Genomic DNA, 114341 nt, shown 5'->3' on the forward strand with positions numbered 1-114341 from the left:
AATCGAGCTTTTAGTCCCGCCCACCCCTTCAAGTCTAAACATACAAGCGAGCCTGCTCGCGAAGCGGTATCTCAGTCACTATTGATGGCGACTGATTCACCGCATTCGCCAGCAGGCTGGCTCCCACATTTTTTGTCCCGGTTTTAAGGGTTTAGCCCGCCGAGCGACTGATCCGAATACGCTTGCGTGCACTGCGTGTCAGGCGGATCGACAGCATCAACGCCGCGCAGCTCAGGCCAACGATCAGACCCTGCCACAAGCCGCTCGGGCCGCGTGGCTCGCCGAGCCAGTCGGTCAGGCCGAGGGCGTAACCCACGGGCAAACCAATCCCCCAATAGGCGAACAGGGTCAGGATCATCGTCACCCGCGTGTCCTGATAACCGCGCAGTGCGCCGGCAGCGGTCACCTGGATGGCGTCGGAAAACTGGAACAGCGCCGAGTACACAATCAACATCGCCGCAATGTGAATCACCGTCGGGTCAGCGGTGTAGATCGCCGCAATCGGCTCGCGCAACAACAGCATCATGCTCGCCGACAGACAGGCGTAGGCCAGCGCGGTGCCCATACCGACGCCAGCGGCAAAGCGCGCCTCACGCGGTTCTTCGCGACCCAATGCCTGACCGACGCGCACGGTCACCGCCATGCCCAACGAGTAGGGAATCATGAACACCAGCGAACTGACGTTCAGCGCAATCTGGTGCCCGGCCACTACCGTGGCGCCGAGGCTGCCGATCAACAACGCAATCACGGCAAAAATACTCGACTCGGCAAACACGGCGATGCCGATCGGCAGACCAATTGCCAGTAACCGCTTGATCACTGCCCATTGCGGCCAGTCGAAACGGCTGAAGATTTCGCTCGAACGATAGGCCGGCGCCCAGCGCTCATAACCAGCCAGCCCCAGCGCCATCACCCACATCACAATCGCCGTGGCCCATCCGCAGCCAACGCCGCCCATCGCCGGCACGCCGAAGTGGCCATAGATGAAGATGTAGTTCAGCGGAATGTTCAGCGCCAGACCGCACAGGCCCAGCACCATCGCCGGACGCGTACGGCCAATGCCGTCACTGGTGCAACGCAACACGTGATAGAACGCCACTGCTGGCAGACCGCTGGCGATGCCGTGCAGGTATTGCATGCACGGGCCGATCAGTTCGGGATCGACCTTCATCAGGTGCAGCACCGGTTCGGCGGCCACCAGCATCGCCGTCGCAATCAGTCCGACCACCAGTGCCAGCCACAACGCCTGACGTACAAGCGGGCCGATTTCGCTGTGGGTACCGGCACCGAAGCGCTGGGCAACTTTCGGCGTGGTTGCCAGCAGGGTGCCGGTCATCAGCAGAAACACCGGCACCCAGATCGAGTTGCCCAGCGCAACGGCCGCCAGATCCTTTGGCCCGACGCGGCCAGCCATCACCGCATCGACGAAGCCCATGGCCGTGGTCGCCAGTTGCGCGATGATGATCGGCAACGCGAGGGCGAGCAGGTTCTTGAACTCCAGGCGAATCCGCGCCGGGCGGGTCAGGGAAACAGCGACAGGTTGATCAGTTACAGAATTCACGGGCAAAACGTCCACAGGTGTTGATGCGCAAGGCGCCGCATTCTACGCCGCTGACGCCTTGGTCAGGAAAAATCCTCTGTTGCGGATTTGTAAGCGCAAAGCTCGCTGGCTCAGCGACCGATCTGCACCTAAACTGCCGATCCGCCAAAGGAGCCCGCCATGCTGATTGTTGCCGACGAAAATATCCCGCTGCTCGATGCCTTTTTTGCCGGTTTCGGCGAGATCCGCCGGGTGCCGGGCCGTTCCATCGACCGAGCGACGGTCGAGCAGGCTGACGTATTGCTTGTGCGCTCGGTGACCAACGTCAACCGTGCTTTGCTTGAGGGTAGCAAGGTGCGCTTTGTCGGCACCTGCACCATCGGCACTGATCATTTGGATCTCGACTACTTCAATGAGGCCGGCATCACATGGTCGAGTGCGCCTGGCTGCAATGCCCGCGGCGTGGTTGATTACGTGCTGGGCAGTCTGATGACACTCGCCGAAATCGAAGGCGTCGATCTGACTCAGCGCACCTACGGGGTCGTCGGCGCCGGTGAGGTCGGTGGACGGCTGATCAAGGTTCTGAAGGGCCTGGGCTGGAACGTCAAAGTCTGCGACCCGCCACGGCAGGCTGCCGAAGGCGGCGATTACGTCAACCTCGAGCAGATCATCGAGCAGTGCGATGTGATCAGTTTGCACACGCCGCTGACGCGCAGCGGCGACGGCGCGACCTGGCATCTGTTTGATCAGCCACGTTTGCAACAACTCAAGCCCGGCGCATGGCTGATCAACGCGGCCCGTGGTCCTGTGGTGGATAACCTTGCTCTGCGCGAAGTGTTGCTGGAGCGTGAAGACCTGCAAGCCGTTCTCGATGTCTGGGAAGCAGAACCTGCAGTGGATGTTGCGCTGGCCGAACTCTGCGTCTTGGCCACCCCGCACATTGCCGGTTATAGCCTTGATGGCAAACAGCGCGGAACGGCGCAGATCTATCAGGCTTACTGCACATTCCTCAGTCAAGCGGCGAGCATTCAACTCAGTGATCTGTTGCCGGCACCGTGGTTGTCTGAAGTTTCCCTGCACGGTGACAGCGATCCGGCCTGGGCGCTGGCGATGTTGTGCCGTGGGGTGTACGACCCGCGCCGCGATGACGCGGATTTTCGCCGCAGCCTCGTAGGCAATGTCGGCGAGCAGCGTGCGGCGTTCGACGTGTTGCGCAAGCAATATCCGGTGCGGCGCGAGATTGAAGGACTGAAGGTGCGCATTGAAGGGGATTCACCGGCGTTGGCGAAGATCGTGTCGGCGCTGGGTGCGGTACCTGTCTAGAAAGCGAGATGGGCGATTCGCGAGCTTGCTCGCGAATGCCGCGCCACAAATACCTGATCTGCAGACAGAAAAAACCCGGCCAAAGGGGCCGGGTCAGGAAGACGGTGGCTATATCACTCTTGTTCGGCAGGCTTGATCAATCGCTTCTCCAGCTCGCTGCACGCTTGCTGGATCATTTCTTCAGTGATCGGTACTTCACGCCCATCCTTATCCAGTATCGAGCAACCCAGAGATTGGCCGGGCTTGGTGCGGATCACTTGAATCTTGTCATCGCTGCTGTGTTGCAAGGACATGGCCTGTCTCCTCATCAGGTTGTGTACCCAGATTAAAACCGCCACGTGACCAGGCTGTGACAGCGCCTTCGATCCGTCATGAGCGGCCATTCCAGTCCAACAGAAATGACCGTTCGTCTCAACCGCGACGTTAGACCGATAGCAACTATGGCCTAGTCTTTGGGGGCATATTTAACCTGACTCATTGTGATTTACAGAGTTCCACCCCAAAGAAGGTTTACGCTAGCCCTTTCATCAACACGGATGCGTACCTGAATGACCCCGAAGCTTTCTTCAAGGCACCGGCGCGCCCTGCGTCTGACCACTCGATTTCTGGCACCTTACCGCTGGCAAGTCATCGGCGCGCTGCTGGCGTTGATCGTCACCGCCGCCGTTACGTTATCGATGGGGCAGGGGATCAAACTGTTGGTCGACCGCGGCTTCATGACTCAGTCGCCGCATCAGCTCAATCAGAGCATCGGCATCTTCATGTTAATGGTGCTGGGCCTGGCGGTCGGCACGTTCGCACGGTTTTACTGGGTATCGTGGATCGGCGAGCGCTGCGTCGCCGACATTCGCCGTGAGGTGTTCAACCATCTGGTCTATCTGCATCCGGGCTTCTATGAGAACAATCGCAGTTCGGAGATTCAGTCGCGACTGACTGCCGACACGACACTCCTGCAATCGGTGATCGGCTCGTCGCTGTCGATGTTCCTGCGCAACCTGCTGATGGTCATTGGTGGTGTCATCCTGCTGTTCGTGACCAATGCGAAACTCACCAGCATTGTGGTGATTGCGCTGCCGTTCGTGGTCGCGCCGATCCTGATTTTCGGCCGACGCGTACGCAATCTGTCGCGATTGAGCCAGGACCGCGTCGCCGATATCGGCAGCTATGTGTCGGAAACCCTCGGCCAGATCAAAACCGTGCAGGCCTACAACCATCAGGTGCAGGATGAGCGGCGTTTTGCGACAACGGTCGAGGACGCCTTCGACACGGCACGCAAACGTATCTTCCAGCGCTCATGGATGATCACCATGGTGATCGTGCTGGTTTTGGGCGCGGTGGCAGTGATGTTATGGGTCGGCGGCATGGACGTGATCGCAGGACGTATCACTGGAGGCGAACTGGCGGCGTTTGTTTTCTACAGCCTGATCGTCGGCAGTGCGATCGGCACCTTGAGTGAGGTGATCGGCGAGCTGCAACGTGCGGCAGGTGCCGCCGAGCGGATCGCTGAATTGCTGGGTTCGGAAAATATCATCCAGCCGCCAACCGCCGGGCTTGTGACCCTGCCGGAGCGCGTGCGGGGTGAACTGCAATTACAGGAAGTACGTTTTTCCTATCCATCGCGTCCTGAAAGCTATGCCGTCAACGGCTTGAACCTGACCATTCGGGCCGGCGAGACGCTGGCGTTGGTGGGGCCATCGGGCGCTGGCAAGTCCACGGTGTACGATTTGCTATTGCGCTTTTATGACCCCGTGGAAGGGCGGATTCTTATCGATGGTGTGCCGCTGACCAGCCTCGACCCGCTGGACCTGCGCCGTCACTTCGCTTTGGTATCACAATCGCCGGCGCTGTTTTTCGGCAGCGTTGAAGAAAATATTCGTTACGGCAATCCGCGGGCGACGCTGGAGCAAGTCAAGGAAGCGGCAAAAATTGCCCACGCTCATGACTTCATCGAAAAAATGCCCAACGGTTATCAGACCCATCTCGGCGATGGCGGTCTCGGTCTTTCCGGTGGGCAGCGTCAGCGTCTGGCGATCGCCCGGGCGTTGCTGGTCGACGCACCGATCCTGCTGCTGGACGAAGCCACCAGCGCCCTCGACGCGCAGAGTGAGCATCTGATTCAGGAAGCTTTGCCGAGCCTGATGCAGAACCGCACCACGCTGGTGATCGCGCATCGACTGGCCACGGTGAAAAACGCTGACCGGATTGCGGTGATGGATCAGGGCAAGCTGGTGGCCATTGGTACTCATCAGGAGCTGATTGCCAGCAATCCGCTGTATGCACGGTTGGCGGCGTTGCAGTTCAATGATGGCAAGAGCGCTTCAACGAATCCTGTCACCGATCCTGCCATTCACTAAGGCCGTGCCCATAAAAAATGCCCGTATCGCGAGATATGGGCATTTTTCGTTATCCGGCACTAAGCGCTGGATCACTGATCATCAAAATACCGCTCATGCCAATCCACCAGCGGCTGTGGCGAGTTGAGCTTCTGGCCGTAGATCACCGAATAAGACAGCACGTTCTGCACGTACTGACGGGTTTCATCGAACGGGATGCTTTCCACCCACACGTCAAAGCTCAGGTGATCGGCGCCGCGCAGCCATTGGCGTACGCGACCCGGTCCGGCGTTGTAGGCGGCGGAGGCGAGGACACGGTTGCCGTTGAACTGGCTGTGCACCTGGCTCAGGTAAGCGGCGCCGAGCTGGATGTTTTTGTCCGGATCGAGCACCTGCTGCGGCGAGGCCAGCGGGATGCTGAACTTACGTGCGGTTTCCTTGGCGGTGCCGGGCATCAGTTGCATCAGGCCACTGGCGCCGACGCCGGAGCGGGCGTCGTCCATGAAGGCGCTTTCCTGACGGGTGATGGCAAACACCCAACTTGAATGCAGGCCACGCACCTTGGCTTCCCGCACGAGTGTTTCGCGGTGGGCCATCGGGAAACGAATATCCAGATCGTCCCAGTATTGCGCCTGACTGATGGTGCGGATCGCTGGGAAATACCATTTCAAGTCGTAAGCGAGTTTCGCCTGAGCAACCATTTCATCGCGATTGAAGTGGCGGCTGACGTGATACCACTCGCGGCGACCGTCGACGATCTGTCCGCGGGCGTGGAATTCCAGCGCGCGGCGTACGCCTGGAGTGTTGCGCACCTTGTTGATCAGCGCCTGACTGAGGACCAATGGCTTGTTGTTCAGCGAGTAGGGCGATTGCGAGCGATCGGCGGCGAGGAACCCATAGAAGTCGCGCTCGCGAGCGAGGTTTTTGTACAGCGTCTGCGCTTCCGGGTTTTGCGGCTGGGCCAGTTCCAGGCTGCGCGCCTGCCAGTAGCGCCAGCGGTTGGTGGTGGCCAGGTCCTGCGGCAGACGGCGAGTCAGCTGATACGCATCGTCCCAGCGCGCCAGACGCAACAGCAGGCGCAAACGCCATTCCGAGACGGTGTTGTCGCGCAGTTCCGGATCGTATTTGGTCATCACGTCCAGCGCGCGGCTGTCGAAACGCCTCGCCAGAGTCAGGCCGATTTCCCGGGCGATCGCGACTTTTTCATCGCGGGAGAAATGCATGCTGCTGGCGTAGCCGTCGAGCAGCGCCATGGCCTTGTCCGGATCCTGACGCGCGAGGCGGCGCAGGCCGAGGCTGACGACATCGGACATCGGCTCGTCGGCCGGGGTGAAGCGTGAAGGCTGATTGAGCAGTTCCGGCTTTTGCGCCACATCCACCAGTAAACGGCCGCGCGGGGCGAGGGTAGTCAGGCCGTTGACCAGGCTGTTGGCCAGGGGATAGTTGCGCGTCTGAGCGGCGAGTTTGGTGCGCTCCCAGCGTTTCTGCTCAGTGAGCTGACCATCGGCGGCCCAAATCCCGAACAGCGCGTCACACGCGGCGGGTTGCGATTTGCCCGTCAGCCACAGCTTGTCGGCGTTGGCATAGCCTTCGGCTTTCTTGTCGTGAGTGATCTGGTATTGCGCATTGAGGCAATCCAGCTCGGTGAAGTTGAGTTTCGGGTCGTAATACTTGACGAAGGTCGCCCAGTCGCCGCGGTCGGCGAGCCAGCGCAACCAGCGCAGTTTCATCCAGTTGGCCTGGGGCAGATCGCCGTGTTCGGCGAGGAATTTTTCGATTTCCGCATTGCTCGCGGTCTTCAGGCGCGCGGTCAGTTCGTCGTAGGCCAGGTACGGTTCCAGCGGGTAATCGGCCAGCGCCTGGCTGTAGCGGAAATACGGGCCGGTATCGCCCTTGGCCAAGGCGCGCTTGGCTTCATCGTAATACTGGCGTTGGGTAGACAGGTCCACCGCCTGAGCGGATTGAGCGGCAGCGGCGGTAAGTAGCAAACAGGAGAAAACACTGAAAAGGCGACTGCGCATGAGACATCCGGGCAGAGAAATCATGACAAGTGCCGACACGAATCAGCACTGAATTGTCTGTAGCTTAGCCTTTTGCCAGCAAGCGGCGAAAGCTTTGCCGGCCTCGCAGCACAAGTTCGCAACAAATGTTGTGCAGAGTGCTTCAACAGACAAATTGCCGGCCTTTTGAAGCCCTAACTCAGGTAGAATGCGCGCCCGGTTTTTGGAGAAGCTCATGACCCTGCTCAAATTCAGCGATGTGTCCCTTGCGTTCGGCGCTATGCCGTTGTTGGACAAGGTGTCCTGGCAGATCGCCCGTGGTGAGCGGGTGTGCATCATCGGCCGCAACGGCACTGGCAAGTCCAGCATGATGAAACTGGTCAAGGGCGACCAGAAGCCCGATGAAGGCTCGGTGTGGCGTGCCCCCGGTCTGAAAATCGGCGAATTGCCGCAAGAATTGCCGGTGGCCGACGACCGGACGGTGTTCGACGTGGTTGCCGAAGGCCTTGATGGCGTGGGCGCGTTGCTCGCCGAATACCATCACCTCGCGCAGAACTGCGTTACCGAAGATGACCTGAACAAGCTGATGCACGTTCAGCAAGACCTCGAAGCCCGTGATGGCTGGCGCTTGCAGACTCTGGTCGAGAGCACTTTGAGCCGTCTGCAACTGCCGGCGGACAAGACCCTCGCCCAGTTGTCCGGCGGCTGGCGTCGTCGCGTGCTGCTGGCACAGGCGCTGGTGTCCGAGCCGGATCTGCTGCTGCTCGACGAACCGACCAACCACCTGGACATCGGTGCGATTGCCTGGCTCGAAGAAGCGCTGAAAGATTTCCAGGGCGCCGTGCTGTTCATCACGCACGACCGTTCCTTCCTGCAAAACCTCGCCACGCGCATCCTTGAACTGGATCGCGGTGGCCTGATCGACTGGAACGGCGACTACGCCAGTTTCCTCGTACACAAAGAAGCCGCGCTGGCCGCTGAAGAAACCGCCAACGCGCTGTTCGACAAGAAACTGGCCCAGGAAGAAGTCTGGATCCGCCAGGGCATCAAGGCTCGCCGCACCCGTAACGAGGGCCGCGTCCGCGCCCTGAAAGCGTTGCGCGTCGAGCGTAGCGAACGTCGTGAACGCACTGGCAAGGCCAACATTCAGCTGGACACTGCCGACAAGTCCGGCAAGCAGGTGATGGTGCTCGAGAACGTGAGTTTCGCGCACCCGGGCGGCCCGTTCCTGATCAAGGATTTCTCGATGGTGCTGACGCGCGGCGACCGTATCGGTCTGCTCGGCGCCAACGGTACCGGCAAGACCACCCTGCTGAAACTGATGCTCAGCGGTCTGCAACCGACCAGTGGCAAAGTGGAAGAGGGCACGCGGATCGACGTAGCGTACTTCGACCAGCTGCGCCATCAGCTGGATCTGGAAAAAACCGTGATCGACAACGTCGCCGAAGGTCGCGACTTTATCGATATCGACGGCCAGAGCCGTCACGTGCTGAGCTACCTCGGCGACTTCCTGTTCAGCCCGCAGCGTGCCCGCACGCCGGTCAAGGCGCTGTCGGGTGGTGAGCGTGCGCGTCTGTTGCTTGCCAAGTTGTTCAGCAAGCCGGCGAACCTGCTGGTCCTCGACGAACCGACCAACGACCTCGACGTGGAAACCCTCGAGCTGCTCGAAGAAGTGCTGCTGACTTTCAACGGCACCGTGCTGATGGTCAGCCACGACCGGGCATTCCTCGACAACGTGGTCACCAGCACGCTGGTCTTCGAAGGTGAAGGCAAGGTGCGTGAGTACGTCGGCGGCTATCAGGACTGGATCCGTCAGGGTGGTTCGCCGCGCCTGTTGGGCGTGACTGAAAGCAAGTCGGGCAAGGCTGACTTGAATTCGGCGGTGGTCACTGCCGAGCCTGCTGTAGTTGCAGCACCTGTCGCTGCTGCCCCGGCTGCCAAGAAAAAGCTGAGCTACAAGCTGCAACGCGAGCTGGAAGCGTTGCCCGCTGATATCGACGCCAAGGAACAGCAGATTGCTGCCGTGGAAGCCGAAATGGCTGAAGCTGGCTTCTATCAGCGCCCTGCGGCTGAAACAGCCAAGGTGATTGCTTCGCTGGAGCAGTTGCAGGCTGAGCTGGATGCGTTGATGGAACGTTGGGCCGAGCTGGATGCCTGATTGGCCCTGATGTGAAAAAGCCCGGCGCTCAGTAATGAGCGCCGGGCTTTTCATATGTAAACGCAGTTCCCTTGTAGGAGTGAGCCTGCTCGCGATAGAGGTTTAGCATTCAACGAATTCGTCGAGTGTCAGAACGCTATCGCGAGCAGGCTTACTCCTGCATGGAATGGTATTTCAGCGTTTGACCAAGTGTACCGCCAATACATCGCATGGCGCGCCGTGCAGCACGTCATTCGCGGTCGAGCCGAGCAACAGCGCCAGACCGTGACGGCCATGACTGCCGACCACGATCAGGTCGCATGCTTGTTCCTTGGCGAAATGATGGATTTCCTGGCGTGGCTGGCCATAAGTCAGGTGACAATTGGCGCCTTCGAGCTCGGAGTACTTGAGTTTCAGGCGCTCGAGGCGTTCCTTGGCCTGATCGAACTGCTGTTGTTGCAGTTGTGACAGATCCATCGGCACGTCGCCGCCGAACGCCATGGCCATCGGCTCGACAATATGCACCAGCGACAGCTTGGCGCCATTGCTCACCGATAGCTCTCGGGCGCGGTGAATCACAGGGTCGCACTCTTCGGTCAGATCTACGGCGACCAGGATGTGGTGGTAGGGCATGAGGTGCTCCTCGTGAGATTTCAATATTGTTAAGTATGGCTGGTTTCAAGCGCATTGGTTCCAAAGTGACACAATGCGCTCACCAAGAATTGGGAATAGAGATATGACGGTCTGGTTGGTGGTGTCAATCCTGCTGGTGGTTTTAAGTCCGCTGGCGTGGCTGCGCCCATCGCGCGCGCAAAGCGGTCGCATCGCCCTGCGCATGGAGGCGCGACGCATCGGTCTGGCCATGCAGCTGGCCCCTCAGGAATGGCCGCACTGGCTGGCGCAAGAGCCGCCGAACCCGTGTGCGCAATATCATCGACCGCGCCGTAGCAAGCAGCCCGTCTGCTGGACTTACTGGCAGAAATCGCCGGGTGTATGGGTCAATCAATGGCAGGAAGTCTGCGAGGATCGTGCGCTGCTCAATCATTTCGAAAAGTTGCCGGGCAACGTTTTCAAAGTCGAGGCAGACAAGCAGATGATCGCTCTGTATTGGGGCGAGAAGGGTGAAGCGACGGTTTTGCAGGATATCGACGCCACTCTGAAAGCACTGGCGTGACGCGCGGACTTTTCGCACTGCAATGGTGTGAAACGTCCGGCAGACGCGCAATAAAAAGCCCGACATGATTCATCGGGCGGGGTTGGCCAGGCAGGCCGGAAACGTTTTTTGATGCTGATGGGGCCTGGAGCGCTCAGCGCATTTCTCTGTAGTCCTCCCAGCGTAGCCCTTTAAACAAGGGCCGCCGCGAATTAGGGCGACTTTTCTAACTATTGATTCTATGAATGGCTTCACATGCAGACGCGTGTTGCGGGTCTTCGTCTGACGGAAATGACCGCAAAGTCGCATTTCAACCCGTATTTTGGGCGATTGACAATTGTTGGAAATTCCGTGAAGGTGACGTACCCAAATCAAACGGGCGTATGAATTGAGCGTTTGTCTTACAGACTGCTCCTACAGAATCCCGACTATCGCGTTGGCGGGTGTGCCGGGTGGATTGGCGTTAGCATCGACGAAAAAGCGTCCTGCCGAGCCATTCGCCTGCGTCCGACGTGTACTGTTCAGCTTCCATATCGTGGAGATCAGTTGATGATTTACGAAGGTAAAGCCATCACGGTTAAAGCTCTTGAAAGTGGCATCGTCGAATTGAAATTCGACCTCAAGGGTGAGTCCGTCAACAAGTTCAACCGTCTAACCCTGAACGAACTGCGTCAGGCCGTAGACACCATCAAGGCAGATGCTTCGATCAAGGGCGTGATCGTCAGCAGTGGCAAGGACGTGTTCATCGTCGGCGCCGACATCACCGAATTTGTCGACAACTTCAAGCTGCCGGATGCCGAGCTGGTTGCTGGCAATCTCGAAGCCAACAAGATCTTCAGCGATTTCGAAGACCTCGATGTCCCAACCGTAGTGGCCATTAATGGCATCGCACTGGGCGGCGGTCTGGAAATGTGCCTGGCGGCTGACTATCGCGTCATGTCGACCAAGGCCAAGATCGGTCTGCCGGAAGTCAAACTGGGCATCTACCCAGGCTTCGGCGGCACCGTGCGTCTGCCGCGCCTGATCGGTGTCGACAACGCCATCGAATGGATTGCCTCCGGTAAGGAAAACCGCCCTGAAGACGCCCTGAAAGTCAGCGCCGTCGACGCCGTGGTTGCTCCGGAGAAGCTGCAGGAAGCCGCTCTTGAACTGATCAAACGCGCCATCTCCGGCGAGTTCGACTTCAAGGCCAAGCGTCAGCCGAAACTTGAAAAACTCAAGCTGAACGCCATTGAACAAATGATGGCTTTCGAAACCGCCAAAGGTTTCGTTGCCGGTCAAGCTGGTCCGAACTACCCGGCACCGGTTGAAGCGATCAAGACCATCCAGAAAGCCGCGAACTTCGGTCGTGACAAGGCGCTGGAAGTCGAAGCCGCCGGTTTCGTCAAACTGGCCAAGACCTCTGCCGCGCAGAGCTTGATCGGTCTGTTCCTGAACGATCAGGAGCTGAAGAAAAAGGCCAAGGCCTATGACGAAATCGCCAAAGACGTGAAGCAGGCCGCTGTACTCGGCGCCGGCATCATGGGTGGCGGTATCGCCTATCAGTCGGCTTCCAAAGGGACGCCGATCCTGATGAAGGACATCAACGAGCACGGTATCGAGCAGGGGCTGGCCGAAGCCGCCAAACTGCTGGTTGGCCGCGTTGATAAAGGTCGCATGACCGCTGCGAAAATGGCTGAAGTGCTCAACGCCATTCGTCCAACCCTGTCCTACGGCGACTTCGGTCACGTCGATCTGGTTGTCGAAGCTGTGGTCGAGAACCCGAAGGTCAAGCAAGCCGTGTTGGCTGAAGTGGAAGGTCAGGTCAAAGAGGACACCATCCTCGCGTCCAACACCTCGACAATTTCTATCAGTTTGCTGGCCAAGGCCCTCAAGCGTCCGGAAAACTTCGTCGGCATGCACTTCTTCAACCCGGTGCACATGATGCCGCTGGTGGAAGTGATCCGTGGCGAGAAGTCCAGCGAGCTGGCTGTTGCCACTACCGTTGCCTACGCCAAGAAAATGGGCAAGAACCCGATCGTCGTCAACGACTGCCCGGGCTTCCTGGTCAACCGCGTACTGTTCCCGTACTTCGGCGGTTTCGCCAAGCTGGTCAGCGCCGGTGTGGACTTCGTCCGTATCGACAAGGTCATGGAAAAATTCGGCTGGCCGATGGGCCCGGCATACCTGATGGACGTGGTCGGCATCGACACCGGTCACCACGGTCGTGACGTGATGGCTGAAGGCTTCCCGGATCGCATGAAGGATGACCGTCGTTCGGCCATCGACGTGCTGTACGAAGCCAAGCGCCTGGGCCAGAAGAACGGCAAGGGCTTCTACGCCTACGAGGCCGACAAGAAAGGCAAGCAGAAGAAAGTTGCCGATCCGTCGGTGCTGGAAGTGCTCAAGCCGATCGTTTACGAGCAGCGCGAAGTCACTGACGAAGACATCATCAACTGGATGATGATCCCGCTGTGTCTGGAAACCGTGCGTTGCCTGGAAGACGGCATCGTTGAAACCGCCGCCGAAGCCGACATGGGTCTGGTTTACGGTATCGGTTTCCCTCCATTCCGTGGCGGTGCGCTGCGCTACATCGATTCGATCGGTGTTGCCGAGTTCGTTGCCCTGGCTGACCAGTACGCTGATTTGGGCGCGCTGTACCACCCGACCGCGAAGCTGCGTGAAATGGCCAAAACCGGCCAGAGCTTCTTCGGTTAAGCGCCCCCAACTAGAGTGAGAGTGAACTTATGAGCTTGAATCCTAGAGACGTCGTGATTGTCGACTTCGGTCGTACTCCGATGGGCCGCTCCAAGGGCGGCATGCACCGCAACACCCGTGCTGAAGACATGTCGGCGCACCTGATCAGCAAACTGCTGGAACGCAACGCCAAGGTTGATCCTGCTGAAGTCGAGGACGTGATCTGGGGCTGCGTCAACCAGACCCTGGAGCAGGGCTGGAACATCGCGCGCATGGCGTCGCTGATGACCCAGATCCCGCACACCTCGGCCGGCCAGACCGTCAGCCGTCTGTGTGGCTCGTCGATGAGCGCACTGCACACCGCTGCGCAAGCGATCATGACCGGTAACGGTGACGTGTTCGTGGTTGGCGGCGTCGAGCATATGGGCCACGTGAGCATGATGCACGGTGTCGATCCGAACCCGCACATGTCGCTGTACGCGGCGAAAGCCTCGGGCATGATGGGCCTGACCGCGGAAATGCTCGGCAAAATGCACGGCATCACTCGCGAACAGCAAGACGCTTTCGGCGTGCGTTCCCACCAGTTGGCCCACAAGGCCACCGTGGAAGGCAAGTTCAAAGACGAAATCATTCCGATGCAAGGCTACGACGAGAACGGTTTCCTGAAACTGTTCGACTATGACGAAACCATTCGTCCGGAAACCACCCTGGAAAGTCTGGCGGCTCTCAAGCCAGCCTTCAATCCAAAGGGCGGCACCGTGACTGCCGGTACTTCGTCGCAGATCACTGATGGTGCTTCGTGCATGATCGTGATGTCGGCGCAGCGTGCACAGGACCTGGGTATCCAGCCAATGGCGGTTATCCGTTCGATGGCAGTGGCGGGTGTGGATCCGGCGATCATGGGCTATGGTCCAGTTCCGGCGACACAAAAAGCCCTGAAGCGTGCGGGCCTTGGGATCAACGATATCGACTTCTTCGAGCTCAACGAAGCGTTCGCCGCACAGGCCCTGCCAGTGCTGAAAGATCTGAAAGTGCTCGACAAGATGAACGAGAAGGTTAACCTGCACGGCGGCGCGATCGCCCTGGGTCACCCGTTCGGTTGCTCCGGTGCCCGTATTTCCGGCACCTTGCTGAACGTGATGAAGCAGAATAGCGGCACCTTCGGGGTGGCCACTATGTGCATTGGTCTCGGCCAAGGCATCTCCACCGTCTTCGAACGCGTTTAAGCGTCTCGTCGATGGAAGCCGGGGCCAAGTGCCCCGGTTTTTGTTTTTGTGGATTTATTTTGTTTTTATTTTTGAAAAAATTTGAGTGAGGGCCAAACCATGCCGATACAACCTGGGCTCTACCAACATTACAAAGGTCCGCAGTACCGCGTATTCAGTGTTGCGCGGCACTCCGAGACCGAAGAAGAAGTGGTCTTTTACCAAGCCCTGTATGGCGATTACGGCTTTTGGGTGCGCCCTCTGAGCATGTTTCTCGAGTCGGTCGAGGTTGACGGCGAGCAGGTGCCACGCTTTGCTTTGGTGCAAGCCGAACCGAGCCTTTTTTCCAAGGCATGAGGCGAGTGTGCACAGAACCCTGTGCTTGACCTCACCTTGTATCAACTATATATAGCGGTGCCGCGTCAGGCGCCAACCGCCTTTCACTTCTAGAATTCAGGAATTTTCTGATCCATGGGCAAATCGCTGGTCATTGTGGAATCCCCGGCTAAGGCCAAGACCATCAACAAGTATCTGGGTAACCAATACGTGGTGAAGTCGAGTATCGGCCATATCCGAGACCTGCCCACCAGCGGTTCGGCTAGCGCCAGCAAAGAGCCAGCCGCCAAGCGCGGCAAGGCTGCTGCGGGCGAAGGTCCGGTGCTCTCGCCGAAAGAGAAAGCGCGCAAGCAGCTGGTCTCGCGTATGGGTGTCGATCCCGATCATGGCTGGAAAGCCAAGTACGAGATCCTCCCGGGTAAAGAGAAGGTCATCGAAGAGCTGCGCCGGCTCGCCAAAGATGCTGACACCATCTATCTCGCAACCGACTTGGATCGCGAGGGGGAAGCCATTGCCTGGCACCTGCGCGAAGCCATCGGTGGTGACGACAGCCGCTACAAGCGTGTGGTGTTCAACGAAATCACCAAGAAGGCGATTCAGGAAGCCTTCTCGGAACCGGGCGAGCTGGACATCGATCGTGTCAACGCTCAGCAGGCCCGTCGTTTCCTCGACCGCGTTGTGGGTTACATGGTCTCGCCGCTGCTGTGGGCGAAGATCGCCCGTGGCCTGTCTGCCGGTCGCGTGCAATCGGTTGCCGTGAAGCTGGTGGTCGAGCGTGAGCGTGAAATCCGTGCATTCAACCCGGAAGAGTACTGGGAAGTGCATGCCGATCTCGGCACCACCAAAGGCTCGACCGTGCGTTTCGAAGTGGCTCGCGAGAAAGGCGAGGCCTTCAAGCCGCTCAACGAAGCCCAGGCCATGGCCGCGCTGGAGAAGCTCAAGTCTTCCAGCTACAGCATCGTCAAGCGCGAAGACAAGCCGACCAGCAGCAAGCCTTCGGCGCCATTCATCACCTCGACACTGCAACAGGCTGCGAGTAACCGCCTGGGCTTCGGCGTGAAGAAAACCATGATGATGGCCCAACGTCTCTACGAAGCCGGCTACATCACTTACATGCGTACCGACTCGACCAACCTCTCGGCTGATGCCGTGACGATGGCGCGTACTTACATCGAAGACGAGTTCGGCAAGAAGTACCTGCCGGAAACGCCAAACGTCTACAGCAGCAAGGAAGGCGCACAAGAGGCTCACGAAGCGATTCGTCCGTCCGACGCCAACACCATTCCGAGCAAGCTTGCAGGCATGGAGCGTGACGCTGAGCGTCTCTACGAGTTGATCTGGCGCCAGTTCCTCGCTTGCCAGATGCTGCCGGCGCAATATCTGTCGACCACCGTCAGCGTGGGTGCTGGCGATTTCGAGCTGCGTGCCAAGGGTCGTATCCTCAAGTTCGACGGTTACACCCGCGTTATGCCGCAAATTGCCAAGCCGGGTGATGACGACGTTCTGCCCGATATGGCGCAGGGCGACGTGATGAAGCTGATCAAGCTCGATCCGTCCCAGCACTTCACCAAGCCGCCGGCGCGTTACTCGGAAGCGAGCCTGGTTAAAGAAATGGAAAAACGTGGCATCGGTCGTCCTTCGACTTACGCTGCGATCATCTCGACCATTCAGGATCGCGGCTACGTGACCCTGCACAACCGTCGTTTCTATTCGGAAAAGATGGGTGACATCGTCACCGAGCGTCTGTCGGAAAGCTTCTCCAACCTCATGGACTACGGCTTCACTGCCGGCATGGAAGAGAACCTCGATGACGTGGCACAGGGTGAGCGCGACTGGAAAAGTGTGCTGGACGAGTTCTACGGCGACTTCAAAAAGAAGCTCGAAGTAGCCGAAAACCCGGACAGCGGCATGCGTGCCAACCAGCCGGTCATGACCGACATTCCGTGCACCACTTGCGGCCGTCCGATGCAGATTCGTACTGCGTCGACCGGCGTGTTCCTTGGTTGCTCAGGCTACAGCCTGCCGCCGAAAGAACGCTGCAAGGCCACCGTCAACCTGGTGCCGGGCGACGAAATCGCTGCGGACGACGAAGGTGAGTCGGAATCGCTGGTGTTGCGTGGCAAGCATCGTTGCCCGATCTGCAGCACGGCGATGGACGCTTACCTGCTGGACGAGAAGCGCAAGCTGCACATCTGCGGTAACAACCCGGATTGTGCTGGCTACGAAATCGAAGAGGGCAGCTATCGCATCAAGGGCTACGAAGGTCCGAGCCTGGAATGCGACAAGTGCGGCAGCGAGATGCAGCTCAAGACTGGCCGTTTCGGCAAGTTCTTCGGTTGCACCAACCCTGAGTGCAAGAACACCCGCAAACTGCTGAAAAGCGGTGATGCAGCGCCGCCGAAGATGGATCCGGTGAAGATGCCTGAGCTGAAATGCGAAAAGGTCAACGACACCTACATCCTGCGCGACGGTGCGTCCGGTCTGTTCCTGGCGGCCAGTCAGTTCCCGAAAAACCGCGAGACCCGTGCTCCGCTGGTGATCGAGATTCTGCCGCACAAGGACGAGATTGATCCGAAGTATCACTTCCTGTGCGAAGCGCCGCAGAAGGACCCTGACGGTCTGCCAGCGGTGATTCGCTACAGCCGCAAGACCAAGGAGCAATACGTGCAGACCGAAGTCGACGGCAAGCCTACTGGCTGGAAGGCTTACTACGACGGTGGCAAGTGGACGGTTGAAGACAAGCGTACGAAGGCCAAAGCTGATTAAGCATTAGCCTGATACTGAAAGGCCGCATGAGAACCCTTGGGTTTTCATGCGGCCTTTTTGTTTTGTGCTTGCGGTGGGATCAGCTGATCCATGACACTGTCCGGCCTGTGTGAAGCAATTATTTCGTTGTGGGGAGCGCCGTCATGGCTCACGAACTCTATACCCGTACCAATCAGAAGATCTATTTCGCTGGCCTGTCGCTCGAAGCCTTGGCTCGCGCTGAGGAGGGGCGGGCGATGAATTCACTGGCGTTGATTCAGGCCGGACGTGAATCGGCGCTGTTTCACCTGTACGGCGCCTTGCTGGGTCTTTGCCACGAGATCGCGGGTTTCTATCGTCTGCCGCAGGCTAATGCACCACGGGCTGAGATGCTGCTGACGCGTGAAGTGCTGGAGTCGATTGCGATTCCTGAACTCGCCGAAATGGTTGAGTTGGCGGGCAACTCTGAAACCTGGCTGGCAAAACTGCTGGCTGCGCATTCGGCGCTGTTCCAGCCGCCACGGGTGCCACACAAACCGAAAGGGGATGTGACTCAACCGTTGATTCAGGCGATTAATCTGGATGAAGAGGAAGCGCCGGAAGAGTTGAGTCGAGAGGAGCTGGAGAGCTGGCGGCAGAACTTGAAAGGTCTGGCGATACGTTTTCGCGAAGGCTTGAACGAGTGCTGAGGGCGATTGACACGGTGGCAATCTGAAACATGCTGCTGGTCAAGATCCCGAGCGAAGCCTGAATGATGTCTATATAATGCCTGCCTTTCGTGGAGAACAGACCTTTATGCCAACGTCCTTTCTAGAAATTGTCGAGTTACCAGACGGCCGAATCGAACTGCGCAGGGCTGAGGACGAGGGTTCTTTGGTGACGCTGGATTTCTCCGACGATGCCAAGGCGTTCCTGCAAGGTCAGCATGTGGAAATCGCTAAAGCGATGTTGAGCGTCGGCGTGCAAATGGCCGGTCGTATGGTCGAAGGCGAGTTTGATAAGGAAGAGGGGCCGCGGGTTCTTCATTGATCCCCGCCTTTCTACTGTTTGACGTTACCGCTTCAGATCGGCTTCTCTGTCCCTGGAGAAGCCCTGCGCTTCACACAGCGCGTGCTGCCAGCAATCAACCCAAGCGGATGTTTAGACTCTGAGCGTCGCCCGTGCGTGCAGCGCTGATCAGTTGTTGCCGCGAGTGGGTGTTTAGCGGGTTGAGCCAAGTGACCACGGTATGACTGCGACCCAGCTTCAGAGCTTCGCACGCCAGTTGTTGAGCGCTCTGAGCGCCCCTTGGTTGCAGTAGCAGAATGCGTTCGCGATTCAGCCCGGCATCTCGCAGCCATGTCTGGGTCAGGCTGGCAGGTGGTGCGATCAGCGTCAGCCAGCGCGCGTCCTGATCTTCACTGAGTTCGCGCAGGATCGGGGCGAGCAGGTTCAGGCAGTTCCCGGCAGCACCGCGCAGTGACAGCTCACTGAATACTTCGGGTTCGGCATTCCAAGGGCGTTCGACCACGTCTTTCAGGATCGGCGCCATCGGTTGCGCCAGAAACGCTTCGAATAAAGGCAGTTGTGTTTGCTGAGGGGTGTGTGGGAACTGCATAAAGCCTCCTTTAGCGGCGAATGACGCCGACACTCAAGCCTTCGATCACCAGTTCCTGATCTTTCAGGTCGACTTCGATCGGGGCGAACTCAGGGTTTTCGGCAATCAGCCAGACCTTGCTGCCTTCACGCTTGAAGCGTTTGACCGTCACTTCATCGCCGATGCGGGCGACGACGACCTGGCCATTGCGCGCTTCGCGGGTGGTGTGCACGGCGAGCAGGTCACCGTCGAAAATGCCGATGTCCTTCATGCTCATGCCGTGTACACGCAACAGATAATCAGCGCGTGGATGAAAGAAGGCCGGATTGATGTTGCAGGATTCTTCGATGTGCTGCTGGGCGAGGATTGGCGCGCCGGCAGCGACCCGGCCAATGATCGGCAGAGTGGAGTCGTCGGCTTTGGCTTCGAAGCCGGGAATGCGAATACCGCGAGAAGCGCCAGGGGTCATCTCGATGGCACCTTTGCGGGCCAGTGCCTTGAGATGTTCTTCAGCCGCGTTCGGCGATTTGAAACCCAGTTCCTGAGCGATTTCCGCGCGGGTTGGCGGGTAGCCGTTGTCTTCGAGGCAGCGTTTGATAAAGGCCAGAATCTCGGCTTGGCGTGGCGTCAGCTTTAGCATATTGATCGCTCTGTCTTTTTATACAGTGACTGGGATTATATACAGTGAATCGCCCTTGGCAATGCCCGTTTTTTCCTGCGCCGCCGGACGGTCGGCTTTCGTGCTTATTAATGCACTGGGCTTGTGTGGTTAAATAGCTGACCGACCATTCCCAAAACGAACAGGCGGGCTTGACAAGGCACAGGCTGAAACGTATGTTTCAAACAAGTGTTTGTCAGGCGGAGTAGCCATGGCCCAGTCGGAAACCGTTGAACGCATTCTTGATGCTGCCGAGCAGTTGTTCGCGGAGAAAGGTTTCGCTGAAACCTCATTGCGTTTAATCACCAGCAAGGCTGGCGTCAACCTGGCAGCAGTGAACTATCACTTCGGCTCGAAAAAAGCGCTGATTCAGGCGGTTTTCTCGCGCTTCCTCGGGCCGTTCTGCATCAGCCTGGACAAGGAACTGGAGCGCCGTCAGGCCAGGCCTGAAAACAAACCGACGCTCGAAGAACTGCTGGAAATCCTCGTCGAGCAGGCGCTCGTGGTTCAACCACGCAGCGGCAACGATCTGTCGATCTTCATGCGCCTGCTCGGTCTCGCGTTCAGCCAGAGTCAGGGCCACTTGCGCCGTTACCTGGAAGACATGTACGGCAAGGTGTTCCGTCGCTACATGCTGCTGGTCAACGAAGCCGCACCACGCATTCCGCCGATCGAACTGTTCTGGCGCGTGCATTTCATGCTCGGCGCCGCCGCGTTCAGCATGTCCGGCATCAAGGCCTTGCGCGCGATCGCCGAGACCGATTTCGGCGTCAACACCTCCATCGAGCAAGTGATGCGCCTGATGGTGCCGTTCCTCGCTGCGGGCATGCGCGCCGAAACCGGTGTCACTGACGCCGCGATGGCCACCGCGCAACTGCGTCCGCGCAGCAAATCTACGCCGGTCGCCGCCAAGGTTTAACCGCGCACGGGTGGGCGCGGCAGCTTGTATCCGCTAAGCTAGCCGCCCATGCCGACTCTCGTTCTGAACCCGAAATCCATAGAAATTGCCGACCTGCCGAGCATGGCTCACGGTAGCGATTTGTTGCGGATCGGGTTTTTCGTTTTCAAGGAATCTCTATGACTGCTGGCCTGCAAGGCTCGTTGATGGTGGACGTCGCCGGTACCTGGCTGACGGCCGAAGATCGCCAATTGTTGCGTCAGCCCGAAGTGGGCGGCCTGATCATTTTCGCGCGCAACATCGAGCATCCGCGCCAAGTGCGTGAGCTGAGTGCGTCGATTCGCGCAATTCGCCCGGATCTGTTGCTGGCAGTGGATCAGGAGGGCGGTCGCGTGCAGCGTCTGCGTCAGGGCTTCGTGCGGCTGCCGGCCATGCGCGCGATCGCCGACAACCCGAATGCTGAATACCTCGCCGAGCAATGTGGCTGGATCATGGCTACCGAAGTGCTGGCGGTCGGTCTCGACCTGAGTTTCGCCCCGGTGCTCGATCTGGATTACCAGCGCAGCGCCGTGGTCGGCACCCGTTCGTTCGAAGGCGATCCTGAGCGCGCCGCGTTACTCGCCGGCGCATTCATTCGCGGCATGAACAGCGCTGGCATGGCCGCTACTGGCAAGCACTTCCCCGGTCATGGCTGGGCTGAAGCCGATTCCCACGTGGCGATTCCGAATGACGAGCGCAGCCTCGACGAAATCCGCGCCAACGACCTCGTGCCGTTCGCCAAGCTGAGCAAACAACTGGCCGCGATCATGCCGGCACACGTCATCTATCCGCAGGTGGATTCGCAGCCGGCCGGTTTCTCCCGGCGCTGGTTGCAGGACATTCTGCGCGGCGAATTGCAGTTCGACGGCGTGATCTTCAGCGACGATCTGTCGATGGCCGGTGCCCACGTTGTTGGCGATGCCGCCAGCCGCATCGAAGCCGCACTGACTGCCGGTTGCGACATGGGGTTGGTGTGCAACGACCGCGCTGCTGCAGAGCTCGCCTTGAGCGCCGCGCAACGCATGAAGGTCAAGCCATCGGCCCGAATCGCCCGCATGCGCGGTCAGGCCTTCGCCAGCACCGATTACCGTCAGGATCCGCGCTGGCTCACCGCCATTGGCGCGCTCAAAGACGCTCAACTGATCGATTAAGGATTTTTCGCTATGACGGTTTACGCAATCATCGGTGGCACCGGCCTGACCCAACTCGAAGGCCTGACCATTCGCCAATCGCTGGCAGTGGACACGCCCTACGGCGCGCCGTCGGCCGACGTGCAGATTGGCGAATACGCCGGCAAGGAAGTGTTGTTCCTCGCCCGTCACGGCCACCCGCATCGCTTCCCGCCGCACAAGGTCAACTACCGCGCCAATCTGTGGGCGCTGAAGCAGGCCGGGGCCGAAGCGATCATCGCGGTGAACGCCGTGGGCGGGATTCATTCGGCCATGGGCACAGGACATTTCTGCGTGCCACACCAGATCGTCGACTACACCAGCGGGCGCGAGCACACCTTTTTCGCCGATGATCTGGAGCATGTCACCCACATCGACTTCAGCTTTCCTTACAGCGAGCCGCTGCGTCAGCAATTGATTGCCGCGGTAGCTGCCGAGGGCTGCGAGTACAGCGATCAAGGCGTATACGCCTGCACCCAAGGCCCGCGTCTGGAAACGGTCGCCGAGATCGTGCGTCTGGAACGTGATGGCTGCGACATCGTCGGCATGACCGGCATGCCGGAAGCCGCACTGGCCCGCGAGCTGGATCTGGATTACGCCTGTCTGGCGCTGGTGGTGAACCCGGCGGCGGGCAAGACCACGGAGGTGATTACCATGGCCGAGATCGAGCAGGCGCTGCATGACGGCATGGGCAAGGTGAAGTCGGCGTTGGCGCGGGTGCTGGCCGGCTAAGGACTGCCCATGAGCATTCTCATCGAACGGCTTAAGTCGTTGGCCTGGCCCCGGGCATTCACTAGCAGCGCGCTGGCCAAGGCTCGGGCTTATGCCGCTGATGATCGGGTAGAGATCATCGAGATCGATGACAGAAAGATTGAGGCGTTCTGCGTCGGTTCGGAAAATCAGGCGTATGAACAAACCATTTACCTGTCCGAAGATCGGCTGGGTTCTGTCAACTTGCGTTGCCTGTGCACCTGTCCTGTCTCAATCGACTGCAAACACTGCGCTGCGGTGCTCTATCACCTGCAGGGCAGTGATCATGAAGCGTCTGAAAGTGACGCACAGATCCCGTTGGGGCGGGCGCTGGAACATTGGCTTTCGACCATCCCCGTTCCGGCCAAGCCTGCCGAAGAAGGCGCGCAAACCGCAGGCACGCGCCTGTTTTACAAACTCAAGCCAACGCCTGTGAGCGGCAAGTGGCTGCTCGATATTTTCAAGGTTTCCCAGCTCAAGAGCGGCGAGTTACGCGAAGTCAAACCGATGTATTCGCTGGCGGAAATGCTCATGCGTCAGCCCGGCTACCTGTCCGAGCTGGATCTGCGTGTCGCCAGGCTGCTGGTTGCCATGCACTCTCACCACGCCTATTACAGCGGCTATCCGCTGGAAGGCAGCAGCGGCGCCGAACTGCTGGAAATGCTCCTGCGTACCTCGCGGCTGTTCCTCGATTTCGAGGATCTGCGACCGTTGGTGCCGGGCGCGAAGCGCATCGGCCAGTTCGCCTGGGCCGAGCAGGCCGACGGCGGTTTCCGCGCGCAGTGGAGCAGTGCCGAGGCGGCGCAGGAAACTGTGCTGGCGCTGGAGCCGCTTTATTACCTGGATCGTGAACAGCGGCAGATTGGCCCTCTGTTCAATGAGCTGGAAGAGAAACTGGCCAGCCATTTGACTCTGGCGCCGGACATTCCGGCACGTCAGGCCATGCAGTTCAGCCATCGCATGAGCGCCGCGACGAGAATCCCGCCGCCACACCAACTGACCGAACGAATCATCGACGACGTATTACCGCAGCCACAACTGACTCTCGTCAGCGGTCGGGAGCGCTCGCGCTGGGAATACGTTCTGGAGCACCGCGCTGCCCTGGTGTTTACCTACAACGGCCAGCCGACGGTGGATCGCAACCCGGAAGTGATGATCCTCAACGGTACCGAAACCCAGCGCATTCAACGCCAGCCGGCGGTGGAAAAGAAACTGCGCCAGATCCTGCAAAAGCTCGGCTTCAAGAAAGCCACGCGCAAGAGCTCGCTGGATCGTCCTGGTGAGATGTTCACGTTGCCGGATGATTCCGCCTGGCTCGGGTTTATGCACGAAGGGCTTGCCACGTTGCGCGCCTCGAACTGGGAAGTGGAGATGAGTCCCGGCTTTCATTTCAATGTGCAACCGGTTGAGCATTGGTACGCCGAGGTCGAAGAAGAGGCTGGGCATCAGTGGTTTGATTTGCAGTTGGGTATCGTCGTCAATGGCCAGCGCTATAGTTTGCTACCAATCCTTCTGCACTTGTTGCGCACCCAGCCGCGCTTGCTTGACCCGGTCAATCTGGCACAGCGCAGCGATGACGAAAAGCTCTTGATCGAACTGAAGCCCAGCGGCTTTGGTGACTCTTCGGGCGCCAAGGTCGCGCTGCCGCTGAGTCGGGTCAAGCCGCTGATGGCCACGCTGGGCGAGTTGTACCTGGGCGGCCATCAGGGCGATGCACTGCGTTTGAGTGTCCCGGATGCCGCGCGCTTGAGTATGCTCGATGGCGTGCCGCTGGATTGGCAGGGGGGCGAGCGGCTGCGCACCTTCGCCAAGCGCTTGCAGAATTCCAGTCACACCCAGGTCGCTGCGCCGGCCGGCCTTAACGCGCAACTGCGCCCGTATCAGCTCGAAGGCCTGAACTGGATGCAGACCCTGCGCGAGCTTGAGGTCGGCGGCATTCTGGGCGATGACATGGGGCTGGGCAAAACGCTGCAAACCCTGGCGCATCTGCTCACGGAAAAACACGCCGGTCGCCTTGATTGTCCGGCTCTGGCGGTGATGCCGACCAGCCTGATTCCCAACTGGCTCGACGAGGCCGAGCGTTTCACCCCCCAGTTGAAAGTATTGGCGCTGCACGGCTCGGGGCGGCAAAAGGATTTCGCTGATCTGGCTGAGTACGATCTGATACTGACCACTTACGCGTTGCTGCCAAGGGATTTGGAGACCTTGCAGCCGCAGCTGTGGAGCGTACTGATTCTCGACGAAGCGCAGAACATCAAAAACCCGATCAGCAAAGCCGCGCAGGCCGCACGCGACTTGCAGGCCCGCCAGCGCTTGTGCCTGAGCGGCACGCCATTGGAAAACCACTTGGGCGAGCTTTGGTCGCAGTTTCATTTCCTCATGCCCGGTTGGCTTGGCGACAGCAAGTCCTTCAATCGCGATTACCGCACGCCAATCGAGAAGCACGGCAATGTTCAGCGCATGCAGCATCTGACAGCGCGCATCAAGCCGTTTTTGCTGCGCCGCAAAAAGGATCAGGTGGCCACCGAGTTGCCGCCGAAAACCGAGATTGTCCATTGGGTTGATCTCAGCGACGGCCAACGCGACGTCTATGAAACGGTGCGCGTGGCGATGGACAAAAAAGTCCGCGACGAAATTGCCCGCAGTGGCGTGGCGCGCAGTCAGATCATCATTCTTGATGCCTTGCTCAAGCTGCGGCAGGTCTGTTGCGACTTGCGTCTGATCAAGATGCCGCTGACGGCGAAGGCACTGCGCTCCGGCAGTGGCAAGCTGGTCAGCTTGATGGAGATGCTCGAAGAACTGCTCGGCGAAGGTCGCAGGATCCTGCTGTTCTCGCAGTTCACCTCAATGCTTGCCTTGATCGAGGAAGAATTGCAGCAACGTGACATTGCCTATTCGTTGTTGACCGGCGACACCACGGATCGGCGCACGCCAGTGAAGGACTTTCAGGGCGGTAAGGTGCCGCTGTTTCTGATCAGTCTGAAGGCCGGGGGTACCGGTTTGAACCTGACCGCTGCGGACACGGTGATCCATTTCGACCCTTGGTGGAATCCGGCAGTGGAGAATCAGGCCACCGATCGTGCCTATCGAATCGGGCAAAACAATCCGGTATTCGTTTACAAGCTGATCGCTCGCGGCACAGTAGAGGAAAAAATACAGGCGCTGCAGCAGGAGAAAGCAGCGTTGGCCGGGGCGGTGCTTGAAGGCGGGACGACGGGTGGCTGGAAGCTGGAGCAGAGTGACATTGAGGCGCTGTTTGCGCCGTTGCCTGTTGCCAAGGGCTGAGCCCTAAGTAATAGAGCAATATCTGATGGCCCCATCGCTGGCAAGCCAGCTCCCACAGGGTTTTGAGCCGTACACAAAACTGTGTTCCAACTCGATACCTGTGAGAGCTGGCTTGCCAGCGATAGCTATCTAACCGGCTACGCAAATCTCAACGCTTGTCGAGTTTGTCCGGCAGCGGCGCAAACAACGCTTCGATATCATCACTCTGCAACTTCCAGTCCCCGGCCTTGCGCCCATCCAGCACGCCCGCCGCCAAGTCGGACTTTTCCTTCTGCAGGTGCTGAATCTTCTCCTCCACCGTACCCCGGGCAATCATCTTGTAAACGAACACCGGCTTTTCCTGACCAATCCGGTACGCACGATCCGTCGCCTGATTTTCGGTCGCCGGGTTCCACCACGGGTCGTAGTGAATCACCGTGTCCGCTTCCGTCAGGTTCAAGCCGACACCGCCAGCCTTCAGGCTGATCAGAAAGATCTGACGCTTGCCACTCTGGAATTCCTTCACCGGCGTCCGTCGATCGCGGGTCTGGCCGGTCAACAGCGCGTAGGAAACGTTACGTTTTTTCAGCTCGTCTTCGATCAATGACAGCATCGAGGTGAATTGCGAAAACAGCAGGATCCGCCGGCCTTCCTCGAACAGTTCTTCGAGCATTTCCATCAAGCTGTCGAGCTTGCCGGAGGTGCTGCCGCGAGCGGGCAGGGTGGCGTCGTTGACCAGGCGCAGATCGCAGCAAACCTGACGCAGCTTGAGCAGCGCCTCCAGAATGATGATCTGGCTGCGCGCCACGCCTTTGCGGGTGATCTCGTCGCGGACTTTCTTGTCCATTGCCAGGCGCATGGTTTCATACACATCGCGCTGCGCTTCGTTGAGATCGACCCAGTGGATGATCTCGGTTTTCGGCGGCAACTCGGTGGCCACTTGTTCCTTGGTGCGGCGCAGCAGAAACGGTTTTATCCGACCGTTGAGGTGCTGAAGTCTGACTTCACTGCCGCGCTTTTCAATCGGCACGCGGTAATCGGCGTTGAAGCTTTTCACGTCGCCAAGCCAGCCCGGCAACAGGAAGTGAAACAGTGACCACAACTCGCCCAGGTGGTTTTCCAGCGGCGTACCACTCAAGCACAAGCGCTGACGTGCATTAAGCTCGCGCGCGGCTTGAGCGGCTTTGCTGTTCGGATTTTTGATGTACTGCGCTTCATCCAGCACCAATACGTGCAGCGGCTGCTTGGCCAGCCGTTCGACGTCCTTGGGCAGCAGCGCGTAGGTGGTGAGGATCAGGTCGAAGTCACCCAGGTTGTCAAAATGCTTCTTGCGAGTGGCGCCGTACAGCGCGACTACTTTCAGTTGCGGGGTGAAGTGCGCCGCCTCATCCAGCCAGTTTGGAATCAGGCTGGTCGGCATCACCACCATGCACGGTCGATCGAGACGCCCGGCGTTTTTCTCGCTGAGAATATGCGCCAGGGTCTGTAGGGTTTTACCCAAACCCATGTCGTCCGCGAGAATCCCGCCGACTTCCAGTTGTCGCAGCGATTGCATCCAGCTCAAGCCTTCAAGCTGATACGGGCGCAGCGTCGCATTCAAGCCTTTCGGCGCTTCAACGCTGAAATCACGAATGTCGCGCAGACGTTGAGCGAACGTGCGGATCTGCTCGCCACCTTCCCACAGTAGCGGAATGCCTTCCAGCGAGTTGAGTCGCGTAGCGTCCGCCTTGCTCAGGCGCAGGGTGGTTTCGCCCGGCTCCTGCAAATAGAACTCGCCGAGCGTCATCAGCACAGGTTTCAGCCGGCCTAGCGGCAACGCCACCTGCAGTGGCCCGTGCTCAATGTTGCGTTGTGGGACGTTGACCAGAATCAGCTCGTCATCGCGACGGCGCGCAAGGCGTTCGGGATTGAGAATCTCCGCATGCGAGCGCATCAGATTGAGCAGGATCGGCAGCAGGCTCAGGCGCTCACCGTTAACGATGATCCCCAACTCCAGATCAAACCAGTCACGCTCCGGCGCCTGCTCGACTGTGGCGTACCAGTCATCCACAGCGGTCAGGTCAAAGCCGAACTCTTCATCGATCTGCAATTCCCAGCCCTGCGTTCGCAGTTTCGGCAGATCGTTAAGGGTGAACGTCAGCCAGGCGCTGTCGTTGACCATTTCGTACAGCTCGCCCGCGCTCTCCGGTAGCGCTTTGCTCTGGCGAGTGGCGATACGAAAGCCGAGGATTCTTAACTGTTCGCGGTAGGACTGTTCGACTTCCGGGTGACGTTTTATCCGCAGCGTCTGGGTTTCCTGACGGATCAGAATGTCGCTGTTCTTCTGCCCGCTGACGTATTCGTCGAGATAGCTGAACGACAGCGCCGCGCGATGCTGAATATAACGCTGCATCTTGCCGTTGCGTGGTTCGAAAGCGCTGAATTCGACGCTGGCCAGCCACAGCCGCGGCATCGGCTGAACATTATCGACCAGCACTTGCGGCGGTGCTTTCGGGCCACGATTCTCCAGCACGGCTTGAAGTTTCTCCAACAGCTCGGCGTCTTTCGCAGCGGCGGGGTAATCAAGGGTTTCCTGCACTTTCAGCAGTACCGCTGCGCAGTGTTTGCAGTTGCTGCGAACGGGGCAGGTGCAGCCGGCATCGACCAGCAGCAAGGTGCCTTTGGCTGACTCGCGCAGGTGAATGGTCTGACGGTAAACGTTACCGCCAGAGCCTTCGCAACTGGCGGTGATCGTTGCATCGCCGACCTGGGCGATGCGTACTCGATTTTCCAGGGCGTAGCGTCGGCCACGTTCCAGGCTCTGTTCCTTGAATCGGCTGACCCAGGAGGGCGCCAACGGTTTACTCAGCGGCGGGTTCATAAGGACTTCGATCAGTCCGGAATCGCTTCAGGCGCTTCCCGTGGCGCAGGTGCGGTCAGGGAAGTGATCTTGATCAGCAGGGCCAGATGGCCGTTGTCGAGATAGTTGAGTTGGCCGTTCTTGGTGTGGCTGTCCTGTTTCAGGCGTTCGCTGGCAGTGACCATGCCGTTGCTGTCGATCTGGTTGACCCAGAAATCGGCGCTCACGTCGGTGAAACGCCCCAGTTTCATTTCCAGCGTGCCCTCGATCGGGAACTGACCGAACTGTTCCTGACCGTCGCTGACCGCAACTTTTGCCGGTGCTTCGCCAAGGGTTTGCTGCCAGGCCTTGTGCATCAACACGCTGTAGTCGCCGCTGGCGGTAAGCTTGCTGACAACGTCATTCAGCGCAGGCGTGCGCTTGCTGTCGTCGCCCAAGCGCTGGGCGCCAGCGGCCCAGTCTTCCGGCGCGGCGCGGCTGACGATGGCCGGTACGGCGTTCTGGCGCACCAGAATCATTTCGACCTGATACAGGTCATCGGCGAAAACCGAGGGTGCTACCAAGGTGAGCAGCAAAGTCAGCGAACGAAACAGGCGCATTGGGCGTCCTTCAAACAGATTTCGGGAGGAGGCGCTCAAACAGCGCCTCTACAGTATTAAAGCGCTCTTCCGGGCGTTCCATCGGCACCTGGAACTTGAACATCGTGGCGCCTTCGAATTTGTAGCGTTTTGGCTGGCTCTGGATCAGCTTGATCAGCGTCATCGGATCGACCGGCGTCTGCGCTTCGAACTCGATACGTCCACCTTGCGGACCGCCATCGACTTTTTTGATGCCCAATTGCTCGGCCTGCAACTTCAACGCGGTGATGCGCACCAGATTCTTGGTCGGTTCCGGCAGCAGGCCGAAACGGTCGATCATCTCGACTTGCAGATCCTTCAAGCCTTCCTCGTCGGTCGCCGAAGCAATGCGCTTGTACAGAATCAGGCGAGCGTGAACGTCCGGTAGATAGTCTTCCGGAATCAGCGCCGGCACCCGCAGATTGACTTCCGGGCCACCGCCGAGGGGTTGATCGAGGTTCGGTTGTTCGCCCTTGCGGATCGATTTCACCGCACGTTCAAGCATCTCCATATACAGCGTGAAGCCCACGGCCTGAATCTGCCCGCTCTGGCCATCGCCGAGCAGTTCGCCGGCGCCACGGATTTCCAGGTCGTTGGTGGCCAGGACGAAACCGGCGCCGAGATCCTGAGTATTGGCAATCGCTTCCAGACGCTTTTCCGCGTCCGAAGTGATTTGCTGGCGCGGCGGCGTCAGCAGGTACGCGTAAGCCTGGTGGTGACTACGGCCGACACGACCGCGCAACTGGTGCAGTTGCGCTAGGCCGAATTTGTCGGCGCGCTCGATGATGATGGTGTTGGCGCTCGGCACGTCGATACCGGTTTCGATGATGGTCGAGGCGATCAGCACATTGAAACGCTTGTGATAGAAGTCGCTCATCACCTGTTCGAGTTCGCGTTCGCGCATCTGTCCGTGACCGATGCCGATGCGTGCTTCCGGCACCAGTTCGGCGAGGTCGGCGGCGCACTTCTCGATGGTTTTCACATCGTTGTGCAAGTAGTAAACCTGGCCGCCACGCAACAGTTCGCGGAGCAGGGCCTCTTTGACCGTGCTCTTGTTCTGCTCCATGACGAAGGTGCGCACCGACAGGCGTCGCGCCGGCGGCGTGGCGATGATCGACAGGTCGCGCATGCCCGACACCGCCATGTTCAGCGTGCGCGGAATCGGTGTGGCGGTCAGGGTCAGAATGTCGACTTCGCTGCGCAGGGCCTTGAGCTGTTCTTTCTGACGCACACCGAAGCGGTGCTCTTCGTCGATGATCACCAGCCCGAGGTTTTTGATCTTGACGTCGTCGGACAGCAGTTTGTGCGTGCCGATGACGATGTCGATCTTGCCTTCGGCCAGATCGGCGATCGCCGCGTTGACTTCCTTGGCCGATTTGAAGCGACTCATCACTTCCACGGTCACCGGCCAGTCGGCGAAGCGGTCGCGGAAGCTGTTGTAGTGCTGCTGGGCGAGCAGGGTGGTCGGTACCAGAATCGCCACTTGGCGTCCACCGTGTACGGCGATGAACGCCGCACGCATGGCCACTTCGGTCTTGCCGAAACCGACGTCACCGCAGACCAGTCGATCCATCGGTTTCGGCGCGAGCATGTCTTCGCGCACGGCTTCGATGGTCGATTGTTGATCCGGGGTTTCTTCGAACGGGAAACCGGCGCTGAACGTCGCGTAATCGGCTTTCGGGTCGGCGAACGCGTAGCCTTCGCGAGCGGCGCGACGGGCATAGATGTCGAGCAGTTCGGCGGCGACGTCACGCACCTGTTCGGCAGCTTTGCGTTTGGCCTTCTGCCAGGTCTCGGAGCCGAGGCGGTGCAGCGGGGCCAGCGCATCGTCGCTGCCGGTGTAGCGTGCAATCAAATGCAGGTTGGCTACCGGCACGTAAAGCTTGGCGTTCTCGGCATATTCGAGGGTAAGGAATTCGGCAGCCTGATTGTCGATTTCCAGAATCGTCAGGCCCAGATAACGGCCGACACCGTGATCGATGTGCACCACCGGCGCGCCTTCGCGCAGCTCGGTGAGGTTTTTGATCACCGCATCGTTATTGCCGTCGGCACGCTTCTCGCGGCGGCGACGCTGCATCACGCGTTGGCCGAACAGCGGACTTTCCGCGACCAATGCCAGCGCCGGATCGTCGAGCATCAGGCCTTCGTCGAGCGGGGCAATGGTGATCGCCAGACGATCCTTGCTCGCGACGAAGTCTGGCCAGCTGTCGACGGTTTTCGGTCGCAGCTTCAGGCGCTCAAGCAACTCCAGCAGCACTTCGCGACGGCCGGCGGACTCGGCGGTGAACAGCACGCGACCGGGGAATTCATCGAGAAATGCCGACAGCGCCGCCAGCGGTTGTGTGGCTTTGGCTTCGATCGCCAGATTCGGCAGTGCTTGTGCCGGGAAGCGCTCGCGACCTGCACCGCCTTCTACATCCTGTTGGCTGGCGACCACACGCGGCCAACTCTTCAGGCGGGCGAAACAATCTTCCACCGGCAGGAACAATTCCGCCGGTGGCAATAAAGGACGCGATGGATCGACGCGGCGCTCTTCATAACGATTGCGCACGTCGTTCCAGAAGTTTTCCGCCGCTTGCTCGATGCCCGGCAGGGAGAACACTTGCGTGTCCTGCGGCAGGTAGTCGAACAGCGTCGAGGTTTCGTCGAAGAACAGCGGCAGGTAATACTCGATACCGGCCGGGGTAATCCCGCTGCTCAGATCCTGAAAGATCGGGCAGCGCCGGAAGTCGACGTCGAAGCGCTCGCGAAAGCGCGCCTTGAAACGGGTGACCGCGTCTTTTTGCAGCGGAAACTCACGGGCCGGCAGCAGCTTGACCGACTCGACCTTGTCGATGGAGCGCTGGTTTTCCGGATCGAAGGTGCGCAGGGTTTCGATTTCATCGTCGAACAAGTCGATGCGATACGGCAGTTTGCTGCCCATCGGGAACAGGTCGATCAACGCACCGCGCACGGTGAACTCGCCGTGCTCATACACCGTGTCGACGTAACGATAGCCGCTGGCTTCGAGCCGCGAACGCATTTGTTCGACATCGAGTTTCTGCCCGACATCCAGCACCAGGCTGCTGCCAAGCAGGAATTTGGTCGGCGCCAAGCGGTGCAACGCTGTGGTGATCGGCACCACCAGCACGCCATGCGCCAGTTCCGGCAGCCTATAGAGGCTGGCGATGCGCTGGGAAATGATGTCCTGGTGCGGCGAGAACAGGTCGTAGGGCAGGGTTTCCCAGTCGGGGAAATGCAGCACGGGCAAATCCGGGGCGAAGAAACTCAGCTCCTGTTCCAGTCGTTCAGCACTTTGGCTGTCGGCGGTCAGTAGCAGGGTGAAGCGCTTGGCAGCGCTGGCAGCCTCGGCAATCGCCAGGCTGAGGGCAGCGCCGGGCAAATTGCCCCAATGCTGTTTACCTGCCTCGGCAGGGAGTTGCGGTAGACGCAGAACGGGCACGGAAGGTTGAGCTCCAGGCTTTGCGACAAAGTCGGTAATTGTAGCGGCGTCCGGTGTCGCCTGTCAGTTGCAGACTACGTCTATCTTCGATGTTTGCGAGAAATGTAGTGGTAACCATAAAAACCAGCGCTTTTTTAGCGATTATGTAGTGCCAAAAGTGGTTGGTGTTACGGAGGGTTACAGACATCGTCTAACAGTCGTCGAAAAATTGACAGCGCTGGAAGCCGCGTATTTACTGGGCTGGCGCGAGGTGTGATTTTTTTGAAAGGAATTTTGTTACCGATTTCGCGACAAGCGCGCATTGCTGAATGAGGTTGTGGGCGGCATAATGTAGCCCCTTTTTTCTGCCCCTACATGTGGAAGGTTACCGTGACTCAGAAGCCCGACCAGTGTCTTGGTGAATGGATCGACCGTGAAGCACTCGCAGAAGCGATGATTCCGCTAATCGGTCAGCTCTACCGCAATAACAACGTGGTGAGCTCGATCTATGGCCGCAGCCTGATCAACCAGTCTGTCATCGCGATTCTCAAAGCTCACCGCTTTGCGCGCCACCGTTCTTCCGACGACAGCGAACTCTCCGTCCACGAAACATTCCCACTGCTCAAAGCCATGAGCGAGCTCAAGCTCGGCGCGGCTTCGGTAGATCTGGGCAAGTTGGCGTTCAAATTCCGCAACGAAGGCAACGGCCGCAGCGCCGAGCAATTCGTTCGTGAAGAAATGGCTGACGTGGTTGGCCAGCAAAACGCTTCCGCACGTAAAGGCACTGACGTTGTGCTGTACGGCTTCGGTCGTATCGGCCGTCTGCTGGCGCGCATCCTGATCGAGAAAACCGGTGGTGGCGACGGTCTGCGTCTGCGTGCCATCGTCGTGCGCAAAGGCGCCGACAACGACCTGACCAAGCGCGCCAGCCTGCTGCGTCGCGATTCGGTACACGGTTCGTTCAACGGCACCATTACCATCGACGAAGAAAACAACACCATCACCGCCAACGGTAACCTGATCCAGGTGATCTACGCGAAGAGCCCGACCGAGGTGGATTACACCCAGTACGGCATCAAAGACGCGCTGCTGGTGGACAACACCGGTGTATGGCGTGACGCTGATGGCCTGGGCCAGCACTTGCAGTGCCCGGGTATCGATCGCGTTGTTCTGACCGCGCCTGGCAAAGGCAAGCTGAAGAACATCGTTCACGGTATCAACCACGGTGAAATCACCGCTGATGACAAGATCGTCTCCGCCGCTTCCTGCACCACCAACGCCATCGTGCCGGTGCTGAAAGCGGTGAATGACAAGTTCGGCATCATCAACGGTCACGTTGAAACCGTTCACTCGTACACCAACGACCAGAACCTGATCGACAACTTCCACAAGGGCGATCGCCGTGGTCGTAGCGCCGCGCTGAACATGGTCATCACCGAGACCGGTGCTGCCACCGCTGCTGCCAAGGCCCTGCCTGAGCTGGCCGGCAAGCTGACCGGTAACGCGATCCGTGTTCCGACGCCGAACGTATCGATGGCCATTCTCAACCTCAACCTTGAGAAAGCCGCCACCCGTGAAGAAATGAACGAGTACCTGCGCTACATGGCGCTGCACTCCGATCTGCACAAGCAAATCGACTTCGTTAACTCGCAGGAAGTGGTTTCGACCGACTTCGTGGGCTCGCGCCACGCCGGTGTGGTCGACGCTGAAGCGACCATCGTTCAGGACAACCGCGTTGTTCTGTACGTCTGGTACGACAACGAGTTCGGTTACAGCTGCCAGGTTATCCGCGTGATGGAAGACATGGCTGGTGTAAACCCGCCAGCGTTCCCGCGCTAAGCGATAGCTGCACATGAAAACGCCCCGACCTAGGTCGGGGCGTTTTTTTATGCCTGCTAAATCTCGATTGACTGTTGCGGCCTCATCGCTGGCAAGCCAGCTCCCACAGGGTCTTGGGGTGTGAATGCAATCGTGTAACCGCCAAATAAACTTGTGGGAGCTGGCTTGCCAGCGATGGCGTCCTATCGGGCGCCGCCGGGTATGGCTGCCTGCGCCGTGCGCAGTTCATGCTTATTGCCCCGGAACAACACCAGCGTCGCAATCAACCCCAGCACCGCCGCACCACTGAGCCAGATCCCCGGCGCAGCCTTGTTATCCAGCACATGAATCAGATACGTACACGCCGCCGGGGTAAAACCGCCGAACGTCGCTGTCGCCAGGCTGTAGGCCAGCGAGAAGCCGGTCGTACGTACTTCCACCGGCATGATCTCGGTCAGCGCCACCACCATCGCGCCGTTGTACGAGCCATACAGGAACGACAGCCACAACTCGACGATCAGCAAATGGCTGAAACTCGGGTTCGCCACCAGCCACGACAGGGCAGGGTAGGCCGTCAGAATCGCCAGAATCGTCGCCGCGAGCAGTAGGGGTTTACGTCCGATCTTGTCGGACACTGAACCCATCACCGGCAACCAGAAAAAATTAGACAGGCCAATGCACACGGTAACCAGCAACGCGTCGAAGTCCGACAGGTGCAGTTCAGCCTTGCCGAATGTCGGGGTGTACGCGGTGATCAGGTAGAAAGAAACAGTGGTCATCACCACCAGTGCCATGCCTGCGATGACGATGCCAAAGTTCTGACCGATCGAGCGGACGATTTCCCGCAGGGTAGGGCGATGTTTTCTGGCCTGGAACTCTGGGGTTTCCTCCAGTGAGCGACGGATCACGAAAATGACCGGCACAATCATGCAGCCGATCAGGAATGGCACGCGCCAGCCCCAGTCACCCATCTGTTCCGGGCTCAGCCAATGGTTGAGACCCACACCGAGCAATCCGGCGAAGACCACTGCCGCTTGCTGACTCGCCGACTGCCAACTGACGAAGAAGCCCTTGCGGCCCGGTGTGGCGATCTCTGCCAGATACACCGACACACCACCCAGCTCCACGCCGGCCGAGAAGCCTTGCAACAAGCGACCGAACAGTACGATTAATGGCGCAGCGACGCCAAGGGTCGCATAGCCCGGAACGCAGGCAATCAGCACCGTGCCGGCAGCCATCAACGCCAACGTGATGATCAAGCCTTGGCGACGGCCATGACGGTCGATGTAGGCGCCGAGGAATATCGCCCCCAATGGACGCATCAGAAAACCGGCACCAAACGTGGCCAGTGAAAGCATCAGCGAAGCGAAGGCACTGTCGGTGGGGAAGAAGGTTTTGGCGATGGCCGTGGCGTAAAAGCCGTAGACCATGAAGTCGAACATTTCGAGAAAGTTGCCGCTGACAACGCGAAAGATCGCTTTGCCTTTGCCCGTGGTGGAGGACATGTTCAGGTACTCGCTATTGGATTTTGTATAAAGATGTTGCAGATCCTTTAATTCATAATGGCCGCCGCGGTTTTACGGAGAGATGAATAATTGTTCACTGGACGCTTGTTTTGGCTTGTGATGCTGGCTGGCGTATTGGCTGGCTGCGGTAATGGCGAGTCCATGGAAAGCTTCGGCGGGCCTACCATGGGCAGTACGTATTCGATCAAGTACGTACGCCACGCCGGCATGCCTGAAGCGACGCAGGTTCGCAGTGAAGTGGAGGGCATCCTCGGCGAAGTCGATCGACAGTTGTCCACCTATCGCAATGATTCGGATATCGAGCGCTTCAACGCTTTGCCCGCCAACAGCTGTCAGAAAATGCCTGGGTCGGTACTCGAATTGGTCCGAGTTGGCGAACAACTGTCAGCGCAAAGCGAAGGTTCCTACGACTTGACCGTCGAACCGCTGATGAACCTCTGGGGGTTCGGGCCACAAGGCCGCGAGGAAAAAGTCCCTGACGCCGCTGCGCTGGCCGAAGTGATGCAGCGGGTCGGTCATCAGCACCTGCACGTCAATGGCGATCAATTGTGCAAAGACGCCGCCGTCGAGGTCGACTTCAATAGCATCGCCGCCGGTTATGCCGTCGACACCATCGCGGCCAGACTCGACGCCCTGGGTATCCACGATTACCTCGCTGAAGCCACGGGTGAGTTGAAAGCCAAAGGCAGAAAGCTTGATGGCTCACCGTGGCGCATTGCTCTTGAAGAGCCCCGTGACGATCAACAGGTCGCCGAGCGCATCATCAATGTCGACGGCTACAGCGTTTCCACCTCCGGCGACTACCGCAACTATTTCCTGCAGGACGGTCGGCGCTATTCCCACACTTTCGATGCGCACACAGGTGCACCTGTCCTACACGATCTGGCGTCAGTCACGGTGATTCATCCTTCAGCGTTGATGACCGATGGACTATCGACGCTGTTGTTGATTCTCGGCCCTGAAAGGGCCTGGGACTATGCCGAAAAGCATGACATTGGTGCATTCTTTGTGATTCGTGCCGATACAGGTTTTGTCGTCCGCACCAACAAGGCTTTCGAACGCCTCAGTGGCGAAAAAACTGACTGAGAACAATACGAAAGCTGGCGTTGTAGTGCAGGCAAAAGTAGCCTACGACGCGACCAAGGGTTAATGTGCGCGGCGTTGACGCTTCTATAGACTGTGTCCGGGTTCTTGATTGACCCCCAATTGTTCCTTCGCGCCGCCGTTCGGCGTGATTTAGCCGCCGGTGCTGCTGGCACCGCGGCCTGTTCTGAGGAGTACGCATGGCTGTCTACAACTACGACGTGGTGGTGCTGGGTTCCGGCCCGGCGGGAGAAGGCGCGGCAATGAACGCCGCCAAAGCAGGGCGCAAGGTCGCGATGGTAGACAGCCGTCGCCAGGTCGGCGGCAACTGCACCCACCTCGGCACCATCCCGTCCAAGGCACTGCGTCACTCGGTGCGGCAGATCATGCAGTTCAACACTAATCCTATGTTCCGGGCGATCGGCGAGCCACGCTGGTTCTCCTTCCCGGACGTGTTGAAAAGCGCTGAAAAGGTTATTTCCAAACAAGTCGCTTCGCGTACCGGCTACTACGCCCGTAACCGCGTCGACGTGTTCTTTGGCACCGGCAGCTTCGCCGACGAGCAAACCATCGAAGTGGTCTGCGCCAACGGTGTGGTCGAAAAACTGGTGGCCAAGCACATCATCATCGCCACTGGCTCGCGTCCTTATCGTCCGGCGGACATCGATTTCCACCACCCGCGTATCTACGATAGCGACACCATCCTCAGCCTCAATCACACCCCGCGCAAACTGATCGTTTACGGCGCCGGCGTGATCGGTTGCGAATACGCATCGATCTTCAGCGGTCTGGGTGTACTGGTCGAGCTGGTCGACAACCGTGGTCAGTTGCTGAGCTTCCTCGACTCGGAAATCTCCCAGGCGTTGAGCTACCACTTCAGCAACAACAACATCACCGTGCGCCACAACGAAGATTACGATCGCGTTGAAGGCGTCGACAACGGGGTGATCCTGCACCTGAAGTCCGGCAAGAAGATCAAAGCCGACGCCTTGCTCTGGTGCAACGGCCGTACCGGCAACACCGACACGCTGGGTCTGGAAAACATCGGCGTCAAGGTCAACAGCCGTGGCCAGATCGAAGTCGACGAGGCGTACCGCACCTGCGTGCCGAACATCTACGGTGCCGGTGACGTGATCGGCTGGCCGAGCCTGGCCAGTGCCGCCCACGACCAGGGTCGTTCGGCTGCTGGCAGCATTGTTGATAACGGTAGCTGGCGCTTTGTGAATGACGTGCCGACCGGCATCTATACCATTCCGGAGATCAGCTCGATCGGCAAGAACGAGCAGGAACTGACCCAGGCCAAAGTGCCGTACGAAGTCGGCAAGGCGTTCTTCAAGAGCATGGCGCGTGCACAGATCGCCGGCGAGCCGCAAGGCATGCTGAAAATCCTGTTCCACCGTGAAACCCTGGAAGTGCTGGGCGTTCACTGCTTCGGTTATCAGGCGTCGGAGATCGTCCACATCGGTCAGGCGATCATGAACCAGCCGGGCGAACTGAACACCCTGAAGTACTTCGTCAACACGACGTTCAACTACCCGACCATGGCCGAAGCCTATCGGGTAGCGGCGTACGACGGCCTCAACCGGCTTTTTTGACGGGCTCCGGCCGGTGGCCTGAGCCGGCCGGGGAGACCGATTTCAGCAATTCTCGAGGGTGGCAGTGGCCAAACCGGGAAAGTCTGTAATCAGGCTGTCAACGCCGAAGTCGGCGAGTCTGCGCATCAGCGCAGGCTCGTTGACGGTCCACACCGACACATGCAGCCCCTGACGCTGCGCCTTCTGCAGGCGTTCCGGCGTACACAGCGTCCAGTTCAGCGCAAGAATCTCACAGCCATAGCTGGCCGCGACCTTCAGCGGGTCGAGCCAGGCGTATTCGGCCACCAGTCCGCGCGACACGTCCGGCACCAGATCCAGCGCCGCTTTCAGCACTTCCCGCGAACTCGAGGTGATCGTCACCTTGTCGAGCAGGCCATGCCGTTGGGCCATTTCACGAATCGCCAGCACGGTGGTTGCTGCGCGAGTACGCGAAGCGCTTTTGACTTCCAGTTGCCAGTGCTCGAAATCGCATTTTTCGAACAGCTCTTCCAATGTCGGAATCGGGCAGGGTTTGATCCAGCCCGGGCCGCCCTTGCGCGCGTCGTAAGTCACCAGCTCGGCCGCGGTGTGCTCGACGACCTTGCCACGCCGTTCCGTGGTGCGCTTGAGGGTCGGGTCATGAATGACCATCAACTCGCCGTCCTTGGACAGGTGCAGATCCAGTTCGCAGCGGCGCACGCCGTGCTTGAGACATTCCTGGAAACTGCTCAGGGTGTTTTCCGGTGCTTCGCCCTTGGCGCCGCGGTGGCCGTAGATGAGGGTCACGGTTCTTCCTTAAATTTAAATGCCTGATTCGTTCTGTTCGCGGGCCAGACGTCGTTCCTGGGCCTGCTTCTGCAAGATGTAGCGGGCGAGCAACTGGCGCTGGGCGTCGGTCAAGTGTTCGAACTCGGTGCCTATGTCATAACCTTCGCCCTTGCGATCGCAATGCGTGACGCGGGCGCGCAGCAGCAGGCCCAGCGCTTGCGGCATCAGCACCAGTTTCACCGACAGGTGTGCGCCGGTGGCAATTGGCGTCGGGTGCTGGAAGTCGATCCCGCCCTCGGAAATGATCACCGGTTGCGGCTCGCCGATATGGCCGAGCACGGTCAGGGCGACCACTTGGCTGAGCAGGTCTATGCGTTTGTTCTGCGATTTCAGGAACGCGGCGATGGCCCGGTCGCGCTCGCTGATCTGGCGCAACAGGTGCTGCGACTCGAATTCGCTCAGGTGCAGTTCACTGAGCAGGTTGAACAGCGGGGAAGCATCCTGCAACACTTCCTGGCCTGCGGCTTCGGGAGCGGACAGGGGCCGAATTTCCAGTGCGATCGTGTCCTCGATACGGTAGTATTCGCGGCGATCTTCTTCATCTAATGTCGACATGGCGAACCCATGGTAGCGGCGGTGGTCTGAGTGTAAAGCTGGTTATCGACCCCCGCCACAAGGACGTTCCTTTTCCCTCCGAACAAGCCCCGACATGTTCAGACCTCTCTTCGTATTTATCGGCACGCGTTATACCCGTGCAAAGCGTCGCAATCATTTTGTGTCATTCATTTCCCTGACTTCGATGATCGGGCTCGCCCTTGGCGTGGTCGTGATGATCGTCGTGCTCTCGGTGATGAACGGCTTCGATCATGAGATGCGCACCCGCGTGCTGGGCATGGTGCCCCACGCGACCATTGAATCCACTGAGCCGATCAACGATTGGCAAAGTCTGGCCAACAAGGTCAAGCAGAACCCGCAGGTGACGGCGGTTGCGCCGTTCACCCAGATGCAGGGCCTGCTGACCAATAACGGTCAGGTGTCCAAGGTGTTGCTCAACGCCATCGACCCTGCGCTCGAGCGCAACGTGTCGATCATCGACAACTTCATGAAGCAGGGCAAACTCGACGATTTGACGCCGGGCAGCTTCGGCATCGTCATCGGCGACAAGGCCGCGACCAAGCTCGGCGTGGGCATCGGTGACAAGGTCACCTTCGTCGCGCCGGAGGTCAGCGTGACCCCGGCCGGGATGTTCCCGCGCATGAAGCGCTTCACCGTGGTCGGCATTTTTCATGTCGGCGCCGGCGAGCTCGATGGCTATCTGGGCGTCACCAACCTGCAGGATCTGGCGAAGATGCACCGCTGGAAGCCTGATCAGGTGCAGGGCATCCGCCTGAAGTTCGACGACCTGTTCCAGGCACCACGCGTGGCATGGAACATCGCCCAGCAACTCGGCGAAGATCATTACTACGCCCGCGACTGGACGCGCACCCACGGCAATCTGTATCAGGCGATCCGCATGGAAAAAGCCATGATCGGTCTGCTGTTGTTGCTGATTGTCGCCGTGGCGGCGTTCAACATCATTTCCACGCTGGTGATGGTGGTCAACGACAAGAAGGGCGACATCGCCATTCTGCGCACCTTGGGCGCGACGCCGGGCACGATCATGCGCACGTTCATGGTGCAAGGCACGGTGATCGGTGTGGTCGGCACGGCTATTGGTGCGGTGGTCGGGATTTTCGCGGCGCTTAATGTCAGCGCGGCGATCTCGGCACTGGAAGGCCTGATCGGCCACAAATTCCTTAATGCTGACGTGTATTTCATTGATTATCTTCCGTCGCAGGTGCAGAGCCAGGATGTGGTCATGGTCTGCGCGGCGGCGTTGGTTCTGAGTTTCCTCGCCACCCTGTATCCCGCCTGGCGTGCCGCGCGCACCCAGCCGGCGGAGGCGCTACGTTATGAGTGAGTCGGGCATGAGTGAACAAGCAATCTTGAGCTGCCGTAATCTGGGCAAATCCTACGAGGAAGGCCCGGAATCGGTAGAGGTATTGGCCGGCCTGCAACTGGAGTTGCACCCGGGCGAGCGTGTGGCGATCGTCGGCACCTCGGGTTCGGGCAAAAGTACCTTGCTCAACCTGCTTGGTGGTCTGGACACGCCGACCAAGGGTAGCGTCTGGCTCGACGGCGAAGAGTTGTCGGCACTGAGCGAGAAGAAGCGTGGCCTGTTGCGTAACCGTGCGCTCGGTTTCGTTTACCAGTTCCACCACTTGCTGCCGGAATTCACCGCACTGGAAAACGTCTGCATGCCGCTGCTGATCGGCAAGACGCCGATCCCGGAAGCCCGTCAGCGTGCCACGGCACTGCTGGAGCGCGTTGGCCTCGGTCATCGTCTGGAGCACAAGCCGGCGGAACTGTCCGGTGGCGAGCGTCAACGTGTGGCCATCGCTCGCGCCCTGGTGAACAAGCCAGGCCTGGTGATGCTCGATGAGCCAACCGGCAACCTCGATTCCCACACCGCCCAGGGCATTCAGGATTTGATGCTGGAACTCAGCACCTCGATGCGCACGGCGTTCCTGGTGGTGACTCACGACATGAACCTGGCTCGCCAGATGGACCGCGTCTTGCACCTGCAAGAAGGCTGCCTCACGCCTATCTGATTGGCTGAAACCCGACGTCTGTAAAGGCGTCGGGTCTTTTATTTTTATACGGTGCCCCAGCGAATGTTCAGACCGTTATCGATCTTTATCGGCACGCGCTATACCCGCGCCAAGCGCCGCAATCGCTTTGTTTCGTTCATTTCGATGACCTCGATGATCGGCCTCGCCCTCGGCGTGCTAGCGATGATCGTGGTGTTGTCGGTGATGAACGGCTTCCAGCGCGAAATGAGCTCGCGCATCCTCGGCATGGTGCCGCACGCGACCATCGTCGGCGTCAAGCCGATTGATGACTGGCAGCCGGTTGCTGCCGCCGCGATGAAAAATCCTGAAGTGACTGCCGCCGTGCCGTTCACTGAGATGGAAGGCATGCTGTCTTACAAGGGGTTGATGCAGCCGATCCAGATCAGCGGCGTTGATCCGGCGCAGGAAGGCAAGGTCTCGATCGTTGCCCAGCACATCGTGCAGGGCCGTCTCGACGCGTTGAAACCGGGAGAGTTCGGCGTGGTGATTGGCGAAATCACTGCGCGGCGTTTCCGCCTCAATGTCGGCGACAAGATCACCCTGATCGTCCCGGAAGTCAGTACTGCGCCGGGGGGCATCACCCCGCGCATGCAGCGTCTAAACGTGGTCGGTGTGTTCAAGGTCGGCGCTGAGCTGGACGGCTCCATGGGCCTGATCCACGTCGCCGATGCCGCGACCATGCAGCATTGGGAGCCGAATCAGGTTCAGAGTGTGCGTCTGGCGGTCAAAGACCTGTACGCCGCACCGAAAGTCTCCTCGGATATCGCTGCCGGTTTGGGCGCGGACTTCAAGGCTGACGACTGGACCCACACCCAGGGCAGCCTGTTCAGCGCGATGAAAATGGAAAAAACCATGATCGGCCTGCTGTTGCTGATGATCGTCGCGGTGGCGGCGTTCAACATCATCGCGACCCTGATCATGGTGGTGAACGACAAGGGCGCGGACATCGCGATTTTGCGCACCATCGGCGCCACGCCACGGCAGATCATGGCGATTTTCATGGTGCAGGGCACGGTGATCGGCATTGTCGGTACGATCATTGGCGGCGTGTTGGGCGTGATCGCCGCGCTGAATGTCAGTCAGATCGTGGGCTGGATCGAGCGAGTCAGCGGGCAGCACATCTTCAGTTCGGATGTGTATTTCGTCAGCAATTTGCCGTCGGAATTGCAGGGTGGGGATGTGCTGTTGATTTGCTCGGCGGGCTTTATTCTGAGCTTCCTGGCGACGGTGTATCCGGCGTGGCGGGCGGCGAAGATCGAGCCGGCTCACGCCCTGAGGTATTCGTAAGCGACTCCATGCTCGTTCCCACGCTCTGCGTGGGAACGCCTCAACGGACGCTCCGCGTTCGGCTCTGGAAGGGACGCGGAGCGTCCCGGGCTGCATTCCCACGCAGAGCGTGGGAACGATCAGGTTCGAGGCAGCTCGATTACAAACCGCGTCCATCCCGCCTCTGATTCGCAATGAATCTGCCCACCATGGGCGCGGATGATCGACTGAGTAATCGCCAATCCCAACCCCGCATGCTCACTGCTGCCTTCCTGCCGCGCCGGATCGGCCCGATAAAATCGATCAAACAGGCGTGGCAACAACTCCGCAGAAATCCCCTCGCCACTGTTCTCGACTGAAATGCGTACCGCGTTCGGTTGATCAACGATCCGCAAGCTCACATCGCCCTCAGCCGGGGTAAACCGCAGTGCGTTATCCAGCAGATTCGACAAGGCCCGGCGCAACATACTGCGATCACCCTCGATCTGCGCATTGCCCTCACGCGTCAGTTTGACCCCGGCGTCCTCCGCCAGCGGCGCAAAAAATTCCAAAAGCACATCTGTTTCATCCGCCAGTTCCAGCGGTTCCCGCTTGGGCATCAGCAAGCCATGATCGGCCTTGGCCAGATACAACATGTCGTTGACCAGTTGTGCCATCCATTGCAGTTCTTCGAGGTTGCTGTGCAGCGCTTCGCGGTAGTCCTCGATCGGCCGGGGGCGGGTGAGGGTGACCTGAGTGTGGGTCAGCAGGTTCGACAGTGGTGTACGCAACTCATGGGCAATGTCGGCGGAAAACGCCGAGAGCCGCTGAAACGAGTCGTCGAGGCGTGCGAGCATGGCGTTGAAGCTGTGGGCCATTTCCGCAAGTTCTGGCGGCATTTGCGCTTCGGGCAGTCGGGCATTCAGCGATTGTGCGGAAATCCCACGGGCGACTGCACTCATGCGTCGCAATGGCCGTAAGCCGCTGCGTGCGGCCCAGGCACCGAGCAACGCCGTCGCCAGCGCTGACAACCCGACGGTCAGCCAGATCAGGTGCTGCATGCGTTGCAGGAAGTGTTGGTGATGGGTGATGTCCAGCAACAAGGACAGTTGCGGTGAATCGGCTTTGTCCGGGTAGAGCGGGGCGTTAAGCACGCGGTAATCGGTGCCGTCATGGCTGATGGTCGACAGGCCGGATTGTTGCGGCAAATCCTTGGGGATTTGCGTCGAACTGTCATACCAGCGCTGGCCGTCAGTGCCGGTAATGCGCAACGACAGATCGGCCTGACGGCTCAGCTCATCCGCCAGCCGTGCTTCACGTTGACCGGGCTGAAGATCCTGCAAGGCGCGGCGCAGGCCGATCAGCTTGCCGTCCAGTTGTTGCTGGTCGAGTTCGATAAAGTGCGCTTCGCTGGCGCGGTTGAACAACACCCCGGCGAACAGCGAAACCACAGCGGTGCAAGCGGCAAACAACAAGGCCAGGCGCGAACTCAGGGACAATCGGCGCATCAGGCGCCACGCTCTTCGAGCACGTAACCCATGCCGCGCACGGTGTGGATCAGTTTGTTGGGGAATTCGTCGTCGATCTTCAGGCGCAAACGGCGGATCGCCACTTCGATGACATTGGTATCGCTGTCGAAATTCATGTCCCAGACCTGTGAAGCGATCAGCGACTTTGGCAGCACTTCGCCTTGGCGACGCAGGAGCATTTCCAATAGTGCGAATTCCTTTGCCGTCAGGTCGATGCGCTGGCCGCTGCGTTCGACGCGGCGACGGATCAGATCCAGGCGCAAATCGGCCAGTTGCAGGCTGGTTTCCTGGGTTGTAGCACTGCCGCGACGCAACAGGCTACGCACCCGCGCCAGCAGTTCGGAGAAGGCGAACGGTTTGACCAGGTAATCGTCGGCGCCCAGTTCGAGGCCGTGAACCCTGTCCTCTACGGCGTCTTTGGCTGTCAGAAAAAGTACCGGCGTATCCAGCCCGGCGCTGCGCACCGCTTGCAGGATCTGCCAGCCACTGCGCCCCGGCAGCATCACGTCGAGAATCAACAGCGCGTAATCACCGCTCAAAGCCAGTTGCTGACCGCTGTTGCCGTCGGCCACCAGTTCCGTGTTGAACCCGGCCTCGGTCAGGCCCTGGCGCAAGTATTGGCCGGTTTTTGCTTGGTCTTCGACGATCAACAGTTTCATGGGCGACTCGGGTGGGTTCGGGGGTGTTGTAGTCACGAAAGCTTTATACCGTGAGCGCTGGCGACAAACGTCAACCTGACAAAGTTGTAATCTGCCTGTCAGGTAGATGCCAGCGCAGGCCGGCTAAAGTTTCCCATAAGCTGAACCTTATCTTGTTGGAGAACGACCATGTTTTTACGCCAATCCCTGGCCTTCTGTTTGTTGGCAATGAGTTCGTCGGTGTTTGCAGCTCCCGCTCACACCTATGATTTCGGCCAGCCAGCGCCTGCCGCCAAAGCCTCGCGCAGCATTGAAGTGGTGATGGGCGATATGTCCTTCGATCCCAAGACCATTCAGATCAAGGCCGGTGAGACCGTTCGCTTTGTGCTGGTGAATAAAGGCCAACTGCTGCACGAATTCAACCTCGGTGACGCGGCGATGCACGCCAAACACCAGCAGGAAATGTTGCAGATGCAGCAAAGCGGCATGCTTACGCCTACCGGCATGAAGGAAATGTCCCACGATATGGCCGGCATGGATCACGCAGCGATGGGCCATGGCATGAAACATGACGATCCGAACAGCGTGCTGGTCGAGCCGGGCCAAACCGCTGAGTTGACCTGGACCTTCAGCAAGGCCACCAGTCTGGAATTTGCCTGCAATATTCCCGGGCATTATCAGGCGGGCATGGTCGGCAAACTGACGGTCAGTCAGTAAGCACTCAAAGGCGCGGGCAAAGGCTGGTAGAATCCGCTGATTATTCAGTCAGGTTTCCGCCATGCATCCCGCAGCCGAACATTCGCCGCTGGGCAAATCCAGCGAATACATCGCCACGTACACGCCGTCCCTGCTGTTCCCGATTCCGCGCACCGCGAAATGGGCCGAGCTGGGCCTGACCGCCGACACCCTGCCGTATAAAGGTGTGGATTTCTGGAACTGCTTCGAGCTGTCGTGGCTGTTGCCATCCGGCAAGCCAGTGGTGGCGATCGGCGAATTCAGCATCCCGGCGGATTCGCCGAATATCATCGAGTCGAAGTCGTTCAAGCTGTATTTGAACTCGCTGAACCAGACGGCGTTTGCCGACGTGGCGTCCTTGGAAGCGACCCTGATCAAGGATCTGTCGGCCGCCGCCGGCAAACCGGTGGGGGTGCGCGTTCGCAGCCTCAAGGACGTTGAAGCGGAAGGCGTTGTGGCGTTGCCGGGCGTGTGCATCGATGATCTGGATATCAGCGTCAGCAACTACGAGCATCCGCGCCCGGAACTGCTGCGTTGCGATGAGTCGCGGATTGTCGAGGAGACGGTGTATAGCCATCTGCTCAAATCCAATTGCCCGGTGACCAGTCAGCCGGACTGGGGCACGGTGGTGGTGGAATATCGTGGATCGGCACTGGATCACGCCAGTTTGCTCGAATACATCGTCAGCTTCCGCCAGCACTCGGACTTCCATGAGCAGTGTGTTGAGCGGATTTTCCTCGACTTGCAGCGCTTGCTGAAACCAGAAAAGCTGACGGTGTTTGCACGTTACGTGCGTCGCGGTGGATTGGACATCAACCCATATCGCAGCACCGAAAGCGTACAGCTGCCGAATCACCGCCTCGTGCGTCAATAAAGATCAACTGTAGGGGAACGCATTGCCAAAGTTGAAATGAAAAGCCCTGCCAGTGATGGCAGGGCTTTTTGCTTTTCGGGGAGAATCAGATCCCCATGCTGCCCAGCGCGTTGACGATGTTGCGCAGGGTGCCGGCAATGGCCGGATGTTCGAGTTCAAAGCGATCAACCGCCAGATTGACGCCGTCAGCGATGCTGGCGTCTTGCGTGGCAGTCTCCAGTTGAATTTCGGATTCAATCTGCGCCATCAGCGCATGCAAATCCTCACGCTCGGCTTCCGACAGCGGCGGATTCTGCTCCAGCTGCTCGCGCAGGGTATCGAGCTGTTTTTGCAGTTCTTGGGCGGGCATGGTGTTTTCCTTTTATCAATAGGCACTGGCATTGACCGCAGCCGCGCGCCAAAGGTCTATGGCTGACCTTTAGATTAATCCACTCCCGGCAAACCTGCATGATCCCGATCAGGGCTTTTCGCCTTTGTGACGGCGCAGGCTGATGTCGGCCAGGCAGGTGTCGAGTTCACCCAAGTGATCGATAACCGAATGCACGCCGAGGCCGAACAACTGCATCGTCGCCTTGCCACGCAGTTGTTCGCGTTCTTTCTGGCTCAGCGCTTGCCATTCGCCCGGCGCCAAGCCGCACAGCGAGCCGCAGGAGGCAAGGCCGATCGTCCACAGACCGGCGTTAAGGCCCGATTGCAGCAAGCGCGGCTCACCACTGACCAATACGCAGCCGTCCAGACTGCTGACGTTCAGGTCCATCAGGGCCTGCCAGCAAGCGTTCGGTGCAGGCCATGGATTGATTGTTGCCGAATGTTGCGCAGGTTTGATCCACGTCGGCAGTGAGGCCGACAAGGACCGGGCGAGGGCAGGGGGCAGCTCATCCAGCCAGACACAGGGAATCTGCTGGCGCTGCAAACTGTGCAAACTGTCGAATGCGCCTGGTGTGGCCTCAGCGTATTCAGGCAGGGCGATCGTCTGTTGCCGGGCGCGGGCACCGAAATCTACCAGGCAACCGCTGAGTCCAAACAGTACCGCGGTCAGTCTGGGCGCAGCGACGGGCAAGGTTTCGGCGTGTGTCATGGCAACATCCCTGAAATAACGATCAGGCTAGGGCGTATCAGTGACAGTTGGATGACAGCGGTGTGAAGGGCGATGCACGAAGCGTCCTACAGACTGCTGCATTGCGCGGACTGTCCAAACGGGCTTTTACGCTTATACTAGCGACCTGAATAGCCGGGCCCAGAGGTCCGCGACAGTACCATTCCAAGGAGTTTTTCTATGCGCTGGAGCAATCCGCTCGCTCAGCTTTGTTTATGTGCCGGCCTGTTGCTGGCTCCGTTCGCCACTCAGGCGGCAACGGAAGAAGACCCTTGGGAAAGCGTTAACCGTCCAATTTTCCAGTTCAACGACTTCGTTGATACTTACGCGCTGAAGCCATTGGCCCAGGGCTATGAGTTCGTCACACCGCAGTTCCTCGAAGACGGCATCCACAACATGTTTCGCAACGTCGGTGACGTCACCAACCTTGCCAACAACATCCTGCAAGCCAAACCGGCTGCCGCTGGCGTCGACACCGCTCGCCTGATCTTCAACACCACCTTCGGCCTGCTCGGTTTCTTCGATGTCGGCACCAAGATGGGCCTGAACCGTAGCGACGAAGACTTCGGTCAGACTCTCGGCTACTGGGGCGTGGGCAGCGGTCCGTATGTGATGCTGCCGCTGATGGGTCCGAGCACCTTGCGTGACGCACCGTCGAAATACGTCGACAGCTACACCGGTATGTACCGCTACATCGACCACGTGCCTACGCGTAACTCGATCTTCGGTCTGAACATCGTCGATACCCGCGCCAGCCTGCTGTCGAGCGAGAAGCTGATCAGCGGCGACAAATACACCTTCATCCGCAATGCCTACTTGCAGAACCGTGAGTTCAAGGTGAAGGATGGCCAGGTCGAAGACGATTTTTAATCTCGACCGATAAAAACAAAGGCGACCTCAGGGTCGCCTTTTTTGTGTGTAGCTATTTCATCTTCAGGATGGTCAGGCCGAGCTTTTGGCCGCCGCCATCCTGTGCCCTGACCCAGACCACTTCGGTCTCTGCCTCAAGGCCGCTGAGTGCGGCGTGATCGGAGTCGATGCGTACGCTCAAACGGTCGCCGACCGCGAACCGACGCGGCGCTTCGACCTGCATGCCACTGCTGGAGAGGTCGATGCACACCCCTGAAATCTGATCGCCTTCATGAATCAACACGATATCGGCATCGACCCGCATGCGGATGAAATCGCGCTTTTCGCTGTAGTCCCGACTGGTTTGACTCATGGTTACGTCCTTCCATTGGGTTACGGTTTGAGCTGTTCTTATAACTCTCGGTGATTTGACAAGTAAAGTCGTCAAGCGACCATCGGCGCATGCTTGAAACGCTCTGCGGATGGGAGTACCGTCTGCGCCTTAGAAGGGCACCTCTGATGTAACCGCGTTTGCAGACAATGCTCGAAAGCGGTGCAGCAGAGAGGCTAGAAAGCGAATCCAGTAGTCTGCGCAGGGCCCGATGCCCCGCCAACTACGCCAACCTAATTCTGGCGCCGTTTGCCCACATGCCAAAAACCAGTGCCACGCTGCTGATAATCGATGATGACGAAGTAGTGCGCGCGAGCCTCGCGGCCTATTTGGAAGACAGTGGTTTCAGCGTCCTGCAGGCCAGCAACGGCCAACAGGGTCTTCAGGTATTCGAGCAAGAACAGCCCGACTTGGTCATCTGCGATCTGCGCATGCCGCAGATGGGCGGTCTCGAACTGATCCGTCAGGTTACCGAGCGTTCACCGCAGACGCCGGTGATCGTGGTGTCGGGTGCCGGCGTGATGAACGACGCGGTCGAGGCTCTGCGCCTGGGCGCGGCGGACTACCTGATCAAGCCTCTCGAAGATCTGGCTGTGCTCGAGCACTCTGTGCGCCGGGCCCTGGATCGTGCGCGCCTGCTGGTGGAAAACCAGCGCTACCGCGAGAAGCTGGAAAAGGCCAACCGCGAGCTTGAGGCCAGCCTCAACCTGCTCCAGGAAGACCAGAACGCCGGTCGCCAGGTGCAGATGAACATGCTGCCGGAAAGCCCGTGGAGCATCGACGAGTTCAAGTTCGCGCACCAGATCATCCCGTCGTTGTACCTTTCGGGTGATTTTGTCGACTATTTCCGTGTCGACGAGCGCCGGGTCGCGTTTTACCTGGCGGACGTCTCCGGTCATGGCGCCTCTTCAGCCTTCGTCACCGTGCTGCTGAAGTTCATGACCACGCGCTTGCTGTTCGAATCCAAGCGCAACGGCACATTGCCGGAATTCAAGCCTTCGGAAGTCCTTGGTCATATCAACCGGGGGCTGATCAGTTGTAAGCTGGGTAAACACGTCACAATGGTCGGTGGAGTCATCGACGAGGAGACCGGTTTGTTGACCTATAGCATCGGCGGCCATCTGCCGTTGCCTGTGTTGTACACGCCTGACAGTGTTCGTTATCTCGAAGGGCGTGGTCTGCCGGTGGGGCTGTTCAATGAAGCCACCTACGAAGACCACGTGCTTGAGCTGCCGCCGACATTCAGCCTGACGCTGATGTCCGATGGCATTCTGGATCTTTTGCCAGAACCTACGCTCAAAGAAAAAGAAGCCGCTTTGCCTCAACGGGTGAAGTCGGCGGGCGGCAGCCTGGATGGTCTGCGGCAAGTGTTTGGATTGGCCACGCTAGGGGAGATGCCGGATGATATCGCCCTGTTGGTGTTGAGCAGGAATCTTTAATGAGTACCGGTAGAATCCAGTTCGCCGAGCAGGACGGCACCTTCGTCCTGAAGTTCGTCGGTGAAGTTCGCCTGACCCTGTGTTCGGCGTTGGATGCGACTATTGAGAAAATCTTCACCGCGCTGAATTTCAACGCGATCGTGATCGATTTGACCGAAACCCGCAGCATCGACAGCACGACATTGGGCCTGTTGGCCAAACTGTCGATCCTGTCGCGGCAGAAGGTCGGCCTGCTGCCGACCGTCGTCACCACCCACGAAGACATCACCCGTCTGCTGCAGTCGATGGGCTTCGAGCAGGTGTTCAACATCGTCAACCACCCGGTGCCATGCCCGGAGTGCCTGGACGACCTGCCGGATCAGGACCAGTCGGAAGAAGTGGTGCGGATCAAGGTGCTCGAAGCGCACAAGATCCTCATGGGCCTCAACGATTCCAATCGTGAAGCGTTTCATGATCTGGTGAATGCCCTCGAGCGGCATTGATCCGCTGAATTGAGGGTAGGCCCTGCTGGCCTCATCGCGAGCAGGCTCACTCCTACAGGGTTCTTCATTCGACACACAATCGCGATCAGACCACCGATCCCCTGTAGGAGTGAGCCTGCTCGCGATAGCTCTCGCAAGAACACTGATGTAATCCAGCGCACACAAAAAAGGGCGAACCTGTGAAGGTTCGCCCTTTTTGCATTTCACCCACTCAAATCACAGCTTGGCCTGCAACAGCGCCTCAAGCTTCTCCTGGTCGCGAGCAAACTGACGAATGCCCTCTGCCAGTTTCTCGGTGGCCATCGCGTCTTCGTTGGACAACCAGCGGAACTGCGCTTCATTGAGGCTCAGACGGGCTTCACCGGCGTTGCCTGGGGCCAGTTTGCGCTCCAGCTTGCCGGTATCGGCCGCCAGCTTGTCGATCAGGTCCGGGCTGATGGTCAGGCGGTCGCAGCCGGCCAGTTGCTCGATCTGATTGAGGTTACGGAAGCTCGCGCCCATGACCACGGTTTTGTAGTCATTGGACTTGTAGTAATTGTAGATGCGGGTAACCGACTGTACGCCCGGATCATCGGCGCCGGTGTAGTCGTTGCCATTGGCCTTCTTGTACCAGTCGTAGATGCGGCCCACAAATGGCGAAATCAGGAACACACCCGCGTCGGCGCACGCGGCAGCCTGTGCGAAGGAGAACAGCAGGGTCAGGTTGGTCTGAATGCCTTCCTTTTCCAATACTTCGGCGGCGCGGATGCCTTCCCAGGTCGAGGCGATCTTGATCAGTACGCGATCACGACCGATACCGGCCTTGTCGTACAGCTCGATCAAGCGATGTGCGCGTTTCAGCACGGCATCCTTGTCGAACGACAGGCGCGCATCCACTTCGGTGGAAATACGGCCCGGGATCACTTTGAGAATTTCCTGACCCACCGCGACGCCGAAACGGTCACTGGCCAGGCCGACATCGCCCTTGCAGTCGCTGACGCAGGCGTTCAGCAGCTCAGCGTAGGCCGGAATGGCCGCCGCTTTGAGCAGCAGGGAAGGGTTGGTGGTGGCGTCGACCGGTTTGACTCGGGCGATCGCTTCGAAGTCGCCGGTGTCGGCAACCACGGTGGTGAATTGTTTGAGTTGTTCCAGCTTGGAAGTCATGGGCGTGCTCTGTCCTATGGGTCTGATGACATTACCCGAGCGCTGACGGCCACTCAAGGGTAGGTGCGTGTATCGATGGCCCCTGCGGCAACAACCTGAAAACAATTGTTTGAAAGGCGGGGCGCGGTATCGATGAATACGATGCCAAAACGGCCAACAGGTTCAAAGCAACCGACCTGCGTACAGATCGGTTGCCCAGGAACTACCCGGCGTTCAACAGGGCTTCGACCGACATGCGCGCCGGTTTCGGTTGGCCGTCAGAAGTCAGCAGGCCGAAGTTCTTCTCGCGGTCGTTACTGCCGGAATCGCTGTTCTTCCATTCGTAGATGGAGGTCAGCGGGATATTGAGTTTTTTAACATCGCCAATAAACGCGTTGATCTTGCTCGCTTGTCCTTCCGGCCCGCCATTGGAGGTGAGCGCCGAAATCCCCCATTCACTGATGATCCCCGGCAGATGGAAGTTTTGCTGAATGAAGTTTTGCGCGTTGCTGATCTGCGTGGCGGTCATGCCGTAGGGGTGATAGGACACCGCGCTCAGGCATTTGGGATATTCGCTGACGATGCGGTTCAGCGCCACGGTTGAAGCCGAGCCGGCGCTAGGTGGGCGGGCGAAGCCGTAGCCGATCACCGGCGTCGATGGCGGTTGCGCCTGCAACGCCTTGCACACGCCGCTCATGAACGGCACAAACGTCGTGTCGAACTTGCCTGTCGGCCAGTAGGTTTCCAGATCGGGTTCATTCCATAGCTCGATCGCCACCAGTTGCTTGCCGTACGACTGTTGCAGCCCTGTCACGGCGTTGCCGAAGCCTTCACCGGCGGAGTTCAGCTCGGCGCTCGATGTGGCCGGCAACGGCTTGATCGCGCGGACCGTCAGCAACACCGGCAGGCTCGCCGATTGCGCCACCGCAAAGGCGTCGCTGACCTGTTTCTGATAAGCCTTGGCCGTCAGGCTGTCGCTCCACACACCGAAGCGGACAAACCCGAAGCCAGCCGATTTGATCTGCGCGGCGTCGGCGGCCGTGAAGTTCTGGATCTTTACTTGTACGCCGATGTTCTTGGCCGGAAGGTTGGGAAACAACTCGCTGGCGTGAAGCTGGGTCGTAGCCCCCGCCATCATTAACGCCAAAGCGCCGAGTTTTTTGAGAGGTGTTGATTTCATGTCTGTTCTCCCGAAGAGAAGTGACAACTGCGAATAAATGATCTCGTTTCTCAATTTTCGAGTGAGGTAATGGCGCTTAGTGCACGAATGTTATTTTTTGTCGGAAAACAATCACTCGAAAATCACAGTTATTTTTAGTCCGCTAATTGTGGTTGGGGGGCTTTTAAACGCTGTGGTACTTAATACTTCGGTACTAACAGGGCGAATCTATTTCTGAGTGCAGGAAGATCTTGAGGGTTCATTCAATTGCTCTCGAGATGTTGGCCGTTTGACATTACACAGGAAAGTAAAACCTTGTTCAGAAAGATCCTTGTCGTTTGCGTGGGCAATATATGCCGTAGTCCGACGGCAGAACTGATGCTGCGTAACGCGCTGGCCCCTTCAGCGATCACCGTCTCCTCCGCAGGCCTGTCGGCGCGGGTTGGCGAAGGTGTCGAAGCTTCCGCCCGGCAAGTGCTGGAAGACCATGGGCATAGCGCCGAAGGCTTCAGGGCACGGCAACTGACCGCCGACATCGTCAATGAATCAGACCTGATTCTGGTCATGGAAAAACAGCATGTTAATCAAGTACTGAAGATTGCCTCTCACGCCAGAGGCAAAGTGTTTCTGCTCGGCAAGTGGCAGAGCGAGCGCGAAATACAAGACCCGTATCGTCAAGGCAAGGCCGCTTTTATTCATGCCCATGCATTGATTGAAGATGCTGTTAGCTCATGGGCGCAACGCCTCGCGCGTTGATAAATATTCTTCAGATCAATGAATGGTAAGAACAGACTTATGCAGTTACCGTCCGTCATCGGCACCCGCGACAATGATCAAGACAGTATTGATCTTCTCGGCATATTCGGCAGTTTGATCGACCAGAAATGGTTGATCGGCGCGCTCACCGGCGCCTTTATGGTCACCGGTGTGGCCTATGCAGTGTTGGCCACGCCCGTGTACCTGGCGAATGCGCTGGTGCAGGTCGAGCCGAAAAAGAACGACATGCTAGGGTTTTCCGACCTCAATAGCATGCTCGGCGGGCAATCACCGTCGGTGACCGAAATCGGCATCATCAAATCCCGCGCGGTGATCGGCAAAACCGTCGACGACTTGCGCCTGGATATCGATGTCACCCCCAACACCTTCCCGATGATTGGCGGCTTTCTCGCCCGGCGTTATCGCGGCGAGACTGAGACCAGCGTCGCTGCGCCGCGTTTCGGTTTGACCAGCTACGCCTGGGGTGGTGAACGCCTGGAGTTTGCCCGGCTGAATCTGCCGAAAGAACTGCTGGGCAAGAAACTCACCCTGATTGCTGGCGAACAAAAGCGCTTCCAGTTGCTCGATGACAACGACAACCTGCTGGTAGAAGGCACGGCGGGCGAAGCCTTCGCGCAGGATGGCGTAGAAGGGCAGATCACGCAGTTGTTGGCTAACGCAGGTACGCGTTTCGAAGTGGTGCGCAACCCTCGGATCGTGACCATTCAGGGTTATCAGGACGCGCTGGACATCTCCGAGCAGGGCAAGGAATCGGGGATTATCAAACTGGCGCTGGCCAGCAGCGACGCCGCTGAAGCGGTGAAGATCCTCAACAAGATTGCTGCGCTGTACGTCGATCAGAACGTGCGCCGCACCTCGGCGGAAGCGGCGCAAAGTCTGGCTTTCCTGCAAAGCCAGTTGCCGCAGGTCAAGCGTGATCTGGCCAAGGCCAGCGATGCGTTGAACGCTTACCAGACCCACGGCAAGACCGTGAACATCTCGCTGGAAACCCAGTCGGTGCTCGGTCAGTCGGTGGCGCTGGAAACGCGAATCTCCGAGCTGAAAATGCAGCAGGCGGAGATGGATCGCAAGTTCACCAAACAGCACCCGGCCTATCGCGCGTTGATGAGCCAGATTGGCGAACTGACCCAGCAACAGAAATCGCTGGAAGGTAAAGTCGGCGATCTGCCCGCGACACAGCAGGAATTGCTCAACCTGACCCGCGATGTCGAAGTGGCCTCGCAGATCTACACGCAGTTGCTGAACAAATCCCAAGAGCTGGACATCGTCCGTGCCGGCGCGGTGGGTAACGTGCGTCTGGTCGACGCGGCGGATGTCGACCTGACCAGTCCGGTCAAACCGAAAAAAGCTCTGATCGTTATCATCGCCACCTTCCTCGGTGCCTTCGTTGGTGTGGCGCTGGTGCTGCTGCGTAAATCCCTGAGCCGTGGTCTGGAAGGCCCTGAGGCCATCGAGCAACTCGGTTTGCCGGTGTACGCGTCGATTCCGTACAGCGCCTTGCAGGATGAAGAAGACAACAAAAAAGGCCGCGCCCGCGACGGTGTCGACAAACCGGCGTACCTGCTGGCCCTGCGTAACCCGACGGATCTGTCGATCGAATCGATCCGCAGCCTGCGCACCTGCCTGCACTTCGCCGGGCTCGATTCGACCAACAACCGCATCATGATTTCCGGGCCGAGCCCGCAGGTCGGCAAGACCTTCGTCTCGTCCAACCTCGCCGCCGTCATGGCCCTGAGCGGCCAGCGTGTGGTGCTGATCGATGCCGACATGCGCAAAGGACACCTGCACAAAACCCTCAACACGCCGATCACCAACGGCTTGTCCGACCTGCTGGTCAAGCGCTGCAGTATCGATCAGGCGATCAACAAAATCGAAGTCGACAACCTGCACTTCATCAGTCGTGGTCAGGTGCCGCCGAATCCTTCCGAACTGTTGATGCACGCCAACTTCCGCGAGCTGCTGGCGGAACTGAGCGAGCGCTACGACCTGGTGATCATCGATACGCCGCCGCTGCTGGCGGTGACCGATGCGGCAATCGTTGGCCGTGAAGCCGGGATCAGCCTGATCGTCACGCGCTTCGGGGTGAACCCGGCCAAAGAGATCGAACTGACCATTCGCCGCTTCGCGCAGAACGGCATCGAGCTCAAAGGCGCGGTGTTCAACGGCGTCGAGAAGCGCGCCGCCAGCTACTACGGCAACGGCGGCTACGGCTATTACAACTACGAATACGCGTCCGACAAATCCTGACTGTCAGCGACTGTTTTTTCCTGTTTGAAGTGGGTGATTTGTGAAAAAAATACTGCACGTGGCAGAGACGATCAAAGGTGGCGTCGCGACCGTTATCCGCACGATTTCGGCTTCGCCGGAAGGCGATGCGGCGAACTACGAGCTGGTGTATCTGGTCCCGGAGGATCAGGCCAAAGAGTTGCACGGCATCGGTGCGCAACAGATCCGCACCTTCCCGCGCACCGGGCGCAATGTACCGTCGTTGCTGCGTTTCGCCTGGCGCCTGACCCAGGTCATGCTCAAGGAAAAACCCGACGTGGTGCATTTGCACAGCACCTTTTCCGGGGTGATCGGTCGTTGCGTGTGTGTGCTGCTGCGACCGTGGCGCAAGCCGAAAATCGTCTACTGCCCGCACGCGTTTTCGTTCCTGATGGAAAGCTCGCCGACCAAGCAGAAAGTCTATGCGTGGATCGAGCGAGTACTGCAGAAAGTCACCGACGTGATCATTTGTGTCAGCCAGTACGAACTCGACAAAGCCGCACGCTTCGGCATCGAGCGCAAGCGCATGACGCTGATCTACAACGGCATTCACCGCAAGGATGACGCGCCGAAAGCGGCGAGTCCCGAGCCGATTCATCTGCTCTTTGTCGGTCGTCTCGATTACCAGAAAGGCTTCGACGTGTTGCTCAAGGCCTTCGCCAATGTGCAGCGCAAAGACTTGAAGCTGACCGTGGTCGGCAGCGCGGTGAACGAGGACGCGGTGGAGTGCCCGCCGATGGACTCTGTTGAATACCTGCCATGGGTCACTCCGAGCGAAGTGCAGGCGCTGTATCAGCAAGCCGATGCGCTGATTGTGCCGAGTCGCTGGGAAGGTTTCGCCATGGTGCCGCTGGAAGGCATGGCCATGGGCTTGCCGGTGATCGCCAGCAACTGCACGTCGCTGCCTGAACTGGTCACCAATGAAGTCTCCGGTTATGTCTTCCCGTCCGGTGATCACCAGGCGCTGGCCGATGTCCTGACGATCATCCAGAAGCCGCGCCTGCTCGACCTCGGCAACCAAGGTCGGAGCATCGTCCGCGAGCGTTTCAGTGCCGCGTTGATGATTCGCCAGACCTACGACCTGTATCGCGCTCCCACTTTTTAAGTAGAACTCAAGCATATGAACGTAACGATTTTGCATGGCTACAGTGCGTCCAACTCCGGTGACGGTCTGCTCGTCGATCTGGCCATCGCGCTGGTGCAGCGCAACTTTGGTGAAGACACCGCGATCAGTGTCGTGGCCTCCGATCCGGACTCTTTCAGCTACTTGCCGCACCCGCGTTTCGACGCGCCGGTGATGGCGGCCAAAGGTTTGGGCCGGGTCAAGCAAGCGGTGTTCCTTAATCAGTCCTACGCCGGGCTGGCGGATCTGTTGAAGAAAACCGACCTGATCGTCGGTGTCGGCGGCGGCTACATGCGCTCGAAAAGTGCTTTCGAACACATCAAGCTGAAACTCGGCCACGCCAAACAACTGGAAACCGCGATCCTCAGCAAAGTGCCGTCGGTGTACCTGCCGCAAAGCATTGGCCCGTTCCACGGTGAGAGCAGCAAGATCGTCGAGCACTACGCCAGTGCTGATGCGGTGTTCGTCCGCGACAATCGCTCTTCGGCGATTTTCGATGCCTGCGCCAACGTCTACCGCGCACCGGATCTGGCTGTGCAGTCGTTGGCGAGCAAAATCCTCCAGCAAGCAAAATTCACCCGCTGCGCGTCTTCGCCAGCCACCGTGTGCGTGGTACTGCGCAAGCCGCCGGAGTGGAGCAAGGAAAAGAAAGTCGCTTACGTGGCCAATCTGAAGTTGCTGCTGCAGCGTTTGAAGAACAAAAGCAAAGTGGTTTGCGCCGTACAGAGCGCGGTACGCGGTAACGATGACGGTGCGTTCTATCGCGAACTGGGCATCAGCGAAGACTTGTTGTCGTTGAAGGCGACGATTGCCAAGTATCAACCGGACCTGGTGATTTCCGTGCGTCTGCACGGCGCCATCGAATCGCTGCTCTCCGGGGTGCCGGCGTACCACATCAGCTATGAACGCAAAGGCTTCGGCGCCTATCAGGACATGGGCGTGGAAGATTGGGTAATCAACGGCGGCGACATCAATGTCGACACCATCATCAACACGGTTTACGCGCCGAATGCACTGTCGGATTTCGGCAAGCGCCTGACTGACACCTGCCGTGAAATCGAAGCGAAAACCGTGGCCATGGACGACATCATCAAGGGTGTCGTTCGATGATATTTCGGCTGCTGCTTCGCGGCGGAGCGTTAGGCGCGAAGTTTTTGCTGGTGTTGGCGATCACCCATTACCTCGGTTATGAGGCGCTGGGCTTTTACGGTGTGGTGGTCGCGGCGTCGCTGATTGCGTCGAAGTTCTACAGCGTCGGTTTCAGTTCCGAGATCAATCGCTTGATCAGCGTCGGCGGCAGTTCGCGCCGCGTGGTCGACAAAGTCCTGCTGCTGTATCTGGCAGTGGGGCTGGTGCTGTCAGTGGTAACGGTGTTGATTTATTCGCTGTTCCAGACAGTCGAAGCGACCGCCACGCTGATTCTCTGCGTGACCTTGGTGTTGCTCACTGAGCACCTGTCGTTCGAGATCAACTCGTTCGTGTTTTCCGCGCAGAAAGCCACGGCCGGCGCGCTGCTGTTTTTCATCAAGACCGGCCTGTGGGCGGTGTTGGCGGTAGGCGGGATGATGCTCGGTTGGGTCTCGGGAATCGCCAGCGTGTTGTGGCTGTGGGTCGCCGCCAACGTACTGGTGATCATCGCCGGATACTTGATCGTGGTGAACGTTCATCACGGCCGAGAAGCCGGGACACTGGCCACCGCCGCCGTGTGGAAAGCGGGATTACCGTTTTACCTCGGCACCGGGTTGATCGCCTTGAGTCAGTACGCCGAGCGGTTTCTGATCGCCGACCTCGAACCGTACGCCAAACTGGGTCAATACGTGTACGCGTGGTCGGCGGCGAACACCTTGCAGGCGTTGTCTTACGCGGTGGTGGCGGTGGTCGGGATTCCGCTGTTGGCCAAGCGTTTTCAGGCGGATCAACAGCCGTTCACGGTCAAGCAACTGTTCATCAACAAGTGGGTCATGCGCTCGCTGGTGGTGTCGGCGGCGGTGGCGGTGGCGATCTATGTGTTTTTCAACGTGGTTCTCGATTACGTCGCTACCAGCGTGCCGCGCCCGGATAACGGCATTCTTGGCGTGCTGATTTTTTCCTTCGCCTTACGGGCGATTGGCGACATTGTCTGGGGCGGTTTGATTGCCTCGAAAAACAGTCGGGTGTCGCTGGCCAGTGCGGCGATTTGCCTGCTGGTGTCAGTGCCGGTCAGCTATCTGCTGATCAAGCATTATTCGATTTACGGCGCGGCGTGGGGCAATGTCTTCGCGATCATCGTGCAGCTTGTGGTGATTGCTGTGCTGACCCGTGCGACCCAGGCGAAAAAGGCCGCATTGTCATGGGCCTGAAGCTGCCGTGCATCGAGTTTCGTGGCAAGCGACTCGATTCGTATGTGTCGTTCCTGATCCTCTTCACCGGGCTGTTTCTGTCAGTGGCCATGCCGCTGCTGATCCCGCGTGATCCGGGTCCTGATGCGATGACCTTGTGGTCGTCTTACGCGCGTGCCGACAACTGCAACTTCTGGAACCCGTTCTCGCCGGATCGCTCGTCCTACGAGTGTTCGGCATTCCTGCTACGGCCCACCGGGATCAACCTGACCAATGCCTGGGCCTACGGCATGTTCTGTAATTTTTTCCTCACGGCGATTCCGGTGGTGGTGTTTCGGCGCATGCCGTTGGCGATCTTCGGCACCTTGTGTCTGTGGGGGATTGTGCGCTCGTTTTTCCTGGAGAACCTGACCAAGGAAATCATTGTGTCGGTGGCGGTGTTGAGCATTCTGCTCAGCTCGCTGACGCGCAAATATCGCGGCGGTTTTTTTCTCTCGGCAGTGATCTACGGCGTGCTGATCCGGCCTTACTGGATTCTGTTTTCGCTGTCGTGGGTCGGCGTCTGCGTGATGAAAAAGTACGTGTCGCGCACGACCTTCTTCCTGATGTTGTTCCTGTTCTACCTCGCTGTGGCGATGTCGATCCAGATCGCCCTGGGCTTTCCGGTGTCATCGATTCGCGCCAGTAACAACGAGTTGCGCACGGCGGGCGAGGAGGGCTCGAAATCGTTGATCGTGTCGTGGCTCAGCGGCAGCGACTTCGTTTCGCAGGCGCTGGACTCGATGATCATCTTCTTTCGCTTGTCGTTTCCGGTGGAGCTGATTTTGCTGTCCGGGCCAGGCCAGGTGATCTTCGTCGCACTGATGATCATGACCGCGTTGCTGCTGTTCAAAGTCATCACCTCGACTGATTACAAAGGCGCGCCGATCCAGACCAAACCCAAGGAACTGATCGCGATCCCGCTGGCGTTTCTGCTGGTGCAAGGCCTGTTCGAGCCGGACTTCGGCTCCTTCGCCCGGCACTTCTCGATGGTGGTGCCGGTGTTGTTCGTGGGCCTGGGCTTGATGCTGCGGGCGAACAAACCGGTGCAGGTTGAATCACGAATTCTGAATTGAGGCAGGTGCTTTATGTCGAGCAAGAAAAAGTCCCTGGAGATTGAAACCCTGCGCGGGCTGGCGTGCCTGTTGCTGGTGCTCTATCACGTCATCGGACCGCTGGGCGGCGGGCTGAAGATCGATATCGGCTCGCCGTTCCGGGTGATCGCCGATTCGATGGTGTACGTGCGTATGCCGCTGTTCACGTTTATTTCCGGGTACATCTATTCGATCTACAAAATTCGCGGCAATGACTTTTCCGCGTTCTTCAGCGGCAAGGTGCGCCGCTTGATCGTGCCGCTGTTTTGCGTCGGTGTACCGTTCTCGGTGTTGCAAGCGGTGGGGCCGGGGGTGAACAAGGATGTCGGGGTGATCGACGCGTTGTTGTCGTTCTGGGTGCCGATCAACCACTTCTGGTTCCTGCAGGCGGTGTTCATCATTTTCATGTTCGTCGGGCTGCTGGAGTGGCGCGGGATGTTGCGTTCGGCGACGCGCTTGTATGGGCTGTTTGCGTTTGCGGCGCTGTTGTTTCTGCTGCCGCCGTTCAAGTTCGATGCGTTCGGAATTAACGGCGCGATTTATCTGCTGCCGTTTTTTGTCGCGGGGATGATTGGCCAGGAGAATGTCGACGCGCTGAAACAGCGCTTCAAGGTGATCGGGCCGCTGGTGTTTGTACTGATCTCGTTGACGCTGTTGTATGTGGCGGCGATTGATCGCGAGTTGATTGTTGATCGTCGCAGTTTGATCGGTCTGACTGTCGGTTGCGTGTCGTGCATCGCCTTGCTGTCGAGTGATATGCGCTCGAAGGCGCTGACCTGGCTCGGTGGTTATTCCTATGCGATCTTCCTGTTTCATGTGCTGTTTGCGGCAACGTCACGGTTTGTACTGGGACGGTTGGGGGTGAAGGATGAAAGCCTGCTGGTGCTCGGCGGCTTGAGTTGTGGCTTGCTCGGGCCGGTGGTGTTGTCGATGATTTTCAGCCGGTTCAATTTCACTTCGGTGTTGTTTCTTGGGGAGCGGGCGGCGAAGAAGAAACCCTTGGTGCCTGCCACCCCGGTGGTGCAGACCCAATCATCCCTGTAAGTCACACCATCCCTGTGGGAGCTGGCTTGCCAGCGATAGGGTCGGGTCAGATACAAATTTGTTGCCTGACCCACCGCTATCGCTGGCAAGCCAGCTCCCACAGGTTTTCTCGGTGTACACAGATTTAGAGGATGATCGCGTTAAATGTAGGCCTTCGCCTGCTCGCGATAGCGTTGTGTCAGTCAATGCATTTGTATTGGATGGACCGCAATCGCGAGCAGGCTCACTCCTACAGTTGATCTCTGTACACCCAAGCATCCAGTGGGCCATTCCAGACTGAAGGAAATTTTGCATGGTGGCAGTAGATGATGCGCAACCCGTCGCAGCGTCGGTGGTTCAGGTGGGCGATGCCCGCGAGCGTTTTGCCCAGTGGCGTGAAGGCAAGGCCGGCAAGGTGTTGTCAGTCTCGGTAATCGGTGACAGCTACACTGCCGGGCAGGATTTCTACCTGAACAAACTGGTGCAACGCGTGGCCGGGGAGGTCGGTTTTGCCGGGCCGGGTTACGTCGGTTTCAACCACGGTGCCGCGCTGGGCGGCACGCATTTCAAATACACCCGCAGCAGTGACAAGTACTTTGGCGGCGACTGGAAGGTTTCAGACCTGGGCCAGGCGAGTCCGGACAGTCGCACGGTAACAGGCCGGCCCGGCGCTTGGCTGCAAGTGGATGCCAACCCGACGCCGCGCATCGATACGGCGGTTACTCAGGCGAAATTGCTTTACCTGGGCACAGGCGAATCCTCCGAGATCCGTTACCGCTGGTCACCTTCAGAAGATTGGCAGCCCATGACGCTGACAGGTGCGGGGGTTCAGGAAGTGCCATTGGCAGGCCTGTCTGCAGCGAAAGACTGGTCCTTCAAACTGGAAGTGGTGAAGGGCGCACCGACGTTGTTCGGCCTGTGGATGAGCAACGATCAGAACGGCGTTCGTGTCTCGAAGCTGGCGGCATCGGGCGCAGCGTCTGCAGATTTCTATCACAAGGATCCGCAATGGCAGGTGCAGTGGAAAGCTGCCGTGTCGAAGATCCCCGCTGATGTTTACCTGATCATGCTCGGCGGTAACGATCAGGGGTTTGGCGTGAAGCCAGCGCAGTATTTGCAGAACGTTCAGGGGCTGGTGGGCATGCTGCGCGAGATTCAACCGCAGGCGAGCATCAACCTGATCATGCGTCAGGACACCACGCGCTCCAGTGCTTACCCGATGTCAGCGTATGCGCAGGTGCTTGAACCGTGGGCGCGCGAGCAGCATCTGGGGTATGCCAACCTGCAATGCGCGTTCGGGCCGGACGTTAAACGCTACGCGGCGGCGATGATTGGCCCGGACAAGATTCATCCACTGCCGGCCACAGGCGGGAAAGTGATTGCCGATTACTTTTATGGCTGGATCATGGGCGCCAAGGATCGTTGCGACGCCGCCCCTAAATGACACGCAAACCTCAGAGCGGTGATCGTTCCCACGCTCCGCGTGGGAATGCCGCCCGGGACGCTCCGCGTCCCTTCGCTGGGTGACGCAGAGCGTCACTGGATGCATTCCCACGCAGAGCGTGGGAATGATCAGGTGAGGGGAGTTATTCGAAGGCGTCGACCTGCTCGAGCAACTCCGCAATCTTCTGTGGCATCAACCGTGTATCACAACGGGTTTCCACGTTGATGATGATCGCCGGGTCGTTACAGCAAATCCGCACGCGAAAGCGCCAGTCGCTGAAGATCACCTTCAGCCCATCACTGTCATCCATCTCCAGCGCCTGCTCGCCGTACAGCTTTTTCAAATGCGCGAGCAGCGGATAGGGATCGCGTAGCGGCCGGCGAATGTCCCCGGACGCGGGAAACACGCCAATCCGCTCCACCAGCAGAATCGTGCCCAGCCAGGACTCGTTGGCGCTGGGCAACGGCTGATGGCGTGACAGCCAGCTCATCACCCCGAGGTTACCCACCTCGCGTTCAATCTCTACGGAATGTTGTGCAATGTTCATGGTGGCCTCGTTGAGTGAAGGGAGCCGTCTCAGCGGCCCTTGAGATAGACGTTTTCGTAGCAGAAATTGGTCGCCTGCAAGTAGCCCTCGGCGTCACCGCAGTCAAAGCGCAGGCCTTTGAACTTGTAGGCCAGCACGCAGCCGTTCTGCGCTTGCTTCATCAGCGCGTCGGTGATCTGGATTTCGCCGCCCTTGCCCGGTTGGGTGTCGGCGATCAGGTCGAAGATGTCCGGAGTGAGGATGTAGCGACCGATGATCGCCAGGTTCGACGGTGCATCTTGCGGGGCCGGTTTTTCCACCATGTTGTTGACCCGATAGATGCCGTCGGACATCAGTTCGCCGGCAATCACGCCGTACTTGTGAGTCTGGTCGGCCGGGACTTCCTGGATGGCGACGATCGAGCAGCGGAATTTCTTGTACAGCTCAATCATCTGCGTGAGTACTCCGTCACCTTCGAGGTTCAGGCACAGGTCATCGGCCAACACCACGGCAAAGGGTTCGTCGCCGATCAGCGGACGACCGCTGAGAATCGCGTGACCGAGGCCCTTCATTTCCACCTGACGGGTGTAGGAGAAGGTGCAGGTGTCGATCAGCTCACGGGTGCCGGCGAGGAATTTCTCTTTCTCGGTGCCGCGGATCTGGTGTTCGAGTTCGTAGCTGATGTCGAAATGGTCTTCCAGCGCACGCTTGCCGCGACCGGTGACGATGGCCATGTGTTGCAGGCCGGCGTCCCGTGCTTCTTCAACGGCGTATTCGATCAACGGCTTGTTGACGATTGGCAGCATCTCTTTAGGCATGGCTTTGGTGGCCGGCAAGAAACGCGTGCCGTAGCCGGCAGCGGGGAACAAACATTTACGAATCATAAAAGTATCCTGGACAGTCATGGAACACAGGCGACAGATGCGCGCACTAATAAAGGGCGTACAAGTTTCAATGTTGGATTGAAGGCTTACTTTAATACCTGAGTCAGGTTATTAATGGCAAATGCTCGTGACGGTAAAACACGACAATGTTATGAGATGTCGGTAAGTGCGTTGTTAGTTATTTTTAGTCGGTATCTGTTGATAGTGATGAGTGCACAGGGAGTGCTAATAAGTAGCGGGCAATACAGTGTGACCTGCAAAAATATTTATTGCCAGTCATTGAACTAGTTTTGTTTTCGGTTGTTGTCGCCTTGTTTGTGTGGATTGTGACACATCTTCAATGAATCAGGCTTGACACGCTACTTGTCACTCATTCAAAGACGGATCGCGCTATGAAGATTCTGGTAACGGGTGGCGCCGGCTATATCGGCTCGCACACCACACTTGCTCTACTTGAAGCAGGTTATGAAGTTGTCGTACTGGATAACCTTTGTAACAGCAGCGAAGCATCGTTGCACGCGGTTGAGGGCATTTGCGGCAAGAGTGCCTGGATGATCCGCGGCGATGTCTGTGACCGGGCACTGCTCGACCGGATTTTCCGTGAGCACAACATCGACGCGGTGCTGCATTTTGCCGGTCTGAAAGCGGTCGGCGAAAGCGTGCGCAAACCGCTCGAGTACTACGAGACCAACGTCAGCGGTAGCATTAATCTGTGCCAGGCAATGGCGGCAGCGGGGGTGTTTCGGCTGGTGTTCAGCTCGTCGGCCACGGTGTATGGCGAGCCTGAGCAGATGCCGATCCGCGAGGATTTCCCCACTGGTAATCCGACCAATCCTTACGGCCAGTCCAAGCTGATCGTCGAGAACGTGCTGCGTGACCTGAGCCTGGCCGAGCCGCGCTGGAGCATTGCTTTGCTGCGCTACTTCAACCCGATCGGCGCCCACGCCAGCGGCCATATGGGCGAAGACCCCAACGGCATCCCGAATAATCTGGTGCCGTACATCAGTCAGGTGGCGGTCGGCAGCCTGCAAGAGTTGTCGATCTTCGGCAACGATTACCCGACTGTCGACGGTACTGGCGTGCGCGATTACATCCACGTCGTCGATCTGGCGGACGGTCACTTGAAGGCGTTGCAGTCGATCTCCGGACGCACCGGCATTCATACCTGGAACCTTGGCACGGGCGATGGCTACAGCGTGCTGCAAGTGCTCCAAGCGTTTGAACAGGCCTGCGGGCAACCGGTGCCTTACCGGATGATGCCGCGCCGTTCCGGGGATATCGCCGAGAGTTGGGCCGACGCCTCCAAGGCTGCGAAGGAACTTGGCTGGAAAGCCACGCGCAACTTGCAGGATATGGTCACTGACACTTGGCGCTGGCAATCGAACCATCCCAAAGGCTACTTGCGATGATGGCCATTTAACTCAATGTTATTTTCAGTCAGGTTGTTAGATAACGTCGGGAAATTACACTGGCAATGCCTTTTGCAAGTCCGTAGATATAAACCTGCCGTTCGACTTTTATCAGTTGGGTAAGACTGTGAAAGAACGACGGATCATGTTCGCGCTTTTTGCGGACTTGAACTCACCACCGCTAACTCAGGCCGGTTTTTTAACAGGTCGAATGTTAGAAAGGAGTTGATATGAAAAAAGTGATGGCAGTTGCCCTGTTGACGATGTTGAGCAACTGGGCTGCCGCCGCTGAAGCACCGCTGACAGCGGTAACCAATGTAGGTGGCAACGTGGCGGCTTCTCAAGCGCCCGCAGCCAGTACTGCAATGGTTGCCAGTGCTGTAGCGGCGTCTAACAGCGGTGGCAGTGCCAACGGCGGTACCACCGGTACGACGGGTACCACCGGTACCACCGGCACGCATAACTAACAGGAAGTTCTGTTAGTGCAGTACAAGGTCGCCCGACGCAAGTCGGGTGACTTTGTTTTTGGATTCGCCCTTGAATAGCGTAGTGCCATTATGACTCGTAGTGTTTATCTTTTAATGTTGGCAAGTCTCGCTTTGCAAGGTTGCATGTTTTCCCCCGGTCAATACCTCAGCACCGGCAGCATCACCCGCCAGGGCGCCAGCGAAAGCAGCCGGGTCGAGCTGATTCCGATCACGCCCAAGCTGATCGCCATGAACCGTGCCACGCAAAAGCGTGAGTCGCTGCCGCCGGAGTTGTTGGCGACCCCGGCCGAATACCGCATCGGCAACAACGATGTCCTGTACATCACCGTGTGGGATCACCCCGAGCTGACGGCCCCGTCCGGCGCGCAACAACAGATCGATGCCAACGGCCGTCTGGTGCGCTCCGATGGCACGCTCTATTACCCGTTCATCAAGGAAGTCCAGGCCACCGGCCGGACCATCCAGCAACTGCGCTCGGACATTGAACAGCGGCTGTCGGCATTCATTGCCGAGCCGCAGGTGGATGTCGCGGTGTTGCGTTTTGCCAGCCAGAAAGTCGTGGTCACTGGCGCGGTGGCCAAGGCCGGCCCGCAAGCGATTTCGACCAATCCGCTGAGCGTGGTCGAAGCCCTCGGTTCGGCCGGCATCGATACCAACAATGCCGATTTGTCCGGGCTGTTGCTGACCCGCAACGGCCGCACGTATCCGCTCAACCTCGACTCGCTCAATCAGCAGGATTCCGAGTTGCAGAACGTCTTCCTCAAGGGCGGCGATCAGCTGTATCTGCCGTACAACGACAACAAGCGCATCTACGTGATGGGCGAGGTCAACCAGCCGCGCGCGTTGAGTTTCAAGACCGCGACGATGAACCTCACCGATGTGCTCGGTTCGGTCGGCGGCTTGAGCCAGACCACCTCCAATGGCAACGCGGTGTACGTCATTCGTGGCGTGGAAAACCTCGATGTCGAGCCGGCGAAGATCTACCAGTTGGAAGCTGAATCGCCGACTGCCATGGCGCTCGCTTCGCACTTCGAAGTCCGCCCGCAGGACGTGGTGTATGTCGGGCCTGCCAACGTGACTCGCTGGAACCGTTTGATCAGTCAGTTGGTGCCGTCGGCATCGATTGTCGGCACCGGTGCTTCCGCTGCGAAGAACTGGAGCGAATACAGTAACAACAGCAAATAAGGTCGCCGACTTTGAACATTTTGAAAGTTGGCCTGTGCCTGATGGCGGCCTCATTGCTGTGCGGCTGTAACCCGTTGATGAGCGCTTCGTTGAACAACCTTAAAGCGGCAGTCGTCGGCCCGGATGAAGTCGACGTGTCGGCAGCTGAAGTGGCCGGGGTCAACTACCCGCAACTGAAACTGACCACGCCGTCCGGCTCCGGGGTGCTGGCGCTGGTGCGCGAGCGCGAAGACCTGCAGTTCTGGGTCGCCTCGGGCAAACAGGTTCTGCTGCTGCGCAATGGCCTCGCCGTGCGCAGCATTGGTCTGGGTCTGGAAGGCGATCTCGATGGCACGCGGCTGGCCGATGACTCACCGTTCAAACAAGGTCTGCATCACGTCGCCGACGGTTTCACCACGCGGCGCTGGATCGATCTCTACAAGGGCCAGGAAGTCGGGGTGATCGTCAACAGCCGCTTCTCCCGTCGCTCGGAACAGACCCTGCAGATTCTCGACAAGGAATACACCGTGCTGCGTGTCGATGAGCAGATTGATGCCCCGGCCATCGGCCTGAGCGCGACCAATCGTTACTGGGTCGATCCGCGTGACGGTTTCATTTTGCAGAGCGAGCAGCAACTGACCTCGCAGTTACGCGTCAAGGTTGTGCAACTGACCCCTGATCGCAGGCACCTGCCGTGATGCGCCTGAAAATGTTATCGGCGAGCTTGTTGCTGGTCGCGAGTGTGAGTCAGGCGGCCGTCACGGTGTCGGGCGATGTCGCCAATCCCGGGCCGGTCGCGTTACCAGCCGGCGGGCGCTTGCTCGATGTGATCAGCGAAGCCGTGCCGAATGCCGAAGGTTATTGGCTGGCGGGCGGGTTGCTGCGTCAGTCGCTGATCGAGGAGCAAACGCGGCTGAAGGTCGGCGTGTTGTTTGATCTGGATGTGCTGCAGCGCATGTCGATGCTGTTCGATCTGCCGAGTCGGGCGGCGCTGGCGCAGCGTATTGCCGAAGAAGTGCGGCGGATGCCGGTGACCGGACGGCAGATTGCCGATCTCGATCCGGTGGCGCTGGAAGTCGGCTTCGCGCGCAACATTCGCCTCGATGACGGCGATCGTCTGATCTATCCGAAGCGTGTCGACGAAGTGCAAGTGCTCGGTGCCGTCGCCGAGCCGTGCCACTTGCCGTATCAGCCGTTGCAGGAGGCCCGTGAGTATTTGCAGGGCTGTTCGATCCTGAACGATGCCGAAGCCGATTACCTGTGGCTGATCCAGCCCAACGGCGTGTCGCGGCGCGTCGGCATTGCCCACTGGAATCGCGAGTCCGGGCAGTTTCCGGTGGCCGGCAGCAAGATTCTGGTGCCGTTGAAAAATGATGATCTTGATCCGCCTATCCCTGAGCTGAATCAGCAGTTGGCTGAATTTATTGCCACGCAGCTGGCCGAGGTGGTTCGTTGAAGTTACGTTTTGCAGCTGTGTTGTTATTGCCGTGTGGTTTGGCTCATGCAGAGCCGCGCATTACCCAGAATGACTTCGGTGGCACCGGTCTGTTGCAGACGCCGACCGCGCGCATGGCCCCGGCCGGCGAGTTGAGCGTCAACGCCAACCGCACCGATCCGTACAGTCGCTACAGCGTGTCGTTGCAGCCGCTGGACTGGCTCGAAGGCTCGTTTCGCTACACCGCGATCACCAACCGGCCGTACGGCTCGGAGGCCCTCAGCGGTAGTCAAAGCTATAAGGACAAGGCGGTCGACGTCAAAGTCCGGCTGTGGCAGGAAAGTCACTGGTTGCCCGACGTGGCCCTGGGCTTTCGAGACATCGGCGGTACCGGTTTGTTCTCCAGTGAATTTTTCGTCGCCAACAAGCGTTACGACAATTTCGATTTCAGCGCCGGGATTGCCTGGGGTTACCTGGGTAATCGCGGCGATATCGACAACCCGTTGGGCTACGTCAGCGATCGCTTCGATACCCGACCGGCCCTGGAGGGCACCGGTGACGTCAACTCGGGTTCGTACTTTCGCGGTCGACCGTCGTTCTTCGGTGGTGTGAGCTATCAGACGCCGTGGGATCGCCTCAGCCTGAAACTCGAATTCGAAGGCAACGACTACAAGCACGAGCCGAAGGACAACGAGATCAAACAGGACTCGCCGATCAACCTTGGCGCAGTGTTCAAGGTGACTGATTCGGTCGATGTCAGCGCGGCGTGGGAGCGCGGCAACACGGCGATGTTCGGCGTGACCTTCCACACTAATTTCGTCAGCCGCAAGGCACCGGCGAAGACTTACGATCCGACCCCGGAACCGCTGCCGGCGAAGGCACCGACCACGGCGATGGATCAGGTCAACTGGGCCAACGTCTCGCAGCGTTTGCAGCAGAACGCCGGCTACAAGGTCGAGCGCATTGCCCAGCGTGATTCCGAACTGATTGTGTATGGCGAGCAGCAGCGTTACTTCCATTCGTCCAAGGCTGTCGGGCGGGCGAGCCGGATTCTCGACAACAGCGTCAACGACGACATCGACTGGTTCACCGTGGTCAACAAGCGCTATGACTTGCCGCTGGAAGAAACCAGCGTGCCGCGCCAGACCTTCCGCGAAGTGATCAACAACGAGGAGCCTTTGCAGTCGTTGCACCGCACCACCGAGATCAACCCGGCGATGCCGCACAACGAGAAAACTCTCTACACCGAAGCGCCGCAGCATTTCAGTTATGGCGTGGGATTGGGCTTCAAGCAGAACGTTGGCGGTCCGGATGGCTTGCTCTATCAATTGAGCGCCGATGCCGACGCCGAATACCGCTTCAATCGCAACACCTGGTGGAGCGGCTTGCTCAGTGCCAACCTGGCCAACAACTTCGACAAATTCACCTACGACGCGCCGAGCGGCTTGCCGCGTGTGCGCACGGATTTGCGCCAGTATCTGACCACATCCAACACGACCATGCCGTTGTTCCAGGTCAGCCATGCCGAGCAGCTGGATAAAGACTGGTACGGCATGGTGTATGGCGGTTATCTGGAGTCGATGTTTGCCGGTGTCGGCGGTGAGGTGTTGTTCCGCCCGACCGGTGAGCGCTGGTCGGTGGCCGCGGATCTGAACTGGGTGCGGCAGCGTGATTTCGATCAAGGCTTTGCGCTGCGCGATTACTCGGTAGTGACCGGGCATGTCACGGCGTATACCGATCTGCCGTTCGATACGCTGGCGGCGGTGAGCGTCGGGCGTTATCTGGCCGGAGACTGGGGCGGCACGCTGGACATCTCGCGCGAGTTTTTCAACGGCGTGCGTTTCGGTGCGTGGGCGACGATCACCACGGCGGGCAGCGCGGAGTATGGCGAAGGTAGTTTCGACAAAGGCATCTACCTGTCGATCCCGTTCGACGAAATGATGAGCATGTCGACCATGCGCCGCGCCAACCTGGTCTGGGCCCCACTGACCCGTGACGGTGGTGCGCGACTGAATCGCGGCTACCAATTGCACTCGATGACCGATAGCCGGGAAGGGGATATGTTCTATCGGAATTTCGAGAAGATTACCGAGTAAGCGCAGATATCCGAAACACCTCTGAAACCTGTGGGAGCTGGCTTGCCAGCGATGAGGTCGGCACATTCAAGATTGATATTGGCTGACCCACCGCCATCGCTGGCAAGTCGAATCGTCGCACCGCAGCTCCCACAGGTTATGTGTCTAGCCACAAGGCCTGAGCCAACCACAAATCCCCTGTAGGCCTTCGCCTGCTCGCGATAGCGTCCGTACAGTCGACATCCCTGTTGCCTGACCCACCGCCATCGCGAGCAGGCGAAGGCCTACATTGGTTATTTGTCACGCCACAAATCCCGAACCAGCCAAAAATCCCCTGTAGGAGTGAGCCTGCTCGCGATAGCGTTCGACCAGCCGACATCCCTGATGCCTGACCCACCGCCATCGCGAGCAGGCTCACTCCTACATTGGTTATTTGTCACGCCACAAATCCCGAGCCAATCCCGAATCCCTGTGGGAGCTGGCTTGCCAGCGATGAGGTCGGCACATTCAATATTGTTATTGGCTGACCCACCGCCATCGCTGGCAAGCCAGCTCCCACAGTTTTTGCATCCATCCAAGATCCGATTCCATCCCCAAATCCCAGACACAAAAAAGGGGACTTTCGTCCCCTTGCGGTATACAGCTTCAAACCTCAGTAAATATCCTTCGACAGCAACGTAAACGGTGTCTTCACCAGGATCTTCAGGTCCAGCCACAACGACCAACTGTTGATGTACTGCAGGTCAATCTCGACACGCTTCTGCATCTTGTCGATGGTGTCCGTCTCACCGCGGCAGCCGCTGATCTGGGCCAGGCCGGTGATCCCCGGTTTAATCCGGTGACGCGCCATGTACGCGAGGATTTTCCCCGAGTAGTAGTTGTTGTGCGCGACGGCGTGCGGGCGTGGGCCGACCAGAGCCATGTGCCCTTGCAGCACGTTGAACAGTTGCGGCAACTCATCCAGCGAAGTGCGGCGGATGAAGCGACCGACTGCGGTAATGCGCGAGTCATTACGGCTGGCCTGCTTCACATCACGGTCATCGTGAACACGCATCGAGCGGAACTTCCACACCTTGATCACCTTGCCGTTCCAGCCATGACGATCCTGCTTGAAAAACACCGGGCCGGGCGAGTTGATCTTCACCGCCAACGCAATGATCAGCAGGATCGGACTCAGCGCGATGATCGCCAGAAACGCCACGGTTTTCTCGACCAGGCTCTTGCTCAAAGCAGCAGTAGGGCGGCTGGTCAACGGGCTCTCGTTCAAGTAGATCGCCGGCAGACCGTCCACGACTTTCACCGAGTGATTGAGCAGGGTCAGACTGTTCAAGTCCGGCACCCACACCACATCAACGTTGGCTCCTAGCAAGTCACCATAAATCGCCTCGATTTTCGCGGCTTCACACAGCGGCAGGGTGATATACAAGCGGCGAATGTCATGCGCCTCGATCAGCTCCAGCAGTTGCTCCTGATCGCCAACCACGCGCGGTGCATCCGAACCCAGCGCAGACACATCACCATTGCTGACCAAACCTACCAAAGGCAGGTTTTCCAGTTGGCTGAGCTTCTTCGCCAGACCCAACGCCAGTTCGCCGGTGCCGACGATCAGCGTCTTGTGTTCGCTTTTACGCGAACGTTGGTAGTACTTGGAAAACGCATGCAGCGGAGCGTACAGAAACGCCTGACCAAGGAAGCCATACACCGCCCAGCTCAGAATCACCTGTCGTGAAAACAGCTCATCGGCCTGGCAGACAAAGGCGATGCACGCCAGCGCCGCCATGGTCATCGACCAACCCATAAACAGTCGACCGAGACCGGTGAGGTAATTGTCACGCTTGCGATACACACCGCTAAACGTATAAGCCGGCACCGACGCCAGTACCGCCAGCGTTGCACACATCCGGTAGTAAAACGCGACCGTCCCGGTGTGCTGCTCAGCGAGTATGAACAACAGCGTCACCACAAAGCCCTGTGCCAGCGCCCATTGGCCCCAAAAGGTCAGTCCCTTGAGGCCTGTGCTTCGATTGATACTTAGAGAAAGATCCATACGGTATCCCCAAAAGACGTCCATTCAGGTTTCAACAGTTGAAAACCGAGTTGTTATGCAGACTTATTGTTTTTGTTCTAACGAGTGTCCTGAGGTAACAACATCGATATGCCGAACTGTCGTCAGTCAATAGACTAAGTTATTGCCGGGAATGGTGTCTGACGAGTTCTAACAAGATGGCACAGTGCCAACTTTTTAATAATTAAATATAAGAGTGTTAGAAAAGGTCGCAGAGGAGGGGGTGAATAAATGATGTTGTATTTGTTACTGTTGGAGGGTGGAGGCAGGGAGTGTTCAAATCAAGGAGGAAGATGAAATCAAACAGAGTGCTCTTGTTGTTTTTGTAATCGCACTTTTTTCTGTTTGTTCTGTTCGTGGAGGTCTTGCGAGGTTACGCGACGATTTCCTGTATCAGGCAATAACCGCGGTTTCTGACGGCACGAAACAGTCGTTCGCCATGACTGGCGCTTTTGAACTTGTCTTGCAGGCGACTCAGGCACATCTCCAGGCCGCGATATTGTTCCGGCTCCCGGCCGATGCTGAGAATCAGCTCGTCACGACTGACAACACGCTCTTCATGGGTGAGCATTTTCCTGACCAGTGCTGTTTCCAGGCCAGTCAGGCTGATTTCGACACCTTCTTTGACCAGTGCACCCTGATCAGGGTCGAGATGCCAGGTTTCATTGCCGGGCATATCACCTTCAACGGCAGGTGGCATGTTGCGGGTTTCCCCGGTAATGGCCGGGACATTCTGGAAAGGATTAGCCGATTGCGCTGCGCGCCATTCGGACTCGAGCGTGGCCAATATTCGCTGAGTATCATGTTCGATACTGCGCGGGGCGTTTTTGCGACTGATGCCTGGATATGTGAACTCCATCACCATTGGAGCGGAAGAGGGCGAATCAACCCCTTCAAACGAATTGAAACGTTCACTGGACAGCATGCTCTCCAGTTCGCGTTGCGACGTTGTACTGTGAGTCACGACAACAAAATATTTCCTTGGGAGGGTTGTACTAGTTTCCATGTCTCTCTCCTGAATACATACCAAAATTGGCTAAAAGATAAATCGGCAGGCGAGCAATGACTTCCTCGGAAGTAATCGATAGGCAGGGTCTGGGCCCAAGATTGGCCCTCGATAAATTCCACTCGATCTGCTGCTATGTTATGGAGTTTTATTGTTATGGGTCGTGTTGTCGCGCTCATTCAATTGCTTGATTTCAAACAGGCGTGAAGCAGAACGGGAGCTATATGGTTGCATTAGACGATCCTTCGTACGTATGCAAATGGGATGGCTGCCCGAGAGTCAGGCAGTCGATATCAGACCCCGCAGCAGGCGATAGCCATAGCCGCGAATGCTCTGAATCGCGTTTGTACCATACATGTCCTTGATTTTTCCACGCAAGCGACTGATTGATTTTTCCAGTGCTCGAGGGTCGTAGAAATTGGCGTTGAGGCCCATGATGCTGGCGATTTCATCATGGCTCAGAATGTGATTGCTGGTTTGCGCGAAGGCTTCGAGGATCTTCATTTCGGCAAACGAGATGTCGAGTTTCTTGCTGGTGCCCATCAGGCAGATACGGGTCGGATCAAGCGTCAGATCGATATCGCGTTGCCATTCTTCACTGTTGAAGAACTCGCCCAGCAACTCGGCGCCATCCTCGGAAAGGGTATTGAGCTTGATACAAACATCCGCGCCAGCCAGATAATATTTGATCTTGTTGAAGGCGCCGCGACCGGTGATGACCGCGCAAATGATCGGCTTCAAGTTGTCGCTGCGCAGGTTCTCGACCAGCGCCAGATTGTCTTCGAGGGCCTGTGGGCTGTCGATAATCAGGAAGATCGCTCGATACGAACCAGACTGTTCATTCAACTGATATGCACTAGTGTACGCATTGGCTTCGAGCGCCATATCGGTACGTATATGCTGGGCGACTAGCGCTTTGAAATGTTCAGCCACGCCACGGGTACGACCCAGAGTAAGAACACCAGGTTCGTCGTTTGTCGGGCGCGGGCTTCTAGTCGCTAAGTTCGCTGAGAGCATCATGCATTGACTCGAATTAAGTGCTGACATCGGGATGTTAAAGCACCGGTTCTCATCTGTGACTGACAATTGGTAACATTCACGCGATTTTTAGACGTGGCTCCCGAGTTTTCTAACAATAATTAAGCTTTTCAAGCTTTTAGTTGATTTTCTCGGAAGGGTGAACTACTGCTTAGATGGTGGCGATATGCAATGGTGCCACTATTTTGAGCTTATTGCGATGGCTTTGTCTATGTCCATCTGCCACTGTCTGGCCATCTCTGGATAATGTGATATTGATCACACTTTATTGTCAGAGCAACTTTTTTCTGCAAAAAGGCCTAAATATTTTCTGCGTAGTTCGTCAGCCGACGATTACTAACATGGCTTGAGTGTGTCTTTTAATAAGACGTAATCTTTGTGGCTGATGAACTTTTGCGTTTATGTATGTCAATGGTCTCACTGCAGATACTCAACCCCTGAGTGTTATTACCCGGTCGCTCATCAAGAGCGCTCTGACGGAGGATTAATGGATTTCTGGACCCTTTTCCAGGTGTTGATATTAGGTGCGGTAGAAGGCCTGACCGAGTTCTTGCCGATCTCGAGTACCGGCCACCAGATCATCGTCGCCGACTTGCTGGAATTCGGCGGTGAGCGCGCCATGGCGTTCAACATCATTATTCAACTGGGTGCCATTCTTGCCGTTGTCTGGGAGTTTCGACCGAAGATCTTCGAAATCGTCAAAGGCCTGCCCACCGAACGTAATGCACAACGCTTCACCCTCAACTTGCTCATCGCTTTTCTGCCCGCCGTGGTCTTGGGCGTATTGTTCGCCGACGCCATCCACGAATACCTGTTTAACCCGATCACCGTTGCCGTGGCACTGGTCGTCGGCGGCATCATCATGTTGTGGGCCGAACAGCGCAGCCATGTGATCAGCGTCGAACACGTCGACGACATGCGCTGGTCTCACGCACTGAAAGTCGGATTCGTACAATGCCTGGCGATGATTCCCGGCACCTCGCGCTCCGGCTCGACCATCATCGGCGGCCTGCTCTTCGGCCTGTCGCGCAAAGCCGCCACCGAATTCTCGTTCTTCCTCGCCATGCCAACTATGGTCGGCGCCGCCGTGTACTCCGGCTACAAATACCGTGACCTGTTCCAGCCCAACGACTTGCCAGTCTTCGCCCTCGGCTTCGTCACCGCGTTTATCTTCGCGATGATTGCCGTACGCGGCTTGCTGAAGTTTATTGCCAACCACAGCTACGCCGCGTTCGCCTGGTACCGGATCGCGTTTGGTTTGTTGATTCTGGCAACGTGGCTGTTTGGCTGGGTCAACTGGACCGCAGCAGCGGCCGCCTGATCACTGAGCGCTGATCAACGCCGCAACGGCGAGATCGTTTAACGCCGAATCCGGCGACTCCTGGCGATAGCGCTGCAAGGCCGACGTGAAATACGCGGCCTGCAGCATGCCGTCGCTTGCCAGATAGAGTCGCGCGTCTTCTTGCTCCTCGGCGGAGTAAACACGCTTGTGACTGTCAGTCGTTTCCTGGCTAGACGAAATAGGTGCGAGGATTAAAGACACCAAGGTGAAGCCGGAAAACTGCGTTACCTCCCACGGCGTATCAGTACGGCCCATGCAAAAGCCATCGCAGTGCGCATAAACGTCGGAAGTGAAGCTGAACAAAGCGAGGAGGGTGAAACGCTTGAAAGCAGAAAAAGTAAACGCGGGCATAAACAAAAGACATCCTGTCAGTACAACAAAACAGCGGGCAACGCTCATGCGTCACCCGCACACTCAAAACTTCAATCAACGACCTTCAAGCAACTCAGCCGCCTGATCCAGCAACGCCAGCGGATCCTTGGCCTTGTGGATATCCACCGACAACAACTGACGGAATTTCCGCGCCCCCGGGAACCCCGTGCCCAGGCCCAGCACATGCCGCGTGATGTGATGCATCGCCCCACCGGCCAGCAAATGCTCGGCTATATAAGGACGCAACTGCGCCAACGCCTCAGCCCGACTGATCACCGGCGCCGAACTGCCAAACAACTGCTGATCCACCTCCGCCAGCAAATACGGATTGTGATAAGCCTCACGCCCCAACATCACACCGTCGAACGTCTGCAAATGCTCATGGCAAGCCTCCATTGTCTTGATCCCGCCATTCAGCACAATCTCCAACCCCGGAAAATCCGCCTTCAATTGCGCCGCCACGTCATAGCGCAACGGCGGAATGTCGCGATTCTCCTTCGGCGACAACCCCTCCAGAATCGCAATCCGCGCATGCACGGTAAAACTGGTGCACCCGGCATCGCGGACAGTGCCGACGAAATCACACAACTCCGCGTAACTGTCCCGCCCGTTGATGCCGATGCGGTGCTTTACCGTTACCGGGATTGTCACCGCGTCTTGCATCGCCTTCACACAATCCGCCACCAGTTGCGGGTGACCCATCAGGCACGCGCCGATCATGTTGTTTTGCACCCGATCGCTTGGGCAGCCGACGTTCAGGTTGACCTCGTCGTAGCCGTGGTCTTGGGCCATGCGGGCGCACGCGGCTAGATCCAACGGAACGCTACCGCCTAATTGCAACGCGAGAGGGTGCTCGGCTTCGTTGTGACGGAGGAAACGCTCGTGATCGCCGTTGAGCAGCGCGCCGGTGGTGACCATTTCGGTGTAGAGCAGGGCGTTCTTCGACAGGAGGCGTAGGAAGAAACGGCAATGGCGGTCTGTCCAATCCATCATTGGGGCGACGGAGAAGCGGCGGGAGAGTGGGGCGGGTGTGGCGGGAATAGGGGACATTAGGGATACGGAATCGGTGTGGCTGGGAGGTGGGGGAGTTTATCAGGAATGGGAGGAGGGGGCTTGGGGGCAGGAATGGCAGAGCGGGTTTACAGCGTCCTACTTCTGGACCTGCTGAGCTTGCTCAACCTGCATTGGATTGAGCGAGACAAATCCAATGCAGGATTGATAGCATGTGGCTATCAATATTCACATCTTTGTAGGAACGGAATCCATGTCGAAAAAAATCCATGCGTTAGTGCTTTGCCTGGGCGGCCTTGTTGGCGCTATGCAGAGTGCCGTTGCAGCTGACAACCTGTTCAAGAGCTACGGCTACGACACGCCAATCACGAAATACACCGAGGCTGGCGATTACTATGATTGCTCGGAAGAGGTGGGCGCGCCCGCCCGGTGTATTGATGACGTGGATTTCATTGATCAGAAATTCACCGCTGGCTTGGTGTTCAGCGGTGACAAGCTGATTATGGTTTCCCTTTTCGCGCCCTATGAGCGTGAACTGTTTGGGCGTGCCATCGGTGCGCTGGCCAAGTCGTTCGGTCTGGTCGCACTGGCTGACGGCAAGTCCATGCTGGATCTTGTCGATCTGGCGGCAAAAGCTAAAAGTAAGGATGAGTACACCGCTAAACTCACCAACTACGAAAGTGTCGCTCTAAACGCCAATAATCTGACCTATTCGTTTATCGAGGGCGCCGCCTCGATCAAAGGGACACCTAGCGTTTCTGGTTTGATGGCAGCCGCGCCTGCGAATGTCAGGGGGGCTGATCTGATTGTCACGGGCGAGGGCGAGGAATCGGTCATCATGATCAAGTTTTCCTTCCCGAAACTTGACGAGAACAAGCTCGTTGAGCAGACCAAAAAACCGGTCGAATCTTTCTGAGTTTGATACTTTGGCGATTAACACGCCTCGCTAATAGTAGAAAGGGATAGATTTGTTTGCTCATTTTTAGACGATAAATAAATCTGTCCCCATTGTTCCTTAAGTGCGCATTCGAATTGCAAATCACTGCTCGGATTAGGGAGCCTGTCATCGGTGAGTACTCACGATGCTGCTCAAATGCGCTCGTTCAGTTTCTGCTCTAGCGAAGATACAAAATTTTCAAGGCTCGGACTGAGTATTCGTGAAGCGCTTAAATCTCTGTACCTTCTGAAGCAGATGCTTATTTCTGAGAAAGACCTGTGATTTTTTTCTATGCGGCGATCCATTCGGTTTAAGTTTCTTTCTAGATGCGAGTAGCAAGCGATTTCTCTGCACTTGTCCGCATTGGTTCTTCCGTAATGAGTCAAGAGCCAACACTCAGTGGAGTGAACCGCTATAGCCAATATGACTCGGTCACCATGTGATTCAGTAAAATTCTCGCCCAGCCACTCGAATACTTTAGTCGACACTCGGCCTAGAAGTGATTCGGTCGGTATCGGGTTGCCGTCTTCTAAAAGTGGAACATCAAAATTTGGGTGGTCACACATGTCGGTGTCAAGATGGATTACTATGTAATCGTTGAATTCTAGAGCTTCCTCCAATCTTTCCGGGGATTGGCAGAACTCTTTTACACGCTCCCATCCTCCAAAGTTCCCCTCGGCTACACGGGATTGATCAGTTGCGTCTCGCAAGGGTTGAAGCGGATTAATATCGGGTTCATCATCAATGTCGTCGATTACATTGCAAGTAACAGTAAATATAATGCGCTCAATTATAACCTGGTCAGTGATCCCTTCCGCGACAAGTGCAAAGCTAGGCATATTTCAAAATCCCTTTGGCAACCCACCAATTACACCGCGCATAAACATTTCTGAGAGTTTCAGTTCTGAGCCGGACTTTTTGTGAATTCGCTTTATGCGAGTATACCCATCAGGGTTCCGTTGGACCGCAAAAAGCCTCTGATCATCATCGTCCAAGTTCAAACCGTCTAAAATAGCTGGGTTGTGCGTGGTCAAAATCGACTGTTTATCTGTGGCTACCGAAATTTTGTGTATTTCGCTTATAAGATGACTGCAAAGCTTAGGGTTAAGAGAGTTTTCGATGTTATCGATTGCAAAGAATTTTGGGCAGAGCTTACTGGCGAATAAGGCCGAGTAAAACATTAAATACAAGAAGCCCTCGTTCGCACCACGGATGTCTAGATAGCGGTCCTTGTCATAAAAGAATCGATCAATGACCTCTATGTTACTATGAGATGTGCCAGGTTCAGATTTGAATTGAAAGTTTTGAAACCAGCCAAATATAGATAAGATGTTCTTAATGGTGGATATTGTTTCTGGCTCTTCTTGAGATAGAATTATTAACAATTTCTGAAGCCCCTCTCCACATATACCTAGTGGCTCAATCTGCCCCTCTGCGTCAAACCTTCTAAGTGTAGAAGTTTCAGGTGAGAAAATAGCAAAATTATTAATATCAGGTAATATATGGTTTAGCTTTTCTTGAGTGCGCTTGGTGATCCTCGTTAAAATGCTGTCCTCAGGAATCTTGAGGATTTTTTTGGTTTCTTTAGAGGGGGCGGAGTCAATAAAGTTTTGTAAGAGTTTTATTGCAGTAGTTAACTCTTCGACTACATTTTGGTTTGTTACTGCTTCCTCCTGAATAGATTCACTGAAAAAGTGCTCGCGGCCTTTTCCATCGTGAATAAATTCAAATTGCCATTTTGAGTACTCTTTGTTGTCATGATTTAGCTTGAGTTCCGTTGTGGCTTCACTCTGATCTGTAACCTTAATTACAATTGGTTTATCTTGGCTTTCTTTGTCGAACTGTGGGCGCATCAATGATGCGCTAGTTATTCTTATGCCGCGAGAATGCAGAAACTCATTGTCAAGTTTTCCCGCGCTAGCAGCTGCTGCTAGTGCGATCGACTCTAGAATATTACTTTTGCCAGCACCGTTCTCGCCGATAAATACATTTGTTCGGCCTAGTTCTAGTTTTAAGCGATCTATCGTCTTAAAATTCTCTATCTCGATTTTCTTCAACACAATTGACTTTCCTAGAGCGTAAGCATAGGCGCGAGTCTAGATGGGGTTGGTCGACAGGGCAATCTTAAATCTCATCATCCGAAATCAAGAAACGATGAGAATAGGCGCTAACAGCAAATCAAGGGAGGCTGAAGGCTTAGCACCTTTCCCGGGCCGTTGAAAGCATGCGGGCAGAGATACCACCAGCTTGTTTGAGAGCAGAGGAAACGCCCCTACAGTTGTTCCAATCCATCATCGGAGCGACGGACATCTCTTGAAAAAGGAGCACGATACTCTCTGTGCTGTTGCACAGTATTTGGGTCAATCAGCGTGCCAGAGATGCCTTTCCAAACAGGAAAAACTCGTCCGTTTAAATGAAGTCTGTTCCTGCAGTCTTAAGCCTACACTCCCTTGCGCCTCCCCCTACACCTAAGACAGAATCCCCCGGCTTGTGCATCTAGCCCGCAGGTTCTATCGTCCCCACGTCACTGAAAACCAGTGAACGGGTTTGGTAGCCCGCTTCGTGTCTAGATGCATCGCATCACCAATTTCAGTCGCTTTCCCAGGACGCGGATTTCATGGTGGTCATGCGTGGGGCCCATTCGTGGGCGCCGGGTTCTAGTGCGACCGGTCTACCAACCCGCGTATGGCCGCCACCCATCGTTTGGTAGCGTGGGTGATGGCTCCTTTTAGTAATCGCGCTAGAGGTTCCATCTATGTTCAAGGTCACGCCCAACCCGCCGGAAACCGATCCGGCATCCCCGTACCAATCTCCCAATTCCAAAAAACTCCACGAAGCCGCCGAGCGCGCGCTCGATCACTACCTCCTTCCCGCCGGCCACATCATGGCCAGCGTCAACGAGCCCGAGCGCATGTACCTCGCCAACCCCAAGTACGACTCGGAATCCCTGCTGGCCAATGCCAGTGAAACTCTCAGTTCCGCCTCGGAAATGCTCAACAACTTCGCCGCAGCACTCGACCCCTCGCACCGCAAAACCGCGTTGGGCATTGCGCAGGTGGTGATGTTGGGCGAGTTGGCGGTGAATCAGGCGTTGGATAACGTTGAGGTGAAAGCGTAAATCAGCCCCTTTGTGGCTAACGGCTGAGCCGTTGCCACGGAGGGGCTGTTGGCGCTGAGCAAGGCAGCCGGAAAAAGGGTGAGTAAATGGACAGGGTGATGGCCATTTAGTAGCATTCCGCGCCTTTACTCGGGAGTCGCCGCACCATGGAAGCTACATCGTCCCAAGCTTGGTACAACACACGTCCCGCCGTTGTCTTCATGGCCGTTTTTTATTGCTTTGTCGTGTTGATTCAGGCCGGACTGTGGGTGGCTCATGACGGGTTTCAGCAAGCGCGGGAAGGGGATATTTCGTTCCTGATGTTGTTGAACGTCTGCGTGGTGGCATTGTTGATGTTTGTCGGCGGCTTGCTGTTGCTGGCGAGAAAGAAGATCAGTTCGCTGTGCTTTATGCTCGCGTTGATTCTGGGAATTGCCTTTTCTCTGTCGCAGATGAACAGCGGTTCGGTTGTGCATCTGCTCACTCTGCCGATGTTCAAAGAATATGCACTGGTGTTTGGTATCTGGGTCTACAGCCTGCAATTGCGTACAACGGGTTATTTTTCCGCTAAATAACCCCCTCTGCATTGCCCGTAGCGCCCTATTGGCTAAATAGGCCGGGCGCTTGATTGTCAGCTATTTACGTGAAGAGAATTTATGTCTGCTCCTGATAAGCCGAAGCTGCCGCTGCAAGCATTTGTGATGTCGTGCCTGGTGGCCGGCTGGGGTCTGGTGTACGCCGGTCAGGTGAAGTGGGCGGTGCGTGTTGCCGCTTTGCTTTATCTGGGGGTGATTTTACTCGGTGTCTGCGGGGTGCCTGCCACGCCAGTGGGCCTGTATGTCTTCGCTACGTTTATCGTCCTGGTGAAACTCGGCTCGGCCACGGTAGCAGCGATATCGGTGCGCAAAAACGACCGTCCGGTGAACAGCCCCAGCACCCGCTTCCACGTGTTTTACGTGGTGGCGCTGGTCATCCTCACGCTGGTGCTTTTGGGACCACTGCGAGGCCCGACGCTGGGGTTCAAGACTTACTTCATCCCCTCTGGCTCGATGGTTCCGACCCTTTCGATCGGTGACTATATCGTCACCAAAATGCGCATCGACGCGCTGCAAGTGGGCGACATTGTGACTTATCGCTACAACGGCACGGAGGCGGTCAAACGTGTGGCGGCAGTGGGTGGCGATACCTTGTCGATTGTTGACGGTAAGGTCATTCGCAACGGCGAAAACATGGGGCTGTTCTTTGCACCGCCAGATCGCGTGAAGGATCCTCGTTATCTGCAAACGCCGCAGACGGTGGTCGAGAAAGATCATGTTTATCTGCTCGGTGATAACCGCGACAGCAGTAACGACAGCCGCTTTATGGGCCAGGTCGCACTCGAAGACATTACCGGTAAAGTCACCGGAATCTGGTACTCATCTGATCGATCGAGGATTGGCACAGCCTTTCAGTGAAAACAAAAGCCGTCACCTTAAGGTGACGGCTTTCACTTGCAGATTTAGCCAAACTGACCCGCCGACTCAACCGCAGATTTCGGCTTCCTCAACCGCGTCAGCTGATAAGTAATCCCCAACCAGACAAACCACCCCGGCATCACCATCAACGCAATCCGCGTATCAGGCCGCAACGCCAGCAACCCCAGCACAAACCCCAAAAACGCCAACGAAAACCAAGCCATCGGCACACCGCCCGGCATCTTGTAAGCCGACTTCGCATGCAGATCCGGGCGTTTTTTCCGATAGGCGATGTAAGACGCGAGGATGGTCGACCAGGTGAAGATCACCAGAATCGCCGACACGGTAGAGACGATGGTGAACGCGGTCATGACTTCCGGCACGATGAACAGCACCAGCACGCCGACCAGCATCAATAGCGTGGTAAACGCCAGACTCAGCAGCGGCACGCTGTTGCTCGACAGTCGGCGGAAGAGGCCGGGGGCGTTGTCTTGATTGGCCAGCCCGAACAGCATGCGGCTCGATGAAAACACGCCGCTGTTGGCCGAGGAGGCCGCTGAGGTCAGGACCACGAAGTTGACGATGCCGGCGGCTGCGGGAAACCCGGCGACGAGGAACAGTTCGACAAAGGGGCTTTTGACTGGAGAAACCTGTTGCCACGAGGTCACGGCAATAATGCAGGTCAGTGCCAGCACATAGAACAGGATGATCCGCAGCGGAATAGAGTTGATCGCTTTGGGCAGGGTCTTCTCTGGCGAGCGGGTTTCGGCGGCGGCGGTGCCGATCAGCTCGGTGCCGGCGAAGGAGAAGATCGCCATTTGAAATCCGGCGAAGAAGCCGAACAAGCCGTTGGGGAACGCCGCCTGTTTGTCCACCAGGTGACTCAGGGACGCGGTGACGCCGCTGGGCGATACGAATGAGCTGGCGATCAGCACGCTGCTGACGCCGATCAGGGTCACGACGGCAATGATCTTGATGATCGCGAACCAGAATTCCACTTCACCGAACAACCTGACGGTCAGCACGTTGAGGGCGAACAGGGTTGCCAGCATGCCGACGGCGGGTATCCACGCTGGTACGTCGGGGAACCAGTACTGGAAGAATCCGCCGACCACGACGGCATCGCCGATCACCGCCACGCTCCAGCTCAGCCAGTACGACCAGCCGAGGAAGAACGCCGCGCGCGGTCCGAGGTAGGCGCCGGCGAAGTCGGCGAAGGTTTTGAAGTTGAGGTTGGACAGGAGCATTTCGCCCATGGCGCGCATGACGAAAAACACGAACAGACCGATGATCATGTAGATGAGGATGATCGACGTCCCGGAGAGGGCGATGATCTTCCCGGAACCCATGAACAGGCCGGTACCGATGGCACCGCCCATGGCCATTAACTGGATGTGACGATTGCTGAGCGTGCGCTGCAGCGCGGGCTGTTCAGGCAGCCCGGAAGGGGTCGATTTCATTGCAAAACCTCTTGATTTTATGTTTTTGAGTTTTGGCAGAAAGTAGGTGTCGAGCGTTCTTGTTAGAGGTGCAGCGGCTAATCACAAGCTGAATTGCCCCCTGTGGCTTGGGGGCGCTCATTACCGATCAACTGACGGTGCGCAGACGCGCGGTTTTGGCCGGTTGCGGATCGAGCAGTTGGAAGAGGTTTTTGATGTTGGCCGGCGTCGGTACCAGGTGGATGCGCTGGCCGATTTGCTGTGCCTGCGCCAGGTCTTTCAGGTAGCGCAGGGACGAAAAATCTTCCAAGGCAAAACCCACCGAATCGAACACCGTCACCTGCGCATCGTTTTCGCGTCCGGTGACTTCGCCCAGCACAATGCGGAAAAACTCGATCACCGGGGAATCGGCTGCCAGTTGCTGAATGTCGCCTTCAATGCGCGTTTGCGGCTCGAATTCGACGATGACCCGGGCGTTGCGCAGGATGTCGGCGTGCAGTTCGGTTTTACCCGGGCAGTCACCGCCGACCGCGTTGATGTGCATGCCGGGCTCGATCATCTCCGGCGTCAGAATCGTTGCGTAGGCTTTGTCGGCGGTGACCGTGGTGACGATATCCGCGCCCTCTACCGCGTCCTTCACCGAGCTGGCCAGAATCACGTCGATGTCCGGGAACGCCGCGAGGTTGTGCTTCAACTTGAGTGAAGCGTCGCGATCGATATCGAAGATACGGATCTCGCTGATGCCCAACATTTCATGAAAGGCCAGTGCCTGGAATTCACTTTGCGCACCGTTGCCGATCAGGGCCATCGAGGTCGCACCCGGACGAGCCAGCGATTGCGCGACCAGTGCCGAGGTGGCTGCGGTGCGCACGGCGGTGGTCAGGGTCAGCTCGCTGAGCAGGGTCGGATAGCCACTCTGCACATCGGCCAGCAGACCAAAGGCCATGACCGTCAGCAAGTTCTGCTGGCCGTTATTCGGGTGGCCATTCACGTATTTGAATGAGTACTGCTGGCCGTCGTCGGTCGGCATCAACTCGATCACGCCGTCTGCCGAGTGATTGGCCGTGCGCGGCGATTTATCAAACTGCGCCCAGCGTGCGTAGTCCGCTTCGATGTAGCCGGCCATTTCGCGGATGGCGCGGTGGATACCGACTTGGGTGAACAGGCGTGCAGCATCATCGACATCAATAAAAAGCGTCATGTTCTTGTTCTCCGATCCAGATATTGAAAGGCTGTAGAGCGCGGGCTGGCTCAGCTGCGTTGGCTCTCGAAACCGTGCAGCACGTTGACGGCATTGATGCCGATTTCATCGACCATGTAGCCGCCCTCCATGACGAACAGGGTCGGGCAGCCGACGCTGGCGATCAGTTCACCGATGCCAATGAAGTCCTCGCTTTCCAGCAGGAAGTGGCTGATGGGGTCGTCCTTGAACGTGTCGACACCGAGGGAAATCACCAGCACTTCAGGCGCGAACTGCTGGAGTTTTTTGCAGGCGTGGAGCAGGGCGTTGCGATAGCTCTCCCAGGTGGTGTTTTTCGGCAGGGGATAGTTGAGGTTGTAACCCTCGCCGACACCCGCGCCGACTTCGTGGCTGTAGCCCGAGAAGTACGGATAGGACACCGCCGGTTCGCCGTGCAACGAGACGAACATGACGTCGCTGCGCTGGTAAAAAATGTTCTGCGTGCCGTTGCCGTGATGGAAGTCGACGTCCAGCACCGCGACACGTTTGGCGCCCCGGGTGATGGCTTGTTGTGCGGCAATGGCGGCGTTGTTGAGGTAGCAATAACCACCCATGTATTCGCGCGCGGCGTGATGGCCGGGCGGGCGGCACAGGGCGAAGGCACTGTCGTGGCCTTCATCGATCAGGGCCAGGCCGGTGAGGGCGATATCGGCGCTGGTTTTCACCGCTTGCCAGGTTGTCGCGGTGATCGGCGAACCGGCGTCCATCGCATAAAAGCCGAGCTTGCCGTCGATGAACGTCGGCACCTCTTCGCCGGCCAGATCGCGCACCGGCCAGACCAGTGGCAAGGCGTCGTGGGTGCGACCGGTTGCGCACCATTCGCTCCAGGCAGTTTCGAGAAAACTGACGTAGCGCTCGCTGTGTGCGTTGACGTAGCACGAGCGATCAAATGCGCGCGGTTCGACGATCTGCCCGAGGCCGACCTGTTTTACGCGGTTGTGCACGGTGTCGGCCCGACTCGGTTGTTCGAACGACGGCTTGAGCACGCCGTCTTTCAATTCGGTGCCGTGGTGCAAACGGTGGGAATCACTGAAAACTGTAAACATTCTGCGCATCCGTTATCTTTAGCCAGTGCAAATATTCTGTTCCGGCTGAGCTGCGCTTTCTTTGCTTTGTGTTCGTGGTTTGGTGGATTAATCGGGCGTTTTTACTCAGGAATGGCGTCATGCAGAAAAAAATATCCAAACGCATCAGCCTCGACGAGACCGACCTGGCGATTCTTGAGTTGTTGCAGGAAGACGCCAGTATTTCCAATGCTGAACTCAGTGAGCGGCTGTCGTTGAGCCTTACGCCGTGCTGGCGGCGGCGCAAGCGCATGGAGGAGGCGGGGGTCATCAAGGGCTATCAGGCCAATCTGGATCGGCGAATGCTCGGGCTGGATATCATGGCGTTTGTGCACATTCGTTTTTCCACCCACGCCGACCACGCGCCGGACGCTTTCGAGGCGGTGATTGCGCAATTGCCGCAGGTGGTGGCCTGTCACAAGATCACCGGCGATGCCGATTATGTGTTGCAGGTGTTGGCGGAAGATCTTGATCACTACAGTGACTTTATCGAGCAGGTGCTCAGGCGTCAGGTGGGGATTGCGTCGATCCAGTCCAGCCTGGCGTTGCGTGAGGTCAAGTCCGGTAGCCGTATCGCTATTCCCAAGCCGGGAAAGGACTGAGTCGGCAGGCATTTAATCAGCCTTTTCAACTGCGGTTTACCCCGATAGCGATATGCCACAAATCGTGATGGCAATGCGTCATCATGCCGCTCAAAAAGTTCAACGATTGTACAAAAATATAAAGTTGTACAAGTTTTCACAAAATTACTAGCATCCCTCCAGACACCTTTGCTGAAACGATAAATCCAGCGTGCAGACGCCCTGTCTGCGACGTGATGGTTTTGTCTGCCGATGCTCGCGTCGGGTTTCTTTTCGACGCTTCAACCGCATCCGCATTTTGCATTCCCGGGACAGCTGGAGCGTCCCGTATTACGCCTTGGATGACGAACCCCGAATGTCTGGACGGTGACTGTGGTCACCGGAGATCAATTTTTTGTGCCTGGCGTTTCGCGTCAGGGCGTTTGAGGCTGAATATGGCAGTTGCATCGAATTTCCTCGGTGATATCAAAGTTTCCCGCAAGCTGGGCACCGGCTTTGGCATTCTTTTGCTGGCTGTTTTGGCGGTGGCCTTCATTGGCTATAACAGCAACAGCGTGCTGGTTGATCGCTTGAGTACGACGCGTCTGATCGGCACGTTGAATGACGCGACGCAAGATATGCGGCTGTCCGAGAAACAGTACGAAGCCGCCGCTGACGCAGCGTTCGCCGATTCCTATAACGCTCAGTTGAATGTCTTGCAGGGGCTTGTCAGCAAGGCCCTGGAAACGTTGACCCGCGCTGAAAACCAGCAAGCCTTGAAGGCCTTGCAAACCACGATTGTCGCCTACGACCAGAAGGTCAAACGGCTGATCGCTGCCGATAAGTCGACCACCGATGCCCTGAAACCGCTGACTGCACTGTCGGACAAGTACGCGCAAACTTTTGCCGGCATGCTTGAGGCCACCACCACCAGTGCGCTGGCGTCTGCCGATGGCGAACGTGTTCGGGATCTGCGCACGGTGGCCGACTTGCGCAATGGCATGACCACGTTTCGCCTGATGTTGCGTCGTTACATTGCGGTGCCCAACGACGCGAACAAAAACCTGCTGATGGAAACCATCGATACCTTTTTGAGTGACATCACCAAGGCGCGTAGCAACTTGCCGGCGACCCTGTCGAGCCAACTGGAAGAAGCGCACGCCGGGATGCGTCGTTATCGCGAAGTATTGGTGGAAGTGGCCGGGCTGTTTGAGCAGAAGCAGAACATGCGCGAGCAGGTCGACCAGGAAAGCAAGGCGATGGACAAGATCATGAATGGCCTGATGGACACCCAGCAGCGCCTGGCGCGTGAAGATCAGCACTCAGCCTTTATTCAGATCGCCGTGTTGACCGTGTTGGCGCTGGTGATCGGGCTGATTGCTTCGGTGGTCATCTCGCGCCAGATCACTGCGCCGCTGGCGCTGACGGTTGAACTGGCTCGACGGATCGCCAAGGGCGACCTGACGGTACAGGCCAAATCAAACCGCAAAGACGAGTTGGGCGATCTGCAAAATGCAATGCAGGACATGGCGCAGAACCTGAACACGCTGGTGCAAGGTATCGGCAATGGCGTCACGCAGATTTCCACTTCTGCGGAAAAACTCTCGGCCATGAGCGAGCAGACCAGCGCGGGCGTGCGTCAGCAAAAAAGCGAAGTGGATCAAGTCGCCACAGCGATGCACGAAATGGCTTCGACGGTGCAGGAAGTTGCGCGTAACACGACCGATGCGTCCGCCGCCGCGACCTTGGCCGATCAACAGGCGCGCCACGGCAGTACGGTGGTGAAGCAGGCGACTTTGCAGATCAGTGAACTCGCTGCGGCCATTGAAGCGTTGGGCGGCGCGATGAACGTGCTGTCCCAGGACAGTGAGCAGATCGGCAAAGTAATCGATGTCATCAAAGCCGTCGCCGAGCAGACCAATTTGCTCGCATTGAACGCCGCTATCGAAGCCGCGCGAGCGGGAGAGCAGGGGCGTGGGTTCGCCGTGGTCGCAGACGAAGTGCGCTCGCTGGCGCAGCGCACGCAGGACTCGACCAAGGAAATCGAAGCGCTGATCGTCACCCTGCAACAAGGCGCGCAAGCGGCCTCGACACTGATGGCCTCCAGCCGCGAGCGCACCCTCGATACGGTGGTGTTGGCGCAGAAGGCCGAGCTGGCCATTACCGAGATCAATCAGTCCATCGGTACGATCCAGGAGATGAGCCTGCAGATCTCGGCCGCTGCCGAGCAGCAAAGTGCCGTGGCCGACGAAATCAATCGCAGCATCGTCAGCGTACGGGATGTGGCTGACCAGTCGGCTGTTGCCAGTGAAGAGAGTGCGGCTGCGACGGTTGAGTTGGCGTCACTGGGGCAGGACTTGCAGCGAATGACTGCGCATTTCCGCACTTGATTTTTGGAACGATGAACCTGCTGCGATTTCGAATATTCAAGCGTCGCAGGGCTACCGATGGGGCGTGGTGAGCAGGTGACTCGGTTCAACAGCAGTTTTTTACCTATAGCCAAGCAAGGTTATAACCCGATATCAGGGGGTGTCATGACCGACTTTCCAGAATCATTCGCGTCTCGCGGAGGCTGCCAGGGCTGTAAGGACAAAGGCGTGCCGGACATGGATTTCGCCTTCGCTTTTCAGCCCATTGTGGATGTGCGTGATCAAACGATTTTTGCCCATGAGGCCTTGGTTCGCGGCGTGAAGGGTGAGGGCGCCTTGTCAGTTCTGGAGCAGGTGGACGATCAAAACCGTTATCGATTTGATCAACTGTGTCGAGTGCGGGCGATTTCCACGGCGGCTGAGTTAGGGATGACGCAGTACTTGTCGATCAACTTTTTGCCGAATGCCGTTTACCGTCCGCAAATGTGCATTCGCGGCACGCTGGAATCGGCGCGTGCTCACGGCTTCCCACTGGAGCGCCTGATCTTCGAGGCGGTGGAGGGCGAGCACGTTGAAAGCAATAAGCACTTGATGAATATCTTGCGTGAGTATCGTGAGTTTGGGTTCAAGACGGCGATCGACGACTTTGGCGCAGGCTATTCCGGCCTTAACTTGTTGGCGGATTTTCAGCCGGATTTGATCAAGCTGGATATGGCGCTGATCCGCGATATTCACCGTGACCGGGTTCGCCAGACCATCGTGCGTAATGTGGTGAACATGTGCAGAGAGTTGGACGTGGAGGTGATCGCCGAGGGCATAGAAGTTGCCGATGAAAGAGACTTTCTCGCCGATTGCGGCATTTACCTGATGCAGGGGTACTGGTTCGCCAGGCCTGCCTTCAAATCGTTGGCGCAGATCCCGACAAGTGCGTGGCTGAAGCGATGATCGCTTTCAGCTCGCGCTGATCCGCTCGATAACCTGGCTCAGCGCCGGACGTTTGTTGAGCCTTTGGCGTTGGTAATCCCCTGTCGATGAGCAAAGTTTCATCTTGCCGGGTTCGGCGCAGGCCTAGGATGTTGGCACAAGATCGTCGCTTTTCATCCCGAGGGGAATCGTGCCATGCGCCTTAATGTCGTCAAAGTGCTGTTGATTACTGCAGCGGTATCGGTGTTGAGTGCCTGTTCGGGCGCGGGTGGCCTGACCACCACCAGTTGTTTCTCCAGCGACTGTCAGTCGCCGGAGGGGCGCAACGCCAATACGTTGAAGTTTGGCGGCAACAGTATTGGCAGCAGTCTCAATCAGTACAGTTCTGGCATGTTGCATGACGATTGAGGATTACTGCGCGGCAGGTACGGCAATCCACTCACTCAGGGTGTGCTGATACTTGCCGGTGACTTTGCTCAAGTGCAGCCACTGATCGACATACAGTTTCCAGCTGATGTCATCGCGCGGCAGCAGATAAGCCTTCTCGCCATATTGCATGTACTGATGCGGATTGACCGCGCACAAGCCCGGTTTGAGTTTCTGCTGATACAGCGCTTCCGAGGCGTCGGTGATCATCACGTCGGCCTTGTTGTCGAGCAGTTGCTGGAAGATCGTCACGTTGTCGTGCAGGGCCAGTTGCGCTTTGGGCAGGAAGGCGTGGACGAAGGCTTCGTTGGTGCCGCCGGCAGGTTCGACCAGACGCACATTGGACTGGTTGATCTGTTCGACGGTCTGGTACTTGCTGACATCGGCGCAGCGCACCAGCGGAATCTTGCCGTCGGTGTCGAGGGTATTGCTGAAGTAGGCTTTTTTCTGCCGTTCGAGTGTCACAGAGATGCCGCCCATGGCGATGTCGCACTTGCCGGCCTGCATGTCCGGCATCAGGGTTTTCCAGGTGGTTTGCACCCATTGCACTTTGACCCCGAGGCTGTCGGCCAGCGAACGGGCCATGGCGATGTCGATGCCTTCGAAATCGCCGTCGGGGCGTTTGAAGGTGTAGGGCTTGTAGTCGCCGGTGGTGCACACGCGCAACTGGCCCTGTTGCTGGATGCTGTCGAGGTGCGAAAGGGTTTGCTCGGCATGGGCGCCGGCGGCCAGGGTCAGCAGGCCGCAGAGGATCATCGTGCTTTTTAGTGTTGTCATTGCGATCGGGGCTTCTGATAAGGACGGTGGCCCAGTGTAGTGAAAGGCTTTCCCGGGTGTCATCCTGCTTCCGGGCTTAACGTGCCGAGCCACGCCACCAGTGCCACGATCAACAATGCGATTGCCAGTTCAACTACCACGCTGCGCCTTAGCGCATTGGCCGCGATGGCATGCTGCCCATCGCGCAACGATTGTTGCAGTGACGGGCCAAGATGAAAGCGATTCAGCGCCGCCAACACCAGCATCCCGGCAAACAGCAGAACTTTGATCGCCAACAGCATCCCGTACGTGCCGAGCAACACGTCCTCCAGCTTCGGGCCGACGATAAACAGGTAATTCACCACGCCAGTGATCGACAGCGTCAGCACGATCACCGCACCGATCCACTCAAAGCGCCGAACCGCAAACGCCAGCGAACGAATGCGTGCCTCATCGAGCGGCCCCCGCGCCATCAACACTAGCGCCAGCATCGCACCCAGCCACGCACCCGCTGCGAGCAGGTGCAGAATGTCGCTGAGAAAATGCCAGAACCGCAGTGCTCCGTCGTCCATCGCCCCGTGTCCGCTCCAGGCCAAAGAGGCGAGGGCGACGGCGCCGGCAATCGATGCGAGCCATAAACCCGGTCTGATCAACAGCACAATCAGGGCAATCATCCGCACTGCCCACGCCAGCCCGACGTCGGTTTCCAGCAGCATCATTTGCAGATGCGGCCACAGCGCCGCGAGCGCCGTTTCGCCGCTCATGGCGCGGGTCATCAGCACCAGTCCCGCCATCGACAACAGCGCCCCGATCAACGCCATCCCGCGCAGCATCGGCCGCAACCGCAGCAGCGCATCAGTGCTGTACAGCGCAAACAATGCCAGCCCGAACACCAGCAGCAAATCCACATACAACGTAAACCGCAGGACGATGTTGATCAGCTCAGCCATCGCTTACTTCACTTTGAACGTGACGTTGCCGGTGATCGGGTGCGTGTCGGAAGACACCGCGCGCCATTGGACTTGGTAGGTGCCGGCGGGCAGCGGCGCGAGCGGGGTGATCAGCATGCTTTTCGGGTCGCTGCCGGCGCTGACTTTGGCTTTCATCGGCATCGGTGAGTGGGCCATGCCGGGCATCTCGGTCATGACCAGTTTGGCGCCGGAGAACTGAGTCAGCAGGTTCTCGGAAAAGTGCAGCTCGATCTTGCCGGGCGCGGCGCCGTCGGCACCTTCGGCGGGCGTCGACGACAGCAGTTTGGGGTGGGCTTGAGCGAGGCTGCTGAGGAGCAAGCCGCTGGCGAGTACAAGGGTGATTTTCAAGGTGCGCATGCAAGACCTCTGGGTTGTTTTCTATTGGAATTCAGAACCATAGCCGCACGCCGAGGACGAGGCGCGCTTCGCTGCGATCCTCGCCTTCGTCGCGGGCGTAATCGGCGCTGTTGCCGTAGGTGCGGTTCCACGTCACGCCGATGTACGGCGCAAATTCGCGGCGGATTTCATAGCGCAAACGCAGGCCGACTTCGCTGTTGGATAGCCCGGAACCGATGCCCCGTTGCGCATCGTTTTTGCCGTAGATATTGAGTTCAGCGGTGGGCTGCAGGATCAGGCGATTGCTCAGCAGGATGTCGTAGTCACCCTCGAACCGTAGCGCGCTCTGGCCGCCTTCGCCGATGAACGCAGTGGCCTCGGCTTCGAAGTTGTACAGCGCCATGCCCTGCACACCGAACGCGGCCCAAGTCTGCGGCGCGCCGGGTTTGAAATCTTGACGCACGCCGCTGACCACATCCCACCACGGCGAAATCGCGTGGCCCCAAAGCGCCTGAATCTCGGCGTCTTCGGTCTTGCCGTTGCTGCGTTCACCTTCGGAGCGCAGCCACAGACGGTCGATGTCACCACCGATCCAGCCGGACAGATCCCAGGCCAACGCGCTGCCGTCATCGGCGTCCTGCCATTCGAGTTTGTCGGCGAGGAAATACGTGTTGATCGCGCTGTCGTGGACTTGATGGCCGCCGGGGCTGGTGAACACGGCGGCGCGGTCGGCGTCGGTCAGTGGCGGGATCGGCGTGCGACTTTCGGTCGGGGCGGCGGGCTGCATCATGCCGTCGTCCATACTCTGCATCCCGGCATGATCCATGCCGGACATCTGGCTGTGGTCCATGCCCGGCATGTCGTTGGCGGCCATCGCCGAGCTGCCGATCAGCAATAAAGAAAACGCTGTGAATCGAGTCATCATCGGCCCCTTCATTCTTCTACCCGCACTTCGCGGAACATGCCCGTTTCCATGTGGTACAGCAGGTGGCAGTGATAGGCCCAGCGACCGAGTGCGTCGGCGGTCACGCGGTAGGAGCGGCGGGTGCCGGGGGGCATGTCGATGGTGTGTTTGCGCACCTGGAAGTCGCCGTTTTCGTCTTCCAGATCGCTCCACATGCCGTGCAAGTGAATCGGGTGGGTCATCATCGTGTCGTTGACCAGCACCAGACGGATGCGCTCGCCGTACTTCAGCCGCAAGGGTTCGGCGTCGGAGAATTTGATGCCGTTGAACGACCAGGCGAATTTTTCCATATGGCCGGTCAGGTGCAACTCGACCGTGCGGCTCGGATCGCGGCCATCCGGGTCTGCGAAGGTGCTGCGCAGGTCGGCGTAGGTGAGCACGCGACGGCCGTTGTTGCGCAGGCCGAGGCCGGGGTCGTTGAGTTTGGGTGCGGTGGTCATGGCTTGCATGTCGACCAGCGGATTGTTTTTTTCGCTGTCGGGATGGGATTGCATCGGGCCCATCGCCGAGTGATCCATGGCGCTCATGTCCATCGAGCCGTGATCCATGCCACCCATACCCATGTCGTCCATGGTCACCAGCGGGCGCGGATCCAGAACTGGTACGGGCGCGGATAGCCCGGCGCGAGTGGCGAGGGTGCCACGGGCAAAACCGGTTCGGTCCATGGCCTGAGCAAACAGGGTGTACGCCTCGGCGTCCGGCTCAACGATGACGTCGTAAGTCTCGGCCACGGCGATGCGCAATTCATCGACGCTGACCGGTTTGACGTGCAAGCCATCCGCCGCGACCACAGTCATTTTCAACCCGGGAATGCGCACGTCGAAGTAGGTCATGGCCGAGCCATTGATCAGGCGCAGACGCAGTTTTTCCCCGGGGCGAAACAGGCCGGTCCAGTTGTTATCCGGCGCGTGGCCATTCATCAGGAAGGTGTAGGTGGCGCCACTGACGTCGGCAATGTCAGTGGGGTTCATCTTCATCTGCGCCCACATCTTGCGATCGGCAACGGTGGCGCCCCAGCCTTTTTCGCTGACGTCATCGATGAAATCGCCGACGGTGCGTTTGTCGAAGTTGTAGTAGTCGGACTGTTTTTTCAGGGTCTTCATCAGGCTGGCCGGGTCTTCGTCGCTCCAGTCACTGAGCATCACCACAAACTCGCGGTCGTAGTGGAATGGCTCAGGGTCTTTGGCGTCGATCACCAGCGGCCCGTAGACGCCGGCCTGTTCCTGTAGCCCGGAATGACTGTGATACCAGTAGGTGCCGTTCTGCCGCACCTTGAATTGATAGACGTACACGCCACCCGGTTCGATGCCGTGAAAACTCAGGCCCGGTACGCCGTCCATGTTCGCCGGCAGCAGAATGCCGTGCCAGTGAATCGAGGTGCTGGCGCTGAGCCGGTTGCGCACCCGCAGCGTCACCGTGTCACCCTCGCGCCAACGCAGCAGGGGGCCGGGCAAGCTGCCGTTGATGGTCATCGCCGTGCGTGGGTTGCCGGTGAAGTTGACCGGGGTTTCGCCGATGAACAGCTCGAAGTCGCTGCCGCTCAGTTCATCCAATTGACCGGGCGCATTCAGCGCCCATACCGGCGTGCGCCACAGGCCGAGGCCACCGAGCAGACTGCCGGCGGCGAGGCCTTTGACGAAGGTGCGTCGTGATGGGTTGGAAGGCATGCGCTGGAAATCCCCGTTTGACTCATGACGAGGAGGCTAACCAGCGCCGGCTTTCAGTTAGCTGAGTAGGGGATTACAGTTTTGACAGGTTCAGCCAATTGCTCAATGCGGCGTTGGAGTTGGAAGACCTGTGGCGATAGGTGAATCGGCTTGAGAATGGCTGAGCGCAAGTGATCCCAGCCAACGACGTGTTCAGCACGCTGCTGCCAGCTGAGTAGCGGCGCAAGCCCTGGACGCAACGGTTTCTGAGTGACCTTGCTGTTACGTGTGGCGATGCAAAAGTGTGTGTAGCGAGGCAATTCATACAGGTTCAAACGCTGCAGGTCTCTGCTGCACAACAGCAAGATGTCGCCAAAGGTGAACAATGGAAACGCCGTGACTTCGATCTTTTGTTTTTCATTGAGTGTGGTTCGCCAAAGTCTGTTATCCAGATCGTCCAGGCTGATGTTTTCGTCAAGTATGAATCGCGCCGGCTGCTGACGAATCGCCAGATTTCCAGCGGCTGCGTAGGTGATGCTTGGCATTGCACCTGGCGATAAAAGAAGAAACCCGCTGAACAGAACCAGTGCTGTTGCGATTCCATAAGCGATACGCGCAAAGACATGGCCTCTGCTGATATAAAAAATCAAAATCGGGACGAGACTGAAAATGAGTGTGCCGAGGGAAAACAACCCGACAACCACTACCGCCTGCGCATTATCTTCGCCGACGTAGGTCTCGAGGATCAGCAATGTGGGGAGTGACGCACACAGAACGGCTAAGCCGATCATGCTACCGATCAAGAGTCGGAAACCGTTTTTCTTCCAGCCTCCCATTCGTCGGGTGTTTTTGTTGAAAATCTTTCGAAAGCGTTTGAACAGGAAAAGTGCGAAGTAGGCCAGCAGGGTCATGGAAAAAACAAACAGCATCGAAATTCCGGCGCTGAATGTGTTCGGGAAATTGAAAAGCAGAGAAATGAAGGTACCAAAGCCAAAACACATAGGAAGCAGCAAAAAGGCAGCGATCTGTTTGTGCCTTTTTGGCACTTTTTCGAACATCGAAACGGTGATTCCGTAGAACCATGCGCTGGCGGAGAGTACGCCAAGGTAGCCCACCATGATCAGCACGATCAGTAAAAGCCAGATAGCAAGGGCTGACTTGGCATCGCTGCCTGCCAGGAAAAGGTCAGTACGACCAATTGCCCGGGTGTAGACGTAAAGCCCAAGGATTGCCAACCCTGCGCCGAGAAAGCCCAGAGTGACGGTGATCTGGCTCCAGTAATCAAGAACACGTTTGAAGTTGCGCTTAAAAAACTGGGTGAACGTTGGTGCGGTCGAAGCATCCATGCGTAAAGGCTTTCCATCGATTTTGGTTTGTGGGTCCTGTAACGACAAACGGCCAGAATTCTTTAGGAAGTCTGGCCGTTGAAATGGCGGGCCCGTGTTGCTCCGGGCAGGAGCTCTTGTGGTGGCGTGGAGAATTTAAAGTCCCAATCCTTCCTGCACCGCCAGCAACAGATTGTTTTCGGTCAGCGCAATGGCATCCAGCTGCTGGCCTGTTTCAATCGACTGCATCCACCAATGGCTTTCACCGTGCTCATCCACGGTACGCAGCAGATAAGTGTCTGTGGCTGACGGGCTGATCTGCACCCGCCCGGCGCCATCCTCGGTAAACCGCGCAATGGGATCGAATGTCAGGCTTTGATGGTTGGCTTCGATCACCAGTTGGTCGATGGCGTAATCGTGGGATTCACCATCCGGTGAAGTTTCGCAAACATGCGTAGGATTTCGCCGAATCTTCAGTCCTACTTCGGTGACGGGCTGCAACCACGCCTCAATGCGGTGGTACAAGTCATACACCTGAGCAGGCCAGCAATCGATTTCCAGTGCCGCATCCGCGTGGGTATGCCGGGTTTGCTTGAGTTTGGCGGCGAGTTCGTCTGCTTTACTCATTTTGGTTCCCTAGGTTGGTGGCTGCCTGTTAATCGTAGACCTTTCAACGGCGTACGGCGTTGCCTTGCGTCATGCGCTTGCAACACAAGCGTGTCGAAATCAGCGCTGGCCAAGTCGGTCAGGATCGAAAACCATGGACGCAGGCGTCCCAAAGGAGTGGGTACATGAAAAAGCTGTTTACAATTTTGGCAGTGATTGCGCTGACGGCCGGTAGCATCGGTTTGAGTTCGGCGCGGCAATCGCAGTCGAGCAAGGCCCAGACGGAATCGGTGGCGGGGGTATTCGATTACTACCTGCTGGCGTTGTCCTGGTCGCCGACTTTTTGTTTGACGCACAAGGATGACTCGCAGTGCACGGGCAAGGGCTACGGCTTCGTGCTGCACGGTTTGTGGCCGCAATACGCCAAGGGCGGCTGGCCGGAATCCTGCCCGCCGCTGACCACGCTGAACGCGGCGGAAAGCAGCAAAGGCCTGACGCTGTTTCCGACGAAAAAACTGCTCGACCACGAATGGTCCAAACACGGCACCTGCAGCGGTCTCGGCGCGATGGGCTATCTGGATGAAGCGGACAAAGCCGTTGGCGCCGTTAAAATTCCGCAGGAGCTGCAACCGTTCAGCTCCTCGTATTACTTCGAGGCGCAGGAAATCGCCGACCTGTTCCGCAAGGCCAACCCGGGCATTCCAGCCGACGGCATCGCGGTCATTTGCAGTGGCCCGGAACTCTCGGAAGTGCGCGTCTGCATGGGCAAGGATCTGCAGTTCGGCGCGTGTGGCAAGGGTGTGAAAACCCAGTGCCGGGCGGGGGATATTCGGGTGCCGCCGTCGCGTTGAGACGACGGTTTCCACGTATAAAAAAGGCGCCCGATCGGGCGCCTTTTTTGGTCTGATGGTTTGAAGTACCCGACGAACTCCCGCATGCTTGCGCCCCCGAAAGGATGACCACGTTACATTGCAAGGAGCTGTTCATGAGCGGAAAACCCGCCGCCCGCGTCACCGATCCAACCGCCTGTCCATTGCCGGGACATGGCACCAATTCCATAGCCAGTGGCTCGCCGAATGTCAATTTCGACGGTCTGGCGGCTGCGCGAATGACTGACAAATCCGCCTGCGGCAGCCCGAGATAAGGAGAGTTATTATTTTTCGGGTCCTTATGAAAACATCCAGGATGCACGACTTGCATTTGATAGGCGCACTGAGACATTAAAGGCAGAAGGGAAATATAAGTCGCAATGGTTGGGTTACAACGAAGTCAGAGGAAAGCAGGACATTCAACGGCACGTGCTAAGCCTTATTCCGTATAAAAGCTGTCCCGTCTATATCGTCGGCCATAGCCTCGGCGGCTGGAATGGTGCGCACCTGTCCAAAATAATGTCGGATTGGGGTTACAAGGTTCAGATGCTGATCACTCTGGATCCTGTGGGTGAAGGGGCTTTGGTGTGGCTGGGCTCAGACATTTATCGCGAACGTCCCGCGCCAGTTTCGGTTGATTGGATCAATATCAAGGCAACACCTTCCAAGAGAGACCCATCAGACGGGGTCGCGGACTTCGGGGAAAAATGGATTATCTCCTGCGGACCGTCAATTAACGTAAATGTCGACACGAATCACGCTAACGCACTGGGATTGCTAAACGCCCCAATCGCTGATGGTAAATCTGCAAGTGACTTGCTGTTTGATTCAATCATGAAGGAGTTTTCGTGATGTACAGGTTTTTCCTTTGTGTGGTTCTGGCTGTCTGTTCGGGATGTGCAAAGGACCATTTACAGCCTCCGGCAAATTTAAGTTATGTGTCCGTAGATAGGTCGAGTTCCCTTTTATATGTCATCAAATATCAATCCGATGTGGATGTTTTGAACCTGTTTGGCCGAGGCGAAAGGCAAGGGATGGCTTCGGGGACATTGAGGTGCGCGTTAGCGGATGACCACGATTTTTCTGTTGGTAAAGCTATTCAGTTTTCTGCGGTGGGGCTGGTAGATTCTGATATACGCGAAAACGGCAACTCCAAATTCTCCTTTTCGACCAGTACATTCATCACTGAAACATCCAGCGACCGAAGTACGGAGAGAGATCTGTCAGCGGCAGAACTGAACCAACTCCTCGCCAACAAACAACAAATCCCCTGCAAAGTCGTCGTCACCGCCTACGGCTACAAACCCTACTACTCAAACACCATGAACATTCCCGTCGCGGACCTGCTGCGGGAAATCAACAAACCCCAATGATAAAAACGGGGGGGATTTCAGGCGAATCCCCCTGCATCCACCCCCAACTCCCCACGCAAAAACTCCACCAAACCACGTTGCAACCCGCTCAAAACCCCATCACGACTGACCAACGCCAATTCCGTCGGCGCCAGTTCCGGCAAATCCGTACACACCTGATGCTCAGGCAACACCGCCGACACTGGCAGCACCGACACCCCCAACCCCGAGGCCACTGCCGCTTGAATCCCGGTCAGGCTGTGGCTGCCGAACGCGACCCGCCAAGGGCGCTGGGCAACATCGAGCAAACGAATGGCGCGCTGCCGATACAGGCAGCCTTGCGGAAACAACGCCAACGGCAACACGCCAGTGGACGAGTCAAATTCCGCACCTTTGACCCACACCAGCCGCTCCGGCCAGGTTGCCCATGCCGGGCCGCTGTCGGGTTCACGTTTGATCAGGGCGATGTCGATGTCGCCGGCATCCAGACGCTGGCGCAGATCGAGGCTCATGCCGCTGAGGGTTTCCAGCCGTGCTTGTGGATGGCTGCGGGTGAAGCCGGCGAGAATCAGCGCCATGCGCCGCGCGTCGAAGTCTTCCGGCATGCCGATCCGCAGGATTTCCAGATCGAGGTCGCTGGCCAATGCTTCGGTGGCTTCAGCGGACAGCGCCAGTAATCGGCGCGCGTAATGGATCAGTAATTCGCCGTGTTCGGTGACGGCGACATTCAGCCCGGTACGGTCGCGCAGCAACAGGGCGTGGCCGACCAGCTCTTCGAGTTTGCGCACCTGCTGGCTGACTGTCGACTGAGTGCGGTGCACGCGCTCGGCGGCGCGGGTGAAGCTGCCTTCGTCAACCACGCAGACAAAGGTTTTCAGCAATTCCAGGTCCAGCATGGCGGCGCTCTCGATAGTGGGTTTTCAACTGACGATTGGCTGTTTATTTAATTTCACACTATCACCGGGCGCTCATAAGCTGAAGTCCTCACCACGGAGGACTCGACCAATGACACTCATCCACACCCCGCGCCCGCAATGGCTGACCTTCGATTGCTACGGCACTTTGATCCAATGGGACGAAGGCCTCAAAGCTGTGGTCGGCGAAATTCTCAGCGAGAAGGGCGAACATCAGGTCGACGCCGGGCACCTGATCGAAGTTTATGATCGCCATGAACATCGACTCGAACAAACCCCGCCGCACCGATCGTTCCGCGAACTCAGCACCCTCGGCCTGCAATTGGCCCTGGAAGAATTGGGGCTGCCCAGCCTGCCTGAAGACAGCCAGCGTCTGGCCGCCGCCATCCCGAAAATGCCGCCGTTTGCCGAGGTGATCGAAACCCTTGCGCAACTCAAGGCGATGGGCTTCAAACTGTGCATCGTCTCCAACACCGACGACGACATCATTGCCGGTAACGTCGCGCAGCTCGGCGGCCACATCGACCGGGTGATCACCGCGCAACAGGCTGGCGCCTACAAGCCAGCGCCGCGCCTGTTCGACTACGCTCATGAGCAGTTGGGCATCAGCCGCGCAGAGGTGGTGCACATCTGCGCCAGCCCGATGCTCGACCATACGGCCGCGCGGGACATGGGCTTTCGCTGTGTATGGATCGATCGTGGCACTGGTCGCCAGATGCTGGCGGACTATCACCCCGACGCGATCCTCAACCGCCTCGATCAAGTGTTGCCGCTGTTCAAATCCCTCGGTTGGTAACGGAGAATCGTCATGGCTCACACCCTGACTGCCAGTGCGCGGGCCGCACGCCCGACAGCGCTGAACCTCGACACAGAAGCCATCATCACCGCGCGCACTGAGCTGGCGGCGTGCTTTCAACTGGCCGCGTTGCATGGCCTGGAGGAGGGCATCTGCAATCACTTTTCGGCGATGGTGCCGGGGCACGACGATCTGTTTCTGGTCAATCCCTACGGTTTTGCGTTTGCCGAAGTGACCGCGCAGAATCTGCTGGTCTGCGACTTCGACGGCAATGTGGTTGAAGGCGAAGGCTTGCCGGAAGCCACGGCGTTTTACATTCATGCGCGTCTGCACAAGCAACTGCCGCGAGTGAAAGTCGCCTTTCACACCCACATGCCTCACGCCACGGCGTTGTGCCTGCTACAAGGGCCGCCACTGTTATGGCTGGGGCAGACCGCGCTGAAGTTCTACGGGCGCACGGCGGTCGACGAGGACTACAATGGCCTGGCGCTGGACGCGTCCGAAGGCGACCGTATCGCCGGGGTCATGGGCGACGCCGACATTCTGTTCCTGAAAAATCACGGCGTGATCGTTGCCGCGCCGACCATCGCCGAAGCCTGGGACGACCTCTATTACCTGGAACGCGCCGCCCAGGTGCAAGTGCTGGCGATGGCCACGCAACGGGAACTGAAGCCTGTGCCCCACGCCATTGCGCAACGGGCCTATGAGCAGATGCGCGAAGGTGATCCGCAAAGCGCGCGGACCCACCTGCACAGTGCGATGCGGCGCCTGGCCCTTCACAACTGACTAACCCTAAAGGAGCGATCGAAAATAAATCGGCGAACAGCGATCATCCAAACTCGTTGTGCGCCGATATACCTGAGCGGGACCGGGGCGTTTGCCCCGTAGATTCCGGTGGGCTACGCTCACAAACATAAGGGTTTTGCCGCTGGCGCCCTTGTCGTACCTGCCCAGGACTTGCTTTTGCCTATCCCTATTCACGATCCGCATCAGGCCCCCGGAGGCACCCTTAAACGCCTGCCGCTGCGCAAAGCGGCGGTGCTGTTTATCGTTGCGGTGGGGTTGTGCCTGTCCGGTTTGCTGTACCTGCAACTGGAGCAGTCGCGTCGTCAGGATCTGGCCGTGGCGAAAATGGCCTCGAGCAACCTGACCCGGGCGATGGCGCAGCAGGCCGAAGACACATTCCTGGCCGCCGATCTGGTGATCACCAGCCTGGTTGACTGGATTCAGGATGACGGTTACGGCGCGGCGCAAAGACCACGCCTGCAGAAAACCTTCGCCCGGCGCGTGCAGCAACTCGATCAGCTGCACGGCATTTTTCTCTTCGACACGCAGGGCCAGTGGGTGATTACTTCATTCGCTGATCTGCCCCGTGGCAATGGCGTGGCCGATCGCGAGTACTTCAAGTTCCACCAGCAGAACGCCTCGACGCTGGCGCACATCGGCCCGGCGATTCGCAGCCGTGAGAACGGCGAGTGGATCATCCCGATTTCCAAACGCGTCAATGATCACGCGGGCAATTTTCAGGGGGTGTTGCTGGCCGGGATCAAGATGTCGTATTTCGACCGCTTTTTCGAAAGCTTCAGCCTCGATGATCAAGGCATCATGTTTCTCGGCTTGAGTGACGGCACCTTGCTCGCCCGTCGGCCGTTCGATGAAAACCTGATCGGCACGTCGCTGGCGCAAGGGCGGATTTATCGCACGTTACTGCCTGAGGCGGCGGCCGGCACGGCGATGATCAACTCGGTGGTCGATGGCGTGGTGCGTTTGTATGGTTATCGACGCTTGTCGGCGTATCCGCTGGTGGTGTCGGCGGCGACCTCGCGCGACACGATTCTCGAGGGTTGGTACGCACGCGCCTTCCAGTCGAGTGTGATTGTCGCCTTGGTGATTCTTGGCGTCGGCCTGTTTGGCTGGGTGTTCATTCATCAGGTGCGCGATGGTGAACGGATCGAAAAAAACCTGCGCAAAGCCCAGCGTACGCTGGAGCAGATCGCCACTCACGACAGCCTGACCGGGTTGGCCAATCGACGTTTGTTCGAGCGCTCTCTGGAAGTCGAATTCGCCCGTGGTGCGCGGCAGGTCAGCCCGGTCAGCCTGATCATGCTCGATATCGATTTCTTCAAGCGCTACAACGACGCCTATGGTCATGTCGCCGGGGATCATTGTCTGACTCAGGTCGCCCAAGTGCTGCAGACGTGCTGCCAGCGCAAGTCGGATCTGGCGGTGCGCTACGGTGGCGAGGAGTTTGCGGTGCTGTTGCCGGACACCGACATCAACGGCGCACTGGCGATTGCCGGGCAGATCCGGCGCAGCGTGATCGACAAACACATCATCCACAGCGGCTCGCCAACCGGGTATTTGACGGTGAGTCTGGGCTGTTATTCGTTTATTCCGAGCGGCAATGACAGCCTGGAAGTGTTTATCCAGCGTGCCGATGCGGCGTTGTATCAGGCGAAAAATGCCGGGCGCAATCGTGCGGCGGTGTTGTCACTGGACAGCGGCCTCGCCGAATTGATGCGCTCCGATCGCTGACCCAGAGCCTGGCACAAACCCTATGGGTGAGAGGGGATTGTGTGATTGTCGCAGGAACTTGTGGGAGCTGGCTTGCCAGCGATAACGGTCGGTCAGTCAAGGAAGATGTTGACTGTGTTGACGCTATCGCTGGCAAGCCAGCTCCCACAGTGATTTTCATCAAGCCAAGGTTATGTGAATACCCATACAACCGAGGGTTTTCACCACGGGTGGCTCTTGTTCGTTCAGCCGCCAGTGCCACCGCCCGCACCGCCAGTGCCGCCGCCGGCCGATCCGGTACCGCCGCCAGCCCCGGAACCCGAACCACTGGCCCCGCCATTGGTGCCAGTCCCGGAACCCATACCCGAAGAGCCGCTGCCACCGGAAGGCGCCCCTGGCGTGTTGTCTGGCGGCGTAGTTGTGCTGGTCGGGCCGCCGGACTTGGTGCCGGTGGCGTCAGCGCCATCGTTGGCGGCGAAGCTGGCGGCCGAGGCGCTGGCGAGCAACCCGGCGAGCAATAACGAAGTGAGTTTGCGCGTGATCATGATCCGTCTCCAGAAATGGCATGTACCTGATATTGGTCTGACGCGCAGAACCCTTGGTGCCGAATGGCTGACGAGCGGTCAGCGGGAAAACCGAGTGGCCTCCTGATCTTCTGGAATATTGGCTATTTGTCGAACCGGGTGTGAGGGCTAACGTAGCCACACATTCACTTGCTACCCGGAGCTACCATGCAACCTCGTACCGATTTCTACACCGCCTCCCCAGACGCCTTGAAAGCGATGATGGCTCTGGAAACTGCCGTGTCCAAACTGCCGCTGGAAAAGACCCTGATCGAATTGGTCAAGTTGCGCGCCTCGCAAATCAACGGCTGCGCATTCTGCATCGACATGCACACCACCGATGCGATCAAGGGTGGCGAAACCCCGCGCCGCTTGTTCGCGGTGACGGCATGGCGTGAAGCGCCGTTCTTCAGCGACCGCGAACGCGCCGCGCTGTTGTGGACTGAATCGCTGACCCAACTGAGCCTGACCCACGCCCCGGACGAAGATTACGAGGTGGTTGCGGCGCAGTTCACACCGAAAGAAATGGTCGACCTGAGCGTGGCGATCAACACCATCAACAGCTGGAATCGTCTGGCCGTAGGCTTCCGCAAAATCCCACAGGCTTAAGCTGCCCACAATCCCTACACGGGCCGGGGAAACTTCAGAAAACTGGATCAATGCCCATCCGCACTCGGCGCCGCCGGTGGTTGCACCTTGCGCATCAAGGGCACCATCGCCGTGGCGATGACGAAGCACGCCCCGATCATCAAAAAGGTGTCACCGTAGGTTTGCGTTTGCGCCTCGCGGTAGGTCAGCAGCCACAACTGGCGCAGGCTGGCGGTGACACCGACGTCGCCGCTCTGGCCCAGGTTCGCCAGGTTGCCACTGACCTGCGACAGCCACTGATTCATCGCTTCATTGCTGCTGTTCAAGTGTTCGGCCAATCGCGTGAAGTGCAGGTTGGTGCGGTCATTGAGAATGGTCGCGCACGCCGCAATACCAATCGCGCCACCCAGATTGCGCATCAGGTTAAACAGACCAGATGCGTGTTTCAAACGTGCGGGCGCTAACCCGCCCAAGGTCAGCGTCACCGCTGGCGGCACCGCCAATTGCTGGGCAATCCCGCGCAACGCTTGCGGCAGCATCAATTGCCCCGCGCCCCAGTCGTGAGTGATCGGGCTGAACTCCCACATCGATATCGCGAACAGACCCAGACCGATCATCATGATCCAGCGCAGATCGACGCGATTGGCCAGAAAGGCATACAGCGGAATCGCCATGATCTGGAACACGCCGGTGGAGAAAACCGCCAGACCAATGTCCAGCGCGCTGTAGCCGCGCACCCGGCCGAGGAACAGCGGCGTCAGGTAAATCGTCGCGAACAGGCCGATGCCGGTGACAAACGAAAAGAAGCAGCCGAGGGCGAAATTGCGATCCTTCAAGGCGCGCAGATCGACGATCGGATTGGCCACGTGCAAGGTGCGGCCAATGAAGGCCAACCCGGCGAGGCCACTGATCCACGCGGTGGTCAGAATGGTCTGATCGCTGAACCAGTTCCAGCGTGGGCCTTCTTCGAGGGTGTATTCCAGGCAGCCGAGAAACAGCGCGAGAAACACCATGCTCAGATAGTCCGCACCTTTGAGCAAGGACAGTTCCGGCTGGTCGATTTTCACCAGCATCGGCACCGCCACAGCGACGAAAATACCCGGCACCAGGTTGATATAGAACAACCAGTGCCACGAGGAAATATCAGTGATCCAGCCACCGATCACCGGCCCCATGGTTGGCGCCAATGATGCGACCGCGCCGATGGTCGCGGCGGCAATCACGCGTTGTTTGCCGGTGAAGAAAAAGAACGCGGTGGTGAACACCAGCGGGATCATCGAGCCGCCGAGAAAACCTTGCAGCGCCCGAAAGGCAATCATGCTCTGGATGTTCCAGGCCACGCCGCAGAGCAGGCTGGCGAGGGTGAAACCGACCGCCGACGCGCAGAACAACCAGCGCGTGGAGAACACTCGCGACAGCCAGCCGGACAGCGGAATCACAATGATTTCGGCGATCAGATAACTGGTCTGCACCCACGCGGTTTCGTCGGTGCCGGCGGACAGTCCGCCGCCGATATCGCGCAGTGACGCCGAGACGATCTGGATATCCAGCAGCGCGATGAACATGCCAATGCACATGGTCGCGAAGGCGAACACTTTGGTGGCGGTCGCCATGTCCGCTGCGTTGAATGGCTGTGCAGGAGCGGCGAGGGCGGTGCTCATGGCGCGACGGCCACGGCGCTGGTTTCCGGTTGTGCGCGGGTGTCGACTTCCGCCGTCACCGACAGGCCCGGGCGCAAGTGCCCGAGCACGCCATCAGCGGGGTCGAGGAGGATGCGTACCGGTACGCGCTGGACGATTTTGGTGAAGTTGCCGGTGGCGTTTTCCGGTGGCAGCACACTGAATTGCGAACCTGTGGCGGGGGCGAGGCTGTCGAGGCGGCCGTGGAATTCCTGTCCGGAAAGGACGTCGGCGCGGATGCTCACGCGTTGCCCGGGTTTCATCCGCGCCAATTGGTCTTCCTTGAAATTGGCATCGACCCAAAGGCCGCTGGCCGGCACCACCGACAACTGTTGCGAGCCGGCCTGAGCATAGGCGCCAACCCGGGCGCGGCGATTGCCGATCACGCCATCGACCGGCGCGCGCAGTTCGGTGTAGCCGAGGTTCAGTTGTGCCAGATCACGTTCGGCGCGGGCTTGCTGAAGGGCGGCGCGGGCCTGTTGTTTCTGGGTGTCGATCACCGCCAGTTGGCGTTGCGCGGCCAGCAGTTCGGCCTGTGCACGGGCGCTCAGGGCTTGTGCGGTTTTGAAGGTAGCGTCGGCGCGTTGTGCGCTTTCTACGGACACGGCGTTAGTGGTCACCAGGCGTTTGTAGCGTGCGTTGTCGTCCCGCGAACGCGCGGTTTCTGCGCCGGCGGCGTCGATGCCGGCGCGGGCCTGGCCGATCACCGCTTGTTGCAGTTGTTCGGTGGCGTCGAGGTTGGCCAGCAGCGCTTCTTCGGCGGCGACGGCGCCTTCGGCCTTGGCCAGATTGGCGCGATAGTCGCGGGCGTCGAGGCGGATCAACACATCGCCGGCCTTGACGTGCTGGTTGTCGCTGACCAGCACTTCGTCGATGTAACCGGCGACTTTCGGCCCGATCACCGTGACATCGCCACCAATATAGGCATCGTCGGTTTCTTCGAGAAAACGCCCGGCGCCCCACCAGTGCACGGCGTACAGACCGGCAAAGATCAATGCGAGCAATCCTGCGCCGGGAAGCAGCAGGCGTTTAAGCAGGGGCGGCCTGGTCTTTACCACAACAGGTTCGAGGGTGGGCATGCTGGTCATGGCGGGATACCTGCGCAAACGGATCGTTATTACGTCCGTAATATGACGCAGGTAATATTTAGTCGCAAATTATTTCTGCTGCCAATCGTCAGTTGCTCACTTGAGCCAGTGGCCCGGCGTGCTGCCGGTCATGGCTTTGAAGAAGGCGATGAAGGCGCTGTCGCTGGCAAAACCCGATTCGAACGCGCAGTAACTCAGGCTGCGCCCGGTGGCGAGCAACTCCATCGCGCGCATCAAGCGCCACTGTTGGCGCCATTGCTGATAACTCATGCCGGTTTCGCGCTGGAAGATTCGCCCGATGGTGCGACTGCTGGCGCCGATCTGCTGTTCCAGCACTTGCAGCTCCGGAGGCAGACGTTCGGGCGTTTGCAGCAGCGGCGCGAGGCGTTTGTCTTGAGGTAACGGCAACAACATCGGTTGCTGCGCCGCTTCAGCGATTTCGCTCAGGCACAGACCGAGCAAGTGGGCGAATTTTCCTAGCTGCCAATCGGTGGCGAAATCGGCCAGCGCCATGGGCTCCAGCACCGCACGCAGCAAAGGGCTGACTTCAATCACGCAGACCTGCTGCGGCAGTGCAGCGCACAGTTCGGGGATCAAGTAGATGGAGCGGTAATCGACACTTCGCTGCATCACCGCCCGATGGCTGACACCCGGCGGAATCCACGCCGCCCGCGACGGCGGCAACAGGCACAGTTGCTGCGCCAGAGTAATCCGCGTGCAGCCTTGTCGCGTGTACAGCAGTTGCCCGCGTTGATGACGGTGCAGGCCGGAGTCGTGGTCGCCCAAGGTCGAGGCGATACCAATCACCGGCGCCTGAAAGCGATCTGCGTCGAATGTTGCGTGGGCTTCGAGCCAGGCCATGAGTTGTCCGATTTCAGCGATAAGTTGGCAGGATTTGGATAATACGCCAGTGGCCGGTTCTTAAACTCCTCGGCGGTTCAAGTGAGGAGTGATGAAAGGATGAACAACAGATATTTCTTGTGGCTGGCAATTGCGCTGCTGATGTTTCCGCAGATCGCGCAAACCCTGTACAGCCCGGCGCTCGGCGATATCGGGCGTGCGTTTAACGTTGGCCCGCAAGCCGCCGCGCAGACCTTGTCGGTGTATTTCCTCGCGTTTGCCGTCGGGGTGGTCGTGTGGGGGCGTTTGTGTGATCGCATCGGTCGGCGCCCGGCGATGCTCGCGGGCTTGGCTATCTACGCCGCTGCCACACTTTTCGGTCTGCGGGTCAGCAGTTTCAACGGCTTGTTACTGGCGCAGATGTTGGCGGCTTTCGGTGCGGCGGTGGGCTCGGTGGTCACGCAAACCGTGTTGCGCGACCGCTTCAAAGGCGCCGAACTGGCGCAGGTGTTTTCCCTGGTAGGCATCGCGCTGGCGGCCAGTCCAGCGATTGGCCTGTTCAGCGGCGCCAGCCTGGTTGAGGTCTTCGGTTATCGCGGTGTCCTCACTGCATTGCTGTTGCTGGCAACGCTGTTGTGGCTATGGAGTTGGTACATCCTGGCGGAAACCCGGCCAGCGCCCTGCAGCCATGTCGGTCTGTTCGAAACCCTTGGTCGCATGCTGCGAGACTGGGGGATCTGGCGCTCGGCGCTGTGGATTGCATCGTTCAACGTGGCGCTGTTCAGCTATTACAGCCTCGCACCGTTCATGTTTCAGCGGCTGGATGTGGACGCCAGCGGGTTCGGCTACAGCGGCGTGATCCTCGCGCTGGGCTCAGGTTTTGGAGCATGGTTCAACCGGCGTTTATTGACGGCCGGGTTCAAGGCATTGCAGTTGATTCGCCTCGCGGCTGGCATCGCCTTGCTCGGTGGCGTGGGCGTATGGTCGCTGCAAGGCAGTGTCGCGTTCGTGCTGCCGATGCTGCTGGTGGTGTTGGCGTTTGGCCTGGCAATCCCGAACATTCTCGGTTCGGCCCTGGCCAATTACGCGGATCGATTGGGCACCGCCGGGGCGTTGTTGGGTTTGATGTATTACCTGCTGATCGGCGCGGGACTGATGCTCGCCGGCTGGTTTCAAGCCCTCGGGGAAACCCTGATAGCGTGCAGTGCCGTGGCCTTGCTGCTGACAATAAAGCCAGGCAAAGCAATTGTTTAAGAAATGTAAGCGCTGTAGGAAGCGTCTTGCATTTGTGTAGGAGGGCTCCGACTATCACGATCATTGATGACATGGCATTACGCCATTTGATGATCGCAAGGATGTTGCGTGCCGTTTCCGTTTCGCGCTGTTTTTCGCCGTCGTTCCCCGCTTTGCCCGCTGTTGTCGGCCTTTGTGTTGAGTGTGTGTGCCTCCTCGATTGAAGCCGCCGAACCTGTCGCGCCGGGCCAGGAAGTGCTGCGCCAGCAACAACAGCAACAGCGCGATCTGCAACAACTGCAACTTGAGCAAAGAAAGCGGCAGTTGGAGCGCGGCGCGTTCGGTCCGGCGCCGGTCACCCCGGCCATTCCGCCAACCGTCACCGCCGATGAACGTTGCTGGCCATTGAGCGGTGCGCGCATCGGCGGCGTCACGTTGATCGACAGCGACAAACTCAACGCGCGGATCAAACCGCTGCTGGCGCCGTGCATGGGCGTCGGCCAGATCAATCATCTGTTGGCGACCATCACCGCGAGCTACGTCGACAAGGGCTACATCGCCAGCCGTCCGTATCTGCTCAGCGCACCGGCAGCGGGGCAGTCACTGGATATCCGCGTTGACGAAGGCTACATCGAGTCCATCGAACTGGCCGATCAGAGTCTGCCGGTGTCCCTCGGCGGCGCGTTTCCGGGGATGCTCGGCGAGCCGCTGAACCTGCGCGATCTGGAGCAGGGCCTTGATCAACTGAATCGCCTGCGCTCGATCGATCTCACCGCCGATATCGCTCCCGGCAGCCAGCCCGGTGCCTCGCGGATCATCCTGCGTTCTCGCACCTCCGCGCATTCGCGCTGGGCCTTGAACGCGGGCATCGACAACCTCGGCAGCGCCAGCACCGGACGTGATCGCGACACCGTCAGCCTCAGTCTCGACAGCCCGTTGCAACTCAACGACCTGTTGAGCCTCAGCGCCAGCGACACCCTCAATCAGGGCGATCGCTACAGCCGCAACGCCAGCCTGTATTACGCGATTCCCTACGGTTACTGGACCTACAGCGTGTTCGCCAGCCATGCCGAATATCGCGCGCCATTCAAACTGCCGAGCGTGACCTTTCACAACACCGGCATCACCGACCAAGTCAGCCTGCGCGCCGACCGTGTGCTGTGGCGCGACCAGAGCCGTCAGCTCAGCGCCAACCTGCAACTGGCGCACAAGGATGTCGACAGCTACCTGCAAGACGTTCGCCTCGGTATTCAAAGCCCGACGCTGACGGTGGCTGAGGCTGGCCTCAATCTGTTCTGGCTCGACCGCGCGGTGTGGAACCTCGACGTCAATTACGCTCAGGGCCTGCGCTGGTTTGGCGCCGACGACGACTCACAGCAGCAGATCAACAACCTGCCCAAGGCGCAGTTCCGCAAGTACCGCGCCGGCCTCAGTCAGTGGCGCAATGGTCAGCTTGGCGCGCAGGCCTGGCAGTGGCAGAGCCAGTTCAACGTGCAATACAGCCCGGACCCGTTGCCAGCGATCGAACAGTTACTCGGCACCGATGATTCGGCGGTGCGCGGCTATCGGGTCAGCAGTGCCTCCGGCGCCAGCGGCGCGATCTGGCGCAACACCTTGCGCTTGCCGCTGCGCAGTCAATGGCCGGTGCAGATTACCCCGCGGGTGGGCCTCGACCACGGCTGGATCAAGGCCGATCACGGCGCGCAGGGCCAACGCCTGAGTGGCGCCAGTGTCGGTCTGAATCTGGGCTGGAAGAACCTGCAAGTGGACGTCGATTATCAACGCGCGCTCAACACCCCGAGCGGTCTGCAACACGAACCGCAAACCTGGCTGATGCGCGTCGGGGTGCAGATATGACGCTACCGCAACGAACAACGCAGTGAACAAACAGCCGTCGGATCTGAGCGCGTCAGCCACGGCCAAGACTAAACGCGCAACGTGATGCCGTACTCACATGGAGACGTTTTTATGCCAGCACACACCTTTGCATTTCATCTTTCGCCGCGGGGCAAATTGCGCTGGGCGATTGCCAGCCTGTTCTTCGCCGTGCACCTGCCGAGCGCGCTCGCCGGCGGCGTCGTGGTCGCACCAGGACCCGGCGGCACCGCGCAATTGCAGACCCAGGGCGGTGTGCCCATCGTCAACATCGTCGCGCCCAACGGTTCGGGCCTGTCGCACAACCAGTTCCTCGATTACAACGTCGACCGTCAGGGCCTGGTACTGAACAACGCCTTGCAGGCCGGGCAATCGCAACTGGCCGGGCAACTGGCGGCCAACCCGCAACTGCAAGGCCAGGCGGCGAGCGTGATTCTCAACGAAGTGATCAGCCGCAATCCGTCCGCCATCAACGGCGCGCAGGAAATCTTCGGTCGGCCTGCCGATTACGTGTTGGCCAACCCCAACGGCATCTCGGTCAATGGCGGCAGCTTCATCAATACGCCGAACGCCAATCTGGTGGTCGGTCGTCCGGAATTGAATGACGGCAAACTGCAAAGTCTGAATACCCGCGACGCCAGTGGTCAGTTGCAGATTCACAGCGGTGGACTACGCAACGGCGAGGGCTCGATCAACCTGATCGCGCCGCGAATCGACAGCCAGGGCGCGATCACTGCGCGCGACCAGTTGAACCTTACGGTCGGGCGCAATCAGGTTGATTACGCCAGCGGCCAGGTGAAAACCGTCGACCCTGCCGGCAACACCGGCGATCAACGCATCGACGCCAGTCTGTTCGGCGCGATGCAGGCCGGGCGCATCAACATTGTCAGCACCGCCGAAGGTGCCGGCGTACGGGTTGGCGCGGTGCAAGTGGCCGGGCGTGATGGCGTGCAGATTCGTTCCGCTGGTGACTTGAGTGTCAGCGGTGAAGCGGTTGCCAACAGCCTCGACGTGACCCGCGCCGGTCTCCGCAGTAGTCAGGGCGATGTGGCTTTGCACAGCGGCAAGGATCTGACGTTGGCGGCTACCGATGTCAGCGCTCGCGACGTCACGCTCGACGCCAAACGCAACCTGACCCTGTCGACGGTCGAAAGCCGCAAGCTTCAGGAAAAGCGCGAAAACTGGAACAACAGCACCATCGGCATCACCTGGGAAACCTACGACCGCACCCAGACCGACAGTGAATCGCGCCAGCACGGCAGCCAGATTATCGCCAGCCGCGGCGCCAAACTGTCGTCCGGTAAAGACACCGAACTGAAAGCCGCCAAAGTCGAAGCGG

Annotated in this window: 100 protein-coding genes and 2 pseudogenes (1 of these 102 running past the window's edge); 60 read left to right on the top strand and 42 right to left on the bottom strand. The window is 58.2% G+C overall.

The annotated features are described in order from the left end of the window. Positions 1–151 precede the first annotated feature (151 nt). On the bottom strand, positions 152–1561 hold the full coding sequence (locus tag ACM6IN_RS07405) for an MATE family efflux transporter (protein ID WP_007910428.1): 1410 nt from the start codon (positions 1559–1561) through the stop codon (positions 152–154). Between the two features lie 159 nt (positions 1562–1720). Here ACM6IN_RS07405 and pdxB point away from each other — a divergent pair, with 159 nt between their 5' ends. After that, positions 1721–2863 (top strand): 4-phosphoerythronate dehydrogenase PdxB, encoded by a 1143-nt coding sequence (pdxB, locus tag ACM6IN_RS07410; RefSeq protein WP_414915685.1) that lies wholly within the window; start codon positions 1721–1723, stop codon positions 2861–2863. 113 nt (positions 2864–2976) lie between these two features. Here the strand turns inward: pdxB and ACM6IN_RS07415 are convergent, their stop codons facing one another. Beyond that, positions 2977–3156, bottom strand: coding sequence for a PA1571 family protein (locus ACM6IN_RS07415; protein ID WP_007910433.1), 180 nt, complete (start codon positions 3154–3156; stop codon positions 2977–2979). A 255-nt stretch (positions 3157–3411) separates the two neighbouring features. Here ACM6IN_RS07415 and ACM6IN_RS07420 point away from each other — a divergent pair, with 255 nt between their 5' ends. Next, entirely contained in the window at positions 3412–5217 is a 1806-nt protein-coding gene (locus ACM6IN_RS07420; RefSeq protein WP_007910435.1) for an ABC transporter transmembrane domain-containing protein, read from the top strand. A 71-nt stretch (positions 5218–5288) separates the two neighbouring features. Here ACM6IN_RS07420 and ACM6IN_RS07425 read toward each other — a convergent pair whose 3' ends face one another. Further along, entirely contained in the window at positions 5289–7217 is a 1929-nt protein-coding gene (locus tag ACM6IN_RS07425) for a transglycosylase SLT domain-containing protein (protein WP_414915686.1), read from the bottom strand. A 214-nt stretch (positions 7218–7431) separates the two neighbouring features. Between ACM6IN_RS07425 and ACM6IN_RS07430 the strand changes: the two genes are divergently transcribed. Beyond that, entirely contained in the window at positions 7432–9354 is a 1923-nt protein-coding gene (locus ACM6IN_RS07430; RefSeq protein ID WP_007910438.1) for an ATP-binding cassette domain-containing protein, read from the top strand. Positions 9355–9528: 174 nt separating this feature from the next. On the opposite strand, the gene ACM6IN_RS07435 is transcribed toward ACM6IN_RS07430, so the two are convergent. Further along, complete coding sequence (locus ACM6IN_RS07435; RefSeq protein ID WP_007910454.1) at positions 9529–9966, bottom strand: universal stress protein; 438 nt, start codon at positions 9964–9966, stop codon at positions 9529–9531. Positions 9967–10069: 103 nt separating this feature from the next. On the opposite strand from ACM6IN_RS07435, the gene ACM6IN_RS07440 reads away from it, so the two are divergent. The 7 genes from ACM6IN_RS07440 to ACM6IN_RS07470 all read left to right on the top strand — a co-directional run bounded on the left by ACM6IN_RS07440 (position 10070) and on the right by ACM6IN_RS07470 (position 18477). Next, positions 10070–10507, top strand: a complete 438-nt coding sequence (locus tag ACM6IN_RS07440) for a hypothetical protein (protein ID WP_007910461.1) — start codon at positions 10070–10072, stop codon at positions 10505–10507. 528 nt (positions 10508–11035) lie between these two features. Continuing rightward, positions 11036–13183 carry a fatty acid oxidation complex subunit alpha FadB gene (gene fadB, locus ACM6IN_RS07445; protein ID WP_414915687.1) on the top strand — a complete coding sequence of 716 codons (2148 nt, stop codon included), beginning with the start codon at positions 11036–11038 and terminating at the stop codon, positions 13181–13183. Between the two features lie 29 nt (positions 13184–13212). Continuing rightward, a complete protein-coding gene (gene fadA, locus ACM6IN_RS07450; RefSeq protein WP_007910465.1) occupies positions 13213–14388 on the top strand; it encodes an acetyl-CoA C-acyltransferase FadA in 1176 nt (391 codons plus the stop codon). A 99-nt stretch (positions 14389–14487) separates the two neighbouring features. Further along, complete coding sequence (locus ACM6IN_RS07455; protein ID WP_007910467.1) at positions 14488–14724, top strand: DUF1653 domain-containing protein; 237 nt, start codon at positions 14488–14490, stop codon at positions 14722–14724. Positions 14725–14838: 114 nt separating this feature from the next. Then, positions 14839–17469: a type I DNA topoisomerase gene (topA, locus tag ACM6IN_RS07460; protein WP_414915688.1), complete on the top strand. Its 2631-nt coding sequence runs from the start codon at positions 14839–14841 to the stop codon at positions 17467–17469. Between the two features lie 143 nt (positions 17470–17612). Next, positions 17613–18137 (top strand): DUF6586 family protein, encoded by a 525-nt coding sequence (locus ACM6IN_RS07465; RefSeq protein ID WP_007910470.1) that lies wholly within the window; start codon positions 17613–17615, stop codon positions 18135–18137. 106 nt (positions 18138–18243) lie between these two features. Further along, the gene (locus ACM6IN_RS07470) at positions 18244–18477 is read left to right on the top strand and encodes a hypothetical protein (RefSeq protein ID WP_007910471.1); all 234 of its coding nucleotides are present in this window, start codon (positions 18244–18246) and stop codon (positions 18475–18477) included. Positions 18478–18571: 94 nt separating this feature from the next. Here the strand turns inward: ACM6IN_RS07470 and sulA are convergent, their stop codons facing one another. Further along, entirely contained in the window at positions 18572–19045 is a 474-nt protein-coding gene (gene sulA / locus ACM6IN_RS07475; protein WP_007910472.1) for an SOS-induced cell division inhibitor SulA, read from the bottom strand. 10 nt (positions 19046–19055) lie between these two features. Further along, positions 19056–19664 (bottom strand): transcriptional repressor LexA, encoded by a 609-nt coding sequence (gene lexA, locus ACM6IN_RS07480; RefSeq protein ID WP_003226590.1) that lies wholly within the window; start codon positions 19662–19664, stop codon positions 19056–19058. Between the two features lie 229 nt (positions 19665–19893). Here lexA and ACM6IN_RS07485 point away from each other — a divergent pair, with 229 nt between their 5' ends. The 4 genes from ACM6IN_RS07485 (at position 19894) to ACM6IN_RS07500 (ending at position 25823) form a co-directional block, all read left to right on the top strand. Then, on the top strand, positions 19894–20601 hold the full coding sequence (locus ACM6IN_RS07485; RefSeq protein WP_414915689.1) for a TetR family transcriptional regulator: 708 nt from the start codon (positions 19894–19896) through the stop codon (positions 20599–20601). A 158-nt stretch (positions 20602–20759) separates the two neighbouring features. Continuing rightward, the gene (nagZ, locus tag ACM6IN_RS07490; protein ID WP_007910482.1) at positions 20760–21770 is read left to right on the top strand and encodes a beta-N-acetylhexosaminidase; all 1011 of its coding nucleotides are present in this window, start codon (positions 20760–20762) and stop codon (positions 21768–21770) included. Positions 21771–21782: 12 nt separating this feature from the next. Next, complete coding sequence (locus ACM6IN_RS07495; protein WP_007910483.1) at positions 21783–22520, top strand: S-methyl-5'-thioinosine phosphorylase; 738 nt, start codon at positions 21783–21785, stop codon at positions 22518–22520. Positions 22521–22529: 9 nt separating this feature from the next. Next, positions 22530–25823 carry an SNF2-related protein gene (locus ACM6IN_RS07500; RefSeq protein WP_414915690.1) on the top strand — a complete coding sequence of 1098 codons (3294 nt, stop codon included), beginning with the start codon at positions 22530–22532 and terminating at the stop codon, positions 25821–25823. Between the two features lie 148 nt (positions 25824–25971). On the opposite strand, the gene ACM6IN_RS07505 is transcribed toward ACM6IN_RS07500, so the two are convergent. From ACM6IN_RS07505 to mfd, 3 genes are read right to left on the bottom strand one after another with little or no spacing between them, the layout of a single operon-like run. Beyond that, a complete protein-coding gene (locus ACM6IN_RS07505; RefSeq protein ID WP_007910485.1) occupies positions 25972–28662 on the bottom strand; it encodes a DEAD/DEAH box helicase in 2691 nt (896 codons plus the stop codon). Positions 28663–28673: 11 nt separating this feature from the next. Further along, complete coding sequence (locus tag ACM6IN_RS07510) at positions 28674–29240, bottom strand: CsiV family protein (protein WP_095114304.1); 567 nt, start codon at positions 29238–29240, stop codon at positions 28674–28676. Positions 29241–29250: 10 nt separating this feature from the next. Beyond that, a complete protein-coding gene (gene mfd, locus ACM6IN_RS07515; RefSeq protein WP_007910487.1) occupies positions 29251–32700 on the bottom strand; it encodes a transcription-repair coupling factor in 3450 nt (1149 codons plus the stop codon). A 354-nt stretch (positions 32701–33054) separates the two neighbouring features. Between mfd and ACM6IN_RS07520 the strand changes: the two genes are divergently transcribed. Next, a complete protein-coding gene (locus ACM6IN_RS07520) occupies positions 33055–34518 on the top strand; it encodes a glyceraldehyde-3-phosphate dehydrogenase (protein ID WP_414915691.1) in 1464 nt (487 codons plus the stop codon). Between the two features lie 182 nt (positions 34519–34700). On the opposite strand, the gene ACM6IN_RS07525 is transcribed toward ACM6IN_RS07520, so the two are convergent. Next, on the bottom strand, positions 34701–36002 hold the full coding sequence (locus ACM6IN_RS07525; RefSeq protein ID WP_016986740.1) for an MFS transporter: 1302 nt from the start codon (positions 36000–36002) through the stop codon (positions 34701–34703). Between the two features lie 120 nt (positions 36003–36122). Between ACM6IN_RS07525 and ACM6IN_RS07530 the strand changes: the two genes are divergently transcribed. Further along, positions 36123–37109, top strand: coding sequence for an FAD:protein FMN transferase (locus ACM6IN_RS07530; protein WP_414915736.1), 987 nt, complete (start codon positions 36123–36125; stop codon positions 37107–37109). Positions 37110–37306: 197 nt separating this feature from the next. Next, positions 37307–38701, top strand: a complete 1395-nt coding sequence (sthA, locus tag ACM6IN_RS07535; protein ID WP_007910498.1) for a Si-specific NAD(P)(+) transhydrogenase — start codon at positions 37307–37309, stop codon at positions 38699–38701. A 42-nt stretch (positions 38702–38743) separates the two neighbouring features. Here the strand turns inward: sthA and ACM6IN_RS07540 are convergent, their stop codons facing one another. Further along, entirely contained in the window at positions 38744–39466 is a 723-nt protein-coding gene (locus ACM6IN_RS07540) for a glycerophosphodiester phosphodiesterase (protein WP_007910500.1), read from the bottom strand. Between the two features lie 15 nt (positions 39467–39481). Further along, the gene (locus ACM6IN_RS07545; protein WP_007910502.1) at positions 39482–40063 is read right to left on the bottom strand and encodes a PilZ domain-containing protein; all 582 of its coding nucleotides are present in this window, start codon (positions 40061–40063) and stop codon (positions 39482–39484) included. Between the two features lie 94 nt (positions 40064–40157). Here ACM6IN_RS07545 and ACM6IN_RS07550 point away from each other — a divergent pair, with 94 nt between their 5' ends. The 3 genes from ACM6IN_RS07550 to ACM6IN_RS07560 all read left to right on the top strand — a co-directional run bounded on the left by ACM6IN_RS07550 (position 40158) and on the right by ACM6IN_RS07560 (position 43407). Then, positions 40158–41408, top strand: coding sequence for a lipoprotein-releasing ABC transporter permease subunit (locus ACM6IN_RS07550; RefSeq protein WP_007910504.1), 1251 nt, complete (start codon positions 40158–40160; stop codon positions 41406–41408). After that, positions 41401–42099: a lipoprotein-releasing ABC transporter ATP-binding protein LolD gene (gene lolD / locus ACM6IN_RS07555; protein ID WP_007910506.1), complete on the top strand. Its 699-nt coding sequence runs from the start codon at positions 41401–41403 to the stop codon at positions 42097–42099. The genes ACM6IN_RS07550 and lolD overlap by 8 nt, the downstream gene beginning before the upstream one ends. A 63-nt stretch (positions 42100–42162) precedes the next feature. Beyond that, positions 42163–43407, top strand: a complete 1245-nt coding sequence (locus tag ACM6IN_RS07560) for a lipoprotein-releasing ABC transporter permease subunit (RefSeq protein WP_034156425.1) — start codon at positions 42163–42165, stop codon at positions 43405–43407. Between the two features lie 119 nt (positions 43408–43526). Here the strand turns inward: ACM6IN_RS07560 and ACM6IN_RS07565 are convergent, their stop codons facing one another. Further along, positions 43527–44873 carry a heavy metal sensor histidine kinase gene (locus tag ACM6IN_RS07565; protein WP_414915692.1) on the bottom strand — a complete coding sequence of 449 codons (1347 nt, stop codon included), beginning with the start codon at positions 44871–44873 and terminating at the stop codon, positions 43527–43529. Then, entirely contained in the window at positions 44873–45553 is a 681-nt protein-coding gene (locus ACM6IN_RS07570; RefSeq protein WP_064392816.1) for a heavy metal response regulator transcription factor, read from the bottom strand. Before ACM6IN_RS07570 ends, ACM6IN_RS07565 begins: the two co-directional genes overlap by 1 nt. A 168-nt stretch (positions 45554–45721) precedes the next feature. Between ACM6IN_RS07570 and ACM6IN_RS07575 the strand changes: the two genes are divergently transcribed. Next, positions 45722–46249, top strand: a complete 528-nt coding sequence (locus ACM6IN_RS07575) for a plastocyanin/azurin family copper-binding protein (protein WP_414915693.1) — start codon at positions 45722–45724, stop codon at positions 46247–46249. Between the two features lie 61 nt (positions 46250–46310). Continuing rightward, positions 46311–47141 carry an NADPH-dependent 7-cyano-7-deazaguanine reductase QueF gene (gene queF, locus ACM6IN_RS07580; RefSeq protein WP_414915694.1) on the top strand — a complete coding sequence of 277 codons (831 nt, stop codon included), beginning with the start codon at positions 46311–46313 and terminating at the stop codon, positions 47139–47141. Between the two features lie 85 nt (positions 47142–47226). On the opposite strand, the gene ACM6IN_RS07585 is transcribed toward queF, so the two are convergent. Beyond that, positions 47227–47490 carry a DUF4404 family protein gene (locus ACM6IN_RS07585; RefSeq protein WP_007910520.1) on the bottom strand — a complete coding sequence of 88 codons (264 nt, stop codon included), beginning with the start codon at positions 47488–47490 and terminating at the stop codon, positions 47227–47229. 108 nt (positions 47491–47598) lie between these two features. Then, positions 47599–48219 (bottom strand): hypothetical protein, encoded by a 621-nt coding sequence (locus ACM6IN_RS07590; protein ID WP_007910521.1) that lies wholly within the window; start codon positions 48217–48219, stop codon positions 47599–47601. A 198-nt stretch (positions 48220–48417) separates the two neighbouring features. On the opposite strand from ACM6IN_RS07590, the gene ACM6IN_RS07595 reads away from it, so the two are divergent. Beyond that, the gene (locus ACM6IN_RS07595) at positions 48418–49107 is read left to right on the top strand and encodes a VacJ family lipoprotein (RefSeq protein WP_007910522.1); all 690 of its coding nucleotides are present in this window, start codon (positions 48418–48420) and stop codon (positions 49105–49107) included. Positions 49108–49159: 52 nt separating this feature from the next. Here ACM6IN_RS07595 and ACM6IN_RS07600 read toward each other — a convergent pair whose 3' ends face one another. Continuing rightward, positions 49160–49459, bottom strand: coding sequence for a PilZ domain-containing protein (locus ACM6IN_RS07600; RefSeq protein WP_095114311.1), 300 nt, complete (start codon positions 49457–49459; stop codon positions 49160–49162). Positions 49460–49734: 275 nt separating this feature from the next. On the opposite strand from ACM6IN_RS07600, the gene rssB reads away from it, so the two are divergent. Together rssB and rssC are read left to right on the top strand one after the other, a co-directional pair. After that, positions 49735–50916 (top strand): two-component system response regulator RssB, encoded by a 1182-nt coding sequence (gene rssB / locus ACM6IN_RS07605; protein WP_042705031.1) that lies wholly within the window; start codon positions 49735–49737, stop codon positions 50914–50916. Further along, positions 50916–51398: an anti-sigma factor antagonist RssC gene (rssC, locus tag ACM6IN_RS07610; protein WP_003226553.1), complete on the top strand. Its 483-nt coding sequence runs from the start codon at positions 50916–50918 to the stop codon at positions 51396–51398. The genes rssB and rssC overlap by 1 nt, the downstream gene beginning before the upstream one ends. 216 nt (positions 51399–51614) lie before the next feature. On the opposite strand, the gene tal is transcribed toward rssC, so the two are convergent. Together tal and ACM6IN_RS07620 are read right to left on the bottom strand one after the other, a co-directional pair. Next, positions 51615–52541 carry a transaldolase gene (tal, locus tag ACM6IN_RS07615; RefSeq protein ID WP_007910528.1) on the bottom strand — a complete coding sequence of 309 codons (927 nt, stop codon included), beginning with the start codon at positions 52539–52541 and terminating at the stop codon, positions 51615–51617. Positions 52542–52743: 202 nt separating this feature from the next. Next, positions 52744–53700, bottom strand: coding sequence for a glycosyl hydrolase family 5 (locus ACM6IN_RS07620; protein WP_414915695.1), 957 nt, complete (start codon positions 53698–53700; stop codon positions 52744–52746). 294 nt (positions 53701–53994) lie between these two features. On the opposite strand from ACM6IN_RS07620, the gene ACM6IN_RS07625 reads away from it, so the two are divergent. The 8 genes from ACM6IN_RS07625 (at position 53995) to ACM6IN_RS07660 (ending at position 63762) form a co-directional block, all read left to right on the top strand. Then, the gene (locus ACM6IN_RS07625; RefSeq protein WP_007910532.1) at positions 53995–54435 is read left to right on the top strand and encodes a low molecular weight protein-tyrosine-phosphatase; all 441 of its coding nucleotides are present in this window, start codon (positions 53995–53997) and stop codon (positions 54433–54435) included. A 39-nt stretch (positions 54436–54474) separates the two neighbouring features. Further along, the gene (locus ACM6IN_RS07630; protein ID WP_414915696.1) at positions 54475–56703 is read left to right on the top strand and encodes a polysaccharide biosynthesis tyrosine autokinase; all 2229 of its coding nucleotides are present in this window, start codon (positions 54475–54477) and stop codon (positions 56701–56703) included. Between the two features lie 40 nt (positions 56704–56743). Continuing rightward, positions 56744–57826, top strand: coding sequence for a glycosyltransferase family 4 protein (locus tag ACM6IN_RS07635; RefSeq protein ID WP_007910536.1), 1083 nt, complete (start codon positions 56744–56746; stop codon positions 57824–57826). Positions 57827–57841: 15 nt separating this feature from the next. Further along, entirely contained in the window at positions 57842–58954 is a 1113-nt protein-coding gene (locus ACM6IN_RS07640) for a polysaccharide pyruvyl transferase family protein (protein WP_095114315.1), read from the top strand. Next, positions 58951–60183, top strand: coding sequence for a polysaccharide biosynthesis C-terminal domain-containing protein (locus tag ACM6IN_RS07645; RefSeq protein ID WP_123377045.1), 1233 nt, complete (start codon positions 58951–58953; stop codon positions 60181–60183). Before ACM6IN_RS07640 ends, ACM6IN_RS07645 begins: the two co-directional genes overlap by 4 nt. Next, positions 60174–61277, top strand: coding sequence for a hypothetical protein (locus ACM6IN_RS07650; protein WP_007910541.1), 1104 nt, complete (start codon positions 60174–60176; stop codon positions 61275–61277). Before ACM6IN_RS07645 ends, ACM6IN_RS07650 begins: the two co-directional genes overlap by 10 nt. Positions 61278–61289: 12 nt before the next feature. Further along, positions 61290–62339, top strand: coding sequence for an acyltransferase family protein (locus ACM6IN_RS07655; RefSeq protein WP_414915697.1), 1050 nt, complete (start codon positions 61290–61292; stop codon positions 62337–62339). A 292-nt stretch (positions 62340–62631) separates the two neighbouring features. Further along, entirely contained in the window at positions 62632–63762 is a 1131-nt protein-coding gene (locus ACM6IN_RS07660; protein WP_123377043.1) for an SGNH/GDSL hydrolase family protein, read from the top strand. A 142-nt stretch (positions 63763–63904) separates the two neighbouring features. Here the strand turns inward: ACM6IN_RS07660 and ACM6IN_RS07665 are convergent, their stop codons facing one another. Then, positions 63905–64309: a mannose-1-phosphate guanylyltransferase gene (locus tag ACM6IN_RS07665; protein ID WP_414915698.1), complete on the bottom strand. Its 405-nt coding sequence runs from the start codon at positions 64307–64309 to the stop codon at positions 63905–63907. 29 nt (positions 64310–64338) lie between these two features. Continuing rightward, the gene (gene galU / locus ACM6IN_RS07670; RefSeq protein ID WP_007910549.1) at positions 64339–65172 is read right to left on the bottom strand and encodes a UTP--glucose-1-phosphate uridylyltransferase GalU; all 834 of its coding nucleotides are present in this window, start codon (positions 65170–65172) and stop codon (positions 64339–64341) included. Between the two features lie 392 nt (positions 65173–65564). Between galU and galE the strand changes: the two genes are divergently transcribed. From galE to ACM6IN_RS07700, 6 genes are all read left to right on the top strand, one after another. Next, positions 65565–66581 (top strand): UDP-glucose 4-epimerase GalE, encoded by a 1017-nt coding sequence (gene galE / locus ACM6IN_RS07675; protein ID WP_414915699.1) that lies wholly within the window; start codon positions 65565–65567, stop codon positions 66579–66581. A gap of 230 nt (positions 66582–66811) precedes the next feature. After that, positions 66812–67048 carry a hypothetical protein gene (locus tag ACM6IN_RS07680; RefSeq protein WP_007910552.1) on the top strand — a complete coding sequence of 79 codons (237 nt, stop codon included), beginning with the start codon at positions 66812–66814 and terminating at the stop codon, positions 67046–67048. A gap of 144 nt (positions 67049–67192) precedes the next feature. After that, positions 67193–68254, top strand: a complete 1062-nt coding sequence (locus ACM6IN_RS07685) for a polysaccharide biosynthesis/export family protein (RefSeq protein WP_042705001.1) — start codon at positions 67193–67195, stop codon at positions 68252–68254. Positions 68255–68265: 11 nt separating this feature from the next. Then, positions 68266–68931, top strand: a complete 666-nt coding sequence (locus ACM6IN_RS07690) for a YjbF family lipoprotein (protein WP_095050493.1) — start codon at positions 68266–68268, stop codon at positions 68929–68931. After that, a complete protein-coding gene (locus tag ACM6IN_RS07695; RefSeq protein ID WP_414915700.1) occupies positions 68931–69689 on the top strand; it encodes a capsule biosynthesis GfcC family protein in 759 nt (252 codons plus the stop codon). Before ACM6IN_RS07690 ends, ACM6IN_RS07695 begins: the two co-directional genes overlap by 1 nt. Further along, positions 69686–71764 carry a YjbH domain-containing protein gene (locus ACM6IN_RS07700; RefSeq protein ID WP_414915701.1) on the top strand — a complete coding sequence of 693 codons (2079 nt, stop codon included), beginning with the start codon at positions 69686–69688 and terminating at the stop codon, positions 71762–71764. Before ACM6IN_RS07695 ends, ACM6IN_RS07700 begins: the two co-directional genes overlap by 4 nt. Positions 71765–72395: 631 nt before the next feature. Here the strand turns inward: ACM6IN_RS07700 and ACM6IN_RS07705 are convergent. The 3 genes from ACM6IN_RS07705 to ACM6IN_RS07715 all read right to left on the bottom strand — a co-directional run bounded on the left by ACM6IN_RS07705 (position 72396) and on the right by ACM6IN_RS07715 (position 75834). Then, complete coding sequence (locus ACM6IN_RS07705) at positions 72396–73790, bottom strand: undecaprenyl-phosphate glucose phosphotransferase (protein WP_007950006.1); 1395 nt, start codon at positions 73788–73790, stop codon at positions 72396–72398. A 391-nt stretch (positions 73791–74181) separates the two neighbouring features. After that, entirely contained in the window at positions 74182–74814 is a 633-nt protein-coding gene (locus ACM6IN_RS07710; protein WP_414915702.1) for a winged helix-turn-helix domain-containing protein, read from the bottom strand. A gap of 279 nt (positions 74815–75093) precedes the next feature. After that, positions 75094–75834, bottom strand: coding sequence for a winged helix-turn-helix domain-containing protein (locus ACM6IN_RS07715; RefSeq protein WP_007915508.1), 741 nt, complete (start codon positions 75832–75834; stop codon positions 75094–75096). 505 nt (positions 75835–76339) lie between these two features. On the opposite strand from ACM6IN_RS07715, the gene ACM6IN_RS07720 reads away from it, so the two are divergent. After that, complete coding sequence (locus tag ACM6IN_RS07720) at positions 76340–77173, top strand: undecaprenyl-diphosphate phosphatase (protein ID WP_095114324.1); 834 nt, start codon at positions 76340–76342, stop codon at positions 77171–77173. On the opposite strand, the gene ACM6IN_RS07725 is transcribed toward ACM6IN_RS07720, so the two are convergent. Next, positions 77174–77545, bottom strand: a complete 372-nt coding sequence (locus ACM6IN_RS07725) for a DUF2388 domain-containing protein (protein ID WP_414915703.1) — start codon at positions 77543–77545, stop codon at positions 77174–77176. A 75-nt stretch (positions 77546–77620) separates the two neighbouring features. Continuing rightward, on the bottom strand, positions 77621–78616 hold the full coding sequence (gene dusA / locus ACM6IN_RS07730) for a tRNA dihydrouridine(20/20a) synthase DusA (RefSeq protein WP_414915704.1): 996 nt from the start codon (positions 78614–78616) through the stop codon (positions 77621–77623). A 175-nt stretch (positions 78617–78791) separates the two neighbouring features. On the opposite strand from dusA, the gene ACM6IN_RS07735 reads away from it, so the two are divergent. Next, the gene (locus ACM6IN_RS07735) at positions 78792–79493 is read left to right on the top strand and encodes a hypothetical protein (protein WP_414915705.1); all 702 of its coding nucleotides are present in this window, start codon (positions 78792–78794) and stop codon (positions 79491–79493) included. Between the two features lie 863 nt (positions 79494–80356). On the opposite strand, the gene ACM6IN_RS07740 is transcribed toward ACM6IN_RS07735, so the two are convergent. Beyond that, the gene (locus ACM6IN_RS07740; protein WP_414915706.1) at positions 80357–81574 is read right to left on the bottom strand and encodes an AAA family ATPase; all 1218 of its coding nucleotides are present in this window, start codon (positions 81572–81574) and stop codon (positions 80357–80359) included. A gap of 695 nt (positions 81575–82269) precedes the next feature. Between ACM6IN_RS07740 and ACM6IN_RS07745 the strand changes: the two genes are divergently transcribed. The 3 genes from ACM6IN_RS07745 (at position 82270) to lepB (ending at position 84065) form a co-directional block, all read left to right on the top strand. Further along, a complete protein-coding gene (locus tag ACM6IN_RS07745; protein WP_414915707.1) occupies positions 82270–82632 on the top strand; it encodes a DUF6124 family protein in 363 nt (120 codons plus the stop codon). Positions 82633–82778: 146 nt separating this feature from the next. Beyond that, positions 82779–83186 (top strand): hypothetical protein, encoded by a 408-nt coding sequence (locus ACM6IN_RS07750; RefSeq protein WP_414915708.1) that lies wholly within the window; start codon positions 82779–82781, stop codon positions 83184–83186. 81 nt (positions 83187–83267) lie between these two features. After that, the gene (gene lepB, locus ACM6IN_RS07755; protein ID WP_414915709.1) at positions 83268–84065 is read left to right on the top strand and encodes a signal peptidase I; all 798 of its coding nucleotides are present in this window, start codon (positions 83268–83270) and stop codon (positions 84063–84065) included. 44 nt (positions 84066–84109) lie between these two features. Here the strand turns inward: lepB and ACM6IN_RS07760 are convergent, their stop codons facing one another. The 3 genes from ACM6IN_RS07760 to ACM6IN_RS07770 all read right to left on the bottom strand — a co-directional run bounded on the left by ACM6IN_RS07760 (position 84110) and on the right by ACM6IN_RS07770 (position 87790). Then, complete coding sequence (locus ACM6IN_RS07760) at positions 84110–85525, bottom strand: amino acid permease (RefSeq protein WP_414915710.1); 1416 nt, start codon at positions 85523–85525, stop codon at positions 84110–84112. 127 nt (positions 85526–85652) lie between these two features. Beyond that, positions 85653–86705 (bottom strand): ornithine cyclodeaminase, encoded by a 1053-nt coding sequence (locus ACM6IN_RS07765; protein ID WP_414915711.1) that lies wholly within the window; start codon positions 86703–86705, stop codon positions 85653–85655. Positions 86706–86755: 50 nt separating this feature from the next. Further along, complete coding sequence (locus tag ACM6IN_RS07770) at positions 86756–87790, bottom strand: histone deacetylase family protein (protein WP_414915712.1); 1035 nt, start codon at positions 87788–87790, stop codon at positions 86756–86758. A gap of 119 nt (positions 87791–87909) precedes the next feature. On the opposite strand from ACM6IN_RS07770, the gene ACM6IN_RS07775 reads away from it, so the two are divergent. From ACM6IN_RS07775 to ACM6IN_RS07795, 5 genes and pseudogenes are all read left to right on the top strand, one after another. Further along, entirely contained in the window at positions 87910–88410 is a 501-nt protein-coding gene (locus tag ACM6IN_RS07775) for an Lrp/AsnC family transcriptional regulator (RefSeq protein WP_007915532.1), read from the top strand. A gap of 413 nt (positions 88411–88823) precedes the next feature. Further along, a pseudogene (locus ACM6IN_RS07780) lies at positions 88824–89900 on the top strand (methyl-accepting chemotaxis protein); the annotation flags it as partial. Positions 89901–89978: 78 nt separating this feature from the next. Beyond that, complete coding sequence (locus ACM6IN_RS07785; protein ID WP_414915737.1) at positions 89979–90758, top strand: methyl-accepting chemotaxis protein; 780 nt, start codon at positions 89979–89981, stop codon at positions 90756–90758. Between the two features lie 144 nt (positions 90759–90902). Beyond that, complete coding sequence (locus ACM6IN_RS07790; protein ID WP_414915713.1) at positions 90903–91682, top strand: EAL domain-containing protein; 780 nt, start codon at positions 90903–90905, stop codon at positions 91680–91682. Positions 91683–91856: 174 nt separating this feature from the next. After that, the gene (locus tag ACM6IN_RS07795) at positions 91857–92069 is read left to right on the top strand and encodes a hypothetical protein (protein ID WP_007915535.1); all 213 of its coding nucleotides are present in this window, start codon (positions 91857–91859) and stop codon (positions 92067–92069) included. A 3-nt stretch (positions 92070–92072) separates the two neighbouring features. Here ACM6IN_RS07795 and ACM6IN_RS07800 read toward each other — a convergent pair whose 3' ends face one another. The 7 genes from ACM6IN_RS07800 to ACM6IN_RS07830 form a co-directional block, all read right to left on the bottom strand. Beyond that, positions 92073–92864, bottom strand: coding sequence for a transporter substrate-binding domain-containing protein (locus ACM6IN_RS07800; RefSeq protein WP_414915714.1), 792 nt, complete (start codon positions 92862–92864; stop codon positions 92073–92075). A gap of 59 nt (positions 92865–92923) precedes the next feature. Continuing rightward, positions 92924–93793, bottom strand: coding sequence for a copper homeostasis membrane protein CopD (gene copD, locus ACM6IN_RS07805; RefSeq protein WP_414915715.1), 870 nt, complete (start codon positions 93791–93793; stop codon positions 92924–92926). Between the two features lie 3 nt (positions 93794–93796). Further along, complete coding sequence (gene copC / locus ACM6IN_RS07810; protein ID WP_007915538.1) at positions 93797–94171, bottom strand: copper homeostasis periplasmic binding protein CopC; 375 nt, start codon at positions 94169–94171, stop codon at positions 93797–93799. A 31-nt stretch (positions 94172–94202) separates the two neighbouring features. Continuing rightward, on the bottom strand, positions 94203–95072 hold the full coding sequence (locus tag ACM6IN_RS07815) for a copper resistance protein B (RefSeq protein WP_414915716.1): 870 nt from the start codon (positions 95070–95072) through the stop codon (positions 94203–94205). An 11-nt stretch (positions 95073–95083) separates the two neighbouring features. Beyond that, positions 95084–96781: a copper resistance system multicopper oxidase gene (locus tag ACM6IN_RS07820; RefSeq protein ID WP_414915717.1), complete on the bottom strand. Its 1698-nt coding sequence runs from the start codon at positions 96779–96781 to the stop codon at positions 95084–95086. 53 nt (positions 96782–96834) lie between these two features. Then, positions 96835–98106, bottom strand: a complete 1272-nt coding sequence (locus tag ACM6IN_RS07825; protein WP_414915718.1) for a hypothetical protein — start codon at positions 98104–98106, stop codon at positions 96835–96837. 135 nt (positions 98107–98241) lie between these two features. After that, positions 98242–98712 (bottom strand): hypothetical protein, encoded by a 471-nt coding sequence (locus tag ACM6IN_RS07830; protein WP_095114243.1) that lies wholly within the window; start codon positions 98710–98712, stop codon positions 98242–98244. Positions 98713–98876: 164 nt separating this feature from the next. Here ACM6IN_RS07830 and ACM6IN_RS07835 point away from each other — a divergent pair, with 164 nt between their 5' ends. From ACM6IN_RS07835 to ACM6IN_RS07850, 4 genes and pseudogenes are all read left to right on the top strand, one after another. Next, positions 98877–99542, top strand: coding sequence for a ribonuclease T2 (locus ACM6IN_RS07835; protein WP_414915719.1), 666 nt, complete (start codon positions 98877–98879; stop codon positions 99540–99542). Between the two features lie 134 nt (positions 99543–99676). Continuing rightward, a pseudogene (locus ACM6IN_RS07840) lies at positions 99677–99829 on the top strand (PAAR domain-containing protein); the annotation flags it as partial. Positions 99830–99944: 115 nt separating this feature from the next. Then, entirely contained in the window at positions 99945–100412 is a 468-nt protein-coding gene (locus ACM6IN_RS07845) for a hypothetical protein (protein ID WP_414915720.1), read from the top strand. Then, a complete protein-coding gene (locus ACM6IN_RS07850; protein WP_007915560.1) occupies positions 100412–100933 on the top strand; it encodes a hypothetical protein in 522 nt (173 codons plus the stop codon). The genes ACM6IN_RS07845 and ACM6IN_RS07850 overlap by 1 nt, the downstream gene beginning before the upstream one ends. Positions 100934–100950: 17 nt before the next feature. Here ACM6IN_RS07850 and ACM6IN_RS07855 read toward each other — a convergent pair whose 3' ends face one another. Next, the gene (locus tag ACM6IN_RS07855; protein ID WP_034156382.1) at positions 100951–101808 is read right to left on the bottom strand and encodes a LysR substrate-binding domain-containing protein; all 858 of its coding nucleotides are present in this window, start codon (positions 101806–101808) and stop codon (positions 100951–100953) included. 109 nt (positions 101809–101917) lie between these two features. On the opposite strand from ACM6IN_RS07855, the gene ACM6IN_RS07860 reads away from it, so the two are divergent. The 3 genes from ACM6IN_RS07860 (at position 101918) to ACM6IN_RS07870 (ending at position 105157) form a co-directional block, all read left to right on the top strand. After that, positions 101918–102622, top strand: a complete 705-nt coding sequence (locus ACM6IN_RS07860; RefSeq protein ID WP_414915721.1) for a haloacid dehalogenase type II — start codon at positions 101918–101920, stop codon at positions 102620–102622. A 12-nt stretch (positions 102623–102634) separates the two neighbouring features. Beyond that, the gene (locus ACM6IN_RS07865; RefSeq protein ID WP_414915722.1) at positions 102635–103408 is read left to right on the top strand and encodes an aldolase; all 774 of its coding nucleotides are present in this window, start codon (positions 102635–102637) and stop codon (positions 103406–103408) included. Between the two features lie 177 nt (positions 103409–103585). Beyond that, positions 103586–105157, top strand: a complete 1572-nt coding sequence (locus ACM6IN_RS07870) for a diguanylate cyclase (protein WP_414915723.1) — start codon at positions 103586–103588, stop codon at positions 105155–105157. Between the two features lie 224 nt (positions 105158–105381). Here the strand turns inward: ACM6IN_RS07870 and ACM6IN_RS07875 are convergent, their stop codons facing one another. Continuing rightward, the gene (locus ACM6IN_RS07875; protein ID WP_007915566.1) at positions 105382–105681 is read right to left on the bottom strand and encodes a hypothetical protein; all 300 of its coding nucleotides are present in this window, start codon (positions 105679–105681) and stop codon (positions 105382–105384) included. A 186-nt stretch (positions 105682–105867) separates the two neighbouring features. Between ACM6IN_RS07875 and ACM6IN_RS07880 the strand changes: the two genes are divergently transcribed. After that, positions 105868–106308: a carboxymuconolactone decarboxylase family protein gene (locus ACM6IN_RS07880; RefSeq protein WP_007915567.1), complete on the top strand. Its 441-nt coding sequence runs from the start codon at positions 105868–105870 to the stop codon at positions 106306–106308. A gap of 47 nt (positions 106309–106355) precedes the next feature. Here the strand turns inward: ACM6IN_RS07880 and ACM6IN_RS07885 are convergent, their stop codons facing one another. From ACM6IN_RS07885 to ACM6IN_RS07895, 3 genes are all read right to left on the bottom strand, one after another. Then, the gene (locus tag ACM6IN_RS07885) at positions 106356–107948 is read right to left on the bottom strand and encodes a DHA2 family efflux MFS transporter permease subunit (protein ID WP_414893300.1); all 1593 of its coding nucleotides are present in this window, start codon (positions 107946–107948) and stop codon (positions 106356–106358) included. After that, on the bottom strand, positions 107945–109054 hold the full coding sequence (locus tag ACM6IN_RS07890; protein WP_007915569.1) for an HlyD family secretion protein: 1110 nt from the start codon (positions 109052–109054) through the stop codon (positions 107945–107947). The genes ACM6IN_RS07885 and ACM6IN_RS07890 overlap by 4 nt, the downstream gene beginning before the upstream one ends. A gap of 96 nt (positions 109055–109150) precedes the next feature. Continuing rightward, complete coding sequence (locus ACM6IN_RS07895; protein WP_414915724.1) at positions 109151–109915, bottom strand: AraC family transcriptional regulator; 765 nt, start codon at positions 109913–109915, stop codon at positions 109151–109153. A 99-nt stretch (positions 109916–110014) separates the two neighbouring features. Between ACM6IN_RS07895 and ACM6IN_RS07900 the strand changes: the two genes are divergently transcribed. The 3 genes from ACM6IN_RS07900 to ACM6IN_RS07910 all read left to right on the top strand — a co-directional run. Beyond that, the gene (locus ACM6IN_RS07900) at positions 110015–111148 is read left to right on the top strand and encodes an MFS transporter (RefSeq protein ID WP_095114252.1); all 1134 of its coding nucleotides are present in this window, start codon (positions 110015–110017) and stop codon (positions 111146–111148) included. A gap of 108 nt (positions 111149–111256) precedes the next feature. Next, positions 111257–112984: a ShlB/FhaC/HecB family hemolysin secretion/activation protein gene (locus ACM6IN_RS07905; protein ID WP_414915725.1), complete on the top strand. Its 1728-nt coding sequence runs from the start codon at positions 111257–111259 to the stop codon at positions 112982–112984. Positions 112985–113095: 111 nt separating this feature from the next. Further along, positions 113096–114341, top strand: the start of a protein-coding gene (locus tag ACM6IN_RS07910; RefSeq protein WP_414915726.1) for a hemagglutinin repeat-containing protein. Its footprint extends 3224 nt past the window's final position; 1246 of the gene's 4470 nt are visible here — the first part of the coding sequence; the start codon lies at positions 113096–113098; its stop codon lies off the right edge, out of view.

It is taken from the genome of Pseudomonas sp. IT-P395, assembly GCF_949767675.1.
Classification (GTDB): Bacteria; Pseudomonadota; Gammaproteobacteria; order Pseudomonadales; family Pseudomonadaceae; genus Aquipseudomonas.

Excerpts from the sequence above, each read along its gene's own strand:
- pdxB (WP_414915685.1), top strand. The coding sequence starts at position 1,721 with ATGCTGATTGTTGCCGACGAAAATATCCCGCTGCTCGATGCCTTTTTT.
- ACM6IN_RS07415 (WP_007910433.1), bottom strand. The coding sequence starts at position 3,156 with ATGTCCTTGCAACACAGCAGCGATGACAAGATTCAAGTGATCCGCACC.
- ACM6IN_RS07420 (WP_007910435.1), top strand. The coding sequence starts at position 3,412 with ATGACCCCGAAGCTTTCTTCAAGGCACCGGCGCGCCCTGCGTCTGACC.
- ACM6IN_RS07425 (WP_414915686.1), bottom strand. The coding sequence starts at position 7,217 with ATGCGCAGTCGCCTTTTCAGTGTTTTCTCCTGTTTGCTACTTACCGCC.
- ACM6IN_RS07430 (WP_007910438.1), top strand. The coding sequence starts at position 7,432 with ATGACCCTGCTCAAATTCAGCGATGTGTCCCTTGCGTTCGGCGCTATG.
- ACM6IN_RS07435 (WP_007910454.1), bottom strand. The coding sequence starts at position 9,966 with ATGCCCTACCACCACATCCTGGTCGCCGTAGATCTGACCGAAGAGTGC.
- ACM6IN_RS07440 (WP_007910461.1), top strand. The coding sequence starts at position 10,070 with ATGACGGTCTGGTTGGTGGTGTCAATCCTGCTGGTGGTTTTAAGTCCG.
- fadB (WP_414915687.1), top strand. The coding sequence starts at position 11,036 with ATGATTTACGAAGGTAAAGCCATCACGGTTAAAGCTCTTGAAAGTGGC.
- fadA (WP_007910465.1), top strand. The coding sequence starts at position 13,213 with ATGAGCTTGAATCCTAGAGACGTCGTGATTGTCGACTTCGGTCGTACT.
- ACM6IN_RS07455 (WP_007910467.1), top strand. The coding sequence starts at position 14,488 with ATGCCGATACAACCTGGGCTCTACCAACATTACAAAGGTCCGCAGTAC.
- topA (WP_414915688.1), top strand. The coding sequence starts at position 14,839 with ATGGGCAAATCGCTGGTCATTGTGGAATCCCCGGCTAAGGCCAAGACC.
- ACM6IN_RS07465 (WP_007910470.1), top strand. The coding sequence starts at position 17,613 with ATGGCTCACGAACTCTATACCCGTACCAATCAGAAGATCTATTTCGCT.
- ACM6IN_RS07470 (WP_007910471.1), top strand. The coding sequence starts at position 18,244 with ATGCCAACGTCCTTTCTAGAAATTGTCGAGTTACCAGACGGCCGAATC.
- sulA (WP_007910472.1), bottom strand. The coding sequence starts at position 19,045 with ATGCAGTTCCCACACACCCCTCAGCAAACACAACTGCCTTTATTCGAA.
- lexA (WP_003226590.1), bottom strand. The coding sequence starts at position 19,664 with ATGCTAAAGCTGACGCCACGCCAAGCCGAGATTCTGGCCTTTATCAAA.
- ACM6IN_RS07485 (WP_414915689.1), top strand. The coding sequence starts at position 19,894 with ATGGCCCAGTCGGAAACCGTTGAACGCATTCTTGATGCTGCCGAGCAG.
- nagZ (WP_007910482.1), top strand. The coding sequence starts at position 20,760 with ATGACTGCTGGCCTGCAAGGCTCGTTGATGGTGGACGTCGCCGGTACC.
- ACM6IN_RS07495 (WP_007910483.1), top strand. The coding sequence starts at position 21,783 with ATGACGGTTTACGCAATCATCGGTGGCACCGGCCTGACCCAACTCGAA.
- ACM6IN_RS07500 (WP_414915690.1), top strand. The coding sequence starts at position 22,530 with ATGAGCATTCTCATCGAACGGCTTAAGTCGTTGGCCTGGCCCCGGGCA.
- ACM6IN_RS07505 (WP_007910485.1), bottom strand. The coding sequence starts at position 28,662 with ATGAACCCGCCGCTGAGTAAACCGTTGGCGCCCTCCTGGGTCAGCCGA.
- ACM6IN_RS07510 (WP_095114304.1), bottom strand. The coding sequence starts at position 29,240 with ATGCGCCTGTTTCGTTCGCTGACTTTGCTGCTCACCTTGGTAGCACCC.
- ACM6IN_RS07520 (WP_414915691.1), top strand. The coding sequence starts at position 33,055 with ATGTGGAAGGTTACCGTGACTCAGAAGCCCGACCAGTGTCTTGGTGAA.
- ACM6IN_RS07525 (WP_016986740.1), bottom strand. The coding sequence starts at position 36,002 with ATGTCCTCCACCACGGGCAAAGGCAAAGCGATCTTTCGCGTTGTCAGC.
- ACM6IN_RS07530 (WP_414915736.1), top strand. The coding sequence starts at position 36,123 with ATGCTGGCTGGCGTATTGGCTGGCTGCGGTAATGGCGAGTCCATGGAA.
- sthA (WP_007910498.1), top strand. The coding sequence starts at position 37,307 with ATGGCTGTCTACAACTACGACGTGGTGGTGCTGGGTTCCGGCCCGGCG.
- ACM6IN_RS07545 (WP_007910502.1), bottom strand. The coding sequence starts at position 40,063 with ATGTCGACATTAGATGAAGAAGATCGCCGCGAATACTACCGTATCGAG.
- ACM6IN_RS07550 (WP_007910504.1), top strand. The coding sequence starts at position 40,158 with ATGTTCAGACCTCTCTTCGTATTTATCGGCACGCGTTATACCCGTGCA.
- lolD (WP_007910506.1), top strand. The coding sequence starts at position 41,401 with ATGAGTGAGTCGGGCATGAGTGAACAAGCAATCTTGAGCTGCCGTAAT.
- ACM6IN_RS07560 (WP_034156425.1), top strand. The coding sequence starts at position 42,163 with ATGTTCAGACCGTTATCGATCTTTATCGGCACGCGCTATACCCGCGCC.
- ACM6IN_RS07565 (WP_414915692.1), bottom strand. The coding sequence starts at position 44,873 with ATGCGCCGATTGTCCCTGAGTTCGCGCCTGGCCTTGTTGTTTGCCGCT.
- ACM6IN_RS07570 (WP_064392816.1), bottom strand. The coding sequence starts at position 45,553 with ATGAAACTGTTGATCGTCGAAGACCAAGCAAAAACCGGCCAATACTTG.
- ACM6IN_RS07575 (WP_414915693.1), top strand. The coding sequence starts at position 45,722 with ATGTTTTTACGCCAATCCCTGGCCTTCTGTTTGTTGGCAATGAGTTCG.
- queF (WP_414915694.1), top strand. The coding sequence starts at position 46,311 with ATGCATCCCGCAGCCGAACATTCGCCGCTGGGCAAATCCAGCGAATAC.
- ACM6IN_RS07585 (WP_007910520.1), bottom strand. The coding sequence starts at position 47,490 with ATGCCCGCCCAAGAACTGCAAAAACAGCTCGATACCCTGCGCGAGCAG.
- ACM6IN_RS07590 (WP_007910521.1), bottom strand. The coding sequence starts at position 48,219 with ATGACACACGCCGAAACCTTGCCCGTCGCTGCGCCCAGACTGACCGCG.
- ACM6IN_RS07595 (WP_007910522.1), top strand. The coding sequence starts at position 48,418 with ATGCGCTGGAGCAATCCGCTCGCTCAGCTTTGTTTATGTGCCGGCCTG.
- ACM6IN_RS07600 (WP_095114311.1), bottom strand. The coding sequence starts at position 49,459 with ATGAGTCAAACCAGTCGGGACTACAGCGAAAAGCGCGATTTCATCCGC.
- rssB (WP_042705031.1), top strand. The coding sequence starts at position 49,735 with ATGCCAAAAACCAGTGCCACGCTGCTGATAATCGATGATGACGAAGTA.
- rssC (WP_003226553.1), top strand. The coding sequence starts at position 50,916 with ATGAGTACCGGTAGAATCCAGTTCGCCGAGCAGGACGGCACCTTCGTC.
- tal (WP_007910528.1), bottom strand. The coding sequence starts at position 52,541 with ATGACTTCCAAGCTGGAACAACTCAAACAATTCACCACCGTGGTTGCC.
- ACM6IN_RS07620 (WP_414915695.1), bottom strand. The coding sequence starts at position 53,700 with ATGAAATCAACACCTCTCAAAAAACTCGGCGCTTTGGCGTTAATGATG.
- ACM6IN_RS07630 (WP_414915696.1), top strand. The coding sequence starts at position 54,475 with ATGCAGTTACCGTCCGTCATCGGCACCCGCGACAATGATCAAGACAGT.
- ACM6IN_RS07640 (WP_095114315.1), top strand. The coding sequence starts at position 57,842 with ATGAACGTAACGATTTTGCATGGCTACAGTGCGTCCAACTCCGGTGAC.
- ACM6IN_RS07645 (WP_123377045.1), top strand. The coding sequence starts at position 58,951 with ATGATATTTCGGCTGCTGCTTCGCGGCGGAGCGTTAGGCGCGAAGTTT.
- ACM6IN_RS07650 (WP_007910541.1), top strand. The coding sequence starts at position 60,174 with ATGGGCCTGAAGCTGCCGTGCATCGAGTTTCGTGGCAAGCGACTCGAT.
- ACM6IN_RS07655 (WP_414915697.1), top strand. The coding sequence starts at position 61,290 with ATGTCGAGCAAGAAAAAGTCCCTGGAGATTGAAACCCTGCGCGGGCTG.
- ACM6IN_RS07660 (WP_123377043.1), top strand. The coding sequence starts at position 62,632 with ATGGTGGCAGTAGATGATGCGCAACCCGTCGCAGCGTCGGTGGTTCAG.
- ACM6IN_RS07665 (WP_414915698.1), bottom strand. The coding sequence starts at position 64,309 with ATGAACATTGCACAACATTCCGTAGAGATTGAACGCGAGGTGGGTAAC.
- galU (WP_007910549.1), bottom strand. The coding sequence starts at position 65,172 with ATGATTCGTAAATGTTTGTTCCCCGCTGCCGGCTACGGCACGCGTTTC.
- galE (WP_414915699.1), top strand. The coding sequence starts at position 65,565 with ATGAAGATTCTGGTAACGGGTGGCGCCGGCTATATCGGCTCGCACACC.
- ACM6IN_RS07680 (WP_007910552.1), top strand. The coding sequence starts at position 66,812 with ATGAAAAAAGTGATGGCAGTTGCCCTGTTGACGATGTTGAGCAACTGG.
- ACM6IN_RS07685 (WP_042705001.1), top strand. The coding sequence starts at position 67,193 with ATGTTTTCCCCCGGTCAATACCTCAGCACCGGCAGCATCACCCGCCAG.
- ACM6IN_RS07695 (WP_414915700.1), top strand. The coding sequence starts at position 68,931 with ATGCGCCTGAAAATGTTATCGGCGAGCTTGTTGCTGGTCGCGAGTGTG.
- ACM6IN_RS07705 (WP_007950006.1), bottom strand. The coding sequence starts at position 73,790 with ATGGATCTTTCTCTAAGTATCAATCGAAGCACAGGCCTCAAGGGACTG.
- ACM6IN_RS07710 (WP_414915702.1), bottom strand. The coding sequence starts at position 74,814 with ATGGAAACTAGTACAACCCTCCCAAGGAAATATTTTGTTGTCGTGACT.
- ACM6IN_RS07715 (WP_007915508.1), bottom strand. The coding sequence starts at position 75,834 with ATGATGCTCTCAGCGAACTTAGCGACTAGAAGCCCGCGCCCGACAAAC.
- ACM6IN_RS07720 (WP_095114324.1), top strand. The coding sequence starts at position 76,340 with ATGGATTTCTGGACCCTTTTCCAGGTGTTGATATTAGGTGCGGTAGAA.
- ACM6IN_RS07725 (WP_414915703.1), bottom strand. The coding sequence starts at position 77,545 with ATGCCCGCGTTTACTTTTTCTGCTTTCAAGCGTTTCACCCTCCTCGCT.
- dusA (WP_414915704.1), bottom strand. The coding sequence starts at position 78,616 with ATGTCCCCTATTCCCGCCACACCCGCCCCACTCTCCCGCCGCTTCTCC.
- ACM6IN_RS07745 (WP_414915707.1), top strand. The coding sequence starts at position 82,270 with ATGTTCAAGGTCACGCCCAACCCGCCGGAAACCGATCCGGCATCCCCG.
- ACM6IN_RS07750 (WP_414915708.1), top strand. The coding sequence starts at position 82,779 with ATGGAAGCTACATCGTCCCAAGCTTGGTACAACACACGTCCCGCCGTT.
- lepB (WP_414915709.1), top strand. The coding sequence starts at position 83,268 with ATGTCTGCTCCTGATAAGCCGAAGCTGCCGCTGCAAGCATTTGTGATG.
- ACM6IN_RS07760 (WP_414915710.1), bottom strand. The coding sequence starts at position 85,525 with ATGAAATCGACCCCTTCCGGGCTGCCTGAACAGCCCGCGCTGCAGCGC.
- ACM6IN_RS07765 (WP_414915711.1), bottom strand. The coding sequence starts at position 86,705 with ATGACGCTTTTTATTGATGTCGATGATGCTGCACGCCTGTTCACCCAA.
- ACM6IN_RS07770 (WP_414915712.1), bottom strand. The coding sequence starts at position 87,790 with ATGTTTACAGTTTTCAGTGATTCCCACCGTTTGCACCACGGCACCGAA.
- ACM6IN_RS07775 (WP_007915532.1), top strand. The coding sequence starts at position 87,910 with ATGCAGAAAAAAATATCCAAACGCATCAGCCTCGACGAGACCGACCTG.
- ACM6IN_RS07785 (WP_414915737.1), top strand. The coding sequence starts at position 89,979 with ATGAGCGAGCAGACCAGCGCGGGCGTGCGTCAGCAAAAAAGCGAAGTG.
- ACM6IN_RS07790 (WP_414915713.1), top strand. The coding sequence starts at position 90,903 with ATGACCGACTTTCCAGAATCATTCGCGTCTCGCGGAGGCTGCCAGGGC.
- ACM6IN_RS07795 (WP_007915535.1), top strand. The coding sequence starts at position 91,857 with ATGCGCCTTAATGTCGTCAAAGTGCTGTTGATTACTGCAGCGGTATCG.
- ACM6IN_RS07800 (WP_414915714.1), bottom strand. The coding sequence starts at position 92,864 with ATGACAACACTAAAAAGCACGATGATCCTCTGCGGCCTGCTGACCCTG.
- copD (WP_414915715.1), bottom strand. The coding sequence starts at position 93,793 with ATGGCTGAGCTGATCAACATCGTCCTGCGGTTTACGTTGTATGTGGAT.
- copC (WP_007915538.1), bottom strand. The coding sequence starts at position 94,171 with ATGCGCACCTTGAAAATCACCCTTGTACTCGCCAGCGGCTTGCTCCTC.
- ACM6IN_RS07815 (WP_414915716.1), bottom strand. The coding sequence starts at position 95,072 with ATGACTCGATTCACAGCGTTTTCTTTATTGCTGATCGGCAGCTCGGCG.
- ACM6IN_RS07820 (WP_414915717.1), bottom strand. The coding sequence starts at position 96,781 with ATGCCTTCCAACCCATCACGACGCACCTTCGTCAAAGGCCTCGCCGCC.
- ACM6IN_RS07825 (WP_414915718.1), bottom strand. The coding sequence starts at position 98,106 with ATGGATGCTTCGACCGCACCAACGTTCACCCAGTTTTTTAAGCGCAAC.
- ACM6IN_RS07830 (WP_095114243.1), bottom strand. The coding sequence starts at position 98,712 with ATGAGTAAAGCAGACGAACTCGCCGCCAAACTCAAGCAAACCCGGCAT.
- ACM6IN_RS07835 (WP_414915719.1), top strand. The coding sequence starts at position 98,877 with ATGAAAAAGCTGTTTACAATTTTGGCAGTGATTGCGCTGACGGCCGGT.
- ACM6IN_RS07850 (WP_007915560.1), top strand. The coding sequence starts at position 100,412 with ATGTACAGGTTTTTCCTTTGTGTGGTTCTGGCTGTCTGTTCGGGATGT.
- ACM6IN_RS07855 (WP_034156382.1), bottom strand. The coding sequence starts at position 101,808 with ATGCTGGACCTGGAATTGCTGAAAACCTTTGTCTGCGTGGTTGACGAA.
- ACM6IN_RS07860 (WP_414915721.1), top strand. The coding sequence starts at position 101,918 with ATGACACTCATCCACACCCCGCGCCCGCAATGGCTGACCTTCGATTGC.
- ACM6IN_RS07865 (WP_414915722.1), top strand. The coding sequence starts at position 102,635 with ATGGCTCACACCCTGACTGCCAGTGCGCGGGCCGCACGCCCGACAGCG.
- ACM6IN_RS07875 (WP_007915566.1), bottom strand. The coding sequence starts at position 105,681 with ATGATCACGCGCAAACTCACTTCGTTATTGCTCGCCGGGTTGCTCGCC.
- ACM6IN_RS07880 (WP_007915567.1), top strand. The coding sequence starts at position 105,868 with ATGCAACCTCGTACCGATTTCTACACCGCCTCCCCAGACGCCTTGAAA.
- ACM6IN_RS07885 (WP_414893300.1), bottom strand. The coding sequence starts at position 107,948 with ATGAGCACCGCCCTCGCCGCTCCTGCACAGCCATTCAACGCAGCGGAC.
- ACM6IN_RS07890 (WP_007915569.1), bottom strand. The coding sequence starts at position 109,054 with ATGACCAGCATGCCCACCCTCGAACCTGTTGTGGTAAAGACCAGGCCG.
- ACM6IN_RS07895 (WP_414915724.1), bottom strand. The coding sequence starts at position 109,915 with ATGGCCTGGCTCGAAGCCCACGCAACATTCGACGCAGATCGCTTTCAG.
- ACM6IN_RS07900 (WP_095114252.1), top strand. The coding sequence starts at position 110,015 with ATGAACAACAGATATTTCTTGTGGCTGGCAATTGCGCTGCTGATGTTT.